This is a genomic window from Pseudomonas sp. GW456-L13, assembly GCF_017350115.1.
In the GTDB taxonomy this organism is placed as follows: domain Bacteria; phylum Pseudomonadota; class Gammaproteobacteria; order Pseudomonadales; family Pseudomonadaceae; genus Aquipseudomonas; species Aquipseudomonas jessenii.
Genome location: NZ_JACNAS010000001.1, coordinates 1,695,931 through 1,805,000 on the forward strand (window position 1 = coordinate 1,695,931; position 109,070 = coordinate 1,805,000).

Annotated in this window: 93 protein-coding genes, 2 rRNA genes and 1 pseudogene (1 of these 96 running past the window's edge); 49 read left to right on the forward strand and 47 right to left on the reverse strand. The window is 60.0% G+C overall.

The genetic code is table 11. The features are described from left to right. Positions 1-57 precede the first annotated feature (57 nt). The gene (locus tag J4D25_RS07720; RefSeq protein ID WP_057715937.1) at positions 58-1,401 is read left to right on the forward strand and encodes a HAMP domain-containing sensor histidine kinase; all 1,344 of its coding nucleotides are present in this window, start codon (positions 58-60) and stop codon (positions 1,399-1,401) included. Between the two features lie 21 nt (positions 1,402-1,422). Here J4D25_RS07720 and J4D25_RS07725 read toward each other — a convergent pair whose 3' ends face one another. Then, the gene (locus J4D25_RS07725; protein WP_057715938.1) at positions 1,423-1,989 is read right to left on the reverse strand and encodes an NAD(P)H nitroreductase; all 567 of its coding nucleotides are present in this window, start codon (positions 1,987-1,989) and stop codon (positions 1,423-1,425) included. Positions 1,990-2,110: 121 nt separating this feature from the next. Between J4D25_RS07725 and J4D25_RS07730 the strand changes: the two genes are divergently transcribed. Next, a complete protein-coding gene (locus J4D25_RS07730) occupies positions 2,111-3,565 on the forward strand; it encodes a TrkH family potassium uptake protein (protein WP_057715939.1) in 1,455 nt (484 codons plus the stop codon). On the opposite strand, the gene J4D25_RS07735 is transcribed toward J4D25_RS07730, so the two are convergent. Beyond that, entirely contained in the window at positions 3,522-4,583 is a 1,062-nt protein-coding gene (locus J4D25_RS07735; RefSeq protein WP_079246791.1) for an AraC family transcriptional regulator, read from the reverse strand. The two genes, J4D25_RS07730 and J4D25_RS07735, sit on opposite strands and share 44 nt — an antisense overlap. Before the next feature lie 159 nt (positions 4,584-4,742). Between J4D25_RS07735 and J4D25_RS07740 the strand changes: the two genes are divergently transcribed. Together J4D25_RS07740 and J4D25_RS07745 are read left to right on the forward strand one after the other, a co-directional pair. Next, the gene (locus J4D25_RS07740; RefSeq protein ID WP_057715941.1) at positions 4,743-5,054 is read left to right on the forward strand and encodes a DUF962 domain-containing protein; all 312 of its coding nucleotides are present in this window, start codon (positions 4,743-4,745) and stop codon (positions 5,052-5,054) included. A gap of 27 nt (positions 5,055-5,081) precedes the next feature. Beyond that, the gene (locus J4D25_RS07745) at positions 5,082-5,672 is read left to right on the forward strand and encodes an HD domain-containing protein (RefSeq protein ID WP_057715942.1); all 591 of its coding nucleotides are present in this window, start codon (positions 5,082-5,084) and stop codon (positions 5,670-5,672) included. Positions 5,673-5,819: 147 nt separating this feature from the next. Here J4D25_RS07745 and J4D25_RS07750 read toward each other — a convergent pair whose 3' ends face one another. Next, positions 5,820-6,635, reverse strand: coding sequence for a UDP-2,3-diacylglucosamine diphosphatase (locus tag J4D25_RS07750; protein ID WP_057715943.1), 816 nt, complete (start codon positions 6,633-6,635; stop codon positions 5,820-5,822). 134 nt (positions 6,636-6,769) lie between these two features. Between J4D25_RS07750 and J4D25_RS07755 the strand changes: the two genes are divergently transcribed. Together J4D25_RS07755 and J4D25_RS07760 are read left to right on the forward strand one after the other, a co-directional pair. After that, positions 6,770-7,528 carry an AraC family transcriptional regulator gene (locus J4D25_RS07755; RefSeq protein WP_057715944.1) on the forward strand — a complete coding sequence of 253 codons (759 nt, stop codon included), beginning with the start codon at positions 6,770-6,772 and terminating at the stop codon, positions 7,526-7,528. A gap of 77 nt (positions 7,529-7,605) precedes the next feature. Further along, positions 7,606-8,499: a DMT family transporter gene (locus tag J4D25_RS07760; protein WP_057715945.1), complete on the forward strand. Its 894-nt coding sequence runs from the start codon at positions 7,606-7,608 to the stop codon at positions 8,497-8,499. On the opposite strand, the gene J4D25_RS07765 is transcribed toward J4D25_RS07760, so the two are convergent. From J4D25_RS07765 to recQ, 4 genes are all read right to left on the reverse strand, one after another. After that, on the reverse strand, positions 8,493-8,780 hold the full coding sequence (locus J4D25_RS07765) for a SelT/SelW/SelH family protein (RefSeq protein WP_057715946.1): 288 nt from the start codon (positions 8,778-8,780) through the stop codon (positions 8,493-8,495). The genes J4D25_RS07760 and J4D25_RS07765 overlap by 7 nt on opposite strands. Before the next feature lie 33 nt (positions 8,781-8,813). Next, entirely contained in the window at positions 8,814-10,061 is a 1,248-nt protein-coding gene (locus J4D25_RS07770; protein WP_057715947.1) for a FimV family protein, read from the reverse strand. A gap of 127 nt (positions 10,062-10,188) precedes the next feature. Then, on the reverse strand, positions 10,189-10,623 hold the full coding sequence (locus J4D25_RS07775) for a MarR family transcriptional regulator (RefSeq protein ID WP_007984163.1): 435 nt from the start codon (positions 10,621-10,623) through the stop codon (positions 10,189-10,191). A 119-nt stretch (positions 10,624-10,742) separates the two neighbouring features. Further along, positions 10,743-12,869 (reverse strand): DNA helicase RecQ, encoded by a 2,127-nt coding sequence (gene recQ, locus J4D25_RS07780; RefSeq protein WP_057715948.1) that lies wholly within the window; start codon positions 12,867-12,869, stop codon positions 10,743-10,745. A gap of 427 nt (positions 12,870-13,296) precedes the next feature. On the opposite strand from recQ, the gene J4D25_RS07785 reads away from it, so the two are divergent. From J4D25_RS07785 to lapD, 4 genes are all read left to right on the forward strand, one after another. Next, complete coding sequence (locus J4D25_RS07785) at positions 13,297-13,884, forward strand: YecA family protein (protein WP_057715949.1); 588 nt, start codon at positions 13,297-13,299, stop codon at positions 13,882-13,884. 10 nt (positions 13,885-13,894) lie between these two features. Continuing rightward, entirely contained in the window at positions 13,895-14,290 is a 396-nt protein-coding gene (locus J4D25_RS07790; RefSeq protein ID WP_057715950.1) for a YbaN family protein, read from the forward strand. Between the two features lie 256 nt (positions 14,291-14,546). Next, positions 14,547-15,254: a cysteine protease LapG gene (lapG, locus tag J4D25_RS07795; RefSeq protein ID WP_057715951.1), complete on the forward strand. Its 708-nt coding sequence runs from the start codon at positions 14,547-14,549 to the stop codon at positions 15,252-15,254. 22 nt (positions 15,255-15,276) lie between these two features. Further along, entirely contained in the window at positions 15,277-17,223 is a 1,947-nt protein-coding gene (gene lapD, locus J4D25_RS07800) for a cyclic di-GMP receptor LapD (protein ID WP_057715952.1), read from the forward strand. An 82-nt stretch (positions 17,224-17,305) separates the two neighbouring features. On the opposite strand, the gene J4D25_RS07805 is transcribed toward lapD, so the two are convergent. Then, complete coding sequence (locus tag J4D25_RS07805) at positions 17,306-26,725, reverse strand: retention module-containing protein (protein ID WP_057715953.1); 9,420 nt, start codon at positions 26,723-26,725, stop codon at positions 17,306-17,308. 587 nt (positions 26,726-27,312) lie between these two features. Between J4D25_RS07805 and J4D25_RS07810 the strand changes: the two genes are divergently transcribed. The 3 genes from J4D25_RS07810 to J4D25_RS07820 are packed head-to-tail and all read left to right on the forward strand — an operon-like array spanning position 27,313 to position 32,212. After that, positions 27,313-28,671, forward strand: coding sequence for a TolC family outer membrane protein (locus J4D25_RS07810; protein WP_057716654.1), 1,359 nt, complete (start codon positions 27,313-27,315; stop codon positions 28,669-28,671). A 16-nt stretch (positions 28,672-28,687) separates the two neighbouring features. Next, the gene (locus J4D25_RS07815; protein WP_057715954.1) at positions 28,688-30,847 is read left to right on the forward strand and encodes a type I secretion system permease/ATPase; all 2,160 of its coding nucleotides are present in this window, start codon (positions 28,688-28,690) and stop codon (positions 30,845-30,847) included. A gap of 9 nt (positions 30,848-30,856) precedes the next feature. Beyond that, entirely contained in the window at positions 30,857-32,212 is a 1,356-nt protein-coding gene (locus tag J4D25_RS07820; protein WP_057715955.1) for an HlyD family type I secretion periplasmic adaptor subunit, read from the forward strand. Positions 32,213-32,356: 144 nt separating this feature from the next. Here the strand turns inward: J4D25_RS07820 and J4D25_RS07825 are convergent, their stop codons facing one another. Together J4D25_RS07825 and J4D25_RS07830 are read right to left on the reverse strand one after the other, a co-directional pair. Next, on the reverse strand, positions 32,357-32,953 hold the full coding sequence (locus tag J4D25_RS07825) for a tRNA-uridine aminocarboxypropyltransferase (RefSeq protein WP_057715956.1): 597 nt from the start codon (positions 32,951-32,953) through the stop codon (positions 32,357-32,359). 5 nt (positions 32,954-32,958) lie between these two features. Beyond that, the gene (locus J4D25_RS07830; RefSeq protein ID WP_007972518.1) at positions 32,959-33,852 is read right to left on the reverse strand and encodes a LysR family transcriptional regulator; all 894 of its coding nucleotides are present in this window, start codon (positions 33,850-33,852) and stop codon (positions 32,959-32,961) included. A gap of 348 nt (positions 33,853-34,200) precedes the next feature. On the opposite strand from J4D25_RS07830, the gene speB reads away from it, so the two are divergent. From speB to J4D25_RS07860, 6 genes are all read left to right on the forward strand, one after another. After that, positions 34,201-35,151, forward strand: a complete 951-nt coding sequence (gene speB, locus J4D25_RS07835) for an agmatinase (RefSeq protein ID WP_007984912.1) — start codon at positions 34,201-34,203, stop codon at positions 35,149-35,151. A gap of 9 nt (positions 35,152-35,160) precedes the next feature. After that, positions 35,161-35,583 (forward strand): nuclear transport factor 2 family protein, encoded by a 423-nt coding sequence (locus tag J4D25_RS07840; RefSeq protein ID WP_057715957.1) that lies wholly within the window; start codon positions 35,161-35,163, stop codon positions 35,581-35,583. A gap of 55 nt (positions 35,584-35,638) precedes the next feature. Further along, positions 35,639-37,150, forward strand: a complete 1,512-nt coding sequence (locus tag J4D25_RS07845; protein WP_057715958.1) for a cytosine permease — start codon at positions 35,639-35,641, stop codon at positions 37,148-37,150. A gap of 172 nt (positions 37,151-37,322) precedes the next feature. Further along, complete coding sequence (locus J4D25_RS07850) at positions 37,323-38,702, forward strand: sodium:solute symporter (RefSeq protein ID WP_057715959.1); 1,380 nt, start codon at positions 37,323-37,325, stop codon at positions 38,700-38,702. An 84-nt stretch (positions 38,703-38,786) separates the two neighbouring features. After that, a complete protein-coding gene (locus tag J4D25_RS07855; RefSeq protein ID WP_057715960.1) occupies positions 38,787-39,512 on the forward strand; it encodes an MBL fold metallo-hydrolase in 726 nt (241 codons plus the stop codon). A 70-nt stretch (positions 39,513-39,582) separates the two neighbouring features. After that, on the forward strand, positions 39,583-39,834 hold the full coding sequence (locus J4D25_RS07860) for a phosphopantetheine-binding protein (RefSeq protein WP_057715961.1): 252 nt from the start codon (positions 39,583-39,585) through the stop codon (positions 39,832-39,834). 87 nt (positions 39,835-39,921) lie between these two features. On the opposite strand, the gene J4D25_RS26955 is transcribed toward J4D25_RS07860, so the two are convergent. Together J4D25_RS26955 and J4D25_RS07865 are read right to left on the reverse strand one after the other, a co-directional pair. Continuing rightward, a complete protein-coding gene (locus J4D25_RS26955; protein WP_007972508.1) occupies positions 39,922-40,050 on the reverse strand; it encodes a PA1414 family protein in 129 nt (42 codons plus the stop codon). A 135-nt stretch (positions 40,051-40,185) separates the two neighbouring features. Next, the gene (locus J4D25_RS07865; protein WP_057715962.1) at positions 40,186-41,079 is read right to left on the reverse strand and encodes a LysR family transcriptional regulator; all 894 of its coding nucleotides are present in this window, start codon (positions 41,077-41,079) and stop codon (positions 40,186-40,188) included. 104 nt (positions 41,080-41,183) lie between these two features. Here J4D25_RS07865 and J4D25_RS07870 point away from each other — a divergent pair, with 104 nt between their 5' ends. After that, the gene (locus J4D25_RS07870) at positions 41,184-42,365 is read left to right on the forward strand and encodes an MFS transporter (protein WP_057715963.1); all 1,182 of its coding nucleotides are present in this window, start codon (positions 41,184-41,186) and stop codon (positions 42,363-42,365) included. On the opposite strand, the gene J4D25_RS07875 is transcribed toward J4D25_RS07870, so the two are convergent. Continuing rightward, positions 42,310-43,242 (reverse strand): DMT family transporter, encoded by a 933-nt coding sequence (locus tag J4D25_RS07875; protein WP_057715964.1) that lies wholly within the window; start codon positions 43,240-43,242, stop codon positions 42,310-42,312. The two genes, J4D25_RS07870 and J4D25_RS07875, sit on opposite strands and share 56 nt — an antisense overlap. Positions 43,243-43,438: 196 nt before the next feature. After that, positions 43,439-44,275 carry a S1 RNA-binding domain-containing protein gene (locus J4D25_RS07880; RefSeq protein WP_008018234.1) on the reverse strand — a complete coding sequence of 279 codons (837 nt, stop codon included), beginning with the start codon at positions 44,273-44,275 and terminating at the stop codon, positions 43,439-43,441. A gap of 351 nt (positions 44,276-44,626) precedes the next feature. Between J4D25_RS07880 and J4D25_RS07885 the strand changes: the two genes are divergently transcribed. From J4D25_RS07885 to J4D25_RS07895, 3 genes are all read left to right on the forward strand, one after another. Beyond that, positions 44,627-44,815: a hypothetical protein gene (locus tag J4D25_RS07885; protein WP_015096330.1), complete on the forward strand. Its 189-nt coding sequence runs from the start codon at positions 44,627-44,629 to the stop codon at positions 44,813-44,815. Between the two features lie 207 nt (positions 44,816-45,022). Continuing rightward, positions 45,023-45,745, forward strand: a complete 723-nt coding sequence (locus J4D25_RS07890; RefSeq protein WP_057715965.1) for a TorF family putative porin — start codon at positions 45,023-45,025, stop codon at positions 45,743-45,745. A 77-nt stretch (positions 45,746-45,822) separates the two neighbouring features. Further along, positions 45,823-46,692 (forward strand): DUF6279 family lipoprotein, encoded by an 870-nt coding sequence (locus J4D25_RS07895; RefSeq protein ID WP_057715966.1) that lies wholly within the window; start codon positions 45,823-45,825, stop codon positions 46,690-46,692. Positions 46,693-46,814: 122 nt separating this feature from the next. Here the strand turns inward: J4D25_RS07895 and J4D25_RS07900 are convergent, their stop codons facing one another. Beyond that, the gene (locus J4D25_RS07900) at positions 46,815-47,207 is read right to left on the reverse strand and encodes a hypothetical protein (protein ID WP_057715967.1); all 393 of its coding nucleotides are present in this window, start codon (positions 47,205-47,207) and stop codon (positions 46,815-46,817) included. 194 nt (positions 47,208-47,401) lie between these two features. Here J4D25_RS07900 and J4D25_RS07905 point away from each other — a divergent pair, with 194 nt between their 5' ends. After that, on the forward strand, positions 47,402-48,136 hold the full coding sequence (locus J4D25_RS07905; protein WP_057715968.1) for a thioredoxin family protein: 735 nt from the start codon (positions 47,402-47,404) through the stop codon (positions 48,134-48,136). A gap of 188 nt (positions 48,137-48,324) precedes the next feature. Then, positions 48,325-48,603, forward strand: a complete 279-nt coding sequence (locus J4D25_RS07910) for a hypothetical protein (RefSeq protein WP_057715969.1) — start codon at positions 48,325-48,327, stop codon at positions 48,601-48,603. A 62-nt stretch (positions 48,604-48,665) separates the two neighbouring features. On the opposite strand, the gene J4D25_RS07915 is transcribed toward J4D25_RS07910, so the two are convergent. After that, positions 48,666-50,006 carry a DEAD/DEAH box helicase gene (locus J4D25_RS07915; RefSeq protein ID WP_057715970.1) on the reverse strand — a complete coding sequence of 447 codons (1,341 nt, stop codon included), beginning with the start codon at positions 50,004-50,006 and terminating at the stop codon, positions 48,666-48,668. 254 nt (positions 50,007-50,260) lie between these two features. Between J4D25_RS07915 and J4D25_RS07920 the strand changes: the two are divergent. Next, positions 50,261-50,417 (forward strand): annotated as a pseudogene (locus J4D25_RS07920) (IS5/IS1182 family transposase); the annotation flags it as partial. A gap of 204 nt (positions 50,418-50,621) precedes the next feature. Here the strand turns inward: J4D25_RS07920 and J4D25_RS07925 are convergent. After that, positions 50,622-51,500, reverse strand: a complete 879-nt coding sequence (locus J4D25_RS07925) for a hypothetical protein (RefSeq protein WP_131726888.1) — start codon at positions 51,498-51,500, stop codon at positions 50,622-50,624. 236 nt (positions 51,501-51,736) lie between these two features. On the opposite strand from J4D25_RS07925, the gene J4D25_RS07930 reads away from it, so the two are divergent. After that, a complete protein-coding gene (locus J4D25_RS07930) occupies positions 51,737-53,035 on the forward strand; it encodes a mechanosensitive ion channel family protein (RefSeq protein WP_057715971.1) in 1,299 nt (432 codons plus the stop codon). A gap of 138 nt (positions 53,036-53,173) precedes the next feature. Here J4D25_RS07930 and J4D25_RS07935 read toward each other — a convergent pair whose 3' ends face one another. Further along, positions 53,174-53,818: a hydrolase gene (locus J4D25_RS07935; RefSeq protein ID WP_008018228.1), complete on the reverse strand. Its 645-nt coding sequence runs from the start codon at positions 53,816-53,818 to the stop codon at positions 53,174-53,176. Between the two features lie 158 nt (positions 53,819-53,976). On the opposite strand from J4D25_RS07935, the gene J4D25_RS07940 reads away from it, so the two are divergent. Continuing rightward, complete coding sequence (locus J4D25_RS07940; protein ID WP_057715972.1) at positions 53,977-54,864, forward strand: LysR family transcriptional regulator; 888 nt, start codon at positions 53,977-53,979, stop codon at positions 54,862-54,864. A gap of 67 nt (positions 54,865-54,931) precedes the next feature. Here the strand turns inward: J4D25_RS07940 and J4D25_RS07945 are convergent, their stop codons facing one another. The 3 genes from J4D25_RS07945 to J4D25_RS07955 all read right to left on the reverse strand — a co-directional run bounded on the left by J4D25_RS07945 (position 54,932) and on the right by J4D25_RS07955 (position 57,292). Further along, positions 54,932-55,798: a carboxylate/amino acid/amine transporter gene (locus tag J4D25_RS07945; protein ID WP_057715973.1), complete on the reverse strand. Its 867-nt coding sequence runs from the start codon at positions 55,796-55,798 to the stop codon at positions 54,932-54,934. A 344-nt stretch (positions 55,799-56,142) separates the two neighbouring features. Continuing rightward, complete coding sequence (locus tag J4D25_RS07950) at positions 56,143-56,742, reverse strand: FMN-dependent NADH-azoreductase (RefSeq protein WP_046043697.1); 600 nt, start codon at positions 56,740-56,742, stop codon at positions 56,143-56,145. A gap of 235 nt (positions 56,743-56,977) precedes the next feature. After that, entirely contained in the window at positions 56,978-57,292 is a 315-nt protein-coding gene (locus tag J4D25_RS07955) for a hypothetical protein (RefSeq protein ID WP_057715974.1), read from the reverse strand. Between the two features lie 49 nt (positions 57,293-57,341). Here J4D25_RS07955 and J4D25_RS07960 point away from each other — a divergent pair, with 49 nt between their 5' ends. The 5 genes from J4D25_RS07960 to aqpZ all read left to right on the forward strand — a co-directional run bounded on the left by J4D25_RS07960 (position 57,342) and on the right by aqpZ (position 62,577). Continuing rightward, entirely contained in the window at positions 57,342-58,265 is a 924-nt protein-coding gene (locus J4D25_RS07960; protein ID WP_057715975.1) for a LysR family transcriptional regulator, read from the forward strand. A 14-nt stretch (positions 58,266-58,279) separates the two neighbouring features. Continuing rightward, positions 58,280-59,083 (forward strand): alpha/beta fold hydrolase, encoded by an 804-nt coding sequence (locus J4D25_RS07965; protein ID WP_057715976.1) that lies wholly within the window; start codon positions 58,280-58,282, stop codon positions 59,081-59,083. Between the two features lie 3 nt (positions 59,084-59,086). Continuing rightward, positions 59,087-59,650 carry a peptidylprolyl isomerase gene (locus tag J4D25_RS07970; RefSeq protein ID WP_057715977.1) on the forward strand — a complete coding sequence of 188 codons (564 nt, stop codon included), beginning with the start codon at positions 59,087-59,089 and terminating at the stop codon, positions 59,648-59,650. Between the two features lie 94 nt (positions 59,651-59,744). Further along, positions 59,745-61,577 carry an ABC transporter ATP-binding protein gene (locus J4D25_RS07975; protein ID WP_057715978.1) on the forward strand — a complete coding sequence of 611 codons (1,833 nt, stop codon included), beginning with the start codon at positions 59,745-59,747 and terminating at the stop codon, positions 61,575-61,577. A gap of 301 nt (positions 61,578-61,878) precedes the next feature. Next, complete coding sequence (aqpZ, locus tag J4D25_RS07980) at positions 61,879-62,577, forward strand: aquaporin Z (RefSeq protein ID WP_057715979.1); 699 nt, start codon at positions 61,879-61,881, stop codon at positions 62,575-62,577. Positions 62,578-62,588: 11 nt separating this feature from the next. Here aqpZ and J4D25_RS07985 read toward each other — a convergent pair whose 3' ends face one another. Then, positions 62,589-63,713 (reverse strand): GNAT family N-acetyltransferase, encoded by a 1,125-nt coding sequence (locus J4D25_RS07985; protein ID WP_057716655.1) that lies wholly within the window; start codon positions 63,711-63,713, stop codon positions 62,589-62,591. Between the two features lie 281 nt (positions 63,714-63,994). Here J4D25_RS07985 and J4D25_RS07990 point away from each other — a divergent pair, with 281 nt between their 5' ends. Beyond that, complete coding sequence (locus J4D25_RS07990) at positions 63,995-65,326, forward strand: putative porin (protein ID WP_057715980.1); 1,332 nt, start codon at positions 63,995-63,997, stop codon at positions 65,324-65,326. A 309-nt stretch (positions 65,327-65,635) separates the two neighbouring features. Here the strand turns inward: J4D25_RS07990 and J4D25_RS07995 are convergent, their stop codons facing one another. The 3 genes from J4D25_RS07995 to aceK form a co-directional block, all read right to left on the reverse strand. Beyond that, a complete protein-coding gene (locus J4D25_RS07995; RefSeq protein WP_057715981.1) occupies positions 65,636-66,757 on the reverse strand; it encodes a beta-ketoacyl-ACP synthase III in 1,122 nt (373 codons plus the stop codon). A 322-nt stretch (positions 66,758-67,079) separates the two neighbouring features. Further along, entirely contained in the window at positions 67,080-70,991 is a 3,912-nt protein-coding gene (hrpA, locus tag J4D25_RS08000) for an ATP-dependent RNA helicase HrpA (RefSeq protein WP_057715982.1), read from the reverse strand. Positions 70,992-71,169: 178 nt separating this feature from the next. Further along, positions 71,170-72,888, reverse strand: a complete 1,719-nt coding sequence (aceK, locus tag J4D25_RS08005; protein ID WP_057715983.1) for a bifunctional isocitrate dehydrogenase kinase/phosphatase — start codon at positions 72,886-72,888, stop codon at positions 71,170-71,172. A gap of 159 nt (positions 72,889-73,047) precedes the next feature. On the opposite strand from aceK, the gene J4D25_RS08010 reads away from it, so the two are divergent. Continuing rightward, positions 73,048-73,956 carry a DMT family transporter gene (locus J4D25_RS08010; RefSeq protein WP_057715984.1) on the forward strand — a complete coding sequence of 303 codons (909 nt, stop codon included), beginning with the start codon at positions 73,048-73,050 and terminating at the stop codon, positions 73,954-73,956. Positions 73,957-74,034: 78 nt separating this feature from the next. On the opposite strand, the gene J4D25_RS08015 is transcribed toward J4D25_RS08010, so the two are convergent. From J4D25_RS08015 to cysK, 3 genes are all read right to left on the reverse strand, one after another. Further along, positions 74,035-74,898, reverse strand: coding sequence for a DMT family transporter (locus J4D25_RS08015; RefSeq protein WP_057715985.1), 864 nt, complete (start codon positions 74,896-74,898; stop codon positions 74,035-74,037). Positions 74,899-75,395: 497 nt separating this feature from the next. Continuing rightward, on the reverse strand, positions 75,396-76,334 hold the full coding sequence (locus J4D25_RS08020) for an aspartyl/asparaginyl beta-hydroxylase domain-containing protein (protein ID WP_057715986.1): 939 nt from the start codon (positions 76,332-76,334) through the stop codon (positions 75,396-75,398). Positions 76,335-76,597: 263 nt separating this feature from the next. Beyond that, the gene (cysK, locus tag J4D25_RS08025; protein WP_057715987.1) at positions 76,598-77,572 is read right to left on the reverse strand and encodes a cysteine synthase A; all 975 of its coding nucleotides are present in this window, start codon (positions 77,570-77,572) and stop codon (positions 76,598-76,600) included. Positions 77,573-77,701: 129 nt separating this feature from the next. Here cysK and J4D25_RS08030 point away from each other — a divergent pair, with 129 nt between their 5' ends. The 3 genes from J4D25_RS08030 (at position 77,702) to J4D25_RS08040 (ending at position 80,955) form a co-directional block, all read left to right on the forward strand. Further along, positions 77,702-78,775 carry a DUF748 domain-containing protein gene (locus J4D25_RS08030; protein ID WP_057715988.1) on the forward strand — a complete coding sequence of 358 codons (1,074 nt, stop codon included), beginning with the start codon at positions 77,702-77,704 and terminating at the stop codon, positions 78,773-78,775. A 144-nt stretch (positions 78,776-78,919) separates the two neighbouring features. Continuing rightward, positions 78,920-79,765, forward strand: a complete 846-nt coding sequence (locus tag J4D25_RS08035) for a MoxR family ATPase (protein WP_057715989.1) — start codon at positions 78,920-78,922, stop codon at positions 79,763-79,765. Between the two features lie 11 nt (positions 79,766-79,776). Continuing rightward, a complete protein-coding gene (locus tag J4D25_RS08040) occupies positions 79,777-80,955 on the forward strand; it encodes a VWA domain-containing protein (protein WP_008055445.1) in 1,179 nt (392 codons plus the stop codon). Positions 80,956-81,055: 100 nt separating this feature from the next. Here J4D25_RS08040 and J4D25_RS08045 read toward each other — a convergent pair whose 3' ends face one another. From J4D25_RS08045 to J4D25_RS08060, 4 genes are all read right to left on the reverse strand, one after another. Beyond that, positions 81,056-81,982, reverse strand: a complete 927-nt coding sequence (locus tag J4D25_RS08045) for a biotin-dependent carboxyltransferase family protein (RefSeq protein WP_057715990.1) — start codon at positions 81,980-81,982, stop codon at positions 81,056-81,058. Beyond that, entirely contained in the window at positions 81,979-82,683 is a 705-nt protein-coding gene (locus J4D25_RS08050) for an allophanate hydrolase subunit 1 (RefSeq protein ID WP_057715991.1), read from the reverse strand. The genes J4D25_RS08045 and J4D25_RS08050 overlap by 4 nt, the downstream gene beginning before the upstream one ends. After that, positions 82,680-83,432 (reverse strand): 5-oxoprolinase subunit PxpA, encoded by a 753-nt coding sequence (locus J4D25_RS08055; RefSeq protein WP_057715992.1) that lies wholly within the window; start codon positions 83,430-83,432, stop codon positions 82,680-82,682. The genes J4D25_RS08050 and J4D25_RS08055 overlap by 4 nt, the downstream gene beginning before the upstream one ends. A 73-nt stretch (positions 83,433-83,505) precedes the next feature. Continuing rightward, positions 83,506-84,792: an MFS transporter gene (locus J4D25_RS08060; RefSeq protein ID WP_057715993.1), complete on the reverse strand. Its 1,287-nt coding sequence runs from the start codon at positions 84,790-84,792 to the stop codon at positions 83,506-83,508. A 146-nt stretch (positions 84,793-84,938) separates the two neighbouring features. Here J4D25_RS08060 and J4D25_RS08065 point away from each other — a divergent pair, with 146 nt between their 5' ends. After that, positions 84,939-85,853, forward strand: coding sequence for a LysR family transcriptional regulator (locus tag J4D25_RS08065; RefSeq protein WP_057715994.1), 915 nt, complete (start codon positions 84,939-84,941; stop codon positions 85,851-85,853). A 155-nt stretch (positions 85,854-86,008) separates the two neighbouring features. Here J4D25_RS08065 and J4D25_RS08070 read toward each other — a convergent pair whose 3' ends face one another. Genes J4D25_RS08070 through J4D25_RS08080 form a run of 3 tightly spaced genes read right to left on the reverse strand, consistent with a single transcriptional unit; the run spans position 86,009 to position 87,869 of the window. Further along, on the reverse strand, positions 86,009-86,551 hold the full coding sequence (locus J4D25_RS08070; protein ID WP_057715995.1) for a DUF2937 family protein: 543 nt from the start codon (positions 86,549-86,551) through the stop codon (positions 86,009-86,011). An 11-nt stretch (positions 86,552-86,562) separates the two neighbouring features. After that, positions 86,563-87,339, reverse strand: coding sequence for a class II glutamine amidotransferase (locus tag J4D25_RS08075; protein ID WP_057715996.1), 777 nt, complete (start codon positions 87,337-87,339; stop codon positions 86,563-86,565). Between the two features lie 32 nt (positions 87,340-87,371). Then, a complete protein-coding gene (locus J4D25_RS08080) occupies positions 87,372-87,869 on the reverse strand; it encodes a hypothetical protein (protein WP_057715997.1) in 498 nt (165 codons plus the stop codon). Between the two features lie 213 nt (positions 87,870-88,082). Here J4D25_RS08080 and J4D25_RS08085 point away from each other — a divergent pair, with 213 nt between their 5' ends. Together J4D25_RS08085 and J4D25_RS08090 are read left to right on the forward strand one after the other, a co-directional pair. Continuing rightward, positions 88,083-90,137, forward strand: coding sequence for a S9 family peptidase (locus J4D25_RS08085; protein WP_057715998.1), 2,055 nt, complete (start codon positions 88,083-88,085; stop codon positions 90,135-90,137). 217 nt (positions 90,138-90,354) lie between these two features. Continuing rightward, positions 90,355-90,828: a Crp/Fnr family transcriptional regulator gene (locus J4D25_RS08090; RefSeq protein WP_057715999.1), complete on the forward strand. Its 474-nt coding sequence runs from the start codon at positions 90,355-90,357 to the stop codon at positions 90,826-90,828. Here J4D25_RS08090 and J4D25_RS08095 read toward each other — a convergent pair. Then, a complete protein-coding gene (locus J4D25_RS08095) occupies positions 90,825-91,115 on the reverse strand; it encodes a hypothetical protein (protein ID WP_057716000.1) in 291 nt (96 codons plus the stop codon). The genes J4D25_RS08090 and J4D25_RS08095 overlap by 4 nt on opposite strands. 95 nt (positions 91,116-91,210) lie before the next feature. Here J4D25_RS08095 and J4D25_RS08100 point away from each other — a divergent pair, with 95 nt between their 5' ends. The 4 genes from J4D25_RS08100 to J4D25_RS08115 all read left to right on the forward strand — a co-directional run bounded on the left by J4D25_RS08100 (position 91,211) and on the right by J4D25_RS08115 (position 93,441). Continuing rightward, positions 91,211-91,897 (forward strand): spermidine synthase, encoded by a 687-nt coding sequence (locus J4D25_RS08100; RefSeq protein WP_057716001.1) that lies wholly within the window; start codon positions 91,211-91,213, stop codon positions 91,895-91,897. A 50-nt stretch (positions 91,898-91,947) separates the two neighbouring features. Continuing rightward, positions 91,948-92,319: a YajD family HNH nuclease gene (locus J4D25_RS08105; protein ID WP_007898702.1), complete on the forward strand. Its 372-nt coding sequence runs from the start codon at positions 91,948-91,950 to the stop codon at positions 92,317-92,319. A gap of 193 nt (positions 92,320-92,512) precedes the next feature. Next, positions 92,513-92,983, forward strand: a complete 471-nt coding sequence (locus J4D25_RS08110; protein ID WP_007993783.1) for an RNA methyltransferase — start codon at positions 92,513-92,515, stop codon at positions 92,981-92,983. 80 nt (positions 92,984-93,063) lie between these two features. Further along, a complete protein-coding gene (locus J4D25_RS08115) occupies positions 93,064-93,441 on the forward strand; it encodes a DUF2892 domain-containing protein (RefSeq protein WP_057716002.1) in 378 nt (125 codons plus the stop codon). A 128-nt stretch (positions 93,442-93,569) separates the two neighbouring features. Here the strand turns inward: J4D25_RS08115 and J4D25_RS08120 are convergent, their stop codons facing one another. Next, positions 93,570-94,799 carry a hypothetical protein gene (locus tag J4D25_RS08120; protein WP_057716003.1) on the reverse strand — a complete coding sequence of 410 codons (1,230 nt, stop codon included), beginning with the start codon at positions 94,797-94,799 and terminating at the stop codon, positions 93,570-93,572. A 35-nt stretch (positions 94,800-94,834) separates the two neighbouring features. Continuing rightward, positions 94,835-95,284, reverse strand: coding sequence for a YcgN family cysteine cluster protein (locus tag J4D25_RS08125; RefSeq protein ID WP_008015986.1), 450 nt, complete (start codon positions 95,282-95,284; stop codon positions 94,835-94,837). A gap of 164 nt (positions 95,285-95,448) precedes the next feature. Between J4D25_RS08125 and J4D25_RS08130 the strand changes: the two genes are divergently transcribed. Further along, positions 95,449-96,042: a nitroreductase family protein gene (locus tag J4D25_RS08130; protein ID WP_057716004.1), complete on the forward strand. Its 594-nt coding sequence runs from the start codon at positions 95,449-95,451 to the stop codon at positions 96,040-96,042. A 123-nt stretch (positions 96,043-96,165) separates the two neighbouring features. Here J4D25_RS08130 and J4D25_RS08135 read toward each other — a convergent pair whose 3' ends face one another. From J4D25_RS08135 to J4D25_RS08155, 5 genes are all read right to left on the reverse strand, one after another. Continuing rightward, positions 96,166-97,098, reverse strand: coding sequence for a D-2-hydroxyacid dehydrogenase (locus J4D25_RS08135; protein WP_057716005.1), 933 nt, complete (start codon positions 97,096-97,098; stop codon positions 96,166-96,168). Positions 97,099-97,217: 119 nt separating this feature from the next. After that, positions 97,218-97,511 (reverse strand): YcgL domain-containing protein, encoded by a 294-nt coding sequence (locus J4D25_RS08140; RefSeq protein ID WP_057716006.1) that lies wholly within the window; start codon positions 97,509-97,511, stop codon positions 97,218-97,220. Next, positions 97,508-98,641, reverse strand: a complete 1,134-nt coding sequence (rnd, locus tag J4D25_RS08145) for a ribonuclease D (RefSeq protein ID WP_057716007.1) — start codon at positions 98,639-98,641, stop codon at positions 97,508-97,510. Before rnd ends, J4D25_RS08140 begins: the two co-directional genes overlap by 4 nt. Positions 98,642-98,873: 232 nt before the next feature. Next, positions 98,874-100,523 (reverse strand): phosphoethanolamine transferase, encoded by a 1,650-nt coding sequence (locus J4D25_RS08150; RefSeq protein WP_057716008.1) that lies wholly within the window; start codon positions 100,521-100,523, stop codon positions 98,874-98,876. Between the two features lie 190 nt (positions 100,524-100,713). Further along, a complete protein-coding gene (locus tag J4D25_RS08155; RefSeq protein WP_057716009.1) occupies positions 100,714-102,096 on the reverse strand; it encodes a glutamine synthetase family protein in 1,383 nt (460 codons plus the stop codon). 498 nt (positions 102,097-102,594) lie between these two features. Between J4D25_RS08155 and J4D25_RS08160 the strand changes: the two genes are divergently transcribed. The 3 genes from J4D25_RS08160 to J4D25_RS08170 all read left to right on the forward strand — a co-directional run bounded on the left by J4D25_RS08160 (position 102,595) and on the right by J4D25_RS08170 (position 105,763). Continuing rightward, a complete protein-coding gene (locus J4D25_RS08160; RefSeq protein WP_057716010.1) occupies positions 102,595-103,779 on the forward strand; it encodes a cyanate transporter in 1,185 nt (394 codons plus the stop codon). A 13-nt stretch (positions 103,780-103,792) separates the two neighbouring features. After that, positions 103,793-104,710 carry a DMT family transporter gene (locus J4D25_RS08165; RefSeq protein ID WP_057716011.1) on the forward strand — a complete coding sequence of 306 codons (918 nt, stop codon included), beginning with the start codon at positions 103,793-103,795 and terminating at the stop codon, positions 104,708-104,710. A 114-nt stretch (positions 104,711-104,824) separates the two neighbouring features. Further along, complete coding sequence (locus J4D25_RS08170; protein ID WP_057716012.1) at positions 104,825-105,763, forward strand: LysR family transcriptional regulator; 939 nt, start codon at positions 104,825-104,827, stop codon at positions 105,761-105,763. A 3-nt stretch (positions 105,764-105,766) separates the two neighbouring features. Here J4D25_RS08170 and J4D25_RS08175 read toward each other — a convergent pair whose 3' ends face one another. From J4D25_RS08175 to J4D25_RS08190, 4 genes are all read right to left on the reverse strand, one after another. Further along, a complete protein-coding gene (locus J4D25_RS08175; protein ID WP_057716013.1) occupies positions 105,767-106,132 on the reverse strand; it encodes a 5-carboxymethyl-2-hydroxymuconate Delta-isomerase in 366 nt (121 codons plus the stop codon). A gap of 58 nt (positions 106,133-106,190) precedes the next feature. Beyond that, positions 106,191-107,117, reverse strand: a complete 927-nt coding sequence (locus J4D25_RS08180) for a LysR substrate-binding domain-containing protein (protein WP_057716014.1) — start codon at positions 107,115-107,117, stop codon at positions 106,191-106,193. A gap of 200 nt (positions 107,118-107,317) precedes the next feature. Further along, positions 107,318-107,433 (reverse strand): 5S ribosomal RNA (rrf, locus tag J4D25_RS08185). Positions 107,434-107,588: 155 nt separating this feature from the next. Continuing rightward, positions 107,589-109,070 (reverse strand): 23S ribosomal RNA (locus J4D25_RS08190); it runs 1,410 nt beyond the window's last position.

Sequence of the window (109,070 nt, forward strand, 5' to 3'; positions counted from 1 at the left end):
TTTTTCGCGAGCAAGCTCGCTCCTACATGGGATTCTGTGTTTGTTTGAGGATTTCCTGTGCGTTCATTGTTCTGGCGTATCCTGGCCAGCTTCTGGCTGGCCATCGCCCTGGTTGCAGGGCTTTCCATCCTGCTCGGGCACATGCTCAACCAGGACGCATGGATTCTCAGCCGCCACCCGGGCCTCAACACGCTGGCCGAAGAGTGGACGCAAACCTACGAAAGCCAGGGTGAAGACGCCGCCCAGGACATTCTCCAGCAACGCAAACGCCAGTATCACATCGACGTTCAGGTGCTTAACGAAAGCGGCGATCCGCTGGTGCGCGGCACTTTCCCCAAACGTGCGGCGGCCTTTGAGGCGCGCCAGAACAATGAGGACCGGCGCCTGCCGTGGCGGCGTCTGACCGATGAGTTCACCAGCGAAAAAACCGGTGACACCTACCTGTTCATCTACCGCATTGCACACCCGGAACTGGACGCCTGGCACCGCGAGAGCCTGCTCTGGCCGCTCAGTGCGCTGGGGATCGCCCTGGTGGTGCTGACCCTGTTCAGCCTGCTGGTGACCTTCTCCATCACTCGCCCGCTCAGCCGTCTGCGCGGCGCGGTGCATGACCTGGGACAAACCACGTATCAACAGAACAGCCTGGTCAAGCTGGCCAACCGTCGCGATGAGTTCGGCGTCCTGGCCAACGACTTCAACCGCATGGGCGCGCGCCTGCAAAGCCTGATTGGCAGTCAGCGGCAACTGCTGCGGGATGTGTCCCATGAACTGCGCTCGCCCCTCGCCCGCCTGCGTATCGCGCTGGCACTGGCCGAACGGGCCACCCCACAGGAACGGGAACAGCTGTGGCCGCGCCTGACCCGCGAGTGCGACCGCCTGGAAGCGCTGATCAGCGAAATCCTGGTACTGGCGCGGGTCGACTCCGATAACGCCAGTGCGGAAGAGGTGGACCTGAACGCCTTGCTCAATACCCTGCAAAAGGATGCGCAACTCGGTTCACCCGAGCAACTGGTCCACCTCGAAGCCGAATCGCAACTGAATCTGAAGGGCTGGCCGACCATGATCGAACGGGCCGTCGACAATCTGCTGCGCAACGCACAGCGTTTCAATCCGGTGGGTGGCCTACCGATCGAAATGCAGGCGCTGCGTCAGGGTGAGCGGATCGTCGTGACTGTGCGCGATCATGGGCCCGGGGTCAGTGCCGAATACATGAGCCAGCTCGGTGAGCCGTTCTATCGGGCGCCGGGGCAGACTGCGGCCGGACACGGCCTGGGCCTGGCCATCGCCCGGCGCGCGGCGGAGCGACATGGCGGCAGTCTGGTGCTGGCCAATCACCCGGAAGGCGGGTTCATTGCCAGCCTGGAATTGCCTCTCGTCCCAGGAGCAGTAGTGCAACCCTGACCCTGTGGGAGAATTACGGTGTCAGATCTTGCCAGGCCAGGCGCTGACGAATTCGGCCAGGTCGACTTTCTCGGCCACACGCGGTTCTTTCTGCGGTGTGCCCAGATACAGGAAAGCAATCACCTCTTCCCCTTCCGCCAGGCCCAAACCCTTGGCCACATGGGGCGAGTAAGCCAGGTCACCGGTACGCCACACCGCGCCAATGCCCTGCGCATACGCCGCCAGCAAAATCCCGTGGGCCGCACAGCCTGCCGCCAGCAATTGCTCGGACTTCGGATACTTGACGTGATCCTGCAACCGCGCAATCACCACCACCACCAGTGGTGCACGCAGTGGATTATTGCGCGCCTTGTCGATGGCCGCTTCGCCGACTTCGCTGTCTTGCAGTTTCGCCGCCTCGACCAGCAACTCGCCCATCTGCTCACGCGCCGCGCCTTCCACCGTCAGGAAACGCCAAGGCTGCAAGTGACCGTGATCCGGAGCGCGCATGGCGGCGCCAAACAGCACCTCGCGCTGCTCGGCAGTGGGTGCAGGGTCAATCAGTCGTGGAACGGAAACACGGTTGAGCAAAGCGTCGAGAGCCTGCATCGGCCACCTCCTGAAAAATTTGTGCGGCTATTCTAGCTGTAACTGTCGCAGCAGTGCCGGTTTACATGCCCTGCCCCGCAGGTAGAATGGCGCCCTTTCCACTATCAGCCGAGCGGACCTCATGGCGTTGCCGACCTTACGGATCATTGGTTTCATCATCGGCATCTTCCTGATCACGCTGGCGATCTCCATGGTCGTGCCCATGGCCACACTGGTCATTTTCGAGCGCACCAGCGATCTGCCATCGTTCCTCTGGGCCAGCATGATCACCTTTGTCGCCGGTTTGGCGCTGGTGATTCCAGGGCGCCCCGAACATGTTCACCTGCGCCCCCGGGACATGTACCTGCTGACCGTCAGCAGTTGGCTGGTGGTGTGCATCTTCGCCGCGCTGCCATTCCTGCTGACCCAGCACATCAGCTACACCGATTCATTCTTCGAAAGCATGTCCGGCATCACCGCCACTGGCGCAACCGTGCTCAACGGCCTGGACAACATGTCCCCCGGCATCCTGATGTGGCGCTCGTTGCTGCACTGGATCGGCGGCATCGGCTTCATCGGCATGGCGGTGGCGATCCTGCCGCTGTTGCGCATCGGCGGCATGCGGCTGTTCCAGACCGAATCGTCGGACCGCTCGGAAAAGGTCATGCCCCGCTCACACATGGTGGCGCGGCTGATCGTGGCGGCCTACGTCGGCATTACCATTGTCGGCAGCCTGGCGTTCTGGTGGGCCGGGATGAGCCCGTTCGACGCCATCAACCATGCGATGTCGGCCATTTCCACCGGCGGCTTCTCGACCTCCGACCAGTCTTTGGCCAAGTGGCCGCAACCGGCGGTGCATTGGGTAGCGATCGTCATCATGATTCTCGGTGCCCTGCCGTTCACCCTGTATGTGGCCACGTTGCGTGGAAACCGTCGGGCGCTGATCAAGGACGAACAGGTTCAAGGCCTGCTCGGCATGCTGCTGGTGACCTGGCTGGTGCTCGGCACCTGGTATTGGTGGACTACCCAGCTGCATTGGCTGGAGGCGTTGCGGCATGTGGCGCTGAACGTGACATCGGTGGTGACGACGACCGGTTTCGCGCTGGGGGACTACAGCCTCTGGGGCAATTTCTCGCTGATGCTGTTTTTCTACCTGGGGTTTATCGGCGGTTGTTCCGGCTCGACCGCGGGCGGGATCAAGATTTTCCGCTTCCAGGTGGCCTATATCCTGCTCAAGGCCAACCTTAACCAGCTGATTCACCCGCGGGCGGTGATCAAGCAGAAGTACAACGGTCACCGCCTCGACGAAGAAATCGTGCGGTCGATCCTGACCTTTTCGTTCTTCTTTGCAATCACCATCTGTGTGATCGCGCTGCTGCTGTCGCTGCTCGGCGTGGACTGGATGACCGCCCTCACCGGCGCGGCCAGTACCGTGTCCGGTGTCGGCCCGGGGCTCGGCGAAACCATCGGCCCGGCGGGCAACTTCGCCACCCTGCCGGATGCCGCCAAGTGGATTCTCTCGTTCGGCATGCTGCTGGGCCGGTTGGAGATCATTACGGTGTTTGTGCTGTGTATTCCGGCATTTTGGCGTCATTGACCGCATCAGGTGCTTGCATCAGCCGCATCCGGTACTCGCCGGGTGTGGCATCGAACCAGCGCCGGAAAGCACGGAAGAAGTTGCTCGGATCGGCAAACCCCAGCAAGTAGGCAATTTCCAGCAAGGTCATGTTCGGTCGTGCCAGGTACTGTTCGGCCAGTTCGCGCCGGGTATCGTCCAGCAGCGCCTGAAAACTCGTACCCTCTTCCTGCAAGCGCCGCTGCAAGGTGCGCTGGGACAGATGCAGCGTCTGCGCCACGGTATCGCGCTTGGGTTCGCCTTGGGGCAACAGGCGGCACAACACCTGCCGCGCCTTGTGGGTCACGCGGCTTTCGGAAAAACGCGCCAGGTACTCGCCGGCAAAGCGGTCATGCAGCAATGCCATGGCCTCGTTGGCCGTCGGCAGCGGCGCTTCCATATCGGCGGGTTCGAAAATCAGCGCATCGTAAGGCGCGTTGAACACCAGCGGTGCATGGAAAGCTTGTTTATAGGGTTCCAGATTGACCGGCTCGGTACCTTGCAACAACACTTTGCGCGGTTGCAACGTACGCCCGGTCAACCAGCCGCACAGCGCCAAGGCACAGGCCATTGAAGCTTCGGCGCTTTGCCGGGTCGGCGGCAGATGATCGCCATGCACGGTCAGAATCAGCCCGTAGCCTTCTTCCAGCAGCTGGAAACTCAGGTCGGCACTTTCGGCGATGATCCGCTGATAGCGCACCAGACGCTGAAAGCCTTCGGCCAGGGTCCGGCTGGACATCAAGGCGTAACCGGCCACATGAAACTGCGCCGGTCGCAGCACCTTGCCCATGTTCAGGCCGATGGCCGGGTTCCCGGACAGCTCGACCGCGCGTTGCCACAACCGGGTCATGGAATCTTGGGGGAAGCGTGCGTCCGGATCATCCAGTGCCGCGTAGTCGAGCCCCAACTGCTTGAACAGAGCCCGGCAATCCAGGCCGTCCATCTCCAGCGCTTTGACAATCCCCATCGCCCAGCTTGCAGAAGTCGTTCGTTCGCTCATGGCGTTTTCTTACATGGTGGCCGCATGCTACGGCTATTGACCGAAGGATACTAAAGTGGCGCCTATTGTCAGTGGCTGATGCCATTGATCACTCTAGACTCAAATAAGCTACCCGCAGAACAACTTGCAGCAAGAACAATAACCACAGAGATCGCTGTCGTGGAAAACGTCAAACGATTCAACAGCTTCGCTGAGTTCTATCCTTACTACCTCAGTGAGCACAGCAACAGCACCTGTCGCCGTTTACACTTTATCGGCACGACCCTGGTTATCTTGATTCTGACGCTGACCATTGGTCGCGGAGCCTGGATGCTGTTGTGGACCCTGCCGCTGGCAGGCTACAGCTTTGCCTGGGTCGGGCATTTCTTCTTCGAGAAGAACCGCCCGGCAACGTTCCAACACCCCTTCTATAGCCTGCTCGGCGATTTTGTCATGTACCGGGACATGGTTCTGGGGCGCGTTCCGTTCTAGCTGACTTGCGTCACAAGAGAGTTACCGATGAATGCCAATGCCCGCTTCACCCACATGAAGGACGGCACACAGGAAGACTGGGCGATCATCGCCGCGGACTTCAGTGCCTACGCGCGACAATTGCCGACAAGGATCGTGGCGCACCTGAAGTTGCTGGAGGGGGATTTTGGCGGGTTCCCGGTGGATCGCCTGACCCACTCCCTGCAAACCGCCACCCGCGCCTGGCGCGATGGTCGCGACGAGGAGTACGTGGTCTGCGCCCTGCTCCACGATATCGGCGACACCCTGGGCACCTACAATCACCCGGACATCGCGGCGGCGATCCTCAAGCCGTTCGTCAGCACCGAGAACTTGTGGATGGTGGAAAAGCACGGGATTTTCCAGGGCTACTACTTCTTCCATCACTTGGGTATGGATCGGCACTTGCGCGAGCAATTCAAGGACCATCCGCAGTACCAGGCGACCGTCGAGTTCTGCGCCAAATACGATGCGGCGGCGTTTGATCCGGCGTACGACACGCTGCCGTTGAGCTTTTTCGAGCCGATGATGGAGCGCCTGTTTGCGCACCCCAGGAATTCGATCTACAAGGCGGCGATGGAAGAACATTCGCCAGCCTGACAGATCCAGCGGGACCGCTTCGCGCTCCATTCGCGGGCAAGCCCGCTCCCACAATGGGCGAAGGTGAACGCAGCACTTGTGACCGCCAGTTAACCCTGTGGGAGCGGGCTTGCCCGCGAAGAGGCCAGTACAAACACCGAATGATTATCAGGCCAACTCCGCAACCCTGCCCGCCTTCATCTGTGCCTCGCGCGCCTGGGCATCCGCCAGGCGATACAACTCGATCGAGCCATCCCAGTGCTCGATCAGCGCGGTGCACGATTCCACCCAGTCGCCGCAATTGAGGTAGTCCACCTCGCCGACCTTGCGAATCTCGGCATGGTGAATGTGCCCGCACACCACTCCGTGCAGCTCGCGCTTGACGCATTCATGGGCGATGGCTTCTTCGAAGTCGCTGATGAAGCTGACCGCGGTTTTCACCTTGTGCTTGAGGTAGGCCGACAGCGACCAGTAGCCGTAGCCATATCGCGCGCGCCAATGATTGAGCCAGCGGTTGAGGGTCAGGGTGAATTCGTAGGCCGAGTCACCGAGAAACGCCAGCCAGCGATGGTAACGGGTGATCACATCGAACTGGTCGCCGTGTATCACCAGCAGGTGCCGGCCGTCGGCGGTGACGTGCACGGCTTCGTCGACCAACTGGATGTTGCCCAGGATCAGCTTCGAATAGCGGCGCAGGAATTCGTCGTGGTTGCCGGTGACGTAGATCACCTCGGTGCCACGCTTGCTCATGGTCAACAGGCGGCGGATGACGTTGGTGTGCGCTTGCGGCCAGTACATGCCGCCGCGCAGTTTCCAGCCGTCGATGATGTCGCCGACCAGGTAGATCTTGTCTGCGTGGTAGCTCTTGAGAAACTGCGACAGGTGTTCAGCCTGGCAATCCCGGGTGCCCAAATGCACGTCGGAAATCCATAAAGTCCGTACGCGTTGCTTACGGGTGGGTTTGGCGAGCTCGGCGCTGGTCATGGGCAACCCTCTGACAAGTTTTGCCAAGTCTGCCCCGGCCCGGTTAATGGTCCATGACAGCGTCAAGTCAGTCCTGTGACAGCGCTTGTTGGCCCGCTCGGTGTAGACTGACGCCCTGAACCGGGAGACCCGCGATGAGACCGATCCTCACGCTTCGCCAATACAGCCACGACCTGATCGTCCATAGCCACGAACACGCGCAACTGGTGTTCGGGCTCTCGGGCGCCCTGGATTTCGAGGTCGACGGCCGTGGCAGCCAGGTGGTACAGCAGAGTTTCGTGGTGGTGCCCTCCGGAGCGCATCACGCGTGTGGCAGCACCAATGGCAGCCGTTGCCTGGTGCTGGATGTCCCCAGCGAACAATGGGTTGCCCAGTCGTTGGGCGATCACGCCGAGTCCAGCCGTCGCCTGCTGGACAACGCCGGGCGCCTGCCCCTGGACGCCGGGCAAAGCCAATTGGTCAGTTGGCTGGCGAACAGTCCGGTCGATGATCCGCTGATCGCTCAACAAGGCGCGGTGCTTTTGCTGGCCAGTCTCAACAACGCCAGGCCCGAGGCCGTCGGCGGTCGGCGCCTGCCCTATGCGGCGCTGAACGCACACATCGATCAGTACGCGGCGTACCCGTTGCAAGTGGCCGACCTGGCCCGGGTCGCCGGTCTTTCCAGTGCCCGTTTGCATGCGCGGTTCGTGGCCGAATGCGGGCAGACGCCGATGGACTACATCCGCAGCCGACGCCTGCACATCGCGGTGGGCTTGCTGCGCAATTCGGCGTTGCCCATCGGCGAGATTGCCAGCCGCGTCGGCTACAGCTCCCAGAGTGCCTTCGCGGCGGCGGTGCTGCGCGAGTTCGGGGCATCCCCCGGAAAACTGCGGCGCGAGGCTGGCGACAAATAACGCGAGTTTGCCGACAGACTTGATGGGCCATTACGCGCTTCAATGAGGCCTCTGTTCGTTTGTCGTTAAGGATTGCAATGACTCCCCGTACCGCCCTTGGCGCCTTGCATATAGGCGCATTGATGTTCGGCCTGACCGGTGTGTTCGGCAAACTGGCCGCTGCGTCCCCGGCGATCATCGTTTTCGGCCGTGCCGCTTTCGCCGTGCTCGCGCTGGCGTTTTTTGCACGGTTCGCCAGCCAGACGCGCTGGCAGAAACTCGAGGCCATGGACTGGCGTCGGTTGTTGCTCAGCGGCTTGTTGCTGGCCGGACACTGGGTGAGCTTCTTCATTGCGGTAAAAGTCGCAGGCGTGGCGATTGCGACGCTCGGTTTCGCCAGTTTCCCGGCCTTTACCGTGATCCTCGAAGGATTGATCTTTCGCGAGCGCATTCGCGCCAATGAGATCGTGTTGGTGCTGCTGGTGAGTGTCGGCCTGGTGCTGGTCACGCCCGATTTTGACCTCGCCAGCGGCGCCACCACCGGCCTGCTGTGGGCCGTGGGTTCCGGATTGCTGTTCGCCCTGCTGTCACTGACCAACCGTGCCAGCTCCGGGCGAGTTCCGCCGGTACAGGCGGCACTGTGCCAGAACGTGGTGGTTGCCCTGTGCCTGCTGCCGGTGGCGGCGCCTCAATTGAGCGAAGTGCGCGCCATCGACTGGCTGTGGATCGGTCTGCTCGGTGTGTTCTGTACCGGTGTCGCCCACAGCCTGTTCGTCGCCAGCCTCGCGGTGATCAAGGCCCGCACTGCCGCCGTGGTGTTTGCCCTGGAGCCGGTCTACGGCATCACCGTCGCCTGGCTGCTGTTCAACGAAAACCCGACCCTGCGCATGTTGCTGGGGGGTGCGCTGATCATTGTGGCGATTGTGGTCTCCAGCCGATTCTCAAGTGGCACAAGCAAGAAAGCCATTGCAGCCGAGGCCACATCTCACTGAGTGCGGTCGTTGTGCCCCAGGTCGCGGTCCGGGTCGATCTGGTCGCGGACCCGCTGCTTGAGCACTTTGGCCTCGGGGAAGCCACCGTCCGCCTTGCGCTCCCAGATCTGCACGGCGTCACAGTAGATATGAAAGACCCCGCCGGTGCCTGGCACCAGGGAGACTTTGCCCAGGTCATCACCAAAGGTGCTGAGCAGTTCCTGGGCCAGCCAGGCCGCACGCAACAGCCATTGGCATTGCGTGCAGTAGGTGATGATGATTTCCGGTTTGTTGACGGTCATGGTGGGACCTGACTCCAGAGTTTGACGACGCCGCTATGATAGCCCGACCGGAGGCTGTCGAGACGGCGCAACGGGTTGCATCTCCAACTCGAACTCAGGCTCGATCATGGCCAGAGCCGCCGGCTGCGGGTTCCCGGTCAGGCTGATCACGTCCCAACTCGAAGCCATGGACAGCTCCTCCAGGTTGAGCCGGTACTCATCGTCAGTAGCGGATTCGCCGGATACCGCCAAACCCGGAACCACCGCCATGGCAACAGCAACCGGGACGGAATGATGGCTATCGACCCGCTCAAGCTCTTCGTTGGCCGGCACCCCGTCGCGATGCACAGTGGATGGTTGCATGACGGAGGGCCACATCACTGGCTCGGTAAAGAGCTCAGCCAGCGGTTCATGCTGCGACGGCAGCGCCTCTGACGCTGTGGCTTGATGCTGCTGGCGGCGAACAAACCAGCCCAGCGCCAGCAACGCTGTCAGCGCCGACAAACCGGCAATCGGCAGCCAGCCAATCCCGGGGGTTTCAGCAACAACAGGGGCTGGCGTCGCCACGTCGGAAGCAACCGGTTGGGCCTTTACCTTCTGGAGCTCCGCGAGTTGGGTTTGCAGCTCGGCCAAATGTTTTTTCTGGCCGGCGATCAGCTCATCCTGGCCTTGAAGCTTCGCGTTGAGCTCATCGACAGTGGTTTGCAACTGGTGGTTTTGCAGGGCGCTGGCGGCCAGTTGTTCGACAGCGGGATCAACCACTGCGGCGTCCGTTTCTGGCGTCGTCCTGGCCACGGGTGACGGCGCCACGACCGGTTTAACACGGGGGAATGCGGACACCGGGGAACCGGATGCCGCTTCATCAGCGGCGGGAACAACCCCAGGCGCACCCGGCGGATCGATCAGTAACGTGTACTCACGCAGCAATCGCCCATTAGGCTGATTGAGCTGCACGAGGAAATTCAGGAACGGCTCACTCACCGGTTTGTTGGAGGTCACCTGTATCACGCTGCGATTACCGCGCAACACCGGGGTGAACTTCAGGTTGCTGAGGAAAAACGCCCGGTCGACCCCGGCACGGCTGAACTCGTCTGCCGTTGCCAGGCTCACTGACAGCTGGTTTTCCTCCACGCCAGCAGCATCCACCAGTGCGATATCGGCACGCAGCGGTTGATTCAGCGCCGAATGCAGGGTGATTTCACCCAGGCCCAGCGCAGGTGCCCATGCCGAATAAGTGACCGCGGCCCCGGCCAGCAACCACAGAGAACCACCGCGTAAAACCAATCGCCAACACTTGAGCATGAGCATCCTTGAGATCTACAGAAACCATCCGCACGGGTTCGTACATCCGTTACGAACACGATATTGCCGAGTAGTTCTTATAGTCTGTCCAATGCGGTCTCTCAAAAACCTGGCGTTCGGTTATGCCTCAAGACTTTTCAAGGTTGCCCAGGATGTGCCCGTGAACCCGCATGCACACCTTCAAATCCGCCTCATCGACGCCTTCGAACAGTTCGTGACGCAGTTGCGTGGCAATGGTTTCAATTTGTTCGATCAGGGGACGCGCTGGCGCGCAGAGCACGATTTTCTTCGCCCGACGGTCTTCCAGCACTGCCTGGCGTTGCACCAGGCCCTGGCTTTCCAGGCTGTCGAGTAAACGGGCCAGGGTCGGACCTTCGACGCCGACGCTTTGTGCCAGCTCACGCTGGGTCGGTGCTTCTTCGAAACGGGCCAGGTGCAGCAGCACCAGCCAGCGTGCCTGGGACAAGCCCATGCCCGCCAGTCGGCGGTCCAGTTCGGCACGCCAGCCACGGGACATCTGGGCCAATTGCATGCCAAAGCGGTGTTGATCGGTTAACGGCATAAAACACTCATGATTAGACTGAAATAAATAAAAACTAATTATTAGTCAGCTAAGCATGAGCCTCGACTTGAGGCAAGGCTTGATCTGTAGTGAATCGTTACATCAGCACTACGGATGTCTCAAATCTCGAACTCCGACTGCAAGGCAGCGCGAACGCAGTACAACACCCCTTCCGGCACCCGGCCCGCGAACAGCGCGGCGATCTCGGAAACCGGCGGCAACTCGCCTTCGCCGTCGAGGAAGGCGTCCTGGACTTCACCCATCAGGTCTTCAGGCAGATCCAGCGCCTGCTCCAACGACAACTGCTGCTTGCCGATCGCTTCGGCCAGCATGGTGTAGACGTTCTTTTCCGAGCACTGCAATTGACCGGCGATCTGCACCGGCGTCATCCCGGCCCGCGCCAGCGTGATCAGTTCGTGACGTACGTCGGCCACCGGTTTCGGCGCCTCGACCTGGCCGCCGAGCACTTCGAGGAAGGCCTCGCCGTAACGCTCCAGCTTGCGCGCGCCGACACCACTGACCGTGGCCATTTCCGCCAGCGAGGTCGGCTGGCTGCGCAGCATCTCCAGCAAGGTCGAGTCGGGGAAGATGACATACGGCGGCACGCCATGTTCTTCGGCGAGCTTGCGACGCAGGGCGCGCAAGGCTTCCCATTGTTCGCGCTCCTCGCCACGGACCAGCTGGCTCGCCTGGCTCTTGCTGCTTTTCGCCACGGTTTGCGCCTTGAGATCGCGGCGCAGTTCCAGGGTCACTTCACCCTTAAGCAGCGGCCGGCAGCTGTCGCTCAGGCGCAGGCCACCGTAGCCTTCGAGGTCGATGTCCGCCAGACCACGGGCCACCAGTTGGCGGAACAACGAGCGCCATTCGCCCTCCGCCATCGTCTTGCCAACACCATACACCGACAGGTGCTGATGGCCGAAGCTGCGGACCTTCTCGTTGTCCTTGCCCAGCAATACATCCACCAGGTGCCCGACGCCGTAGCGCTGACCGGTGCGGTAGATCGCCGACAGCGCCTGACGCGCAGGCTCCGTGGCATCCCAGGTCTGCACGCCGTCGACGCAGTTGTCGCAATGACCGCAGGGCTCGGGCATGTCTTCGTCGAAGTAGGCCAGCAGCGTTTGTCGACGGCAGCGGGTTTCTTCACAGAGCGAGAGCATGGCGTCGAGCTTGTGCTGCTCCAGACGCTTGTGGCGTTCGTCGCCTTCGGAGTTCTGCAGCATCTGCTTGAGCATCACCACGTCTTGCAGGCCGTAGGCCATCCAGGCATCCGCCGGCAGACCGTCACGGCCACCACGACCGGTTTCCTGGTAATAGGCCTCAAGGGATTTCGGCAAATCGAGGTGCGCGACAAAACGCACGTTGGGCTTGTCGATGCCCATGCCGAACGCCACCGTCGCGACCATGATCAGGCCTTCCTCATTGAGGAAGCGCTTCTGATGGTAGGCCCGCAGATCATTGGGTAGCCCGGCGTGGTACGGCAACGCCGGGAAGCCTTGCTCGCTGAGGAACGCGGCGACTTCCTCGACTTTCTTGCGCGACAGGCAATACACGATGCCCGCATCGCTACGGCGCTCGGCGAGGAACGCCAGCAACTGCTTGCGCGGCTGTTCCTTGGGCACGATGCGATAAAAGATGTTCGGCCGGTCGAAGCTCGACAGGAAGCGCTCGGCGTCTTGCAGGTGCAGCCGGGTGACGATTTCTTCCCGGGTGCGCTTGTCGGCCGTGGCGGTCAGGGCGATGCGCGGCACGTCGGGGAACATTTCCGCCAACTGGCCCAGTTGCAGGTATTCCGGGCGGAAATCGTGACCCCATTGCGACACGCAGTGCGCTTCGTCGATGGCGAACAGGGAGATGTCCAGGCCCTGCAGGAAGGACAACATACGCGGCTGGACCAGGCGTTCCGGCGCCAGATAGAGCATTTTCACTTCACCGCGGCGGATACGGGCGGCGAGGTCGCGTTGCTGCTCGGCACTGAGGGTGGAGTTCAACGCGGCGGCGGCCACGCCCAGTTCTTCGAGGGTAGCGACCTGATCGTCCATCAGTGCGATCAGCGGCGAGACCACCACGGCCAGGCCTTCGCGCAACAGCGCCGGAACCTGGAAGCACAGGGACTTGCCGCCGCCGGTAGGCATCAGGACCAGGGCATCGCCGCCGCTGGCCACGCGCTCAATGATTGCACCCTGGCGGCCACGGAAACTGTCGTAGCCGAAGATGTCCTTGAGGACGCGTTGAGCCTGTTCGAGCATAAAAACTCCAAAAATCACCGAAACATCCCTGCAAGGCTGGTTCAGAACCCGCGACGCTGCACCGATAAATCGTAAGTGCGCATTGCATGACGCTTCACATTTCAGCCGTGACGCCAGCAGGGCATCACAAAACGCGCGAGTATACCCGAGCCCCGTCCGGCAAAGGGCACCGCTGAGAAGACACCGACAAACCCGATGTACATAAAAACTGTGGGAGCGAGCTTGCTCGCGATGAGGCCATCACAGTCAACATTGATTTCGCCTGAACCACCGCTATCGCGAGCAAGCTCGCTCCCACAGGGGTAGCGCTTGACCGAACTGCAAGGGAAGCAGCTCCCACAAACGGGCAAATATGCCGTGCGGCTGGCCCAAGTGCTCAAGAAGGCCTAGAATTCCCGCATCGAACATTCCCCAAGGTAGTCCTTTAATGTCCTTCGCTGAGCAACTAACCCGCCTGCAAGTCTTCCTCGACGCTGATGAACTGCATGACGAGGCGCTGGACTACGTGGCCGCCCACGGCTACCTCACCGCGCTGTCGATCTGTTCCGAAGTCGTTCCTGATCGTGAGTGGATCGATGCACTTTTCGCCGAGGAGCCGCATTACAGCAGCGAAGCCCAGCGCGAAGAGATCGAAGCCACCCTGATCGGCCTCAAGGCCCACATCGCTCGCCAGCTGGCCTCCGATGAAGAATTCGAACTGCCATGCGACCTGGACCTGGGCGACGAGCCGGACGATTCCGACCTGCGCGGCTGGTGCATCGGCTTCATGGAAGGCGTATTCCTGCGCGAAGCGGCCTGGTTCGAAAGCGCCGAAGACGAAGTCAGCGAAATGCTGCTGCCGATCATGGTCGGTTCGGGCCTGTTCGACGAGCAGCCGGAGTTCGAAGACATCGCCAAAGATGCCAACCTGATGGACGACATGATCGTACAGATCCCGGAGGCCCTGACCGCGCTGTACCTGCTGTGCAACGCGCCAGACGAAAAACCGGCGATTCTCAAGCCCCGCCACCACTAAGGTTCTGCCTATGGACAACCCCATAGGCAACCGCCCCCTGATGTTGCGCTACGTGCTGCTGGCCATCGGCTGGCTAAGCGTGGCGCTGGGGGTGATCGGGATTTTCCTGCCGGTATTGCCCACCACCCCTTTCCTGCTGCTGGCGGCCGCCTGCTTCGCCCGCAGTTCGCCGCGCTTTTATCAATGGCTGGTCGAGCATCCACGGCTTGGCCCGTGGATTCGCGATTACCTCAACGGCAACGGCATTCCGCTCAAGGGCAAGGTCTACGCCATTGGCCTGATGTGGCCGAGTATCCTGTTCTCCTGCTACCTGGTGCCGCTGTACTGGGCACGGTGTTTCATGCTGACTAGTGCGGTGCTGGTGACGATTTACATCCTCAAGCAGAAAACCCTGCGCAAATCCTGAAATTTCCCGCGACCATTGTGGCGAGGGGGCTTGCCCCCGTTGGGTTGCGCAGCAGCCCTAAAGCCATTCACCGCAGATCACCAGATAGATCGCGCTCACAGGTTCACGGCGGCTTCGCCACCGAACGGGGCGGTGCGGCGTTCCGACAAGCCCCCTCGCCACAAAAAACTCAGTGAGCGTCCTTCGGCCGACGACCTGCCCTGCCCCGGCAAAAACTCCACCTAAACTTCACAAACCTACACTCGAGCAGCCAGACATGGCCCGCAGACTGCGTAGTCCAGGATGGCCAACGCTCCGACTTCGGCTCGGCGGCTGGTTGCTGCTGGCTGGTTTGGTACTGACTGTATGCAACGGGCTCCGGGCCGACTGGGATTTCGCGCAGATCCTGCAAACCGTTGAAAAACGCTACGGCCCCCTTGGACCGGCGCGAGGTCGGATCGAGGCCTGGAGTCAAATGCTGCAAAGTGCACGCGGCGCCCCCGAACGCGAGCAGCTCAACGCGGTGAACCGCTTCTTCGATCAACAGCTGAACTTCCAGGACGACACGCGCATCTGGCAACAGACCGATTACTGGGCCACGCCCGTCGAAGCCCTGATCAAGGGCGCCGCCGATTGCGAGGACTATGCTCTGGCGAAGTATTTCAGCCTGCGCCGGCTTGGTATTCCCAGCGAAAAACTGCGCATCACCTACGTCAAGGCCTTGAGCCAGAACCAGGCGCACATGGTGTTGACGTTCTACAGCACCCCCACAAGCGAACCACTGGTGCTGGACAACCTGATCGGCGATATCCGCCCCGCCTCCCAACGCAAAGACTTGCTGCCGGTGTACGCCTTCAATGCCGAAGGCCTGTACCTGCCGGGTAAAAACGGCGGCCAGCGCAGCAGCGACTCGAAAAAGCTGTCGCGCTGGCAGGACGTGTTGAAAAAGATGCAGGCCGAAGGGTTCGACATCGGCGACGGCTAACCGCCTTGGCAAGGAGCGAAGCATGACACTGCGTAAACAGTTGTTCCTGGCAATCTGCCTGTTCCTGCTGGTGGCGTTCAGCGGCAGTTTTTTTGCCAGCCTGGAAAGCTCCCGCGAACAAACGCTCAGCCAACTGCGCGCCCACGCCCAGGACGCGGCCACCGCGCTGGGGCTGTCGCTGACGGCACAGGTCGATGACCCGGCAATGATGGAACTGATGGTCAGTTCGATTTTCGACAGCGGCTATTTCAGCAGCATCCGCGTCATCAGGCTCAAGGATCAGCAAACCCTGGTGCAACGCTCCGCACCGACAAAAATCGACGGTGTGCCTGACTGGTTCGTCAACCTGGTCGACCTGCGCCCGGAAGGCGGCGACGCCCTGATCATGCGCGGCTGGGAACAACTGGCACGGGTCGAAGTGCTGAGCAATCCGCAATTCGCCCTGGCCAAGCTCTGGGAAAGCACCCTTGGCAGCCTGATCTGGCTGCTACTGTGCGGGCTGTTCAGCGCCGTGATTGGAGGATGGATGCTGCGCCGGCAATTTCGCCCACTCGACAGCATGGTCCGACAAGCCGAGGCCATCAGCAAACGCGAGTTTCTCAGTCTGCCGAAACTGCCGCGCACACCGGAATTGAAACGGGTCGTGCTGGCGATGAACCAGATGGTCGAGAAGCTCAAGGCGCTGTTCGTCGAGGAGGCTGCACGCAGCGAAAAACTGCGGGCCGAATCCTATCTGGACAGCCTCACCGGCCTGGCCAACCGACGCCTGCTCGACGAGCAACTGGCCGACCATTTACGCGTGTGCGAACAGAGCCGTGACGGCCATTTGCTGATGTTGCGAATCAACGACCTGAACGGCCTCAACCAGCGCCTGGGTGGCCAACGGACTGATGCGCTGATCACTGCCGTCGGCGAATTGCTCAAGCGCCTGACTCAATTGCCGGAGCGTCGAACCTGGCTGGCGGCGCGCAACCGTGGCGGCGAATTCAGCCTGCTGACACCGGGTCTGGATGCTGAAAGTGCCGCGCGCCTGGCCGCCGATGTCAGCGTCAGCCTGGAGAACCTGCGCCTGACCGGCGCCAGCGATTGCATGCCGGTCGCCCATCTGGGCGTTGTCGCCTACCGCCCCGGTGAGCCGATCAGCACCGTTCTCCTGCGCCTTGATCAGGCGCTGACGGAGTCCCGGCAGCATCCCGAACGCCCCTGGGTTCATTTGAGCCATCGTGACACGGCACCCAATCACTCCCAGCACGACTGGCGCACCTGGATCGACGACGCCCTGACCCATGGCAAAGTGCAGCTGTACTTTCAGCCCGTCGTGCAATGCGCCGACACCCGCCAGATGCTGCATCACAAAGTACTCGCACGCCTGCTCGACCCGCAGGGCGAAGCGATTGCCGCAGGGCATTTCCTGCCGTGGATCGAGCGTCTCGGCTGGTCGGGACGGTTCGACCTGGCGATGCTCGAAGCCACGCTGGACGAGCTGGTGGTCAACCGCAGCCCCTTGGCATTGAGCCTGTCCGGGAGCACCCTGCGCGACCCGGTGCAATGGCGAACAATTCTCGACCTGCTCGAATCCCTTCCCGAACTGGCGCCGCTGTTGACCCTGGAAATCGACGAGCGCCAGTTGCCATCCCCCGAAGTGCTGCAGAACCTTTGCAGCACATTGCTCAAGACCGGTTATCGAGTCGGCCTGCAACACTTTGGCGGGCGCTTCAGCCAGATCGGCAACCTGACCCAATTGGGCTTGGCGTACCTGAAAATCGATGGAGCCTACATTCGCAACATCGACGAGCAGCCTGACAAACGGCTGTTCATCGACGCGATCTTTCGCGCGACCCACAGCATAGATTTGCCGCTGATTGCGGAAATGGTCGAGACACGTGGGGAACTGGAGGTCATCAGTGAGTTGGGAATATTCGGGGCCATGGGTCGATTGATCGGGGCGCCCAGGTTTTCTAACCACTGACCGGGCATCGACCATTGTCCCGGGCAACAAAGAACCCGCCTCCCCTTCACAGGGATGGCGGGTTCTTTAGCGGGTTTTCAGGTCACACGGTATCCACCTTCAACGAATGATCGTTGAGCATGCCGTTAATAATGGTCCCCGTGTCATGCCCACCCGCGATCACCCCACCCGCGCCTGGCGTTACACCGTATTGACTGGCGAGGTCGACGCCGGCCAGGTCAATGGTCTGGTTCGGCGCGGCACCGGCCATGGCGCTGACGTCGATGCTGGTCACTGTCGACGGCCCGCTGCCGGTGACGGTGAAGTGCAGGTAATCATCCAGCGAAGCCGTGGTGCCGCTTTCCCCTTGCAGCAGTTGCGACAGGTCGAGTTTGTCGGTGCCGGGCGTGAAGTCAGTGATCACGTCATGGCCACTGTTGCCCTTGAACCACTGGAAGGTATCGCCCCCCGCCCCTCCGGTCAGGGTGTTATTGCCCAGGCCACCAATCAGCAAGTCATCGCCGCTCCCGCCGCTGAGGATGTCGTTGCCAAGGCCGCCATTGATCGTGTTGTTAGTGTTGTCGCCGGTCAGGGTGTCGTTGAAATTCGAGCCGATGAGGTTTTCGATACCGGTCAGGGTGTCAGTGCCGGCACCGAGAGTGTTTTGCCCACCCGACAGGCTGAGGCCGACCGTCACCCCAGCCGTGGCGTGGGCGTAACTGGCCGTGTCGATACCCGTGCCGCCATCAAGGATGTCATTGCCCTGGCCGCTGAAGAGCAGATCATTGCCGGCGCCACCATGCAGCTCGTTGTTGCCGGAACCGGCAGTGAGCACATCGTTGCCGTCGCCGGCATTGATGATGTTGTTGCCCGCGCCCGCCACCAGTACGTCATCCCCGCTGGTACCGGTGAGGGTATGGCCGTCCTGATAGCTGATGGTCAGGTTGGCCGAGTCGCTGCCGCCGTGGTTGTCGTTGGCGGTGTAGGTGCCGTGGTAGTCCGTAGTGACTTCGTGTGCTCCGGCGTAGTTGACGGACATGGTCAGTTCGTAATTTTCTGCCCCATTCTTATTGCCGCCACTGGAGTTGGCGATGTTGGTCACGTGGATCTGGTAAGTGCCATCGGCGCCTGCGGTGATGGTGTCACCATCGGCGATGCTTACGAACGCCCCACCGTTGAGCGAATACTCCATCGTGATGTGCCCGGCATCCAGGTTGTGATTGAGGTTGAGTGTCTCTCCTTGATTCAGCTTGACCGTGATGAAGTCTTCATTGTTGCCATTGGAGTTGTTCGCTGCGCCAAGATAGCCACTGACCACCAGCAGCGCCGTCATGGTCGCCGCGTTGGCCGCAAAGGCGTTGCGCACGTTGGCCAGATTCTGGTTGCCGGGGTTGTTGTTTTCGCCGGCGAAGCTGATCGCGCCGGTGCCGGTGAAGTCCGCGCCTTTCACGACCCAGCCGGTGTTGAACGAGGTCGGTGTCGCCGAAAGTTGGTCGCCATTGGGGTCGGTGTCGTTGGCCAGCAACAGTTCGCCCGGCACCACGATGGTGCCCGAGAGCACGTTGGTGATGACGTGGTCGTCCACCGCCACCGGAGGCGCGTTGGGGATCACTTTCACGGTCAGCGTCGAGCTGGCGAGGTCGCCATCGTTGTCGCTGGCGGTGAAACCGATGTTCTCGGTGATCACCACCGCAGTGGTTTTCTGCGAGGTGTAGTTGTAATCGCCAGTGTCAAGGTTGATCACCAACGTGCCGCCGTTGTTGGTGGCGATGCTCACCGTGTTGTTCACGGTGTTGAAGGTGCCGTGGTTGGTGCCACCGCTTGACGTCAACGAACCCTGGCCGCTGAGGGCGTTTGGATCGTAAGTGTAGGTAGTGCCGTCGACCACGATGGATTTGATGAAACCGCCATCAGCGCCGAACGTGCCGCCCTCACCCAGCAACGAACCGGTGACCGGTGAGCCGACCACGGTGCCGGACAGCACCGAGTTGAGTTGGTTGAGGTCAGTGACCACCACCGCATTGGTGTTGGTGTGGCTGATGCCGTCGTAGGCCAGCGGATCGAGGTTGGCGTTGCTCACGCCACTGCCCAGGCCGATCGCGTAGTTCTTGATGTTGTTGGCATCGAGGAAGGCTTTCAGCGCGGTTTCGTCGGCGGTGCCGATTTCCTGGCCGGTGGTGGGCTTGCCGTCGGAGAAGAAGTAGCCGACGTTTTGCGCACCGGTCAGTTTGCCCGAGGTGTTGAACGCGGCCTGCATGGTCACCACGGCCGCGTCGTAGTTGGTCCCGCCGTTCGCGGTGAGGCTGGCCAGCAGCGTCTTGGCGGTCGCGACATCGACCCACACAGAGGTCATGTCGGTAGCGCTGCTGCTGAAGGTGACGAGCTGCACTTTCACATCGCCGAGGTCATCGTATTTATCCAGCAAGGCACTGATGGCCTGCTTGGCCAGGGCCAGGCGCGACAGGCCCGACACGCCGGATGGGTCCGCCATGCTGCCGGAGACGTCGAGCACGATCAGCAGGTTGGAATCGATTTCCACCGCCGCCACCGAGCGATCCGTTGCCACCGCCTTGGGCACGTCATCGACAATGTTGACCACGATGGTGCTGGTGCTGCTGTTGCCCAGCGCATCGGTCGCTTTGTAGGTGAAGCTTTCACTCAGGCTGTTCGGCCCGTCGTTGGCATTCGGCAAGGTTTTCGGAGCCGAGGTCAGGGTGTAGGTATAGCTGCCGTCGGGATTGATCAGGATCTTTCCGTAGGTGCCTGTCGCGCTGCCGACCAGGGTGTAGGTGAGCGCGCCGCTGGCACCCGAGACCGAACCGACCAGGGTCCCGGACGCGGTTTCGCCAGTGTTGCCCGGGTCGCTGCCGGTGACCGTACCGGCGACCAGGTCCAGCCCGTCCTTGCTCAGGTCGAGGGCTTTTTCGTAGACCGTCACGTCGCTATCGGGGTTGGCCTTGATCGTGCTGCTGGCGACGTCGATGGTGATGGTGGTGGTGCTTTCATCGCCATCGGCATCACGCACGGTGTAGGTGAACGTGTCAGTGGCGCCCGGATCGCCGACGGAATCCTGGTTGCTGTGATACACCGCGTTGCCGTTGGCATCGAGGGTCAGGTAGCCATAGGTGCCGTTGATCTGGTTACCCAGTCCGCCGACGGCCGAGGTCGAGGTGTTGCCGCCGGCACGCACGCCGACCACCGTCGCCGGACCATCGGCGCCGCTGGCGTCATTGCCCAGCACACTGATGTTGACGGTGCCGCCCTCCACTACCGACGACGAGTCAGGTTTGGCGCTCGGCAAGTCATCGATGATGTTGACGTTGATCTGCCCGGTCGCCGTGTCGCCATTGCTGTCGGTAGCGACGACGTTGAAGTTCTCGGTCAGGCTGTTGGCGCCGTTGGCGGTTGGATGGGCTTCGTTATCGTTGAGGGTGTAGCTGTAGCTGATTACCCCGGTCGCCGGGTTGTAATCGGTGATGGTCAGGGTGCTGCCCAGTAGCGTAACGGCCGTTTGCGGGAAACCGGCGGCCACGCCTCCGCTGACGACAGTGATGCCGCCCACGGTCAGGGTCGTTACGCCGTCCAGTGCGGTGACGGTGAAGGTGCCGCTCTGGGTCAGGGCCGATGCGTTGGGGTTGCTGCCGTCGCCGAGATTTTTTTCGTAGACCGTCAGCTCACCGCCATACACGTTGAGGCCGTCGAGGGTCACCGGATCGTCGTTGTTGTAGACGTTGAGCACCAGGTTGGCGGTGCTGCTGTCGCCGTCCGAATCGGTGATTGTGTAGGTGAAGGTTTCGGTGCCGTCGCCACCGCCGTGCAATGCCTGGAAGTCGGCATCGCTGGTGTTCAGGGTGTAGGTGTAAGTGCCGTTGGCATTCAGTACCAGGGTGCCGTAGGTGCCGGTGAAGGTGCCGGGGGTGATGGGTCCGGCGTTTTCGCCGATCGTCACGCGGTCCGCGCCTTGCACGTCGTTGCTCAGCACGTTGCCGTTGAGGGTCAGCAGGGTTTCCGAAGCCGTTGATGCATTGCTGTCGTACACGCCTTTCGGCAGGTCGTCGACGATGTTCACGTCGAGAGAACCGGTGGCAGTGGTGCCGTTGTCGTCGACCACAGTCACCGCGAACTGCTCAGGCAGGGTGTTGGCACCGTTGGCGGTTGGGTGCGCTTCGTTATCGTTCAGGGTGTAGCTGTAGCTCACCACGCCGGTCGCCGCGTTGAACCCGGTGATGGTCAGGGTGCTGCCCAACGGCGTGACGGCGGTTTGCGGGAAGCCGGCGGCCACGCCAGCGGTGACCACGGCGATGCCGCCGACAGTCAGGGTCGTCACGCCGTCGAGTGCAGTGACGGTGAAAGTACCGCTCTGGGTCAGGGCCGACGCGTTGGGGTTGCTGCCGTCGCCGAGATTTTTTTCGTAGACCGTCAGCTCACCGCCATACACGTTGAGGCCGTCGAGGGTCACCGGATTGTCGTTGTTGGAGACGTTGAGCACCAGGTAGGCAGTACGGCTGTCGCCGTCCGAATCGGTGATTGTGTAGGTGAAGGTTTCGGTGCCGTCGCCACCACCGTGCAGGGCTTTGAAGTCGGCATCGCTGGTGTTGAGGGTGTAGGTGTAAGTGCCGTTGGCATTCAGCACCAGGGTGCCGTAGGTGCCGGTGAAGGTACCAGGAGTAATCGGGCCGGCGTTTTCGCCTAGCGGCACGCGGTCGGCGCCTTGCACGTCGTTGGTCAGCACGTTGCCGTTGAGGGTCAGCAGGGTTTCCGAAGCCGTTGATGCATTGCTGTCGTCCACGCCTTTCGGCAGGTCGTCGACGATGTTCACGTCGAGGCTCCCCGTGGCGGTCGTGCCGTTGTCATCGACCACGGTCACAGCGAACTGCTCAGGCAGGGTGTTGGCACCGTTGGCGGTTGGGTGCGCCTCGTTATCGTTCAAGGTGTAGCTGTAGCTGATTACCCCGGTCGCCGCGTTGAACCCGGTAATGGTCAGGGTGCTGCCCAGCGGGGTGGTGATCGATTGCGGGAAGCCGGCGGCCACGCCAGCGGTGACCACGGCGATGCCGCCGACAGTCAGGGTCGTTACACCGTCGAGTGCAGTGACGGTGAAGGTGCCGCTCTGGGTCAGGGCCGACGCGTTGGGGTTGCTGCCGTCGCCGAGATTTTTTTCGTAGACCGTCAGCTCACCGCCATACACGTTGAGGCCGTCGAGGGTCACCGGATTGTCGTTGTTGGAGACGTTGAGCACCAGGTAGGCGGTACGGCTGTCGCCGTCCGAATCGGTGATTGTGTAGGTGAAGGTTTCGGTGCCGTCGCCACCACCGTGCAGGGCTTTGAAGTCGGCATCGCTGGTGTTGAGGGTGTAGGTGTAAGTGCCGTTGGCATTCAGCACCAGAGTGCCGTAGGTGCCGGTGAAGGTACCGGGAGTAATCGGGCCGGCGTTTTCGCCGAGCGGCACGCGGTCGGCGCCTTGCACGTCGTTGGTCAGCACGTTGCCGTTGAGGGTCAGCAGGGTTTCCGAAGCCGTTGATGCATTGCTGTCGTCCACGCCCTTCGGCAAGTCATCGACGATGTTGACGTTGATCTGCCCGGTTGCACTGTCGCCATCGCTGTCGGTAGCGACGACGTTGAAGTTCTCGGTCAGGCTGTTGGCGCCGTTGGCGGTCGGGTGCGCTTCATTGTCGTTCAGGGTGTAGCTGTAACTCACCACGCCAGTGGCGGCGTTGAACCCGGTAATGGTCAAGGTGCTGCCCAACGGCGTGACGGCGGTTTGCGGGAAGCCTGCGGCCACACCACCGCTGACGACAGTGATGCCGCCCACGGTCAGGGTCGTTACGCCGTCCAGTGCGGTGACGGTGAAAGTACCGCTCTGGGTCAGGGCCGATGCGTTGGGGTTGCTGCCGTCGCCGAGATTTTTTTCGTAGACCGTCAGCTCACCGCCATACACGTTGAGGCCGTTGAGGGTCACCGGATCGTTGTTGTTGTAGACGTTGAGCACCAGGTTGGCGGTGCTGCTGTCGCCGTCCGAATCGGTGATTGTGTAGGTGAAGGTTTCGGTGCCGTCGCCACCGCCGTGCAGGGCTTTGAAATCGGCATCGCTAGTGTTGAGGGTGTAGGTGTATGTGCCATTGGCATTCAGCACCAGGGTGCCGTAGGTGCCGGTGAAGGTACCGGGGGTGATCGGGCCGGCGTTTTCGCCGAGCGTCACCCGGTCCGCGCCCTGCACGTCGTTGCTCAGCACGTTGCCGTTGAGGGTCAGCTGGGTTTCCGAGGCGATATTGGCGTTGCTGTCGTTCACACCGTTGGGCAGGTCGTCGACGATGTTCACGTCGAGTGAACCGGTAGCAGTGGTGCCGTTGTCGTCGACCACAGTCACGGAGAACTGCTCGGGCAATGTGTTGGCGCCGTTGGCAGTTGGGTGGGCTTCGTTATCGACCAGCGTGTAGCTGTAGCTGACCACGCCGGTTACCGCATTGAACCCGGTGATGGTCAGGGTGCTGCCCAGCGGCGTAGTGATCGATTGCGGGAAGCCGGCGGCCACGCCAGCGGTGACTACGGCGATGCCGCCCACGGTCAGGGTGGTTACGCCATCCAGCGCGGTGACGGTGAAGGTACCGTCCTGGGTCAGGGCCGGTGTATCCGGGTTGCTGCCGTCGCTGAGGTTTTTCTCGAAGACGGTCAACTCACCGCCCTCAGTATTCAAACCGCCAATCGTGATCGGGTCATCGTTGTTGTGGATTTGCAGCACCAGGTTGGCGGTGCTGCTGTCGCCATCGGCGTCTGTCAGCGTATAGGCGAAGGTTTCCGTGCCATTGCCGCCGCCGTGCAACGCCTGGAAGTCGGCATCGCTGGTGTTGAGGGTGTAGGTGTAAGTGCCGTTGGCATTCAGCACCAAAGTGCCGTAGGTGCCGGTGAAGGTGCCGGGGGTGATCGGGCCGGCGTTTTCGCCGAGCGGCACGCGGTCTGCGCCTTGCACGTCGTTGCTCAGCACGTTGCCGTTGAGCGTCAGCAGGGTTTCCGAGGCGGTGCCATTGTTGTCGCCCACGGCGCTGGGCAGGTCGTCAACGATGTTCACGTCCAGTGAACCGGTGGCAGTGGTGCCGTTGTCGTCGACCACGGTCACGGCGAACTGCTCGGGCAATGTGTTGGCGCCGTTGGCAGTTGGGTGGGCTTCGTTATCGACCAGCGTGTAGCTGTAACTGACCACGCCGGTTACCGCATTGAACCCGGTGATGGTCAGGGTGCTGCCCAATGGAGTGGTGATCGATTGCGGGAAACCGGCGGCCACGCCAGCGGTGACCACGGCAATGCCGCCGACGGTCAGGGTGGTTACACCGTCGAGGGCGGTGACAGTGAAGGTGCCGTTCTGGGTCAGGGCAGTGGCATCCGGTGCGCTGCCGTCGCCGAGGTTTTTCTCGAAAACGGTCAACTCACCGCCCTCAGTATTCAAACCGCCAATCGTGATCGGGTCATCGTTGTTGTGGATTTGCAGCACCAGGTTGGCGGTGCTGGTGTCGCCATCGGCGTCTGTCAGCGTATAGGCGAAGGTTTCCGTGCCATTGCCTCCACCGTGCAACGCCTGGAAGTCGGCATCGCTGGTGTTGAGGGTGTAGGTGTAAGTGCCGTTGGCATTCAGCACCAGGGTGCCGTAGGTGCCGGTGAAGGTACCGGGAGTGATCGGGCCGGCGTTTTCGCCGAGCGTCACGCGGTCAGCGCCTTGCACGTCGTTGCTCAGCACGTTGCCGTTGAGCGTGAGCAGGGTTTCCGAGGCGGTGCCATTGCTGTCGCCCACGGCGTTGGGCAGGTCGTCGACGATGTTCACGTCGAGAGAACCGGTGGCAGTGGTGCCGTTGTCGTCGACCACGGTCACGGAGAACTGCTCGGGCAATGTATTGGCGCCGGCGGCGGTTGGGTGGGCTTCGTTATCGACCAGCGTGTAGCTGTAGCTGACCACGCCGGTCGCCGCGTTGAACCCGGTGATGGTCAGGGTGCTGCCCAGCGGGGTGGTGATCGATTGCGGGAAGCCGGCGGCCACGCCAGCGGTGACCACGGCGATGCCGCCGACAGTCAGGGTCGTCACGCCGTCGAGTGCAGTGACGGTGAAAGTACCGCTCTGGGTCAGGGCCGGTGTATCCGGGTTGCTGCCGTCGCTGAGGTTTTTCTCGAAGACGGTCAACTCACCGCCCTCAGTATTCAAACCACCAATCGTGATCGGGTCATCGTTGTTGTGGATCTGCAGTACCAGGTTGGCGGTACTGGTGTCGCCATCGGCGTCTGTCAGCGTATAGGTGAAGGTTTCGGTGCCATTGCCGCCGCCGTGCAACGCCTTGAAGTCGGCATCGCTGGTGTTGAGGGTGTAGGTGTAAGTGCCGTTGGCATTCAGCACCAGGGTGCCGTAGGTGCCGGTGAAGGTACCGGGAGTGATCGGGCCGGCGTTTTCGCCGAGCGTCACGCGGTCAGCGCCTTGCACGTCGTTGCTCAGCACGTTGCCGTTGAGCGTGAGCAGGGTTTCCGAGGCGGTGCCATTGTTGTCATCGACTGCTTGCGGCACGTCGTCGATGATGCTGATATCCAGCGTACCGGTAACGCTGTCGCCATTGCTGTCGCTGGCCACCACGGTGACGTGTTCGGCAAGACTATTGGCACCCTCGCCGCTTGCGTGGGTTTCGGCACGGTTGAGGGTGTAGCTGTAACTGACCACGCCCGTGGCCGGGTCGTAACCGGTGATGGTCAAGGTACTGCCCAGAGGTGAGGTGATCGATTGCGGAAAACCTGCCGCCACACCGCCGCTGATCAAGTTGATTGCGCCGATGCTGAGGCTGGTCAGCCCGTCTGGCGCATTGATGGTGAAGGTGCCGCTTCGCGTCAGCGAAACTTCGTTCCTCGCCGAACCGTCGGCCAGGTTGGCTTCATTGACAGTCCGCTCGCCGTTCTGCTCCGACAGGTCGACGAAGGTGACCGGATTGTTCGGCACCTGCGGCGGCACCACAGGGGCTTCGTCCGCTACAGCGATGTCCGGATTTACGTTAAGTCGTTCTTCGGGAAATTCGGGAATGCCATTGAACCCAACAGTGGGGAAGCCGATGACCGGATCGACTCGCCCGCCCACTTCTTCGAGCATGACAAAACTATGGCCACTGCCCGGGATGCCGCCCGGTACTCCGGTAGTCGTGGCAGGCCCGGCAGCGGTGGCTTCAGCGGTTTGGGTCGGGTCGTCGCCCGCCGCAATGGCTTTTTGCAGCTGCTCGACATCGGTCAGTTGCGCTTCGCTCGGTGTCATCGCTTCGGGTGAGTCGATATGGGGAATCTGATTGGCGAGCAACTGCGGCGTCATCTGCATGCTGCTGTCGCGCCCGAGGGTCAGTTCCTGGCCATTTTGCAGATGTACCGCCACCGCGCCTTCAGCGCCGGTGCTCAGTCGGTCGCCAGCGAACAGCCGGTCCCCCTCGACCAAAGCACGCCGGGTGCCGTCGCTCGCAACCGCGAACACCTGACCGATGACCTTACTGACGATTCCGATGAGCGTTGCCATGTGCACTTCCTCCGCCGCCAACCGCTGTCGGCACCTTGATTGCGCGAAGAACGTGCTCATGGCCCGAGCGGGTTGTCTGGCGGATCGTGTTCCGGGTGCCGGTTTACTTGAGTAAGCCGTGGCCCCGGCAACGATCTCGCCCAGCCAGTCGCTCACGGCGCTGTTTACGATTTCGGGAAAATCCCTCTGCAATCAATGGCATCGGATCCCTGTTCGCAACAACGTTGCCTGTGAGCGATGCGTAACGATCTCGAAGCACTCAAGTGACAAAAAACCGTCGCCACAAGATCGCTCGCATCCCTCCCCTCCAGCACTTCTCCGCTCTATTTCGATAAGTGGATTGGAACTTTCCTAAAACCCTGATGAGCGCCCTAGAGCCCATAAAACAAGGGCTTTCTAATTGAACAATGTGCTGGATTTTGCAGAGCGCATAAGTTTTTTTTGGCATATCCGTTATGAAAAAAATTTCTTGGCTACGCTCCAGAATGTTCTTAGCTCTTTTGTTAAAGATGTGAAACAACTTTACCGGTAAATTTCGTCAAATAATTGGCGACAGACAAGCACCATCAGGAATCAGGGAGATGTACATGCGCCTATTAACCCCCGTCTGCAGCGCGGTTCTTTTGGCCATGGCCTGCTCGTCCCAAGCGCAGGCCATAACGCTGACCGAAGCGATCCAGAGCACCATTGCGACCCACCCGGAACTGGCATCCCGGGTGGACAGCCGACTGTCGGCGGATGAGGACGTGAAGGTCGCCAAAGGGGGCTTTTATCCATCGGTTGATTTGAACGCCGCCTACGGGCGCGGGTACAGCGATAACACCAATACCCGGGCGTTCGGCAATCACCACACCGAAATTCTCAATTACACCCAGTCGGAATTGCGCCTGCGGCAAATGCTCTTCGACGGGTTCAACACTTCCAATGAAGTCGAACGCACCAAAGGCGTGGTCAACTCGCGAGCCTATTACGCTCAGGGTACGGCTCAGGATCTGGCCCTGCGCACCACCGAGGTTTACCTCGAAGTCCTCAAGCGCCGCGAACTGGTGACCCTGGCCAAGAACAACCTGCAAGCGCACTTGCGGGTCAACGACCAGATCGGCCTGCGCACCCAGCGCGGCGTGGGCAGCAACGCCGATGCCGACCAGTCCAGCGCTCGCCGGGCACTGGCGGAAAACAACCTCGACACCGCCGAAGTCGATTTGGCCGATGCCGAGTCGAACTTCTATGCCGTTGTGGGACGCATGCCCGATGAACTCGAAACCCCGCCGTCGATTCGCGGCGAAGTCCCCACTACCCTGCCCGAAGCCCAGCAGAGCATGGTGGAAAACAACCCTTACCTGAAATCCGCCCAGGCCGACGTGCAATCGGCCGAAAGCCAGTACGAAGTCGCCAAGTCGCCGTTCTACCCTCGCTTCGACGCCGAAGCGGCGGTGGGCGCGAACAACAACCTGCAGGGTGAGGAAGGTCACGACAACGAATGGCGGGTCGGCGTGGTGATGAACTACAACCTGTTCCGCGGCGGCAGCGACAAGGCGCGCCTGGCCTCCGACTCGCACAAGATCAACCAGGCCATGGACATCCGCAACAATGCCCTGCGCCAGCTCAACGAGAACATTCACCTGGCCTGGAACGCCATGGTCAACGCCAAGAAACAAACCCCGACCGCCCGTGAATACGCCGACACCAGTAAGCGCGTGCGCGTCGCCTACCAGGATCAGTTCGGCCTCGGCCAACGGACCCTGCTGGACCTGCTCGACAGCGAAAACGAGCTCTACAACGCCAACCGTCGCTACACCGAAGTGCGCTACACCGAAGAGTTCTCGATGTACCGTGTCCTGGCGAACATGGGCCAGTTGCTGAGCAAGCAACGGGTCGTACTGCCCGCCGACGCGATCGCCCAGACCGAAGTGAAAAACGAAGCTCGTCTACCTGACATGAAGTAGTGCACGGGAGGGTTCAATGACCAGCATGGAACCCGGCAACACCGGTGTCGATCCGCGCCTGAGCTTCGATGACCCGCTTCTGGACGGTCTGTTGATCCTCTGCAAACTCCACGGCGCGACGGTCAGTCGCGCCAGCCTCAGTGCCGGGCTCCCCATGGCACACCAACGCCTGAGCCTGGACCTGCTGCCCCGTGCAGCGGCCCGGGCCGGTTTGCAGGCGCGCTTGCTGCGCCGAGACCTCAAAGACATCTCCTCGCTCAACCTGCCCGTGCTCCTGCTGCTCAACAACGGCCGCACGGCTGTGCTGCGTCGTTATGGCGAGGACGGCAAGGTGCTGATCCTGCCCAGCGAAGCCGACGGCGGCGAACAATGGCTCAGCCCAGAGGAGCTGGCCGAACACTACAGTGGCCAGGCATTGTTCGCCCGGCCACGTCACGAACTCGAAGACTTGCGATCGCCGCTGGTGCCCCGGGTCCAGGCCTGGTTTCGCGATACGCTGAAGCTGTCGAAATGGCTGTACAGCGATGCGATCCTGGCGAGCTTCCTGATCAACCTGCTGGGACTGATGGTGCCGCTGTTCGTGATGCAGACCTACGATCGCGTGGTGCCGAACCAGGCCACTTCGACCTTGTGGGTGCTGGCGATCGGTTTGCTGATCGGCACGGCTTTCGAACTGGTGCTGCGAGTTGTGCGCGCGCACTTGCTGGATACCGCCGGCAAGAAAACCGATGTGATCCTGTCGGCCACCCTGTTCGAGCGCATCACCGGCATGGCGATGAAAGCACGGCCGGCGACCATCGGTGGCTTCGCCCAAAGCATTCACGACTTTCAGGGCCTGCGGGAATTTCTCACCGCCGTGACCCTCACCAGCCTGATCGACCTGCCCTTCTGCCTGCTGATGCTGCTGGTGATCGGCCTGCTCGGTGGCTGGCTGGTGGTGATCCCGATGCTGGCGTTTCCCATCACCATCATCTTCGCCATGGTGATCCAGGTGCGCCTGCGCGATACCGTGCAAAAAAGCCTCAGCCTGGGCGCCGAACGCCAGGCACTGCTGATCGAAACCCTCAGCGGCCTGGAAACCCTCAAGGCCTGCAGCGCCGAAAGCGAACGCCAGCACAAATGGGAAAGCACCCACGGCGCCCTCACCCGCCTCGACAGCCACGCGCGCAACCTCTCGGCCCTGGCCACTAACGGCACGTTGTTCATCCAGCAACTGTCCGGCATGGCAATCATCGTCGCCGGGGTCTACAGCATCATCGCCGGCAACCTCAGCGTCGGAGCCCTGGTGGCCAGTTACATGCTCGGTAGCCGGGTACTTGCACCACTGGGTCAGATCGCCGGCCTGATCACCCGCTACCAGCAAGCGCAACTGACCATGAAAAGCACCGATGCGCTGATGGGGCTGCCCCAGGAGCGCGACGCCAGACAACGGCCACTGGAGCGCACCCAACTGCAAGGCGCACTGGATGTTGTCGGCGTAACCTTCCACTACAACGGCCAAAGTGCGCCTGCCCTGGCCAATGCCAGCTTCAGTGTGAAACCTGGCGAGCGCATCGGCATCATCGGCCGCAGCGGCTCAGGCAAAAGTACCCTGGCGCGACTGGTGATGGGCTTCTACGAACCGGATGAAGGCCAGTTGCTGCTCGATGGTCTGGACCTGCGGCAACTGGACGTCGCCGACCTGCGCCATCAAATCGGTTACGTCGCCCACGACCTGCCGCTTTTGGCCGGCAGCCTGCGCGACAACCTGACCCTCGGCGCGCGCTATATCAGCGACTCACGCATGCTCGAAGTGGCAGAGATGACCGGCGTTACCGAACTGGCCCGGCAACACCCGCAAGGCTTCGACCGGCCCGTGGGTGAACGCGGGCAACTGTTGTCCGGCGGCCAGCGCCAGGCCGTATTGATGGCCCGGGCGATGTTGCTCGACCCGCCCATCATGCTGCTCGACGAACCCACCAGCGCCATGGACAACAGCAGCGAAGACGTCCTGCGGCAAAAACTTCACGGATGGGTCCAGGGCAAAACCATCCTGCTGGTGACCCACCGCACCTCGATGCTGAGCCTGGTGGACCGGCTGGTGGTACTGGACAACGGACGGATCGTCGCCGACGGTCCGAAAGACGCGGTCATCGATGCACTGCGCAAGGGCCGTGTCGGCTCTGCGGCCGTCTAGGAGTCGCCCATGTCTGCCGATCAAGGTTCCCGTGGCTACTTCGACAGTTTCAACAAAAGTGCCGAAACCGAGTACATGCCGGAAACCGCCGGCGCCTCCTTGCAGGACTCACCGCGCTGGTCGCGGATCACCGTGTGGCTGGCGGCCGCGCTGTTGGTCAGTGCACTGGTCTGGGCCAAATTCGCCGTGTTGCAGGAAGTGACCATGGGCGAAGGCAAGGCGATTCCGTCAAGCAAGGTCCAGGTGATCCAGAACCTGGAGGGCGGCATCGTCACTGAAATTTTCGTCCGTGAAGGACAGATGGTGAACAAGGGCGACACCTTGCTGCGCCTGGATGACACCCGCTACCTGTCGAACAAGGGCGAAAGCGAAGCCGATCGCTTTGCCTTGACCGCGCAGGTCGAACGGCTTTCGGCCGAAGCCGAAGGCCGGCCGTTCAAGCTGTCGGAAGAAGTGATCGCCAAAGCCCCGCAAGTGGCTGAAGACGAGCGTTCGTTGTACGAACAGCGGCAACGGCGACTGGCCAGCGAGCAGCGCACCCTGAGCGAACAACTACGGCAAAAAACCCAGGAGTTAGCGGAGTTCCGCTCGAAACAGGGTCAATTCAGTTCAAGCCTGGCGTTGTTGCAACAAGAGATGAACATGTCCGCGCCGCTGGTGGGCACGGGGGCGGTGTCACCGGTGGAAATCCTGCGGCTCAAACGCAGCGCAGTGGAGATTCGCGGCTCATTGAACGCCACCACACTGGCGATTCCCCGGGCGGAATCGGCGATCAACGAAATCAAAAGCAAGATCGACGAGTCGGAGCAAACCTTCCGCTCGGAAGCCGCCAAAGAGCTGAACGAGAAACGCACTGACCTGTCGAAAATCACGGCCTCGAGCATCGCCATCGACGACCGCGTGACCCGCACCACCGTGGTCTCGCCAGTGCACGGCATCATCAAGGTGTTGAAGGTCAACACCATCGGCGGCGTGGTCCAGCCCGGCAGTGACATGGTGGAAATCGTGCCGCTGGAAGACAATCTGCTGATCGAAGCCAAGGTACGGCCACAGGACGTTGCGTTCCTGCATCCGGGCCAGAAAGCCATGGTCAAGTTCAGTGCCTACGACTACACCATTTACGGCGGCCTGAGCGCCAAGTTGGAGTTGATCGGCGCTGACACCATCACCGACGATAAGGGCAACAGCTTCTATCTGATTCAGGTGCGTACCGACAAAAACCATTTGGGCGGGGATGTGAAACCACTGCTGATCATCCCGGGGATGGTGGCGACGGTGGACATTATTACCGGGGAGAAAACGGTGCTGGATTATCTGCTCAAGCCGGTGTTGAAGGCGCGGACCGAGGCGATGCGGGAGCGGTAGGCAGTATCCCGAATCTGCAGTGACTGATCTGCCGTCATCGCGAGCAAGCTCGCTCCCACAGTGTCCGTGTCGTACACAAATCTGCGAACGCCACTGAACCTGTGGGAGCGAGCTTGCTCGCGATGAGGCCGGCAAGACCACCAATCATTTTTCAGAATGATTACGCTGGTAAACCTCCTCCCCCATCGCCGCAATCTGCCCCTCGATCAACGCTTCGAACGGTTTGAGCAATGGCGCAAAGGAAGTCGGCGCCTCAAGAGTTTCCAGCGCCTGCACAATCGCCTCCACCGTCGACAACGCCCCCGGTCCCGGTGCCTTGCGCAACCGATAGCGGGACACACCGCCCTCGGCCAGCGTCACCCTCGGCAACGCCGCCAGCAGCGGATTGAGGTGCAGCATCTTGCGTGCCTTGCGCCAGGTACCGTCCGGGACCACCAGCAGCAAGGGTTCGTCTGTCGCGGCACAAGCCTGCATCGGTTGGGCATCTTCGCCGGGGAACAGCAACCGCGCCCGATACCCCGACTGATTCAACAGCACCGGCAAATCCTCAAACACCTCGCCGACGATCAACTCGGCATTCTTCAACCCAAGCGCCGCCAGGCGCGCGGTGTTCAACGCATGATTCACTTCGCTCGGATGCTGCAACAACAGTACCCGGGTGCGGCTGTCGAGGCTGGGAATCAGCGGGCACAGGCAATGAGTTTGCGGGCGCAGACAACGCTGACATTGAATTCTGGACATCGTCTCTACGCCTGATTCAGTTGAGCTTTAAGCAAGTCGCGGAATGTCTGGATCAGCGGCTCGCGGCTACGGCCCCGACGCACGATCATCGAGAACGGCGCTTGATAACCGAAGGTCGCCGGCAGCAGCACCCGCAAGTCACCCTTGTCGGCCCAGGCCTGGGCGTAATGCTCCGGCAGGTAACCGATGTAGGCGCCGGACAGCACCAGGATCAACTGGGCCTCCATACTTTCTACCGTCGCGGCACTGTGCTTGAAACCGTGGCGCGCCAGTTCGGCCTGGCTCCAGTAGCCACGACCGACCATGCGCTGCTGGGTGATGACTTGCTCGGGAATGCGCCGCTCGTTGAACAGCGGATGCCGCGTGCTGCAATACAACCAGTGTTGTTCACGGTACAGCGGCATGTACACCAGGCCGCTCATGCGCGTGGAAAACGCACCGATGGCCAGGTCGAGACGGTTGTCCTGCACGCCGAGTTGCAATTCGTAAGGGCTCATCACCGACAGGTGCAAGTGCACGGCCGGGTGTTCCTGGCTGTAGGCGCCGATGGCTTCGGCGAACGGCAGGGCCTTGTCGCTGACGGTGGAGTCGATCACCCCCAGGTTCAAGGTACCGCGCAACTCGCCCTTGAGGGCGGCGGCGTACTGCTCGAAGCCTTCGAGTTCGCCCAACAGACGCAGGGTTTCCTGATGGAACAGCTCACCCTTGCTAGTCAGGCTGAAACCGCCACGGCCGCGATGGCACAGCACCAGGCCAAGGGCTGCTTCGAGCTGGCTCATGTAGGTGCTGATGGCCGACGTCGAGAGATTGAGCTCCTGCTGGGCGTTGGCGAACCCCTGATGGCGCACCACGCTGACGAAGATGCGCAATAGTTTCAGGTCGGGTAAAGCGTTGGCCATGGAAATGCTCCGATCTCGGGGTGACGCGCAATGCTCGATTCAATGCAAATCCTGGTGGGAGCGAGCTTGCTCGCGATGAGGGCGTAACAGCCAACATCAATGTTGACTGACCCACCGCTATCGCGAGCAAGCTCGCTCCCACCAGGTTTGTTCCCGGCATTGGGTTTTGCGTATGGGGTGAAGTCTAACGCCGCCACTTCCATTAGTTTAGAAAAATCTGAACTAAGTATTTGCCCGTAGCGATTCTTCCCGGCCACTACATTTCGCAGAATCGGCCCACAACGGTGCCCTTCCTTCCGTGAACGGCGCAACCGACATAAATAAAACAACGACGATGAGGCCCTACCCGTGGACAAGATTCTTCACCAACCACTGGGCGGCAACGAAATGCCGCGCTTCGGCGGCATCGCCACCATGATGCGACTCCCCCATTTGAATACCGCTGCCGGCCTGGACGCTGCCTTCGTAGGCGTGCCCCTGGACATCGGTACCTCCCTACGCCCCGGCACCCGCTTCGGGCCTCGCGAAATCCGCGCTGAATCGGTAATGATTCGCCCGTACAACATGGCCACCGGTGCCGCGCCGTTCGACTCGCTGTCGGTTGCCGACATTGGCGACATCGCGATCAACACCTTCAACCTGCTGGATGCCGTACGGATCATTGAAGAGTCCTACGACAACATCCTCGAACACGACGTGATCCCGCTGACCCTGGGCGGCGACCACACCATCACCCTGCCGATCCTGCGTGCCATCCATAAAAAGCACGGCAAGGTCGGCCTGGTGCACATCGATGCCCACGCCGATGTGAACGATCACATGTTCGGCGAGAAAATCGCCCACGGCACCACCTTCCGTCGCGCCGTTGAAGAAGGCCTGCTGGACCCGGACCGTGTCGTGCAGATCGGCCTGCGCGCCCAGGGCTACACCGCTGACGACTTCAACTGGAGCCGCAACCAGGGCTTCCGTGTGGTTCAGGCTGAAGAGTGCTGGCACAAATCGCTGGAGCCCTTGATGGCTGAAGTCCGCGAAAAAGTCGGCGGCGGTCCTGTTTACCTGAGCTTCGACATCGACGGCATCGACCCGGCCTGGGCACCTGGTACCGGCACCCCGGAAATCGGCGGTCTGACGACCATTCAGGCAATCGAGATCGTTCGTGGCTGCCAAGGCCTCGACCTGGTCGGTTGCGATCTGGTAGAAGTCTCGCCCGCTTACGACACCACCGGCAACACCTCGCTGCTGGCCGCCAACCTGCTGTACGAAATGCTCTGCGTACTGCCTGGCGTAGTCCACCGCTGAGGATCGGTCATGAGCGAACGTGATCAGGTTCTCAAAGCCGCCGCCGATCTGGTGTCCGCTTTTGCCCGTAACGATCGCGAAGCCTACTTCGGCGCGTTCAGCGCCGATGCCAGCTTCGTCTTCTACACCCTCGAACAGCCCCTGCTGTCGCGCGACGCCTATCAGGCGATGTGGGACGGCTGGCGCTCTGAGGATGGCTTCGAGGTGCTCTCGTGCACTTCAAGCAACGCTTTCGTCAGCCTGCAGGGTGACGTGGCGATTTTCATCCATGACGTGGCCACCGAGTTGCGCATGCAAGGGGAGCAACACTTCAGCCAGGAGCGCGAGACGATTGTTTTCAAGAAGCAAGCGTCTGGCCAAGAACAACAAGGCCTATGGCTGGCCTGCCACGAACATTTATCCGCGATGCCGGAAGGGCTGCCACCCCCTTAGCCAACACAGGTGACGCTCACGCACGATGAGCGCGCCTTTATGATCGGAGCTGATCATGAATAACAAAAACAACGAAAAAAGCCTTAGCAGCATCGAAACAAACGGGGTCGAACAGATCCCGGACAATGAGCGTGACGCCAAGCCCAGCGATCTGTTTCGCCTGATCTTCGGCGGCGCCAACACCTTTGCCACCGCCGTGCTCGGCAGTTTCCCGGTGCTGTTCGGCCTGTCCTTTCAGGCTGGCGTCTGGGCGATTGTGCTGGGCGTGGTACTCGGTGCGCTGATCCTGGCGCCGATGGGCCTGTTCGGCCCCATCAACGGCACCAACAACGCCGTCTCTTCCGGTGCGCACTTCGGCGTGCACGGGCGAATCGTCGGTTCGTTCCTGTCGCTGCTGACCGCTATCGCGTTTTTCTCGCTCTCGGTCTGGAGTTCGGGCGATGCGCTGGTGGGCGGTGCCAAACGCCTGATCGATCTACCGGAAACCGATCTGACCCTGGGCCTGGCCTACGGTCTGTTCGCGCTGCTGGTATTGACCGTGTGCATCTATGGTTTCCGCTTCATGCTGTGGGTCAACCGCATTGCGGTGTGGGCGGCCAGCCTGCTGTTCCTGCTGGGCGTTTTCGCTTTCGCCCCTGCATTCGACAGTCAGTACGCCGGCACCGTAGCCATGGGCCAGGCCGGATTCTGGGCTGCGTTCATCGGGGCAGCATTGGTGGCCATGAGCAACCCGATCTCCTTCGGTGCGTTCCTCGGTGACTGGTCGCGCTACATCCCTCGTGATACGCCCAAAGGCCGGATCATGCTGTCGGTGATTGCCGCGCAACTCGCCACGCTGATTCCGTTCCTGTTCGGCCTCGTCACCGCCACTATCGTAGCGGTCAAGGCACCGGACTACATCGCGGCCAACAACTACGTCGGCGGCCTGCTGGCGGTATCGCCGAGCTGGTTCTTCCTGCCGGTGTGCCTGATCGCGGTCATCGGCGGCATGTCCACCGGCACCACTTCGCTGTACGGCACCGGCCTGGACATGTCCAGCGTGTTCCCTCGGGTGCTGTCGCGGGTCAAGGCCACGTTGCTGATCGGTGTGATGTCGATTGCCTTTATCTTCATCGGGCGCTTCGCGGCCAACCTGGTGCAGAGCGTGTCGACCTTCGCCGTGCTGATCATCACCTGCACCACCCCGTGGATGGTGATCATGATCATCGGCCTGCTGGTGCGTCGCGGCTTCTACTGCCCGGATGACCTGCAAGTGTTCACCCGCGGCGAGAAAGGTGGCCGCTACTGGTTCACCCACGGCTGGAACTGGCGTGGCCTCGGTGCCTGGATCCCGAGCGCGGCCGTTGGCCTGTGCTTCGTGAACCTGCCGGGTCAGTTTGTCGGCCCGCTGGGTGAAATGGCCGGTGGTATCGACATCAGCCTGCCGGTGACCCTGGGCCTGGCATCGGTGGTGTACCTGGTTCTGCTGAGCCTGTTCCCGGAATCGAGCGCCGTGTTCGGTCCGAACGACCCTCGCAGCAAGAGCACGGATTCGCTCGCTAAACCGGCGATGCGTCAAGCCGCCTGATTCAACGCACTACCTGCGGTCAACACATTACCTGTGGGAGCGTGGCTTGCCCGCGATGAACGATAACGCGGTCTGCCTGGCGGACCGCGGCGCTCCCTTCGCGGGCAAGCAACGCTCCCACAGGGATTGATTTTCAGCCTCACATAAAAAAGACAATCGGAGACACGCCACAATGGCTTTGGATTTATTCGTCGTACTCATCTACGCCGCCGCGATGCTGATACTCGGCTACTACGGCATGCGCAAGGCCAAGACCAACGAAGACTTTTTGGTCGCCGGTCGTAACCTCGGCCCAAGCCTGTACATGGGCACCATGGCTGCCACCGTCCTGGGCGGCGCGTCCACCGTGGGCACCGTGCGTCTGGGCTACGTGCATGGCATCTCCGGCTTCTGGCTGTGTGCGGCCCTCGGTTGCGGGATCGTGGCGCTGAACCTGTTCCTCGCCAAACCGCTACTGAAACTGAAGATCTACACCGTTACCCAGGTCCTGGAAAAACGCTACAACCCGATGGCCCGCTCCGCGAGCGCGGTGATCATGCTGGCCTACGCGCTGATGATCGGCGTGACCTCGATCCTGGCGATCGGCACCGTGCTACAAGTGCTGTTCGGCCTGCCGTTCTGGATCTCGGTCCTGCTCGGCGGCGGCGTCGTGGTGATCTACTCGGCCATTGGCGGCATGTGGTCCCTGACCCTGACCGACATCGTTCAGTTCGTGATCAAGACTGTCGGCCTGATGTTCATCCTGTTGCCGATCTGCCTGTACCGCGTTGGCGGTTGGGATGAGTTGGTAATGAAACTGCCGGCGGCGAGCTTCAGCTTCACCACCATCGGCTGGGACACCATCATCACCTACTTCATGATCTACTTCTTCGGCATCCTGATCGGTCAGGACATCTGGCAACGGGTGTTCACCGTCAAGACCGCCAAAGTGGCTCAGGTTGCCGGTACCGCTGCCGGTATCTACTGCATCCTCTACGGCCTGGCCTGCGCCTTGATCGGCATGGCTGCACACGTACTGATCCCGGATCTCGACAACGTCAACAACGCCTTCGCTGCGATCGTGAAACTGTCCCTGCCGGACGGTATCCGTGGCCTGGTGATCGCTGCCGCACTGGCCGCCATGATGTCCACCGCCAGCGCCGGCCTGCTGGCCGCCGCCACCACCCTGACCGAAGACCTGCTGCCGAAACTGCGTGGCGGTAAACAGTCGAGCCTGGCGATCAACCGCCTGTTCACCCTGTTGACCGGCATCGTGGTACTGGGCATCGCTCTGATCGTGAACGACGTGATCAGCGCCCTGACCCTGGCCTACAACCTGTTGGTAGGCGGCATGCTGATCCCGCTGATGGGTGCGATCTTCTGGAAACGCGCTACCACCGCCGGCGCTATCGCCAGCATGGGCATGGGCTTCGCCACCGCGCTGCTGTTCATGTTCAAGGACGGTCTGGACGCCAACACCCCGATCTACTACAGCCTCGGTGTAGGCCTGGTGAGTTTCGTGGTGGTGAGCTTGATGTCCCGCCGCACGGCAGCAGTGGCCAGCGCTGCCTAAGCTGAACATAACGACTTGATGCTTTCTTCGACGAGTGTGGCGTCGGTTGCCACACTCGTTTTTTTTCGCCTGGAGAAAACGTTCATGAAGATTGTTTCTCGTGACCAGTGGTTCGAGGTGAAACCGCTCAGTGACGGCATCCGCCTGATCCACGAGCCGTACATCCGCCCCTTCTACCGCTGCAACCTCTGGTACATCCAGGGCCGTGATAAAGACCTGCTGCTGGACAGCGGCTCGGGCCTGGTCAGTCTGCGCGAGCAACTGCCGTGGATCACCGAACGGCCGCTGGTGGCTGTTGCCAGCCACTGCCATTTCGATCACATCGCCGGTCATCACGAATTCGCTGAACGGCTGGTGCATCCGGCCGAGGCGGACATTCTCGCGGCACCCGATGGCAACAACGACCTGAGCAAAGCCTTTGTCGGCGACGACATGTTCGAGGCGCACCCCGATTGCCCGCTGTGCTACGCCGAATACCGGGTCAAGGCCGCACCGGCCACGGGGTTTGTCGAAGATGGCGATGTGCTGGACCTGGGCAATCGGGTGTTGCAGGTCGTGCACACACCGGGACACTCGCCCGGTGGCATCTGCCTGTACGAAGCCGCCACAGAGACCTTGTTCAGCGGCGACATCATCTACGACGGCCCGCTAATCGAAGACGCCTACCACTCCAATCTCGATGACTACGCCCGCAGCCTGCAACGTTTGCGCACGCTATCGATCCGCACGGTGCATGGCGGGCACTTCGGCAGCTTTTCCGGGGAGCATTTGCGTAGCATGATCGACCAATGGCAGCGCTCACACGGCTAAAGCCTGCTGTACTCAACGGCAGGAACTGCATCGGCAGGGAGAACTGCACCCACCTCGTCGAAGAACGATCATGAAAGAAGCTGCCCTTCGTGCTGTCGTACATCGCTACATCAGTCGCCTGCTGGAAGGCCGGGATGACTTCGACGACAACGCCAGCCTGGCGCAGTTGGGATTGGATAAAAAAGATATCGAAGAACTGATCTTCCATCTGGAAGATGAACTGGGTGTCACGGCGTTTACCGTGGAAGAAGACCGGATGCTCAAGACCGCCAGGACGGTGAATGATTTAAGCCGGTTCTTGCTGGAGATCGGGCGGTACTAAGTCTGGTAATCAAACGTACACGAAGCGGCAAGGGAGCTTGCTCCCTCGCCACGGGAAAACCTTTCACCTGTCAGATGCTATCTGCCATTACCGGCGCCGCTGCTGGCGCCGACGTTGTTCGTCGTCAGTACGAACAGGCACGGGTTGCAGAGGCGGCTCGATCAAACCGAGAGCAACGCCCAAGTCATGCAGCCAGTTTTGGATTTTCTCTTTCATGATGCCCCCTTCAGGGTAGTGCCGAGCGGCCAAAGTACTGTAGCCCCTTCGTACAGATAATAGTCCGAAGTCCTACGCAATGCTCGCGCAAAGTCACAATGATCTGTTACTGAATCCATCAAAATCAGCCTGCGTTCAGGCAATGTCCTGCGCCCGTACATGTGCCGGTGGAAAAACCACCTGTTGCTGCTCGATCCAGGCATTCAGGTTGGCCCCGACCATGCCCTTGCGCCACATCAGCCAGGTGGTAGCACTGGCGAACGGTTCGGCCAAAGGATGTACGGCCACACTCTCACGGCCCGGCAGACTGGCGAGCATCGACTCCGACATCAGCGCCACACCGGAACCGGCAATTACACACGCCAACATTCCCGGATAGGACTCGATCTCCATCGCCCGGCCCATGGCCGCATGATCATGGGCGAACCAGGCTTCCAGGCGCATGCGGTAGGAGCAGCCCTGGCGAAAGGTGAACACCGAACGACCTTGCACATCCAGCGCGCTGCGCACGGGCGGATGGTCGGCCTCGCTGATCAGCACCAGGCGCTCGTCGCACAAGGGCACCCCGTCAAGTCCAGCCAGTTCCAGCGGGCCATCCACCAGCGCCGCATCGAGTCGACCGGTGAGCAGGCCTTCGAGCAGTTCACCGCTGGGGCCGGATTGTACTTGCAGGTTCACCGCCGGATACAAACGGTGGTAATGCGCCAATAGCCCCGGAAGGTGAATCGCCGCCGTGCTGTACATGGTTCCGAGCACGAAGTCTCCCGCCGGTTGCCCGCCCTGCACCGCCGCGCTGGCTTCATCGCGCAAGGCAAACAGCCTGGCGGTGTAGTCCAGCAGGACTTTTCCCGCAGGCGACAACTGCAAGCGCTGACGTTCGCGCAGGAACAGTTCGACACCCAATTGCTCTTCCAGCTGTTTGAGCCGGGTCGACAGGTTCGACGGAACTCGATGTAGCCGTTCGGCGGCACGGGTTATGGATCCTTCCTCTGCCACCGCCTGGAAGATGCGCAATTGGCTGAACTCCACGACTTTCTCCAAAAAAGAACAAGTTACTCACTATTATTCATTTTTAAAGAAAGTCAATCAGTCCTAGCCTGACGGTCATTGATCCTCCAGACGGACTCCAGACCATGTCTCCCCTGATCCGCTTATCCGCCAGCTTCGTTGCCCTGATGATGGCCATGGGCATCGGCCGTTTTGCCCTGACACCACAACTGCCGCACCTGCTCAGCGAAGGCCAGATCGACCTGACTGCCGCCGGGCTGATCGCCGCCGCCAACTACCTCGGTTATTTCATCGGTGCAGTGGATGCCATGTTTTCCCGGCGTCCGGCACAAGTGCGCCGACGCTTGTTTGGCGGATTGTGGCTGTGCGTGCTGCTGACCCTGGCGTCGTTCTGGGCCAATGGTTTCTGGTCGCACCTGTTGCTTCGCTTCGGCACCGGCGTAGCCAGCGCCTGGGTGTTGGTGATGATTACCGCCCTGAGCCAACCCCTCGCGGCAGCGGCCGGTCGTCCTCGGCTCGGAGCCCTGGTCTTCGCCGGACCCGGTTTGGGAATTTTTCTGACAGGTCTGTTGGCCTTGGGCTCGAATCTGCTGGGCCAGACTTCTGCCACCTTGTGGCTGGTGTACGCCGCCACGGGGCTGGCGATGCTGCTGGGGATCCTGCCGTTCCTGCCACAACCGAGTGTCACCGCGACTGCTGCACCCAGCGCCAGCGCCTCGGGCAATCAAGGCATCGGGCGTCTTGGCTGGATCTATGCCTTGTACGGATTGGGCTACATCATTCCCGCGACCTTTTTGTCGCAAATGGCCAACGCGCAATTCCATGGTCAATGGCAGGCTGACCTGTTCTGGCCATGCTTTGGCCTGGCGGCGGCAACCGGTGTGGTGCTGGTGAGTCTGCGTCGGCAAAAACCTGGCGCCACGGGTCACTGGCTGATGGCGACGTTATGGCTGCAAGCCGCTGGCGTCTTCGCCTGCCTGCTGGGCAACGGTCCAGGCCTGGCGTTGGGTGTGATCCTGTGCGGCACGCCGTTCCTGGCCTGCATGCAACTGGTGATGCAACGCTCCCGGGAACTGGCGCCCCATGCCACCCAGCGCAATGCCGGCCTGCTGACAGCCTGCTTTGCCGTGGGCCAGCTCAGCGGGCCATTGCTGGCGGCGCTGAGTAGTCATTTCAGTGGCGGTTTACAGCCGGCACTGGTGGTCGCCGGCTGCGGCTTGTTGATCGCCGGCGGTCTATTGCTCGCGCCGGTCAATGCTGCCCGAGGGCTTTGCGCAAACGACGGCGCAACCACTGCTCGGCGCTGACAAAAGTGATGCCCGCCAATACCAGCACGGCACCGATGACGAAGTTCAGGCTCAGTTCCTCGCCGAGCAGTACCACACCGAAGGTGACGCCGAACAACGGCGTCATGAACGAAAACACCGCAAGGTTGGCCGCCAGGTAACGGCGCAGTAGCCAGAACCAGACCAGGTAACTGAAGAACGACACGACCACGCCCTGAAACAGCACACTGGCCACCGCCACATGGGTCAGGCTGACATGGGTGATCTGGCCGCTGAGCAGCGCAATCAACAACAAGCCGAAGAAGCCGACAATCAACTGATAGAACAGCGTCAGGGTCACCGGTGCTTCCGACAGGCGCGAGGCGCGCACCACCACCGTGGTCGCGCCCCAGGCGGCACCCGCCAGCACACCCAAGGCATCGCCCATCAACATGCGGTAATCAAGGTTGTCCCAGGACACCCCGCCGGCAAACGCGATGGCAATCCCGATAAACGCCAGGACAATCCCCAGCCATTGCAAGGGCCGCAATCGCTCACTGGGCAGCAACCAGTGCACTCCCAAGGCGGTGAAAATCGGCGCGGTGTAAAGGAACACCGACATGTGCGCCGCCGTGGTCAGTTGCAGGCCTTCGGAAATGAAGAAGAACTCCAGGCCGAACAAGGCACCGGCCAACAGACCGCCGCGCCAGGTCGTACCCACCTGGTTCCAGCCGCCCTTCCAGCAGATCAGCAGCCCGACCAGCAACGCCGACATACCGGAACGTCCGGCCGCCTGCATCACCGGCGCGATATCGGCCGCTGCCCACTTGATCATCACCTGCTGCACACCCCAGATCAGGCACAACCCGACCATCACTTGCAGGGCAAACCCGTCGGCGCTGCGCCGGGTGGCGCTCACCGGAACACCTCGAAGACACAATCCATGGCAAAGACTCGGCAGAAAAAAAACAAAGCCCCGGCCTTCTCGTTGAAAAGAAAACACCGGGGCGAAGAATCATGTTGTCGATTATTAACCAGAAGGCCAGAAAATGCCGCCTGCCAGAGACCTCTACTTCTCTGCTTGCGCCATCCTGGCCCTCTGTCTTGTCAGCGCATCAACTGAGTTCGATGCGATCGGCATGAATGACAATCTGGCCATTCTTGTACAACGCACCGATGGCCTTCTTGAAGTTGCCCTTGCTGACACCGAACAGACTGCTGATCAACGCCGGATCGCTCTTGTCGCTCACCGCCAGGCTGCCGTTGTTTTCGCGCAACTTGGCGAGGATCTTCGAGTTCAGGCTGGTGGCCGCTTCCTGGCCGACCGGTTGCAGGCTCAGGCTGATCTTGCCGTCGGCGCGAACTTCCTTGATGAAGCCCTTTTCTTCTTTACCGGCGCGCATGAACTTGAAGATTTCGTTCTTGTGGATCAGGCCCCAATGCTTGTTGTTGATGATGGCCTTGAAGCCCATGTCCGTGGCTTCGGCCACCAGCAGATCCACTTCCTGGCCCGCGGTGTAGTTGGCCGGGGTCTTGTCCAGATAGCGGTCCAGGCGCGCGGTCGCGGTGATGCGACGGGTGTGCTTGTCGAGATAGACGTGCACCACCACATACTCGCCCGCCGTCATCTGGCGCTTCTCTTCGGAGAACGGCAGCAACAGGTCTTTCGGCAACCCCCAGTCCAGGAATACGCCGATGCTGTTGACTTCAACAACTTTCAAACTGGCGAATTCACCGACTTGAACTTTCGGCTTTTCAGTAGTTGCGATGAGTTTGTCATCGCTGTCCAGATAAACAAAAACGTTGAGCCAGTCTTCATCTTCGGTAGGAATATCTTTTGGAATATAACGATTAGGCAGAAGGATTTCGCCATCCGCGCCACCGTCCAGATATAAACCGAAGTTAGTGTGTTTAACCACTTGCAAACTGTTGTAACGCCCGACTAAAGCCATGTCCAATACCCTCATTGCGTGGGCGGCATTCTACCCGGTTTTAAGCGCCGCGTTCGGCAGCCGGCCCGGTGGCGCGAGAAAATCTCCCTGAAGCCCTTAATTTTCCCGGGTTTTCATCGCACCCCGTCCGCTCGTCAGGCCGTTCCGGGCATTTACGCCATGCCCAGGCAAGCGTGATGCGGTATTTTTCCAGGCAATGTTATTAGTTAAAACAGCGGCTTAGGTGCATATTTCGAATATTGGCCGGGGACTAATTACCCCGACCTCACGAATATGCCGAGGGGATATTTGCCAAGCAATTATCAGGCAACTCCTGTACGATGCCTGGCCAAGTTAATTTTCTACAGGTTAATGGCCGCCATGCGCGTAAAAGCATCCACCAGCAAAGCAAAGCCAGCTCCAGCCGTCGAAACCAGCGAATCGATCAACAGCCAGATCGCTGCGTTCCTCAAGTCCGGCGGTGAAATCCAGCAAATTGCCAAAGGCGTCAGCGGCCAGACGTTCGGCCCGTCCAAGCAGATCACCCTGGGCAAAAAGTAATCCCCCACGCGTCACCTGGTCCCAAAGCGCTTTGAGCTTCGAAGCGCTTGGACTGGAACCCTCGTTACTCCTCCGGCACTCCCTCAAATCCCGTAGAAATCGACGAACGGCCTTCATTGCCGATTATTCGCCGGTATCCTTGCACACGTCTGGATCAAGCGTTTCAGCGGGTTCACCAGCCTGCCCTCGCAGTTCATGGAGTGACGCATGCTCAAATCTTTCTACCTTTCGGCATTGCTCGGCAGCCTGCTGGCATGCTCCGTAGCACAGGCACAAATCTTTCAGCGTGAGCTGGGGGGCTTCGACCTCAAGCTTGGCACCACCCCCACCCGCAGCATGGCCCAGGGCCTGGTCAAACCCTCGGCCGTCGGCTCGTTTCACGGTGGCCTGGACCTGAGCCACGACAGCGGTTTCTACGTGGGCCAATGGTCGCCCAGCATGGGCATCAGCCCGGGGAAAGACCTCGAGATCGACTCCTACATGGGTTTTAAACAACCCTTCGACCAAACCCTCGGCTACGAAGTGGGCTTGATCCGCTACAGCTACCCCGAAGTCACGACCCCTGACAGCCAGGAACTGTTCGGCGGCCTGACCTTGCTCGGCAGCCGTTTCGGCATCGCCTTCAGCAATGACCCGGACAAACAGAACAACACCCTGTTCGCTGACTTGAGCGGCAATCAACCGTTCGGTGTCGGCATCAGCCTGAAATACACCACCCACCAATTCAATACGCCAGTGGCGGTGGATGGCGGGTATGTAGGCAGTTTTACCGATTGGTCGCTGAAATTGTCCCGCCCGTTCATGGGCATCGACCTTGACCTGATCTACAGTGACTCCAGCCTGAACGGCAGCGGTTGCTCGGCCTATGCCGGGCACAACAGCCAGTGCGACGGGCTGGTGACGCTCAAGGCCGAACACGCGTTCTATTGATCGGCTGAACTGCCGGGCTCCTCCCGGGTTCACATGAGAATCAGCCCCCGAAGACTGGCTTTCGCAAGGAATCGCCCATGTCCCGCTGGTTCAAACATATCGCCGTTATGTTGACCGTTACCCTCGCCCTCGGCGCGTGCAGCCGCGTGGGCCTGGCCTACCGCAATCTCGATGTGATCATCCCCTGGACGCTCAGCGACTACCTGGACATGAACGGCGAGCAGAAAATCTGGCTGGACGAACGCCTGAAGGAACACCTGAGCTGGCACTGCACCACCCAACTGCCCGGCTATCTCGACTGGCTGGACCGCCTGCAGACCATGGTCGCTACCAACCAGGTCACCGATGCCGCCTTGCAGGCCCGCGCCCACGAAGCCGAACAGGCGATCGCAGAGACCGCGCGAGAAATCACCCCGTCGGCCATCGAGTTGCTGCAAAGGCTGGATGACAAGCAAGTCGCCGAAATGAACGACGCCTTCGCCAAGGACCGGCGCAAACGCCAGGAGGAATACCTCAAACCCTCCCTCGACCAGCAGATCAAGGAGCGCAGCGCCCGCATGGAGAAGCGCCTGAATGACTGGCTCGGGCCACTGAGCACCACCCAGCAACAGCGGGTAGCCACATGGTCCAGCGCCCTGGGCGATCAGAACACCCAGTGGCTTGCCAACCGGGTCCATTGGCAGAAGCAGTTCAGCGCGGCCGTTGCCCAACGCCAGAGTCCACAATTCCCACAACGAATCGAGACACTTCTGGTCAATCGCGAGAAGTTGTGGACACCTGCCTATCGACAGGCCTTTACCAACACCGAAGCCCAGGCGCGTTCACTGTTCGTGGATCTGATGGCTGAAAGCACGCCGAACCAGCGCGCACGGTTGCTGAAGAAAATTGAAGGTGTGAGGAAGGACTTCAACGACTTGAAGTGCCTGAAAGCGGCGAAACAGGACTGACTGCAACACAAGTCGCATGTAGGAGCGAGCCTGCTCGCGATTGCGGTGCGTCAGTCAACATCAATACTGAAGCTGAAATCGCTATCGCGAGCAGGCTCGCTCCCACAGGGGATCACACAACATCAGGCAATCTGCGCTTTCGACGCTACCTCATCGAACGTCATCTCATCCAGCGCATCCGCCTGCTCGTCCAGCACCTGCCGCGGGTGATCATTGCCGGGAATACTGCTGTCGATCAGGCTCAACAAACGCGAACCCCGCGCCGTCAGAATGTAATTGGTGCCCGTGCCACCTTCGTCTTCAGGTCGCGGCGCGATATAGCCACGCGCCAACAGTAACTTTTCGTACTCTCCAGCCACCGTTTTCAAGTGATCAAGATTTTCAATCGGCTCGCCTTCCGCAGCCTTCTGCGCGGCATGCTGTTCGGCGTAAGGCCGCGGCGTGAAGCTGTGGCCCGCGCTGTTTTGCACTTCATGCAGCAAGCGCTCAATCAAGTCCCAGTTGTAAGTCGTCATCCTGATTCAACCTCCGGTGTCCGTTCGATTGATGCCCGTGCAATTGAACGGGCCTTACAGGTTGTGACCGGTACGCCCGGCCACCGTTCAGCCGGGCGTTTGCAGACGACCGACCGGCGGCATGTCGAAATCCATGCAAGCCAAACGACTAGGCTGTGTAAGTCACCTCCCCGCCCCACGCAGGAGAAAACAACATGAACATTCAGAACCATCCCGTCGTATCGCGGGAAGAATGGGTCGCCGCCCGCAAAGAGCACCTGGCCCACGAAAAAGCCTTCACCAGGGAAAGGGACAGACTCAGCGCCGAACGCCGTGCCCTGCCCTGGGTGAAAGTCGACAAGGACTACCACTTCCAGGGACCCGACGGCGAACTGAAACTGGCGGACCTGTTCGGGGGGCGCAGCCAGTTGGTCATCTACCACTTCATGTTCGCCGAGGGCTGGGATGAGGGCTGCCCCGGTTGCTCGTACCTGAGCGATCACATCGACGGCGCCAACCAGCACCTGGCCCACCATGACGTGGCCGTGGTAGCGGTTTCCCACGCACCGTTCGCCGAATTCCAGGCGTTCAAATGGCGCATGGGCTGGAAGTTCGACTGGGTGTCGTCCGAAGGCTGCGATTTCAACTACGACTTTGGCGTCACCGCCCGAGCCGAAGACGTCGCCGCCGGAAAGGCTACATACAACTACGAAAAAACCGACGGTGCCGAGGAGGAACTCCCCGGTCTCAGCGTGTTTTATCGCAATGACGCCGGAGAAATCTTCCATACCTACTCCACCTATGCCCGGGGCCTGGACATGCTGGTCGGCGCCTACAACTACCTGGACCTGACGCCCAAGGGTCGCAACGAAGACGAAATCATGGAGTGGGTGCGGCATCACGACAAATATGAGGAACAGGAGAAGTCGAGCTGCTGTCATGGTGGTTAACCCCAGACACCGAGGCGCGGCCTTCGCGGGCAAGCCACGCTCCCACAGTTTCTGCGGTGTTCACAAAACCTGTGGGCTTGCCCGCGAAAAGGCGCTGACAACCAACGCAAATATCACAGGCTGAACTTTCCCCAGGGGCCAACGCTCAACCGAATAACCCGCCTTGACCGGAGCTGAGGCCCGCCCCCATGAAACCACTGCTGAAGAAGCTCACTCTCGCCGCTACCCTCACCTGTGCCCTGCCCGCCTGGGCCTGCACCCTCGAGGAAGCCACCGCCAAACGCGAACAACTGGCCCGGGAAGTGGCCAGGTTCACCGAGCAGAACCCGACCAAGGCCAAGGAGATCAACGACGAGTTGCAGAAAATGGACCTGGGCACTGCCGCCAAGGACCTGCCGGACAAGTGTCAGTTAATCGATCAGCGCTTGAAGGAGTTGGACTCGGCAGAAAAGAAAACCGAGAGTTGATAATCATCAGACATAAAAAACCCGGACACTGTCCGGGTTTTTTATGGGTCGCTTGCAACGACTTACTCAGCCGCCGGCGCTTCCGGCTTGCGGCGCTTGAGCGGGGCCATGCCGTCCTTGCTGACCAGGGAATCGCTCTTCGGCCGGTTGGCGCTCTTGCGCTTGGTCGGGGTCTTGGCGGCAGTTTTCTTCTTGTCACCCTTGGCGTCGGTCTTTTTCTTCTTCACGCCGACGGCCTTGCCCGAGGCCTTGACCTTTTTCGGTCCGCCGTAGGTGCCTTTGACTTCCTTGATGGTGCGGCGCTCGAAGCTCTGCTTGAGGTAGCGTTCGATGCTCGACATCAGGTTCCAGTCGCCATGGCAGATCAGCGAGATGGCCAGACCATCGTTACCGGCGCGACCAGTACGACCGATACGGTGCACGTATTCGTCGCCGCTGCGCGGCATGTCGAAGTTGATCACCAGGTCCAGGCCATCTACGTCCAGACCGCGAGCGGCGACGTCGGTAGCCACGAGGATTTTCACGCCGCCCTGCTTAAGGCGGTCGATCGCCAGTTTGCGATCCTTCTGGTCTTTCTCGCCGTGCAGCACGAACGCTTTGTATTCCTGCGCCACCAGGCGGCCGTAGATACGGTCGGCCATGGCCCGGGTGTTGGTGAAGACGATGGCCTTCTGGTAGGTCTCGTTGGCCAGCAGCCAGTTGACGATCTGTTCTTTGTGCTGGTTGTGGTCAGCGGTAATGATTTGCTGGCGGGTGGTGTCGTTCAGCTGGCTGACCGCATTGAGCTGCAAGTGCTCGGGGTTGTTCAGGACTTTGGCGATCATCTCGCGCAGGCCAGAACCACCGGTGGTGGCAGAGAACAGCATGGTCTGCTGACGGTTGGTGCACTCGTCCACCAGACGCTGAACGTCTTCGGCGAAGCCCATGTCGAGCATGCGGTCGGCTTCGTCGAGCACCAGGACTTCAACTTCTTTCAAGTCGAGGTTGCCGGCGTTCAACTGCTCGATCATCCGGCCCGGCGTACCGATCAGGATGTCCGGCACCTTGCGCAGCATCGCGGCCTGGACCTTGAAGTCTTCGCCGCCGGTGATCAGGCCGGACTTGATGAAGGTGAACTGCGAGAAGCGTTCAACTTCTTTCAAGGTCTGCTGGGCCAGTTCGCGGGTCGGCAGCAGGATCAGGGTCTTGATGCTGACGCGGATTTTCGCCGGGCCGATCAGACGGTTGAGGATGGGCAAAACGAATGCAGCGGTTTTACCGCTACCGGTTTGCGCCGTCACCCGCAGGTCACGCCCTTGGAGCGCCAGCGGAATGGCCGCTGCTTGCACAGGCGTTGGCTCAACAAATTTAAGCTCGGCCACGGCTTTGAGCAGGCGTTCGTGCAAGGCGAATTCGGAAAACACGGGTGCTACCTCGAAGAAATGCAAAAAACAGCTGCATAGGGTACCGGTTTCGAGCGCTCAGGCCGAGTTTCTTTGTGTAAATGTTGCCTGAAGGCCAGGATCTCCGATCCCAGCAACCCTTCAAAAGTGCTTCATCAGCGCCTTTCATAAGACTCTGAACGAAATCCGCCGAAACTCATTTGAATCCCACAAGCGTCGAGACTCAGTAGAGTCCGCGTCCATCAAAGGCAGGAGTCCACGAAGGTCAAACGGTACGAGCTTCCCGACGCAGCCGATGGTTGCTGGCGGCCAAGGACTATGACGCCAAAAGCCTGCGTCATTACTGTGACTGTTATCGGATGCGGCCGTCATCCCGTTGCGGGTCTACCGAGACTGTTTGATCGCCCCAAGTACCAGCAGCGCAAAACCATCTAGCGCATGTTCGGATGACAGACACGCTCGCTAAAAGTTATGCGGCGATGGACTCACCTAGTTTCAGCACTGCTGGCATCAAAAACCAGCACTAATGTGGTAAGGGGCACTTCGTCCAGCAACCAAAAACGACGAATGCCCCCGACTTATCGCACAACCTGAGTTCCACACGTCAAAACATCGACACCCTGAACACCGTAAAACTCAAGAGCTCCGCGTCCAGACAAGATTATCTAAATACAAATGTTCAAAACTGTCAGGAAAATGATATATGTCAAAACATTCAATGCCGCGCTCACTTTCAAATAAAACATCTTTTGCAGGCTGGTCTACACCACCATTTGCAGGCATGTAAATATACTCACCCCAAGGCATACCAACCTCTTTAAACTGAACGTAGCATCCTGTGTCCTCTTCCTTCAATCCAATAACGGAAAACCCAACACTTGAGACAGGGTTTACAAATGAAAATTGAACTAGACAAAGATTCAAATAAAAACAACTTTCACCCCAGTCTGGACCACCAACTCCCAACTGACGCACACCTGCCGACAGCCCTGACCATTCACTCCAAAGTTTGACAGACAACCCATTGCCGAATTCATGATTACGATTGTCCCACCCCAGGTCAAACAAATCGTTGAATTCCTCTCTACCCTCTCTCAAAAACCTTTTAAAGGTGTAGCTGCGCACAGGCAGTCGCACAGCATTGCTTTCACTATCGCTACAGCATAGCGCGATTTTTGCAACTACTCTTAGCTCACTATCTGGCTGCAACCCTTCAAACCAATTTCGGCTAAGCTTCTTTGTTACACCCTCCCTGGCTTCCTCCTCGATAATCGACACGCCATCCAAGACTTGCAACGGCGCATGACCTGCACTTTCGATGGATAACCATACCCGCTGGCCTTTGATGCCACATGGCGGCCACGGCCCGAATGAGCAAGTTGGGTCACCCGTGAAATAGTCAAGATTCAAGATTGAGCCAACGACTTCATGAATACGTGGAGCCCAAGGATCTACCAAAGTTAACGCCCGCTGCTCATCTTCTCTTGAAAATAGAGCTACCGATTTCGATTTCATATCAATACCTTTCTATTGAATTAAACCACCAAAAAACCTCAACCACGGGAAGATTAGGCAATCGTTTTTATTCAGTGTCCACTATCAGATCTGCTAGTTCTTACGAGCGGTGCAATGTGCCATAGTTAGATATTGGGCAATCTCCATATATCAAGACTCAACTTTTGGCATACCCATATCCCTACTTTCATGTTCTAATCGACCGATACTGCCCTACAGAAGAATCGTTTTAGCTTATGGATCTCAAACAGCTCTGGCTCAATACCCAAGAACTCTGGACCGCGCTCGAGCAACATCCGCGTGTGTACTCCGGCCTGGCGTTGCTGATGTTGCTGGCGGTAGCGCTGGTCGTCGGACGAGTGGCGCGCTACTTGATCCTGCACGCCGTCAAATTGCTCGGCCGGCAACCGGCCATGCACTGGCTCAAAGACTTGCTCAACAACAAGGTGTTCCACCGTCTGGCCCAGATGACGCCGTCTCTGGTGGTTCAGTTCGGCCTGAACCTGATCCCCGAACTGAACAAGATAACCCGTAATTTTCTCGACAACGTGGCCCTGGCGTTCACCATCCTGTTCTTGGTGCTGGCCATCAGCGCCCTGCTCAATGCCCTGCTGGACATCTATGCCCGCACCGAACATGCCCGCACGCGCTCGATCAAGGGCTATGTGCAACTGGCGAAAATGGTCTTGTACGTGTTTGGCGCGATCATCATCGTCGCCACGCTGATCGACCGCTCGCCGCTGTTGCTGTTGTCGGGGCTGGGCGCCATGTCGGCGGTGATTCTGTTGGTCTACAAGGACACGCTGCTGTCGTTCGTCGCCAGCGTGCAATTGACCAGCAACGACATGCTGCGGGTCGGCGACTGGATCGAAATGCCACAGGTTGGTGCAGATGGCGATGTAGTGGATATCACGTTGCATACGGTCAAAGTGCAAAACTTTGATAAGACCATCGTTTCGATCCCGACCTGGCGCCTGATGTCCGAGTCGTTCAAGAACTGGCGCGGCATGCAGGCGTCCGGTGGCCGGCGGATCAAGCGCAGCCTGTTCATCGATGCCAGCGGCGTGCGCTTTATCACCGATGACGAAGAGCAGCGCTTGACCCATATCCACCTACTCACCGACTACATGACCCGCAAACAGGCCGAACTCAAGGCCTGGAACGAAGCCCAGGGCAACGTCGCGGCCATGTCGGCCAACCGCCGACGGATGACCAACATCGGCACGTTCCGCGCCTATGCGCTGGCCTACCTGAAGAGTCACCCGGAGATCCAGCCGAACATGACCTGCATGGTGCGCCAGATGCAGACCACGGCCCAGGGTATTCCGCTGGAAATCTACTGCTTTACCCGCACCACGGCGTGGGCCGACTACGAGCGGATTCAGGGGGATATTTTCGACTACCTGCTGGCGGTGCTGCCGGAGTTTGGCTTGAGCCTGTATCAGCAGCCGAGTGGTACGGATTTACGGGCCGGGTTGCTGCCGGCAGTGCTGGGGGCAAGCCACATTCCCGAAGCCGAAAAACGCATGATGTAACACTACAAAAAACCTGTAGGAGCGAGCTTGCTCGCGATGAGGGCGTGTCAGTCAACATATGTGTCGTCTGACAGTCCGCAATCGCGAGCAAGCTCGCTCCTACAAGGGCAGGGGTACATCCATTTCAGCGTTTGCGGGTTACTTGACCTGCCGCTGCGGTGCCTTGTGCACCATGGTGTAGGCGTAATCCACGCCCATGCCGTACGCGCCGCTGTGCTCCAGCACCAGTTCCATCACTGCCTCGTAAGTATCCTTGTGCGCCCAGTCACGCTGGTATTCGAGCAACACTTGCTGCCAGGTCACCGGTACCGCGCCGGCCTGAATCATCCGTTGCACCGACATGTCGTGGGCTTCCTTGCTGGTGCCGCCGGAGGCGTCGGTGACGATGTACACCTCGTAGCCTTCAGCCAGAGCTTCCAGTGCCGGGAAGGTCAGGCAAACCTCGGTCCACAGCGCGGCAATGATCAGCTTCTTGCGACCGGTGGCTTTCACCGCGTCTACCAATGCCTTGTCTTCCCAGGAGTTCATCGAAGTGCGCTCGATCGGCTTTTGATCCGGGTGCACAGCCAGCAACTCGGGCCAGATGTAACCGCTGAAGCTTTCGGTTTCGACCGAGGTGTAGATGGTCGGCACGTTGAAGATCTTCGCCGCCTTGGCCAGGCCCACGGTGTTGTTCTTCAGGGTCTGGCGATCGATGGACTGAACGCCGAATGCCATTTGCGGCTGATGGTCGATCAGGATCAGGGCGGAGTTGGTTGGGTTGAGCAGTTCACGAATAGACATGGCGCGTTCCTTTTGATGTCGATACTTCGAATGGGTAAGGGGTTGGTCGACGTTGCCTTCTGCGGCGTTGCTGTCGGCTTGGATGTCACTTTAGGGGCTAGTCATTAAAGGGACAATTACCTAAAATCGAGAATCATTGATTCTAAAAAAGGGACAATATGGATCGCATCGAATGCATGCGCGCCTTCGTCGTCACGGTTGGCGAGAACGGCTTCGCCGCAGCCGCCCGGGCCATGGACGTGCCGCGCTCGAAAGTCAGCAAACAGATTCAGGCGCTGGAAGAAGCCATCGGTGTGCAATTGCTGCAACGCACCACCCGCAGCCTGCACCTGACCGAGGCCGGGGCCGAGTATTTCGATGCTGCACGGGAAGTATTGGCGGCGCTGGACGAGGCCGAGCAACGGGCCCGTGATGGCATCGGCGAGTTACGTGGTGTGTTGAGGGTCAATGCGCCGATGTCGTTTGGTCTTCGGCGGTTGGGGCCGTTGATTCCGCTGTTTCATGAACAGCACCCGAACATCGAGCTGCAACTGGTACTCAGCGACCAGCAGGTCGATCCCGTGCGGGGTGGGTTTGACGTGACCATCCGCATCGCCAGCATGCCCGACTCGACGATGATCGCCCGGCAACTGGCGCCCGCACCGCGCATCATGGTGGCGTCCCCGGCTTATCTCGAGCGCGCGGGCATTCCGCGGACTCCGCAGGACCTGCGCGCCCATCAATGCCTGAACTACGGGTATCTGCAGAGCGGTGTCAGCCTGCAACTTTGCAATGGCAAGGAAACCCAGCGGGTGAACGTCACCGGCCCGTTGCACGCCAACAATGGCGACCTGCTCGCCCAGGCCGCCGAAGCCGGCATGGGCATCGCCCTGCTGCCCGACTTCATCGTCGAGGATGCGCTGGCGGCCGGGCGACTGGTGCCGGTGCTGTGTGAATGGCAGGCTCCGGCGATCACCATCAATGCGGTGTATTCGTCAGCCCGGCGGGTGCCGCAAAAGACCCGGGCGTTTATCGAGTTTCTGGTAGGACAACTGGCGCCGAAGTGATTTTTAAATCACACAATTTCCTGTGGGAGCGAGCTTGCCCCTACAGGTTTATCGGAGCACCCGGAGTTTAGTGAACGGCCAAAGGCTTGCGTATACCCAACCGACTGATCCACACCGCCAGCAAAATCACCGAACCACCGAGCAACAACCGCCCCAGTTCTTCGTGCTGGTTCCAGATCAGCAGATTGATCAGCAACCCTACTGGCACATGCAGGTTGTTCATCACCGCCAGGGTGCCGCCGTTGACCAGGCACGCACCTTTGTTCCACCAGTAGAGCCCCAAAGCGGTCGAGACCAGGCCGAGGAACAGCAGCACGCCCCATTGCAACGGCGCTTCGGGCAGGAAATTCTGTTTGCCGAACAATAGAAACGCCGGCAATGCCACCGCCAGTGCGCCGAGGTAGAAGAAGCCGAAACGTCGGTAATGCGGCAGATCACTCGGATGGCGGGCGACCAGGTGCTTGTAGAGCACCTGCCCGGCGGCGTAGGTGAAGTTGGCCAGTTGCAGCAAAAGGAAACCCATGAAGAAGTCCGGGTTGATCCGGTCAAAGCGGATCACCGCCGCCCCCGCCACCGCCACCAGTGCCGCGACCAGGGCCCAGGGATTGAACCGACGATTCAGTGCATCTTCAATCAGGGTCACGTGCAGCGGCGTGAGGATGGTGAACAGCAACACCTCCGGCACCGTCAGTACACGAAAGCTCAAGTACAGGCAGACGTAGGTCACGCCGAACTGCAACGCGCCGATCAATAGCATGCCACGCATGAATGCCGGCTCTACCGAGCGCCAGCGGGTCAGCGGGATGAACACCAGCCCTGCCAGTAGCACGCGTACCAGCACGGCGAAGTAACTGTCGACATGACCGGCCAGGTATTCGCCGATCAAACTGAAGGAAAACGCCTGGATCAGCGTGACAAAAAGTAGATAGCCCATGCTCGCCTCATTTCGAATGGCGGCGACGATAGCGGGTTTTGCTGCTGATCGCGAACACCCAAATAATACAAATTCCTTGTGGGAGCGAGCTTGCTCGCGATAGCGGTGGATCATTCAACATCATTGTCGACTGACACTCCGTCATCGCGAGCAAGCTCACTCCCACAGGGTTTTGTCGGTGTTGGTTAAATCGCAGGCAAAAAAAAGCCCGATCTCGCTAAAGCGTTCAATCGGGCCAGGGCACTCAGGAGCAACAAGTGCGAAGGGAGGTTCGATGCGCGTACAGGCTTGAAGGGTTGCGCCAGGTCACTAGACCATCCAGCGATTATCTGGCGATTAACCGGTCAGGCCACTTGCGAAAGCTTGGCGTTCGCCTGGTTCAGGCCTTTCTCCTGGAAGTCTCCGCCCAGGTTCATGCCTTCGGCGTGGATGAACGTCACGTCGTGGATACCGATGAAACCCATGACCTGGCGCAGGTACGGTTCCTGGTGATCGGCGGTGCTGCCGGCATAGATGCCGCCGCGAGCCGTCAACACATACGCACGCTTGCCGCTGAGCAGGCCTTGGGGACCGGTTTCGGTGTACTTGAAGGTCACGCCGGCACGCAGTACATGGTCGAGCCAGGCTTTCAGGGTGCTGGGGATCGCAAAGTTGTACATGGGTGCGGCCATGACCAGCACATCGGCGGCAAGCAATTCATCGGTCAACTGGTTGGAGCGCTCCAGGGACGCTTGTTCGATGTCGCTGCGCTGCTCGGCGGGTTTCATCCAGCCACCCAGCAGGTTGATATCCAGATGCGGCACCGGCTTGACGGCCAGGTCCCGGACGGTGATCTGGTCATTCGGGTGAGCGGCTTTCCACTGGCTGATGAACGTCTGGGTCAGTTGGCGGGAAACCGAGTCTTGCTGACGGGCACTGCTTTCAATGATCAGAACGCGGGACATGGGATGTAGCCTCCATCTGAGAATGCTGTAGGTCGATGGAGTGAAGGTTAAACAGAGTCATATCGATGAAAAAGCGCAAATAACTGCTATAACCCATCAATAAATTCGTTTATAAGCTCAGCATGCACTACCCCCTGTAGGAGCGAGCTTGCTCGCGAGGCGTCATGTCATTCAATTTTTTTGTTGCCTGACACACCGCTATCGCGAGCAAGCTCGCTCCCACAGGGGGTTGAGTTCATTTCGGGGTGCAGGTCAGCTCGATGCGCAGCTTGATGATGCTGCGGGTGAACTTGGCGGTTGCATTTTTGTGCTTGCCGGCCGGTACGTCGATCTTGCGGGTACGCGGGGCTTCCGGGCCATTGATGAAAACAACCTTGCAGCTGGCATCGACGTCGCCGTAGTTGGCCACCTGGATGGAGCCGATGTCGTTATCCGTGTCGTAGGTCTGGTAATCGATCTTCATGCCGTTGAGGTCTTTTTTCACATCGATCGGGTAAGCCATCGCTGTCAGCGGCAGCAGCGCCAGCAGCACACAACAGAATTTTTTCATTCAGCAGCCTCCAATTAGGGCTGCCAGCTTAGGACAAGAGGAGTTCAACATGAAAGCGCCCCGCGTGACCCTCGATCAATGGCGAACGCTGCAGGCCGTGGTCGATCACGGTGGTTTCGCCCAGGCCGCCGAGGCGCTGCATCGCTCGCAATCGTCAGTCAGCTACACCGTGGCCCGCATGCAGGATCAACTCGGCGTGCCGTTGCTGCGCATCGACGGACGCAAAGCCGTGCTGACCGAAGCCGGCGGGGTGCTGTTGCGCCGTTCCCGGCAACTGGTGAAACAGGCCAGTCAACTCGAAGACCTGGCCCATCACATGGAGCAGGGCTGGGAAGCCGAAGTGCGCCTGGTGGTCGATGCCGCTTACCCAAGCGCCCGCCTCGTCCGCGCCTTGACCGCGTTCATGCCGCAAAGCCGTGGCTGCCGGGTGCGCCTGCGCGAGGAAGTGCTGTCTGGCGTGGAGGAAGTCCTGCTCGAAGGCGTGGCCGACCTGGCCATCACGGGTTTCAGTATTCCCGGTTACCTGGGCGCGGAGTTAAGCGATGTCGAGTTCGTTGCGGTTGCCCATCCGGAGCATCCCCTGCACCGCCTCAACCGCGAACTGAGCTTCCAGGACCTGGAAAGCCAGATGCAAGTGGTGATCCGCGACTCGGGCCGCCAGCAACCACGGGACGTCGGCTGGCTCGGTGCCGAACAGCGCTGGACCGTCGGCAGCCTGGCCACCGCCGCGACCTTCGTCGGCAGCGGCCTGGGGTTTGCCTGGCTGCCCAGACACATGATCGAACGGGAACTCAAGGAAGGTACGCTCAAGCTGCTACCGTTGGATCAGGGCGGCAGCCGTAACCCGAGCTTTTACCTGTATTCGAACAAGGACAAACCGCTGGGACCGGCCACGCAGATTCTCATCGAACTGCTGCGTACGTTTGACACCGCACCACTGGACGCACCGTTCGCCGCCCCCGAACAAGCCTGACACGGAGTGTATGCATGGCCTATTTCGAACACGAAGGTTGCAACCTGCACTATGAGGAATATGGTCACGGCACGCCGCTGCTGCTGGTCCACGGCCTCGGCTCCAGCACCCTGGACTGGGAAAAACAGATCCCGACACTTGCCACCCGCTACCGGGTGATCGTCCCGGATGTGCGTGGTCACGGCCGTTCGGACAAGCCCCAAGAGCGCTACAGCATCGCCGGATTCAGCGCTGACCTGATTGCACTGATCGAACACCTCAATCTCGGTCCGGCACACTATGTCGGCCTGTCCATGGGCGGCATGATCGGCTTCCAGCTGGGCGTGGATCAGCCGCAACTGCTCAAGAGCCTGTGCATCGTCAACAGCGCGCCCGAGGTCAAGCTGCGCAGCCGCGATGACTACTGGCAGTGGTTCAAGCGCTGGAGCCTGATGCACGCACTCAGCCTGCGCACCATTGGCAAGGCACTGGGTAGCAAGCTGTTCCCCAAACCCGAGCAGGCCGATTTGCGACAAAAAATGGCCGAACGCTGGGCAAAAAACGACAAACATGCTTATCTCGCCAGCTTCAATGCCATTGTCGGCTGGGGAGTCCAGGAACGACTTTCGAAGGTCACCTGTCCAACCCTCATCGTCAGCGCCGACCGTGACTACACACCGGTGGCGCTGAAGGAAAACTACGTAAAACTGCTGCCCGACGCGCGGCTGGTGGTGATCGCCGATTCACGCCACGCCACGCCGCTGGACCAGCCGGAACACTTCAACCAGACGCTGCTGGAGTTTCTGTCCGCAGTCGACACCACCACTCAGGATCACTGACCCATGCTGAAAAAAATCGCCCTCGCCGCAGGCACCGTCCTGTTTGCCGCCAACCTGATGGCCGCGACGCCGGAAAAGGCCCCGCATGTGCTGCTGGACACCACCAACGGCCAGATCGAAATCGAACTGGACCCGGTCAAGGCTCCGATCAGTACCAAGAACTTCCTTGCGTACGTCGACAGTGGTTTCTACAACAACACGATTTTCCACCGGGTGATCCCGGGGTTCATGGCGCAGGGCGGTGGTTTCACCTCCTCGATGCAGCAGAAACCGACCAAGGACCCGATCAAGAACGAAGCCAGCAACGGCCTGCATAACGTGCGTGGCACGCTGTCGATGGCGCGCACTTCCGATCCAGACTCGGCCACCAGTCAGTTCTTCATCAACGTCAAGGACAACGACTTCCTCGATCCGGGCCGTGACGCCGGTTATGCCGTGTTCGCCAAAGTGGTCAAGGGCATGGATGTAGTGGACATCATCGTCAACTCCCAAACCACCACCAAGCAAGGCATGCAGAATGTGCCTATCGACCCGGTGCTCATCAAGTCGGCCAAGCGCATCGACTGAGACTAAGCTGGACAAGGATGTCCGAGCCGTTGCCGGTGTTTGCCGGCAACGCTCAAAACGTTAAAAGGAGAGCCCGCTCGCGGGCGAACAACCAATGCTTTATCGCCGCTTTGAAAAACTGATCGATGTGTTCCGCGAAGCACCGACGGCGTCTCCGCCGGACCGGGTTTTCCCTTTCTACACTTATTACCTCAAGCAGGTCTGGCCGAGCTTCGCCGCCCTGCTGATCGTCGGCCTGATTGGTGCGTTGATCGAGGTGGCGTTGTTCAGCTACCTGAGCCGTATCATCGACCTGGCCCAAGGCACGCCGAACATCAATCTGTTCCAGGATCACGCCCTCGAACTGACCTGGATGGTGGTGGTTGCGCTGGTGCTGCGCCCCATATTCGTGGGCCTGCATGACCTGCTGGTGCACCAGACCCTGAGCCCCAGCATGACCAGCATGATCCGCTGGCAGAACCACAGCTACGTGCTCAAGCAGAGCCTGAATTTCTTCCAGAACGACTTCGCCGGGCGCATCGCCCAACGCATCATGCAAACCGGCAACTCACTGCGCGATTCCGCTGTGCAGGCCGTGGATGCGTTGTGGCATGTGCTGATCTACGCCATCAGTTCCCTAGTGCTGTTCGCCGAAGCCGACTGGCGCCTGATGATCCCGCTGTTGACCTGGATCTTCGCCTTCATCGGCGCCCTCTGTTACTTCGTGCCACGGGTCAAGGATCGCTCGGTGGTGGCGTCCGATGCGCGCTCCAAACTCATGGGGCGGATTGTCGACGGCTACACCAACATCACCACCCTGAAATTGTTCGCCCACACCAACTTCGAGCAGCAATACGCCCGCGAAGCGATCAAGGAACAGACCGAAAAGGCGCAACTGGCTGGCCGTGTGGTCACCAGCATGGACGTGGTCATCACCAGCATGAACGGCTTGCTGATCGTCTGCACCACCGGCCTGGCCCTCTGGTTGTGGACGCAGTCGTTGATCAGCGTCGGGGCGATTGCCCTGGCCACCGGCCTGGTGATCCGCATCGTCAACATGTCCGGCTGGATCATGTGGGTGGTGACCGGCATTTTCGAAAACATCGGCATGGTGCAGGACGGTCTGCAGACCATCTCGCAACCCGTCAGCGTCACCGACCGCGACCAGGCCAAACCCCTGGCGGTGGCCCGTGGCGAAGTACGCTTCGAACAGGTGGATTTCCACTACGGCAAGCAGAGCGGGATCATCGGCGACCTCAACCTGAGCATCAAGGCTGGCGAGAAAATCGGCCTGATCGGCCCTTCCGGCGCCGGCAAGTCAACCCTGGTGAACCTGCTGCTGCGCCTGTACGACGTCGAAGGCGGACGCATCCTGATCGACGGCCAGAACATCGCCGACGTCAGCCAGGAAAGCCTGCGCGAACGCATCGGCATGATCACCCAGGACACCTCGCTGCTGCACCGCTCGATCCGTGACAACCTGCTGTATGGCAAACCCGACGCCACCGACGCCCAACTCTGGGAAGCGGTGCACAAGGCCCGGGCTGACGGTTTCATTCCTTCGTTGTCGGACGCTGAAGGCCGTACCGGTTTCGATGCCCACGTCGGTGAGCGCGGGGTGAAACTCTCCGGCGGCCAGCGCCAGCGCATCGCCATCGCCCGGGTACTGCTCAAGGACGCGCCGATCCTGATCATGGATGAGGCCACGTCGGCACTGGACTCGGAAGTCGAAGCGGCGATCCAGGAAAGCCTCGAGACCCTGATGCAGGGCAAAACCGTGATCGCCATCGCTCACCGGCTCTCGACCATCGCCCGGATGGACCGGCTGGTGGTGCTGGAAAACGGCAAGATCGCCGAAACCGGAACCCACGCCGAGCTGCTCGCCCATGGCGGTTTGTATGCGCGGTTGTGGCAACACCAGACCGGTGGGTTTGTCGGGATCGATTGATCCATTGGATCAACACACCAATCCCTGTGGGAGCGAGCTTGCTCGCGATGACGGAGTGTCAGTCGACAGCAATGTTGTCTGGTCCACCGCTATCGCGAGCAAGCTCGCTCCCACAGGTCCCAGTGAAGCCGAAAGATTATAGAAAACCGCCAGGGCCCGCCAACAACGGGCCCTGGCGGTTTTTTATGCCTGCTGGAATTCTGAAAAAACCGTGCTGTACTGACTTCAACGTTCTGGAGATGGTTCTGCAGTCCATCAGCTGGATGCTAAAGGCAGCATAATCTCGAAAGGGCACTCTCTTATGTCTCTGTTAAAACGTTCGGCGACTGAGTTGGTAGGTACGTTCTGGCTGGTGTTGGGTGGTTGCGGCAGCGCAGTGTTAGCGGCGGCTTTTCCGGAGGTGGGGATCGGCCTGCTCGGGGTGTCCTTTGCGTTTGGCCTGACAGTGCTGACCATGGCTTTTGCCATTGGCCATATTTCCGGTTGTCATCTCAACCCCGCGGTATCCCTCGGCCTAGTGGTGGGTGGACGGTTTCCGGCCAAGGAATTGCCGGCCTACATCATTGCCCAGGTCATTGGCGGTGTGATTGCCGCCGCGCTGCTGTACTTCATTGCCAGCGGCAAACCCGGCTTCGAACTGGCGGGAGGCCTGGCGTCCAACGGCTACGGCGAACACTCGCCTGGCGGCTATTCGATGGCGGCAGGGTTTGTCTGTGAACTGGTGATGACCGCGATGTTCATCCTGATCATCCTCGGCGCCACCGACAAACGTGCACCGGCAGGACTGGCACCCATTGCCATCGGCCTGGGGCTGACGCTGATCCACCTGATCTCGATCCCGGTCACCAACACTTCAGTCAACCCGGCGCGCAGCACCGGCCCGGCGCTGATCGTCGGCGGCTGGGCGATTCAACAACTGTGGATGTTCTGGGTCGCGCCGCTACTGGGTGCAGTGGTCGGTGGCGTGCTGTATCGCGGGCTGGGCAAGGAAGAAAGCTGACACGCTGAAGTTCAGCCTTGTCGATAAGGCAAGGCTGACTTCGCATCCTCTGCATAAGCCAGCACCCCCAGCCGCTCCTGCTCCAGGAAGTCTTTCACCGCAGCTTTCAATCCCGAATGCCGCAAGTAGTGCCAGGAATGCGTAATGACTGGCTCGAATCCGCGAATCAGTTTGTGCTCGCCCTGGGCTCCGGCATCGAAACGCTGGAAACCGTTGGCAATGGCATAGTCCATTCCCTGGTAGAAACAGGTCTCGAAATGCAGGCGATCGAACTCCGCCAGACATCCCCAGTAACGGCCATAAAAGCTGTCGCCCCCCACCAGACTGAACGCCATCGCCACCGGCCTTGAACCCTGTTTGGCCAGTACCACGCGAATCGACTCAGGCATGCGCTCGGCCAGCAGGCTGAAAAACTCCCGCGTCAGGTACGGCGCTTGCCGGCGCACCGCGTACGTATTGGCGTAGCAGGCATAGACGAAATCCCATTGCGCCTGGCTCAGTTCCCGCCCCTCCAGCCATTCGAATTCGAAGCCCTGGCCGGCCACCTGCTCGCGCTCCTTGCGCATCTGTTTGCGCTTGCGCGAACTGAGCACGTCGAGGAAGTCCTGGAAATCCCGGTAGCCGCGATTCTGCCAGTGGTATTGACAGCCAACGCGCTGTAGCCAGCCCGGTTGCTCGCTCAGTGCCGCGTCGGTGAACGGATCGGTGAAATTGATGTGGGCACTGGAGAGCCCTTCAAGCTCCAGGTAGCCCGGCAGGCTTTTCAACAACTCGAAGCCGTCTTCGACCGTGGCCGCCAACAGCCGCGGCCCGGTGACCGGACTGAACGGCACCGCGCTCAACAGCTTGGGGTAGTAGTCGATGCCGGCACGTTCACAGGCATCGGCCCAGGCGTGATCGAACACGTACTCGCCATAGGAATGCCACTTGCGATAACCGGGGAGCGCGGCGATCAGTCGATCCCCTTCGACGTGCAATAAATGCTCGGGCTGCCAGCCGGTATGGGGTCCGACGCTGCCGCTGTCTTCCAGTGCGCTCAAAAAGGCGTGACGCAGAAAAGGCTGAGTCTCGGGCGCCAGTGCGTCCCACGTCTGCGGGGCGATTTCTGACAGTTTTTGCAGGCGTTGCAACGGCATCACCATCCTCACTCTTCATGGCGTGAAAGCCCCGCGAGTATCGCCTATCGCTCTGCAATGCACACGGGCAAAACGACGACAGCGCTCTAACTCAATAGTTCACGGCAGCTTTGTATCGTCATCGACATGACATCACATTGCCACTGCTCTGTAATAAACCATCGCGATACTGGCGCCTGTTTTTAGAGCGCCGGGTTATACCCGGCCACTGTTTTCCGCCCCCTTATGGTCGGTTGTGTCCCGGATGGCTCTGTCATCCCCTCTCATCTTCGGAGATTGATATGCGTCTTGCTTCCACGAAAACTGCGGCGGCCTTGTGCGGTGGCCTGTTGCTGGCCATGAGTGTTCCGGCCAGTGCCGCAGTCGACGCCAAACTGCTCGACATGCTCAAGGCTAACGGCTCGATCACCAGCGCGCAGTACAGCGAACTGCAAGCCGAGCTGGCCAGGGATCAGAAAGAACAGCAGATCGCCCGTCAGGCTCAGCAAGAGACCAACGAGCAAATTGCGGCCACCGCGAAGAAAACCGACACACTGAGCGCTTTCGACCAGAAACTGGCCTGGGCTGCCAAGACCCAGTTCAAGGGCGACGTGCGCTTCCGTCAGGAAACCGTGCACAACGATGGCGTATCCAACAACAAAGACCAGGACCGTCAGCGCATTCGTGCCCGCCTGGGTGCCTACACCGAAATCAACCCTCAAGTCGACACTGGTATCCGTATCGCCACCGGCAACAACGACGACGCTCGATCCACCAACCAGAGCCTGGACAACTACTTCGACAAGAAGCAGATCTGGCTGGACCAGGGTTACGTCGACTACCACCCGGACGCGATCAAGAACCTGCACCTGGTTGGCGGCAAGATGCCGCAACAATGGGTGAGCATGGGCGACATCATCTGGGATAGCGACATCAGCCCGGAAGGTCTGGCCGTTACTTACAAGTACCCGCTGAGCGGCAGCACCGAGCTGTTCGGCAGCGCCGGTCACTACACCCTCAAGGACAACGTCGACGGTGAAGGCGTGCAGTTCAAGCACGACCTGCGCCTGTATGCCGGCCAGTTGGGTGGTCGCTTCGCCATCACCGACAGCATGAAAATGACCTTGGGCGGCAGTCTCTACGCCTACGACAACGATGACAGCAGCGCCTGCCCTACCAGCGGCACCGTCACCACGCCGTGCGCACTGGCCGTCAACGGCAACAGCCCGGGCGAACAGTTCAAACTGTACGAAGGCTTTGGCCAGCTGGACTTCTCCAACCTGCCAGTACCGCTGTCGCTGTACGGTCAGTACGTCAACAACGCCGATGCCAGCAACGACCAGGACACTGGCTGGTTGGCCGGTGTCAAGACCAAGCTTTACGGCTTCGGCGTGGACTACAACTACCGCGACGTACAGCGTAACGCTGTGGTGGGCGCCTTCACCGACTCCGACTTCGCCAACGGCTTCACCGGTTCGCGCGGCAGCAAGCTGAAAGTGAGCTACGAACTGGACAAGAACTTCACCCTGGGCGCGACCTACTACATGGCGACCTCGGACCAGACCAACGCCAACATCAAGAAAACCGATTCGGACATCAACACCCTGCAACTGGATGCCGAAGCCAAGTTCTGATTCACCCCGCTATACGACTCGGGCAAGGAAGCCCGGGACGCTTTTACAGCCTGGCTTTGATGTATCGGTCCCCATCATCCTCCGACACATCAACGCCGGGCTGTTTTCATATCCCCGCCTGCACATATTAATTGTGGCGAGGGGGCTTGCCCCCGTTGGATCGCGAAGCGATCCCAAACCCGGCCACTGCAATTTGACAGACATACCGTATCAGCCTGTTCTACGTCGACTTCGTCGCCGAACGGGGGCAAGCCCCCTCGCCACAAAAGCCCTGCCAAAAAAATCGCAGCTGCGACAGTTAAAACAATTTCAGCGCTTGCGCAGCAACACGCTACCAATCGAATAACCGGCACCGAACGAACTGAGCACGGCCAGCGAACCTGCAGCCAGATCGTCCTGGTTCTTGTGGAACGCAATCACGGAACCGGCGGAACTGGTGTTGGCGTAGGTGTCGAGAATCACCGGCGCTTCCTGTTCGGTGGCGTCGCGACCCAGCAGTTTCTTGACGATCAGGTGGTTCATGCTGAGGTTGGCCTGGTGCAGCCAGAAACGCTTCACGTCGCTGACGTTGAGCTGGTTCTCCTGCAGATGCTCACCGATCAGCTCGGCAACCAACGGGCAGACTTCCTTGAACACCTTGCGGCCTTCCTGCACGAACAGTTTGTCCTTGGCACCGATGCCCTCTTCCGCCGCGCGGTTGAGGAAGCCGAAGTTGTTGCGGATGTTGTTGGAGAACTTGGTCAGCAGCTTGGTGCTGACGATGTCGAACTGGTACTTGGACGTCGCCAGGTCAGCACGCTCGATGATCACCGCGGTGGCAGCGTCACCGAAGATGAAGTGGCTGTCGCGGTCACGGAAGTTCAGGTGGCCGGTGCAGACCTCCGGGTTGACCATCAGCACCGCCCGGGCCTGGCCCAGTTGTACGCTGTTGGCGGCGGTCTGGATACCGAAGGTCGCCGAGGAGCACGCCACGTTCATGTCGAAACCGAAACCCTGGATGCCCAGCGCTTCCTGGACTTCGATGGCAATGGCTGGATAGGCGCGCTGCAGGTTGGAACAGGCGACGATCACGCCGTCGATGTCCGCGGCGGTCTTGCCGGCGCGCTGCAAGGCTTGTTCGGCCGCGCCGATGGCCATCTGGCACAGCACCGACCACTCGTCGTTGGAACGCTCCGGCAGACGTGGGGCCATGCGCTGCGGGTCGAGGATGCCATCCTTGTCCATGACAAAGCGGCTCTTGATGCCCGAGGCTTTTTCGATGAATGCGGCGCTGGATTCGGTCAATGCCTCCACTTCACCGCGCGCAATGGCATCGGCGTTGTCGGCGTTGAATTGCGCGACGTAAGTATTGAAAGACTGCACCAGCTCTTCGTTGGAAATGCTATTGGCCGGGGTGTACAGGCCGGTGCCGCTGATGACGACGTTATGCATGGTCGTGTCTCTAATCTGTTCAGGCAGAAAGCATTGGCACCGTCGTACCAATACACAAAGGGTCTATTCCCATCCGGGGGACGCAAACCTGGCATCGCTTTATTCCTGCTCGCAACCGTGTCGAAGGCTCTAGGTCGCGAAACTGGCGTTTATGGTCGCGAAGTTTGCCATAAACCTTGGGTTTTGGCGCCTTTTGCAAGAGCGACAACATACTTGTAGGAGCGAGCTCGCTCGCGATGAACCAGAGAACGCCGCGGGGTGTCAGGTTCCCAGCGTTATCGTTGACGACCATCGCGAGCGAGCTCGCTCCTACAAGGGTGTGTCAGGCCTCTACCTGACTCCACTGCTTGTTCAGGCGCTTGTCGGAGATCGGCACCTTGGTTCCCAGTTGCTGGGCAAACAACGAAACCCGGTATTCCTCCAGCCACCAGCGATACAACTCAAGCTGCGGATCGCGCTTGCCTTCCTGGGCGTGTTTGCTGGCGCGGGTCTGGTATTGCGTCCACAGGCCGCTCAATTCGCCGCTCCAGACCCGGTCGCGCTGCACCTGGGCACCGATTTTTTCAAAGCGCTGTTCGATCGCCTTGAGGTAACGCGGCAACTCCTTGAGCCACTGCATCGGCGTTTCCCGGACAAATCCCGGATAGACCAGGTAGCTGAGCTGCTGCTTGATGTCGTTCAGGGCCACGGCTTGGGCGAGATCGATCTTGCCCTTGAAGCGCTTTTGCAGGCCATGCCAGAGCTTGAGGATTTCCAGGGTCAGCTTCGCCACACGTTCGGCGTGCTCGGTCCAGGCGCCACGCTTGCGCTCGGCCAGGGACGCCAGACCGGCGCCGTCACGGGGCAGCGGGTCTTCACCTTCGAGAATGCAGCTGTCGAGGCTGGCCAGCAGAATGTCTTCCACCAGCGCATCGACCCGTCCCATGTCGCGGTACAGCAGGCCCAATTCGGTCAGGCCCGGCAACTTGCCGCGCAGGAACTTCGCAGGCTCAGCCAGTTGCTGCATCAGCAAGCGTTGCAGGGCACGGCGATGCTGGAACTCGGCTTCGGCCGGGGTGGAGAAACGCCCTTCCTTGACCGTCCCGGCTTCCTCCACCAGCGCCGGGTAGACCGTCATCGACAGCCCGGCGATCTTCTGTTGGGTTTTCTCGGCCACGGCGGCAAACACTTTCGGCTCCACCGGTTGCTGGCTCTTCGCGGTTTGCGGAACCGCCAATGCAGCCTGGCTGGCCTCGGCGAAACGCGCGGTGAGCTCGGCCAGATCGCGACCTTCGCCGAGGAACTTGCCCTGGGCGTCGACGATTTCCAGGTTCATCCGCAGATGACTTTCGACCTGCTGCGCGGCCTCGCTCCAGGCTTCATCGCTGACGCGGGCACCGGTCATGCGCAGCAGTTCGCGACCCAAGGCCTGAGGCAGCGAGCCCTCGGCAAAGGTCATGCGCTGCAAGGCCGCCTTGACGAAGTCCGGCACCGGTACGAAATTCTTGCGCAAGGCCTTGGGCAAGTTGCGCACCAAGGCAATGCATTTGGCTTCGATGACGCCCGGCACCAGCCACTCCAGGCGTTCCGGTGGCAGCATCGGCAACAGCGGTGCCGGCACGCGCAGGGTCACGCCGTCGCGCGGGTGATTCGGTTCGAAGTGGTAGCTGAGGGCTAATTCCAGATCGCCGATATGCAGCGTATCCGGGTAATGCTGGGCGGTGACTTCACTGGCTTCGCGGGCCAGCACGTCTTCTTCGCGCATGATCAGCAGCTGCGGGTCTTTCTGGCTGTTGATGCGGTACCAGCTGTCGAAGGTCGCGGTCTGATGGATCTCCGCCGGCAGCCGTGCGTCGTAGAAGGCGTACAGGGTTTCTTCGTCGGCGAGGATATCTCGACGGCGGGCCTTGGCTTCCAGTTCGTCGAGTTGTTCCAGCAGCTGTTTGTTGGCGGTCAGGCACTTGGCTTTCGACTGGATCTCGCCGCGCACCAGTGCTTCGCGGATGAACAATTCGCGGGACACCACCGGGTCGACCGGGCCGTAATGCACCGGCCGGCGCCCGACCACGATCAACCCGAACAGGGTGATCTGCTCGAACGCCACGACCTGGCCGCGCTTCTTCTCCCAGTGGGGCTCGAAGTGATTTTTCTTGATCAGGTGCCCGGCCAGCGGCTCGATCCAGTCGGCATCGATCTTGGCGACCATACGCGCGTAGAGCTTGGTGGTTTCCACCAGTTCGGCGGTCATCAACCATTGCGGGCGTTTTTTGCCGATTCCCGACGACGGGTGAATCCAGAAGCGCCGCTGACGGGCGCCAAGGTAATCGCCGTCTTCGGTTTTCTGGCCGATCTGGCTGAGCAACCCCACCAGCACCGCTTTGTGCAGTTTCGGATAGTCCGCCGGCTCTTTATTGAGGCTCAGCTGCATGTCGCGGCAGATCAGGCTCAATTGGCGATGGGAGTCGCGCCACTCGCGCAGGCGCAGGTAATTGAGGAAATTCTTGCGGCACCAGTTACGCAGCGGACTGGCCGTCAGCGCCTGGCGCTGCTCTTCGAAACCACGCCACAGATTGACCAGCCCGGCGAAGTCCGAGTCGGCGTCTTTCCACTGGGCGTGGGCCTGATCCGCCGCTTGCTGACGCTCCGGCGGACGCTCGCGCGGGTCCTGGATCGACATGGCGCTGGCAACGATCAGCACTTCCTGCAGGCTGCCGAGCTTCGCCGCTTCCAGCAGCATGCGGCCCATGCGCGGGTCCACCGGCAGCCGCGCCAGTTGGCGACCGAGCGGAGTCAGTTGGCTGTTGCGGTCCACCGCCGAAAGTTCTTGCAGCAGGTTGTAACCGTCGCTGATGGCTTTGCCATCGGGCGGCTCGATAAACGGGAACGCGGTGACTTCGCCGAGGCGCAGATGCAGCATCTGCAAAATAACGGCGGCGAGGTTGGTGCGCAGGATTTCCGGATCGGTAAACTCCGGGCGACCGAGGAAATCCTCTTCGCTGTACAGGCGCACGCAGATGCCCGGCTCGACCCGTCCGCACCGGCCTTTACGCTGGTTGGCGCTGGCCTGGGAAATGGCTTCGATGGGCAGGCGCTGGACCTTGGCCCGGTAGCTGTAGCGGCTGATGCGCGCCGTTCCGCTGTCGATCACGTAGCGAATGCCCGGCACGGTCAGCGAGGTTTCCGCGACGTTGGTCGCCAGAACCACGCGACGGCCTGGGTGAGATTGGAAAATCCGCTGTTGCTCGGCCGGCGACAACCGCGCGTACAACGGCAGGATTTCGGTGTGCTTGAGCTGAGCCTTGCGCAGCATGTCGGCGGCGTCGCGAATCTCGCGTTCACCGGGCAGGAACACCAGCACGTCACCGGGGCTGCGGCGTTCGCTGCGCTCATAAGCGGCGATTTCGTCGAGGGTGGCGAGGATCGCCTGATCCACCGTCAGATCGTCCTCGACGCGATTGCCCTCTTCGTCCTGCTCAAGCGTCAGCGGGCGATACCAGGTCTCCACCGGGTAGGTGCGGCCGGATACCTCGACAATCGGCGCGTCATCGAAGTGCTTGGAGAAACGCTCCAGGTCGATGGTTGCCGAAGTGATGATGACTTTCAGGTCGGGACGGCGCGGCAGCAGGGTTTTCAGGTAGCCGAGCAGGAAGTCGATGTTGAGGCTGCGTTCGTGGGCCTCGTCGACGATGATCGTGTCGTAGCGTTCCAGATAACGATCATTCTGGGTTTCCGCCAACAGGATGCCGTCGGTCATCAGTTTGATCAGGGTGCTGGAATCGCTCTGATCCTCGAATCGCACCTGATAGCCGACCAACGCGCCCAGCGGCGTACCGAGTTCTTCGGCGACCCGGCTGGCGACGCTGCGGGCAGCGATCCGGCGGGGCTGGGTGTGGCCGATCAGGCCGTGCTGGCCGCGGCCGATTTCCAGGCAGATCTTCGGCAACTGGGTGGTTTTACCCGAGCCGGTCTCACCGGCGATGATCAGCACCTGATGCTTTTCCAGCGCCTTTTTGATTTCGTCGCGCTTGGCGGCGATCGGCAGACTGTCGTCGTAACGGATCACCGGCAGGCTGGCCTTGCGCGCCAGTACCTGCTCACAGGACGCCTGCATCCGCGTCACCCACTGGCCCAGCCTGGCCTCGTCGGGTTTCTTGCGCAGCTCAAGCAACTGCCGCCGCAGCCGGTGGCGGTCGGCGAGCATGGCGTGATCGAGGTTTTTCAGCAGTTTGTCGATGGAGGGCGATTCGTCGGTCATCGGGTACGCAATTCAGTCGTCTAGTGGCGCAGGGTGGCGATTGTCGCAGATTTTACGACCGCTGCGCGGCCGATCGCGAGCAAGCTCGCTCCCACACTGGATGTATAGCGACCACAAAATCAGGGCACACTGCAGTCAAATGTGGGAGCGAGCTTGCTCGCGATGGCGTCAGTGAGAACTACTCGTTGTCCAGGCCTTTACGCCGATACGGAAACACATCAATCACCTTCCCCGCCCGAATCGCTTCCTGCAGGCTCTTCCAGTAATCGGCGTTGTACAACTCGCCATGCAACTGATCGAACAACTTGCGTTGCCCCGAATCGGCAAACAGGAACGGTGGAAACTCTTCCGGGAATACATCCAGTGGCCCGATCGAGTACCACGGTTCGGACGCCATTTCATCTTCGGGTGTACGTGGCAACGGAATGTGGCGGAAATTGGCCTCGGTGAGGAAGCAGATCTCGTCGTAGTCGTAGAACACCACCCGACCGTGACGGGTCACTCCGAAGTTCTTCAGCAGCATGTCGCCGGGAAAGATGTTGGCCGCCGCCAGTTGCTTGATCGCCAGCCCATAGTCTTCCAGGGCCTCGCGCACCTGCGCCTCGTTGGCGTTTTCCAGGTAGAGGTTCAGCGGGGTCATGCGGCGCTCGGTCCAGCAGTGGCGGATCAGCACCGTATCGTCTTCCACCGACACTGTGGATGGTGCGACTTCCAGCAGTTCCTCCAGGCACGCCGGATCGAACTTGCTCAGGGGGAAACGGAAGTCGGCGAACTCCTGGGTATCGGCCATGCGCCCGACCCGGTCGACGCTTTTCACCAGGCGGTACTTTTCGATCACCGTGGCGCGGTCGACGTTTTTCGACGGCGAGAAACGGTCCTTGATGATTTTGAACACGGTGTTGAAACCCGGCAGGGTGAACACGCTCATGACCATGCCGCGCACGCCGGGGGCCATGATGAACTGGTCGTCGGTATTGGCCAGGTGATTGATCAGTGCCCGGTAGAACTCCGACTTGCCGTGCTTGTAGAAGCCGATCGAGGTGTACAGCTCGGCGATGTGCTTGCCCGGCAGGATGCGCCGCAGAAAGCCGATGAACTCCGCCGGCACCGGCACATCCACCATGAAATACGAGCGGGTGAACGAGAAGATGATCGACACGTCTGCTTCATCGGTGATCAGCGCATCGATCTGGATGCCGCGACCCTCCAGGTGCAGCAATGGAATTGCCAGCGGCCATTGCTCGTCGGCGGTGTAGATGCGCCCCACCAGGTACGCGCCTTTATTGCGGTACAGCACCGAGGAAAACAACTCGACGCTCAGCTCCGGATCCTTGCACACCCAATCTGGCAGGTTCTCGCGCAACTGCGCTTCGAGGCGCTTCAGGTCACCGGCCAGGTCGGCGTAATCCTCACTGAAACGGTAGTCGGCGAAGATGCTGGCGAGCATCGCCGACAATTGGCCTTGCGGCTTGTAGGTACGGGTTTGCGCGGCCCGGGCGCGGCGCAGGCTTGGCCGGGTGGTGTGGATGAACATGCAGCCGTCGCTGATCAGGTCATGGCTGAACAGTCCGCAGAAGATCGAGTTGTACCAGGTCTCGGACAGTTCATCGTCGAAGCGCAGGTCGATCAGGCTGATGTAGGCGTTTTTGACCAGCGGCCAGCAGCTGACGTCCAGGGTGTCGGCGTCAAACGCGGTGCGCAGTCGCTCCACCGTTTCACCGACCTTGTCTTCATACAGATTGATCCGTGCCGCCGACGCCGTCTGCGTTTCCTGCCACTTGGCCTGTTCGAAGCGGGCCCGGGCGCCGTCGGTGATCTGGCGAAAATGCTCGCGGTAATCGTCAAAGCCATCGAGGATCAAGCGGGCGATGTCGGCGGCTGGCCATTGCTGCGGCATGGTGAGACCTCTGCGGGAATTCGGGAGGCTTGAGCTTAGCCAGTGAACCGGGTGCAGGAGAAGCGTAATTTTCCGGGTGAATTAAATGCCCGGTTTTCGGTTGCCATCGATCACACACTCAGCAACACTTTCGCCCCTCCCCCAAGGAAGGACCGCGCTGTGAACCCCGTCGATATTTTCCGTTTACTGTCCCTGGCGGCCATTTGGGGGGCCAGTTTTCTGTTCATGCGCATCATCGCCCCAGTGATCGGCAGCATTCCTACCGCTTTTTTCCGTGTATCGATCGCCGCTGCCGGACTGCTGGTGATTCTCGGCCTGATGCGCATCAGTTGGGACTTCAAGGGCAAACTCAAGACCGTGATGCTGCTCGGGGTGATCAACTCCGGGATTCCGGCGACGCTCTATTCGGTGGCTGCGCAGGTGCTACCAGCCGGTTACTCGTCGATTTTCAATGCCACGACACCCTTGATGGGCGTGCTGATCGGCGGCCTGTTTTTCCATGAAAGGCTCACTGGCGCCAAACTCGGCGGCGTGTTCCTGGGGCTGTTCGGTGTGGGCGTGCTGACCCGCGCCGGTCCGGTGGCGTTCGATTTGGAACTGCTGATGGGTGCCGTCGCCTGCCTGCTCGCGACCACCTGCTATGGATTTGCGGGGTTTCTGGCCCGCCGCTGGCTCGATCAGGCCGGTGGTCTCGACAGCCGTTTGTCGGCAGTGGGCAGCATGCTTGGCGCGACATTGTTCCTGCTGCCGCTGTTCGGCTACAGCGTGATCAGCCAACCACCCGCGACCTGGGGCGGCTGGAGTGTATGGCTCTCGTTGCTGGGGTTGGGACTTGGATGCACGGCGTTTGCGTACATTATTTACTTCCGCCTCCTGAGCTCGATTGGTCCGGTGAAATCGATGACTACGACCTTTTTGATCCCGCTGTTCGGCGTGCTGTGGGGGGCGTTGTTTCTCGATGAGCCACTGTCGATGGCGCATGTCTATGGCGGGATGTTGATTGCGCTGGCGTTGTGGTTGGTGTTGAAGCCGGCGGCGGTGAAACCGGGTTTGGTGGCTGGCCGGTAGTGTTGTGGCGTTGCGGATGACGCCAAAAATCACAAAGGCCCGGAGCATGGCTCCAGGCCCTTGCGGGTTTGCACGCAATTACGCGGTTTTACGGAACACAAACACCAGACCGACGATGATCAGCAGCATACCGAACAGGCTCAACATCGCCAGGCGATTGCCGAAGATCAGATAGTCCATCACCGCCGTGACCGCCGGTACCAGGTAAAACAGGCTGGTGACATTCACCAGATTACCCTTGGCGATCAAGCGGTACAGCAATAGCGTCGCCAGCACCGACACCACCAGCCCCATCCATAGCACCGGCAGGATGAATCCACTGCTGTGTTCGAAGTGAAACGGCTGGAAGGGTACGAAAATCCCGCACAACAGCAGTCCGGCTAGATACTGCACTGGCAGTGTGCCGAGGGGATTGTCGGTGATGCGTTTCTGCATGATCGAACCGAACGTCATGCTCGCCAGCGCCAGCAGACCGAAGAGCATGCCCGCCAAAGACATGCCGGCCAAACCGATGCCCTGGTAAACCACCATGATCAATCCGGCCAAGCCTAGCGCCAGACCGAACATCCGGCTTATTGATCGGTGCCGCTCCATGATCACTACGGTGAGAATCGGCTGCACGCCCATGATGGTCGCCATCACCCCGGGCGTGACTTTAAGGTCCAGGGCCAGCAGATAGAAAATCTGATACGCCCCCAACAACACCACGCCGGTGACCATCGCATACAGCATCGGTTTGCCGCCCTTGGGCAACTTCAGCTTGAGCAACGGCACCAGCAACACCAGGCCGCCCAGGGCGATGACGAAACGGAACATCAGGAAGGCAAAGGGCGACGCGTGGGCCAGCCCCCATTTGGAGAAGATCGCCCCGCTGCTCCACAGCAGAACGAACAGGCTCGTGGACGCCGCCGCGAGCGCGGAGTTTTTCGAAAGGACAAACATGAATACCACCTGTAGTCAGGCAAAAAGCCAACTCAGCCGAAGCTGAAATTCAGTCGTTTTTTTCAGGCGGGCGCTTTTTCAGACGTGCTTGGGAACAGCAGAAAGCAGCTGATCAGCCCGAAATGCCAACGCCTGGCGGTGAGACCACCGCGCACACTGGCGTGCGACTGACAGGAGGGGGGTAATGACTGATCTGCCCCGGCTGCAGATTCCCGCACGGCACGACGCCAGCGTTGACCGCTGAATCGACTACCGCTTTGATGAGGGATGCAGGCATTGGGCTGATCTTTACTCGAGGGATAAAAAAGTGAGTCCGAAACTCACCGTGCGCCGACTATAACCAGCGTTCGACATGGATTGCAACGACTCGACCAAAAGGCCAGCTACGACAATCGGTACAGAGTCTGCATTGTGCGGTTGGAGGGGCTTTCAGGGATTGCGCGAAAACCTGTAAAAAGCCGCTCACAACGAACGGTTCTTTTATTCTGTATCCGGCGTTAGCCAAACAACCAATACCCCAGCAACATCAGCACCAGCACCGCCAGTACCGGACGCAGTACACGGTAGGCCTCGGGATTGCGCCGCTTCCATTGCTTGACCACACCACTGAATTTATCGCTGGAGTTCTTGCTCCAGGCATAGACCCGGTTGATGCCCCCTACTCGCTCGTCATCAAGGTTCTGCGGTGCAGTCGCACGACCTAGCCAGGCGCTGATACTGCGATTGATGCGGGTCATGAAGCGATTGCTCAGCGGACGTTCGATATCGCAGAACAGTATGACACGGGTCTTTTGCGTTTCATTCTTGACCCAGTGCACGTAGGTTTCGTCGAACATCACGTCTTCACCATCGCGCCAGGCGTAAACCTGACCGTCGACAAAGATGCGGCAATCATCGGAATTGGGAGTGGACAGGCCCAAGTGATAACGCAGGGAACCGGCAAACGGATCGCGATGCGGATTGAGGTGGCTGCCGCCCGGCAGTAGCGCGAACATGGCGCCTTTGACGCTGGGGATGCTGTTGACCAGTTGCACGGTTTTCGGGCACAAGGCTTCGGCGGAAGTCAGCGGTTTGTCGTACCACTTGAGATAGAAACGCTTCCAGCCCTTCTTGAAGAACGAGCCAAAGCCGGCGTCGTTGTTCTTTGCCGCCGCGCGAATATACCCCTCGTCGAACAAGTGCATCGCTTCGTCGCGAATCACCTCCCAGTTGTCCTTGAGTACATCAAGTTCCGGGAACTTGCTGCGATCCAGATACGGTTTCGACGGCACACCGGAAAACAGGTACATCAAGGCGTTATAGGGGGCGAACAGTGCCGAATGGTTAACGAACTGGCGCAAAACCGGCAGGCGCGTCTTGCCGCGCAAATGCACATAGAGGGTGCTACCGAGAAACAGCAATAACAACGAGGCTTTCGCGGCAAACGACGGGATCATCGACAACTCCTTTGAAGATAAACGGCACCGCACCACGTCCATTGCCCGACGTGGCTACCAGCATGATAAACACTACCGCCCCGGTGAAAACCTGCACTTTTCAACATTCAATGTTAATGAATGTGCAACAAAGCACTTATTAACATAAGGTGCCTGAACGCTGGCTGATGCAATCCATCATCAACCGGAACAGATCAATGGATCGCAACCAGCGATAACGCCTCAACCGTCAGCGCCAGCCACGATCCGCCAATATCTGGCACTTACTGGCGATTCTCCTGTTCGGTAAACAGATCACTGAACAGCATGCTCGACAGGTAACGCTCACCGGAATCCGGCAAGATCACGACAAAGGTCTTGCCCTGCATTTCCGGGGTCTCCGCCAGTCTTACGGCCACCGCCATGGCGGCGCCGCTGGAAATCCCGCACAAGATTCCCTCTTCCTGCATCAAGCGCAAGGCCATGGCCTTGGACTCTTCGTCACTGACCAGTTCCACCCGATCGACGATCGACAAATCGAGGTTCTTCGGCACAAAACCGGCACCGATGCCCTGGATCTTGTGCGGGCTCGGCTTGATTTCTTCACCGGCCAGGGCCTGGGTGATCACCGGCGACACCACTGGTTCCACTGCCACCGAGAGTATCGGTTTGCCCTGGGTATTCTTGATATACCGTGAAACCCCGGTGATGGTTCCACCGGTTCCGACGCCTGCCACCAGCACGTCGACCGCGCCGTCCGTATCGTTCCAGATCTCCGGGCCGGTGGTTTTTTCGTGGATGGCCGGGTTGGCCGGGTTATCGAATTGCGCCGGCATGAAGTACTTCGACGGGTCGCCGGCAACGATTTCACCGGCTTTCTCGATGGCGCCTTTCATGCCTTTGGCCGGCTCGGTCAACACCAGTTCGGCGCCCAGTGCCTTGAGTACCTTGCGGCGTTCGATACTCATGGACGCCGGCATGGTCAGCATCAGCTTGTAGCCACGGGCGGCGGCCACGAAGGCCAGGCCGATGCCGGTATTGCCGGAGGTGGGTTCTACGATGGTCATCCCCGGCTTGAGTTTGCCGCTGCCCTCGGCATCCCAGATCATGTTCGCACCGATCCGGCACTTGACCGAGTAACCGGGGTTGCGCCCTTCGATCTTGACCAGGATGGTCACACCACGCGGCGCAATGCGATTGATCTGCACCAGCGGCGTATTACCGATGGAGTGGGCGTTGTCAGCGAAAATGCGGCTCATGGCTGGGTCCTTAACGACAGCATTGAAATAGGGCATCAAGGTAAGCCTCTTGCCCGCAGGCGTCCAGTCGGGTCGAACGTCCGCTTATCAGTGCAGTCAATGGCTTTAGACAGCCAGAGATTTGCCGCCATGAAACGTCGATACAGCTGGCCCCTGTGGACCCTCGCCGGCCTCGGTCTGCTGCTGGTTGCCTTGCACATTGCCCTGCCCTACATCGTGCGCGACTACCTCAACGAGAGATTGGCGAACATGGGTGACTACCGCGGCCAGATTACCGACGTGGACCTGGCCCTGTGGCGCGGCGCCTACAAAATCAATGGACTGAAAATCGTCAAGGTCAATGGCAAGGTCCCTGTGCCTTTCGTCAATGCGCCATTGATTGACCTCTCCGTCAGCTGGCACTCGCTCTGGCATGACCACGCAGTGGTGGCCGAGGCGCAGTTCGACAAACCCGAGGTCAACTTCGTCGATGGCGCCAACAAGCAAAATTCCCAGACCGGCGAGGGTACCGACTGGCGAGCACAATTAGGCAAGCTGCTGCCCATTACCCTGAACGAAGTGCGGATCAACGACGGCAAGATCAGTTTTCGCAACTTCAACTCCAAGCCACCCGTGAACATGAATGCCACAAAAGTGGATGCCAACATCTACAACCTGACCAACGTGGTCGACACCAAAGGCAAGCGTGATGCGCGCTTCGAAGGCAAAGCCCTGCTGCTGGGGCACGCACCACTGGAAACCACAGCCACATTCGATCCCTTGAGCGACTTCGAAGACTTCGAGTTTCGCTTGCGCACCACGGATATCGAGCTCAAGCGCTTGAACGACTTCGCCGCGGCCTACGGCAAGTTCGACTTCAACGCCGGCCATGGCGACGTGGTGATCGAAGCCTCAGCCAGCAAGGGGCGACTGACCGGCTATATCAAGCCATTGCTGCGCGATGTTGACGTGTTCAACTGGCAGCAGGATGTGCAAAGCGAGGACAAAGGGCTATTCCGCTCGATTTGGGAAGCCCTCGTCGGTGGTACCGAGACCGTCTTGAAAAACCAGGGCAAAAACCAGTTTGCGACACGGGTCGAGCTCAAGGGTAATGTGCATCAGCAAGATGTCAGCGCATTCCAGGCTTTTTTACAGATTTTGCGCAATGGTTTCATCCAGGCATTCAATGCGCGGTATGAACGGCCAAAGCCGGATGCAGGCTGAGTCACCAAGTGACGCCCCATTCAGAGACTGAATAAGCCGTCTGCGTTCACAGTCGACCGGACACCGCGTTATAGTCGGGGCTGACTCTTTTATTGCCCCCGCCCTGCCTCGCACAGGTCGGCGTTACCGTTCGAGGATTAGCAGATGAAGTTCGAAGGCACCCAGGCCTACGTCGCCACCGATGACCTGAAGCTGGCGGTCAACGCCGCCATCACCCTGGAGCGGCCGTTGCTGGTCAAGGGCGAACCGGGCACCGGCAAGACCATGCTCGCAGAGCAACTGGCCGAATCCTTTGGCGCCAAGCTGATCACCTGGCACATCAAATCCACCACCAAGGCCCACCAGGGCCTGTACGAGTACGACGCGGTCAGCCGCCTGCGCGATTCGCAGCTCGGCACGGAAAAGGTCCACGACGTTCGCAACTACCTGAAAAAGGGCAAGCTCTGGGAAGCCTTCGAATCCGAAGAGCGGGTCATCCTGCTGATCGACGAAATCGACAAGGCCGACATCGAATTCCCGAACGACTTGCTGCAAGAACTCGACAAGATGGAGTTCTACGTTTACGAGATCGACGAGACCATCAAGGCGAAGAAACGCCCGATCATCATCATTACCTCCAACAACGAAAAAGAGCTGCCGGATGCGTTCCTGCGCCGCTGCTTCTTCCACTACATCGCTTTCCCGGATCGCGTGACGATGCAGCGGATCGTCGACGTGCACTACCCGGACATCAAGAAAGACCTGGTCAGCGAAGCGCTGGACGTGTTCTTCGACGTACGCAAGGTGCCGGGCCTGAAGAAGAAGCCTTCGACCTCCGAGCTGGTGGACTGGCTGAAGCTGTTGATGGCCGACAACATCGGCGAAGCGGTGCTGCGCGAGCGTGATCCGACCAAGGCCATCCCGCCGCTGGCCGGTGCGCTGGTCAAGAACGAACAGGACGTGCAACTGCTGGAGCGTCTGGCGTTCATGAGCCGTCGCGGCAGCCGATAAGGGTCAACGCCATGTTGCTCAACCTGTTCAATGAAATGCGTGCAGCCAAGGTGCCTGTCTCGGTGCGTGAGCTGCTGGACCTGATCAACGCGCTGAAACAGCGCGTGACCTTCGCCGACATGGACGAGTTCTATTACCTGTCCCGGGCGATCCTGGTGAAGGACGAAAAGCATTTCGACAAGTTCGACCGGGCGTTCGGTGCCTACTTCAATGGTCTTGAAAAACTCGACGACCACTTGCAGGCCTTGATTCCCGAAGACTGGCTGCGCAAGGAATTCGAGCGTTCGCTGACCGACGAAGAGCGGGCGGCGATCCAGTCCCTGGGTGGCCTGGACAAGCTGATCGAAGAGTTCAAGAAACGTCTGGAAGAACAGAAGGAACGCCACGCCGGTGGCAACAAGTGGATCGGCACCGGTGGCACCAGCCCGTTCGGTTCCGGCGGTTTCAACCCGGAAGGCATTCGGGTCGGCGATGCCGGCAAGCGCCAGGGCAAGGCGGTCAAGGTCTGGGACCAGCGCGAATACAAGAACCTCGACGATTCGGTCGAGCTGGGCACCCGCAACATCAAGGTCGCCCTGCGCCGCCTGCGCAAGTTCGCCCGTCAGGGCGCGGCCGAAGAGCTGGACATCGATGGCACCATCGACCATACCGCCAAGGATGCCGGCCTGCTGAACATCCAGATGCGGCCGGAGCGGCGTAACACCGTCAAGCTGTTGCTACTGTTCGACATCGGCGGCTCGATGGACGCCCATGTGAAGATTTGCGAGGAGCTGTTCTCGGCCTGCAAGACCGAGTTCAAGCATCTGGAGTACTTCTACTTCCACAACTTCATTTATGAATCGGTGTGGAAGAACAACATGCGCCGCACCTCCGAGCGTACTTCGACCATGGACCTGCTGCACAAGTACGGCGCCGACTACAAAGTGATCTTCATCGGTGACGCCGCCATGGCGCCCTATGAAATCACCCAGGCGGGCGGCAGCGTCGAGCACTGGAACGAAGAAGCCGGTTACGTGTGGATGCAGCGGTTCAAGGAGAAGTACAAGAAACTCATCTGGATCAACCCGTATCCGAAGGACACGTGGGGCTATACCTCTTCGACCAACATCGTGCGGGATTTGATTGAGGACCAGATGTATCCGCTGACCCTTCGCGGGCTGGAGGAAGGGATGCGGTTTCTGTCCAAGTAGTTCTGCTGTCTGGACTGACGCCATCGCGAGCAAGCTCGCTCCCACAGGGTCTTATGTACGGCAAAGATCCAATGTGGGAGCGGGCTTGCTCGCGAAGCTTTTAGCCTTTCAAAAAGCGCCGCAAATACTCGACCTGTTCTCGATGCGCCACATCCTGCACCACCGGCCGCAACCGCACCCGCGCCCCTGGCAGGCACTGCGCAAGCCGCGCCAGTGCCAACGGTGTCAACGCCCCCAATCGCGGATAACCACCGATGGTCTGTCGATCATTGAGCAACACAATCGGCTGCCCGTCAGGCGGCACTTGCACCGCCCCCAACGGAATACCTTCGGAAATCATCGGTTTGCCCTGGTACTGCAGCGCCGTGCCCAACAGGCGAATGCCCATCCGGTCGGCTCGGCTGTCAAGACTCCACACGCTGTTGAACGCATCGAACAGACTCTGCCCGCTGAACTCGCCAATCTGCGCACCAAGCACCAGATCCAGCAATGGCTCGCCGGTGAAATCCGGCACGCATTGGCTTGGCAACTCCCGCAGCAATACCAGCGAGTTCCCCGAGTAGCTCAAGGACGCGCCTTTACCCAGCGCATGGCCCATTCCGTCCAGGCCACCCAGTTCTTCACGGACCACCGTCGCGCTGCTGCCCAGCACTTTCGGTGCATCAAACCCACCCGGCGCCGCCAGATAGGCCCGGGCGCCGAGTAGCGGCCGGGTGAATTGCAAACGCTGACCTTTGTGCAACCTGAAACTGCGCCATGGCGCCAGCGCTTCGCCGTCCACCTGCGCGCCAAGATCCGCTCCGGCCAAGGCCAGCACGCAATCTTCCTCGGCCACGAGGGTGAATCCGCCAAGGGTGATTTCGATTACCGGCGCATCCAGCCCGTTGCCCAACAGCCAGTTGGCCCAGGACATCGAACGCCAATCGGTGGCTCCGCCCTGGGTCACGCCCAGATGCCGCACGCCAAATCGACCGGCATCCTGCAACAGGCACAGTGCCGTACTCGCTTCAATGGTCAGACGGCTCATGCCTGGGCCTCCAGTGGCGTATCGTCACCGCCCAGGTTAATGAATTCGGCATGGTCGATTGCTTCAAACCGTACGGTGTCACCGGGTTGCATCAGGCTGTAGCCGTCACGGTTGCGATCGAACAATTTGGCCGGCGTGCGGCCGATCAGGTTCCAGCCCCCCGGCGATACCACCGGGTAGGCCGCCGTTTGCCGTTCGGCGATGCCGACACTGCCGGCGGCGACTTTCTTGCGGGGCGTGTTCAGACGCGGTGCGGCGAGCACCTCTTCCACCAGCCCCATGAAGGCGAAACCCGGCGCAAAGCCCAAGGCAAACACCTGATATTCACGCTCGCAGTGACGACGGATCACCTCCTCCACCGCCAACCCGCTGCGGTGCGACAACAGGCTCAATTCCGGACCGACGCTCAAGTCGTACCACACCGGCAACACATGGCAGGTACCGCGCGTACGCGCATTGGGCGACAGATCGATCAGTGCCTGGGCAATCAACTCCCGGGCCTGGGCGGGACTCAGCGCGGTCAAGTCGTAATGCACCATCAAGGTGGTGTAGGACGGCACCAGATCAATCAGATGCCCGGCGAATGCCGTGCGCAGACTTTCACTGGCCGCCAGCATCCACGGCATGTTGGTTTCGGCAATTTCATCGAACAGGCGCACCATCAGGCAATCCAGCGCCACCACTTCTACCCGCAGCTTCATGACGCGCTCTGCCGGTTCAAGGCTTCACGGATGCGTTGCACGGCAGCGACCGAACTGGCGTTGTCGCCGTGCACGCAAAGAGTGTTGGCCTGCAAATGCAGGGCGCTGCCATCGCTGGCGGTGAGCGGATCGCCACGGGCGATGGTCAGCGCCTGCTCGATGATTTTTTCCGGATCGTGATGCACCGCTCCCGGCAGTTGTCGCGACACCAGCCTGCCGGCGCTGTCATAAGCGCGGTCGGCAAAAGCCTCGAACCACAGGGTCACGCCGTATTCATCGCCCAGTTGTTGGGCGGCGCTGTTGTCGCGGGTGGCCATCAACATCAACGGCAGGTTGCGATCATAGGACGCTACCGCTTGCAGCACCGCGCGCAGTTGTGCCGGGTTGGCCATCATGTCGTTGTACATCGCGCCATGGGGTTTGACGTAACTGACACGACCACCCTGGGCCCGGCAGATGCCGTCGAGGGCGCCGATCTGGTAATGCAGAATGTCTTGAAGTTCCTGGGGGGCATAGGCCATGGATCGACGGCCGAACCCCACCAGGTCCTGATAGGCCGGATGCGCGCCAACTTGCACACCGTGGCTGAGGGCCAGGCTGACGGTCTTGCGCATGATGCTCGGGTCGCCGGCGTGAAAACCGCAGGCGATGTTGGCGCAATCGATGAAGGGCATGATTTCCGCGTCCAGACCCATGGTCCAGCTGCCGAAACTCTCGCCGATGTCGCAGTTCAATAGCAGGCGGCTCACACTGAACACTCCTGTAGGCTTTATTCTTTTCAGCTGCGGGACATATCCGTAAGACAGCCCCGCAGATTATCAGTTACTGGGCGTCGAGTTGCTTGCCACGGGTTTCCGGCAAACTCAAGGCCGCGAGGATCACCACGCCGTAGGAAACCGCCGCAAAGGCACCGATGCCTACACTCAGCGGCACGGTCTGGCTGAGCAGGCCAATCAACAGTGGAAACAACGCCGCCAGCGCCCGTCCGATGTTGTAGCAAAAACCCTGGCCCGAACCGCGAATGCGCGTGGGGAACAACTCGGTCAGGAATGCACCCATGCCACTGAAGATCCCGGAGGCAAAGAAGCCCAGCGGAAAGCCCAGCCACAGCATCACGCCGTTGCTGACCGGCAGTTGCGTGTACAGCAACACAATGGTGAACGAGCCGACGGCGAACAGGATGAAGTTCTTTTTACGTCCGAGGATGTCGGTCAAATAGGCGCTGATGACATAACCCACGTAGGACCCGACGATCACCATCGCCAGATAACCGCTGGTATTGAGTACGCTCAAACCACGCTCGTTCTTCAGGAAAGTCGGCAACCAGGACGTGATCGCGTAGTAGCCGCCCAGGGCGCCGGTGGTCAGCAACGAAGCGCGAATCGTGGTGAAGAGCATGCCGGGGGCGAAAATCTCGTAGAACTTCGACGGGTTGCTCGGCTCCTGCCTGGCTTTGGCTTCACGATAGATTTCCGGGTCCTTGACCAGGCGGCGGACGAATATCACGAAGATTGCCGGCACGATGCCGAGGATGAACAGCGCGCGCCAGGCGTCTTCCGGTGGCAATACCGAGAACAGCAGCGCATACAGAATCGCCGTCAACCCCCAACCCAGCGCCCAGCCGGACTGCACCATGCCCACGGCCTTGCCACGGTCCTTGGCTCGAATGACTTCACCGATCAGCACCGCGCCGGCCGTCCACTCACCGCCGAAACCGAAGCCCATCAGGGTCCGTGCAATCAGCAGTTGCTCGTAGCTCTGGGCAAAGCCGCAGAGGAAGGTGAAGAAGGCAAACCACAACACCGTCAATTGCAAGGTGCGCACACGACCGATGCGATCGGAGAGAATCCCCGCTACCCAGCCGCCGATGGCCGAAGCGATCAGCGTGCTGGTGTGAATCAGCCCGGCCTGGCCGGTGGTGATACCCCACATGGCAATCAGGGTTGGCACCACAAAGCTGAGCATCTGGGTGTCCATGCCGTCCAGGCCATAGCCGATCTTGCAGCTCCAGAAGGTGCGGCGTTCCTGCTGATTGATGTTGCGATACCAGTCGAAAGGTCCCGGACGGGCCGAGGCTTTCGGAATGGCGGTGGTGTCGGGCGCACTCATGGCAAATCTCCGCGCTGATTTTATTGGTATTGTTCTGAGCCCCGACGACGCCTATCGTGGGAACCGGATGCGCCGATTTTTGGACGCGCGCCCCTGCTGCGTCCAACTAATAAAAACCCGCCTTAGACATAAGAAATCTTTATCCCATGAACCTGAAGTTTCTCGAGACCTTTGTCTGGGTCGCCCGACTCAAGAGTTTCCGCCTGACCGCCGACAAGCTCTTCACCACTCAGGCCTCGATTTCCAGCCGCATCGCAGTGCTTGAAAGCGAGCTGGGGGTAAAGCTGTTTCTGCGGGATTCGCGCGGCGTGAGCCTGACGCCCGAAGGCCTCAAGGTGCTCGATTACGCCGAGCAGATGATGGACACCATGCAGGCGCTCAAGCAGTCGATCGAGACCCGCTCGAGCAAGGCCGGACGGGTGCGCATCGGCGTGATGGACACAGTGATCCATACCTGGCTCAGCCCGTTGGTGGCGCAGATGACCGATCACTACCCGCTGGTGGAAATCGAACTGGTAGCCGATACCTCGCTCAACCTCTGCGATCAGCTGCAAAAAGGCTTTCTCGATGTGATCCTGCAGACCGACCTGCTGCGCCAGGAAAGCGTGCGCAGCCTGGAACTGGCCAGCCACCCCATGGGCTGGATTGTCGCCAGCAACTCGATCTACAACCGCAATTACACGAACGTCGCCGAACTGGCACGTGAGCGGATCATCACTTATTCGAAAAACTCCCATCCGCATCAGGAAGTGCTGGCGCTGATGCAGGCCAATGGCGTCATGACACCGCGACTGAACTGCGTGAATTCGGTGTCGGCCATCACCCGTTTGTTGCGCGACGGCTTCGGCATCGGCGCATTGCCACCGGTGCTGGTGGCCGAGGAACTGGAGCGGGGGGAATTGACCTTGCTGGCCATCGACCAACGCCCGCCCAACCTGCAAGTGGTGGTGTCATGGCGGGTTGGCGCGGAGTGGGTCGAGGAGATCGTGACGTTGTGCCAGCACGTGGTGGAGCAGTATGCGCGGAAGGTGGGTGACGACTACATCACTCTGGCTGACTGATGACGTCCTGTGGCGAGGGGGCTTGCCCCCGATCGACTGCGCCGCAGTCGTAAATCTGATAAACGCAGTACACCTGAAAAAATGGGGTATCTGGTTTTGGGGCTGCTGCGCAACCCAACGGGGGCAAGCCCCCTCGCCACAGGGACCGCGCAGTATTACAAACCGCGCAAATCCCGCTCTTCGATCGGCCGGCTCTGGCGCAGACGCTTGCCGCCCAGCACCACCCAGTCGATCAGTCGGAACAGGCACTCGATCCCGAACGACAGCAGCAACGCGCCGCTCATGCCCCAGACCATCGCTTCGGGCGTCAACAGGATCTGGTAGCTGTAGCCATTCCAGGTTTCCTTGCGGATATCCGGATCGGCGGCCAGCACCACTTGCAGGAAGCGGATGTACCACGGGCCCTGCATCGCCTGGAATTGCTTGTCCAGCGCCACCTGACGGGTCAGCAGGTTGCCCAGGCTGTCGGCGTCGCTGCGAAAGATCGGGTCTTCGCTGGCGCGGTAATGCGCGACCAGAGCCTGCATGTCACCCTTGAAGAACTGATTGGCGGTGTTCTGGAAGCCGCTCAGACTGGCCTGCGCCTCGATCAGGTGCGCCTCGACCCGCTTGGTGTAATCGCTGATGAAGCCCGGTACCTGGACACCGATCAACAGGCCCGCCGCAAACAACACCAGCCGTAGATAACTGAGCAACATGCAAGGAGTCCTTATTCGGTCTGGCCCTGGCTGACACATTCGCCGCGTCGCCACAGGCTCCATTGACCCGGTTCGTAACGGGTCCAGGTTTCGTTTTCGGTCAGGGGTTCGGTGGCGATGACGGTCACCACATCGTTAGGCGTGGTTTCGGCCTGAAAGTCGACGATCACGTCGACATCCTTCAAGCGTGCCGGGCCAAACGGTGCACGACGGGTGATTTGCGCCAGCTTGGTCGAGCAATAGCAGAACAGCCAGTCACCGTCGCTGAGCAGGCAGTTGAACACGCCTTTGCTGCGGTATTCGGCGCACGCTGCCACCAGGTCAGGCAGCAGCTCTTCGACCTCGACCGGCTCGGGGAACGCCGCACGCACACGGTTGAGCAAATCGCAGAAAGCCGCTTCGCTGTCGGTATCGCCGACCGGGCGATAGAAACTGGTCACTGGCTGGAAGTCCGCCAACTGGCCGTTATGGGCGAAACACCAGTTGCGCCCCCACAGCTCACGGACGAACGGATGCGTGTTGGACAGGGAGACCTTGCCGACGTTGGCCTGGCGGATGTGCCCGATCACCACTTCGCTCTTGATCGGATAGCGCTGCACCAGGTTCGCGACCTCCGACTCGCAGCTCGCCGCCGGGTCCTGGAACAGCCGCAGTCCACGGCCTTCATAGAAGGCAATGCCCCAGCCATCGCGGTGCGGGCCGGTGCGTCCGCCGCGCTGCATCAGCCCGGTGAAGCTGAACACGATATCGGTCGGGACATTGGCGCTCATGCCCAATAACTCACACATGCTCGGACTCTCGCTCAATCGCAGGGGCAAGGTTACAGACGGGGTTCGACTCGCATCCGCTGAGGAGTGCTCGGCACGGGCGGACGACCATAACGATCATCGCCGGCACCGCCGAACGGTTGATCGTCCTCGGGCTCGTCGGCACGGACGGCGGCTTTGGCGGCGGCAGCCTGCTCCCTGCGGGCATTGGAGGCGCGCTCGATGGGGAAACGGATCGCCACCAGCACCAGATAGAGGCCGAACGCGATCATGCCGTACATGAACAGATCGGAAATCGCCCGCCAGGCGTTGTTGCCGACCTTGAACAGCAGGTCGAGCGCGGTAATGGCGAGAGCCGGTGCGATTTTGTCCTTGACCGGGTCGATGATGGTCGGGCTGAACAGCAGCACGACCATCGCCAGCCGTAGCGGCTCACGCAGCCAACGCCACATCCAGCGGGTCAAGCGCATCCACACCAACAGGCAGCCCAAAGCGGCGAAGGCGTAGAGGCCCCAAGCGATCAGATAGTCGTTCTCGGTCATGGTGTCCATGGCAAGGCAGGCAAAGAGGCGCTTATGATAACGGCTTTTCGCCCATCAGGCTGCATCAATGCCTTCGGTCAAGACATAGAACCCTGTGGGAGCGAGCTTGCTCGCGATGGCGGACTGACAGTCAACATTGATGTTGGATGTACTGGCCTCATCGCGAGCAAGCTCGCTCCCACAGGTTCCAAACCTATTCCGTACACTGCTCGAGAACCCTTCATGCCCCTATCCGCCAACATTCACGACGCTCCGATTGCCCACAAGGCTGAAGGCTCCGACCCGTATGCCTGGCTGCAGGAGCGCGACACCGAGGCAGTGCTCGACTACCTGAAAGCCGAAAACAGCTATCAGCAAGCGCAAACCGCCGACCAGGCCGCATTGCGCGAAACCCTGTTCCAAGAGATCAAGGGGCGGATTCTCGAGACCGATCTGTCCCTGCCCTCGCCATGGGGCCCCTATCTGTATTACACCCGCACCACGGCAGGCGATGAGTACGCCAGGCACTACCGCTGCCCGCGTCCGGCCGATGACAGCCTGACCCTCGACGAAAGCCGCGAACAACTGCTGCTGGACCCCAACGAACTGGCCAAGGGTGGTTTCTTTTCGCTCGGGGCGTTCAGCATCAGCCCGGACCACCAGCGTCTGGCCTACAGCATCGACTCCAGCGGCGAGGAGATTTACACGCTGTTCGTGAAGGAATTGTCCGACGGCCGTGTCAGCGAGCTGGAATTCCAGGACTGCGACGGCAGCATGACCTGGGCCAACGATAGCCTGACGCTATTCTTTGGCGAACTGGATGACACCCATCGTCCGCACAAGCTGTATCGCTATCGACTGGACGGCACGGCGGCCGAAGAAGTGTTCCATGAGCCGGACGGGCGCTTCTTCATGCATTGCTACCGTTCAAGCTCCGAGCAGCAATTGCTGCTGTCCGTGGGCAGCAAGACCACCAGCGAAGCCTGGGTGCTTGACGCCAACCAACCGCAGCACGCCTTTGCCTGCATCGCGCCACGGGTCGAGGAGCATGAGTACGACGTCGATCACGGCGTACTCGACGGTCAATGGACCTGGTTCATTCGCAGCAACCGTGACGGCATCAATTTCGCCTTGTACACGGCCGTCGATACCGGCGCCGCGCCCACCGAAGCCGACTGGCAGAACCTGATCCCCCACAGCGACACGGTGATGATCGACGGCATCAGCCTTAACACCGGGGCCATGACCCTGAGCCTGCGGGTTGGCGGCTTGCCGGTCATTGAAGTCCACCCACAAAGCCTGGCGCCTTATCGTGTGCAACTGCCGGATGCGGCCTACAGCCTGCACGTGCAAAACAGCCTGGAGTTCGAAAGCGACCGGATTCGCCTGCGCTACGAAGCGTTGAACCGTCCGGCGCAAATCCGCCAGCTTGAACTGGCGACCGGCGAGCAGAAAGTCCTCAAGCAAACCCCGGTGCTCGGCCCGTTCGATGCCGACGCCTACGTCAGCCAACGCCTGTGGGCCACGGCGCCGGACGGCACGCAAGTGCCCATCAGCCTGGTGATCAAGCGCGCAGACCTGGGCAAACCCGTGCCGCTGTACCTCTACGGCTATGGTGCCTACGGCGAAAGCCTCGACCCGTGGTTTTCCCACGCGCGCCTGAGTCTGCTGGATCGCGGCATGGCGTTTGCCATTGCCCACGTGCGTGGCGGCGGCGAACTGGGGGAAGCCTGGTATCGCGCCGGCAAGCAGGAGCACAAGCACAACACCTTCAGCGACTTTATCGCCTGCGCCGAACACCTGATCGCCCAAGGCTTCACCACTGCACCGCAGTTGGCTATCAGTGGCGGCAGCGCCGGTGGCTTGCTGATCGGCGCGGTGCTCAACCAACGGCCGGAGCTGTTTGGCGCCGCCATCGCCGAAGTGCCGTTCGTCGACGTACTCAACACCATGCTCGACCCTGATCTGCCATTGACCGTGACGGAGTACGACGAGTGGGGCAACCCTGAAGAGCCGGACGTCCATGATCGGATCAAGGCCTACGCCCCGTATGAAAATGTCACCGCGCAAGCTTATCCGGCCACCCTGGTGATCGCCGGTTACAACGACAGCCGCGTGCAGTATTGGGAAGCAGCCAAGTGGGTGGCGAAATTGCGCGCGACCAAGACCGACAGCAATCCCCTGCTACTCAAGACTGAATTGGGTGCCGGGCATGGCGGGATGAGCGGGCGATACCAGGGATTGCGTGACGTAGCACTCGAATATGCATTTTTGTTCAAGGTTTTGGGCATGGCCTGAGGAACCCGGGCCGATGAACCGGTCTTAATTCCACACACTGGTAGCCGATACAACACCAGTACCCTGTGGGAGAGAGCTTGCTCGCGATGGCGTCAGCACATTCAACATTACCGTTGCCTGTGAAGCCGCAATCGCGAGCAAGCTCGCTCCCACAAGGGGTTTTCGGTGACTTCAAATTCGAGCCAGTAACAGACACAACAATAAAGACCGTGACGACATGTCTGAACCAACCTTTCTGAACAACGAAATTCGCGACTGGCTGATGGATTGCGGCCTGTTCAATCAACTGCAGCCAGCCGACTTCGCCGCGGCTTCGGGCTACTTCAGTATCAGCACCATTGCCCAGGGCGAGGAAATCTTCCAGGAGGGCGATGCCGGCAGTTTCATGTGCATCATCCATACCGGTCAGGTGGCGGTGCAGAAAACCAACGCTGACGGGCAGCGAGTTACCATCGCCACGTTGCGCAGCGGCCGCTCGTTCGGTGAAATGGCCGTGCTCGACGGCGAACGGCGCTCGGCCAGTTGCGTGGCCGCAAGCAACTGCCAGTTGCTCAACCTGGGCAAGGACTCGCTGGAAAAGATGCTCAACGACGCACCGAAAATCGCCGCCAAGATCATCCGCGCCCTCGCCGTGTCCCTCTCCAAACGACTGCGCATGGCCGACGGTCAACTGCTTTCGCAGCAGGTCTAGCCGCCCGGCGATTTGGTTTTCGGCGGATTGGGCTCCAGGCCCGGTATAGGCTGGTCCTTGATCGGCGGGCTGGGCATTTCAATCGGCACCAACGGCGGACCGCTACTGCCGGGGCCGACTTTAGGCAAAGGCGCCGGGCTGATTTGCGGGTACGGCGTGGGCGTCGCGGTGCCGGGCGAACCGGGTATCGGCGCGGGGCTGACGGGAATCGATTGCAGCTGTTGCGCCTGCACTGCAGTTATCGAGAGCGCGGCCAGGGCAATGACCGTTAGAATGGTGCGCTTCATCAATGGCTCCGTTGGCCTTGTCGTCATAAACAGGCTACTCCCAACTGCGTCTGTTTGCCCTCCCGAGTTCTGCCAATTTTCTTCAAGTGAGCCCCATGAAACGTTTCGTTCTGCTGGACACCACCCCCATCCCTGAAAACGGCGGCGCCCTGTGCCTGTTCGAATACGGCGAGGATTTTGTCATCAAGATCCAGGGCGGCGACGGCGGACAATTGATGAACACGCGCATGCACGGCTCCGAAGATGCCCTGGCCGAGATCCCGTGTCGCAAGGTCGCCGGCCGACCGGGTTCACGGGTGCTCATCGGCGGCCTGGGCATGGGTTTCACCCTCGCTTCGGCGCTCAGGCACCTGGGCAAGACTGCCGAAGTGGTGGTCGCTGAATTAGTGCCTGGCGTTGTGGAGTGGAATCGCGGGCCACTCGGCGAGAAAGCCGGAAACCCGCTTCAAGACCCGCGGACCGTGATTCGCATGGAAGACGTGGCCAAAGTCCTGCAGGCCGAGCCCCAGGGTTTCGATGCCATCATGCTCGACGTCGACAACGGTCCCGAAGGCCTGACCCAGAAAGCCAACAGCTGGCTCTACTCCGCCGCAGGCCTCAGTGCCTGCGCCAAGGCCCTGAGACCAAAAGGCGTGTTGGCCGTCTGGTCGGCCAGCGCTGACCGGCAGTTTTCCGACAAACTGAAGAAGGCGGGTTTCAAGGCCGAGGAAGTGCAGGTCTTCGCCCACGGCAACAAGGGCACCCGCCACACCATCTGGATTGCCGAGAAGCTCAAGGGCTAGGCTAAACTTCACCCTATAACCGTCATTAGTCTTTCTACAAAGGTGAACCCATGAGTTCGTCCACCCCGACCAACACTTCGAAGCTGGATCGCATCCTCGCCGACAACCAGCGCGACAAGGAAATGGGCTACCGCGACAAGGCCCTGAAGATGTACCCGCACGTCTGTGGCCGCTGCGCCCGTGAGTTCTCCGGCAAGCGCCTGAGCGAACTGACCGTGCACCACCGCGACCACAACCACGACAACAACCCGCAGGACGGCTCGAACTGGGAGTTGTTGTGCCTGTACTGCCACGATAACGAACACTCGCGGTATACCGACCAGCAGTATTTCGACGAAGGCTCGCTGAGCACGCCGAAAATCGCCAAGGCCACGCACAACCCGTTTGCGGCGTTGGCGGGGTTGATGAAGAAAGAAGACTGAAGATTTTCAGCGCCTGATCCGGCCTCATCGCGAGCAAGCTCGCTCCTACAGTTGATTTTGTGAACGACACAGATCAAATGTGGGAGCGAGCTTGCTCGCGATGGCAATAGCCCTGCCACCGCCAATATCCAAACTGACCGCTGCCGCCCAATCCCCGTATAATCCCGCTTTTTTCCCGAAAGGCACCCCGCTCGTGGCAGACAAACGGTACAGCTGCATTGGTTTGTATAACCCCAAATCACCGGAGAACGTCGGTTCGGTGATGCGCGCCGCTGGCTGTTATGGCGTGGCGTCGGTGTTCTACACCGGCAAGCGCTATGAGCGCGCCGCCGACTTCGTCACCGATACCAAGCGCGTGCACTACGACATCCCGCTGATCGGCATCGACGACCTGAAGAAAATCCTGCCCCTCAATTGTGTGCCCGTCGCCGTGGAACTGGTCGAGGGCGCCCGCCCGTTGCCGGAATACACCCACCCGGATCGCGCGCTCTACATCTTCGGTCCGGAAGACGGATCGCTGGATAAAGAGATTCGCGACTGGTGCGAAGACGTGGTCTACATTCCGACCACCGGTTGCATGAACCTGGCCGCCACGGTCAACGTCGTGCTCTACGACCGCATGTCCAAGGGGCTCAATACCCGCTCCGGACCAAAATTCCGCTGAATCGCCACACATCCGATTGAACGAGCTGCCCGCCCAGGCTGTCAGTTTGACTATCGATCACTGAAGCCTGGAGACAGACCATGAGCGAACTCAAACCCGTCGAGCGTATCGAATCCACCCCGTTCCAGAGCCCTTCCGAGCAAAACGTGCAGGGCTGGGAACGCATTGGCTCCCTGGCCGGTGGCGTGGTGATGGTGGGCAAGGGACTGCGGCGTGGCGGGATCTTTGGCCTGATCCAGGTGGCCATCGGCGGCGTGGCCCTGGCGCGTGGAATTACCGGCCACAGCTCGGCGAAAAGCCTGCTGGAGAAAAGCCGTCAGGACATGAACAACGTGCGGGCGAAAATTCAGCGGGCGGGTGAAGAGTTGAAGACGCTGAAGGCCAATGCCGAGGCGGCGACCAAAACCGCAACCGTTACCGGCAATGATTCCTTGAAGTCGCCGAAAGCCGGGGTTTGAATCAGGATTTGCGCTGAAGCCACTGGCCTCATCGCGAGCAAGCGCGCTCCCACAGGGCTATGTGGCGCTCACAACATTTGTGTTCACCCCCAATCACTGTGGGAGCGAGCTTGCTCGCGATGACGGACTCACTGAAGTAAACCGGTATCAAGGACTTTGGAAGAGTCGCCAATAACACTCTCCGACAGCTGCACAAAGTCCTTGGTATCAACGTTATCCAGCCGCATCGCCCCGCGCAGCACATCATCGAGCGAACGCTTGTTGTGGGTTTTCAGGCGAATCTCGCGGTCCAGTTCCTGCAGCAACACCACCGCCCTGGCCACTTGCGTCGAGCTGATCCGCTCACCGCGCAGCGTGGTGACTTTCTGGCTGATCTTGACCAATTTGCGATGCAGGCTCTCGTAGCGCTCATCGCTCATGCCGCCAGCCCGGCGCACCAGTTCGATGGCGTAATACTCAGCAAAGCCCTCACTGATCCAGTCACTGCGCCGGGTGCCTTTGACACGCCCGAACACCTGGGCCAACTCACGGACCAAGGCACTGGTGCCGCTTTCGCTGACCACCGGCAGACGACTGTTGAGGTAGATCGACTCGTGCGCCGACTGGCTGCCGCGCCACATTGGATCATTGGCCCCGACGATCAGCAGTTTGCCCGGGTGTCGCGGATACAGCGCCTGCACTTGCGGCCAGACGAAGGTCAGCAGCGTCAGCACATCCATACGGCGCATGCCCTGCCCCAGCGGCGAGGCGACTGTGACTTCGGTCTCGCCCAGACGAGTGCGGCGACTGCCGAGCTCACCAGCGAGCATCCAGCCGGTAGGCCGGTCGAACAGTCGGGAAGGGTTATCGATACGGAATTTATTCGGGCCGATTCGTGGCCAAGCGGTTTCAACGCTTTTCCAGCCACCGGGCAGCTCGAACTCAAGGCGTGAAACCAGTTCGATGCCGTCCTGTTGATCGAGTCTGGCAGCCGGCACCAGATTGTCGCCGCGCATCAACGCCCAGCCTGGCGTCATGCGCGTGTCGAAGCTGCCGCTCTTGCGCCCGTGGCTGATACTCACGCGGTAGGTCAGGCTGGCCTTGTCCGCAGCCGGACGCCAGACACCGCGCGCCGCTTTGCCGGGGGTCAGTTGCCATTGGCCGTCAGCCTTGAAATCGCTGTAGTGGCTGCCGTCGCCAAGGTCGAAATCCAGGCTGCGTACCGCCGAGCCCTGGGCGAGCGTCAGGCGCACTTCGGCCTGATCGCTCTGCGGCAACAGGCGCACGTGGTAATCCAGATTGACCTTGTTCGCAGCCCATGCCGGCGAATTCACGGCCAGTAATCCAAGGATCCACGCCTGCCGCCATCCCACAGCCATACACACTCCTTCGTGAAACGTTGAACCTCAGGCAATCAGCCTGCGCGGAAAATCAGATGATCTTCCCAATCATCTTCCGGCACGCTGCCTTCGGCGAGCATGCGCCCGGACTGGGAAATCCGCTCGTGATGAACGGCATCGCGATCACCGCACACCAGGTGATGCCACAACGGCAGGTCCTTGCCTTCGCTGACCAGGCGATAGCCGCAGGTCGGTGGCAGCCATTTGAATTCGTCGGCCTTGCCCGGCGTGAGCTGGATACAGTCCGGCACCGAGTCACGGCGGTTGGGATAGTCCGTGCACTGGCAGGTTTTCAGGTCCAGCAACTTGCAGGCGATGCGCGTGTAATAGACGCTGTTGTCGTCTTCGTCTTCAAGCTTTTGCAGGCAGCACAATCCACAGCCGTCGCACAGCGACTCCCATTCCTCCTGATCGAGTTGATCAAGGGTCTTGCGTATCCAGAACGGTTCTACTTTGGCGGCCATGGTTCGAGTATCGACATCAGGTGGTGAAAAGGCCGCCAGTCTAGTGCCCGCAGCTCCGCGGGCCAAGCATTGGCGACTGTCGGTACACCGGGCTTGTCAGTTTTTGCGCTGCCAAGTAGGGTTTTGTGTTGCTCCCACTTTCAAACGTAGCCAGGAATCTCTTGATGAGTGCCAACCCACGCGTTGCCGATTACGCCATTCACCCTCAGTTCACCGATCGCTGGTCGCCCCGCGCCTTCACTGGCGAAACGATTCCGGAGGAAACCCTGCTGAGCTTCTTCGAAGCCGCCCGCTGGGCACCCTCGGCCTACAACTCGCAACCCTGGCGCTTTCTCTACGCACGTCGCGACACGCCGAACTGGGAGCGTTACCTGGGCCTGCTGAACGAATTCAACCGCAGCTGGGCGCAACATGCTTCGGCCCTGGTGATCGTGATTTCGAAAACCACCTTCGCCGTGCCTGGCGCCGCCGAAGAAACCCCGGCCCTGTGGCACACCTTCGACACCGGTTCCGCCTGGGGCCACCTGGCCTTGCAAGCGAGCCTGAGCGGCTGGCACACCCACGGCATGGCCGGCTTCGACCAGGAGCTGACCCGCAAGGCGCTGAACATTCCTGAAGGCTACGCCCTGCACGCCGCCGTCGCGGTGGGCAAGCTGGGGGACAAGGCGAGCCTGGCGGATTATCTGCAAGCCCGTGAAGAACCCAGCCCGCGTCGTCCATTGAGCGAGTTGGCGGCTGAAGGTGACTTCACCCTCTGAGCCATACTGAAAATCCCTGTGGGAGCGAGCTTGCTCGCGATAGCGGTAGGACAGTCAATATTGATGTTGAATGTACCAGCCTCATCGCGAGCAAGCTCGCTCCCACAGTTTTTGATGGTGTGTTCAATACCCGCGATCGAAATCCACTTCCCCGCGCAACGCCTCTCCCGCCTCATAAGCCCGCAGGTTCTCGACAAACAGCTTCACCATCATCGAAGGCGAAGTCGGGGCCGAGCTGTGGCCGGTCAGCAGCAGGCCCCAGGCCGTCCAGAACGGATGACGCTGGGGCAAGGGTTCCTGACGGCACACATCGATCACTGCACCCGCCAGATGCCCTTCCTTCAAGGCATCCACCAGATCCGCATCAACCACCGCCACTCCGCGCCCGGCGTTGATGAACAACCCGGTCGGCTTGAATTGCTTGAACAGCGCCGCGTCGTAGACATCGTGGGTGTCCGGCGTGTTCGGCAGCAGATTGACCACGTAATCGACTTCACCGACCAGCCGCGGCAAATCCGCCATCGAACCAACTTCGATAAACGGTGCCTGCTCCCGTGCGCTGCTGGCAACGCCATACAGTTCGACGCCAAACGGCACGAGGAACTGCGCGACACTTTGACCGATATCACCGGTGCCGACGATCAACACCCTGCGCCCTGCCAGGCTCTGGACCTGGCGACTTTCCCACTTGCGCTCGACCTGGCTGACCAGTCGCGCCAGCACTTCACGCTCATGACCGAGCATGTACGTGAGCACGTACTCGGCCATGACCTGGCCAAAGATTCCGACTGCACGGGTCAGCCGATAGTGCCGCGGCAAGCCATCGGCCAGCAGCGGCGTGATGCCGGCCCAGGTCGATTGCAGCCATTGCGGTTGATGACCCTGGCGTAACAGGGTCGCCAGCAAATCAGGCTGGCCTAGCCACACCGGGCAATCGGCGGCCTGGCTGGCCAGTTCGGCGGAATCACCGCTGGTCAGCACCTCCAGGTCCGGTGCCGCCTCGCGCAACAGTTGGGCGTACACGGGGTGGTCGTGTTCAGCAATCAGGACGCGCATGCTTCAAACCTTTCAAAAACAGTGCAGACGACCGCCGACAGAGCAGTGCTCCGTCGATGCTGCCATCGCTAAAATCAATCAGTGTTTCATAACCACTCTGAACAGAGTCTGTCTGCCGCTCACATCGGATCGTTGCGACGCAACAATTCTTCCGGCAAGTGCTCGATGTACTCGTCTTCGGCAGGCGGCATTTGCAGGTGATAACCCTGTTTCTCGAGGTTCTCCAGCACGACCGTGATGTCCTCGCGCGACAGCTTGCGCTCGGGGCTCAGCACCAGGTCGAACGCGTGGATGGCCTTGCCGAAGGCTGCCATCAGGGTATCCGGCACGCGCTCCAGAGCATCGCTCTTGAGCACATACAGGTACATTTCGTTTCTTTTCGAGCTGCGGTAGATGGAGCAAATACGTTTCAAGGCTGTTCTCCGGCGGTGGCCAGGCTGTCGAGCAGCGCCTGGCCCATCAATTCGCGGCGCCAGCCACGCAGCGAATCAGGCAATTGGTAGGGACCATTGGGGAAGCCGCTCTTGAGCAGCGCTTCCAGGGTTTTCTTGCGCAGCATCAGTTCCGGCGCGATGTTCAGGCGCTCGGCTTCGGCCTGGCCTATGGCCTTCATTTGTTTGAGCAGCGCAGCAGCATCCACCGGCAACGGCTCCGGCACGGCTGGCGGCCATTGATCAGGCGACACACTGCCAGAGCGCTTGATCAGATCAAGCAGAAACTCGCCGTCCTGACGCACGGTACGTGGGTGCATGTCTTCGATTTTCGCCAGGGCGCCGAGGTTATCCGGTTGCGTACGCGCCAGCGGCCACAACGAATGCTCGCGGATGATCCGGTTGCGCGGCAGGTCGCGCGCCCGGGCTTCCTTTTCACGCCAGGCGCAGAGCTCACGCAAAACGGCGAGTTGGGCGCGAGACAGCTTCCAGGCCAGCTTGGCATCGCGATAGACCTCGTACGGGTCGATCTCGCGGCGCAGGTTGGCCACCAGCTCGGCGCCATCCTCCAGGACCCAGGCGTATTTCTCGTTGGAAAGCTTTGGACGCAGTTTTACGAAAACTTCAGCCAAATGCACGGCATCTTCGGCGGCATAGCTGATCTGGGTTTCGGAAAGCGGGCGTTGCAGCCAGTCGGAACGGGTTTCCCCCTTGGGCAGGTCGATGCCGAGCACTTCCTGCACCAGCCGCGAATAACCCATGGAAAAACCAAGGTTCAGATAAGCGGCAGCCAGTTGCGTATCGAACAGCGGCGCCGGCAGGCTGCCGGTCAGGCGTAGCAGGACTTCGAGGTCTTCGCTGCACGCGTGGACAACTTTGACCACCGCAGGGTTTTCCAGCAAAGCGGCCAATGGCTGCCAGTTGTCGATGGTCAGCGGGTCGATCAGATAGGCGCGAACGCCATCACCGATCTGCAGCAGGCCGGCGATTGGGTAGAAGGTGTCGACCCGCATGAATTCGGTGTCGAGGGCAACGAATGGCAACTGTTGCCACTCGGCACACAACCGTCCGAGGCTATCGTTGTCGCGAATCCAGTGAATATCGATGGCCACACGGCTCTCCCTTGAAGAATGGCGCGCAGTATATATCGCCCCCGGCGATTTCCGCGCATCCACTGAACAAGAGCATTAGCGAAAATTACTGCGTGACATAAAGAATAGTCCTACAAAGCCGAGCTAGCTGGTCTTACCCAGCACCTGGAACCGTCGCGAGAATCACCGTGTTCGGCCAACACCTGTCAAAAACCAGGTCGACGGCCGCTGCGTGAAAAAGAGTCAGAGGAGATCATTCCTTGGCCAATACGCCGTCTGTCACTGGACCACGACATCCGGCAAACATGTCCAGATCCTGGTGGTAGACCTTGCTGTCAACCTCCAGCAGCCCAAGCATCGAATGGAACAGGTTGTCCTGGCTGAGGGACTTTTCACGGCTCTGTTGCAAGCAGCGGGTATCTAGCGCAAACGACTTTTTATAGCTGTCGGAGAACCAGGCAAACATGGCGACATGCTTTTGCTGCTCCGGTGCCAGCATGTAGGGCGTGCCGTGGAGGAACAAGTTGTATTCACCCAGGGACTCGCCGTGGTCCGACAGATACAGCATCGCGGTATCCACTTTGTCCTGGTTGCTGCGCAGCAGATCGATCAAGGTCGACAGTACATGGTCGGTATAGACCAGGGTGTTGTCGTAGCCATTGACGATACTTTCGCGGCTGCAATTGTTCAGGGCATTACTCTCGCAAACCGGGGTGAAGCGCTCGAACTCTTTCGGATAACGCTTGAAGTACTCAGGACCGTGGCTGCCCATCTGGTGCAATACCAATACCGTGTCCTTGTCCAGGGTATCGATGAAATGCTGCAGCCCTTGCAGCAGGATTTCATCGCGGCATTCACTGTTGGCGCACAGCGCCGGGTCCTTCAGATTACTGACGTCCTGAAGGGTGACGCGATCGCACGTACCTTTGCAGCCTGACTGGTTGTCACGCCAGATCACGTCGATACCCGCATGCTTGAGCACGTCCAACAGGCCTTCTTCGTTCTTTGCCTTGCTGGCGTTGTAGTCCTTGCGCCCCATGTTGGAGAACATGCAAGGCACCGATACGGCGGTTTCAGTACCGCAGGAGTGCACATCGGTGAAAGCGATCAGGCCGTCTTCCTTACTCAGCTTGGGAGTGGTGTCGCGGCTATAGCCAAGGACACCGAAGTTCTCCGCCCGGGCACTTTCACCCACGACAAGTACCGTCAGTGATTTGCGCCCGTGAGTTTGCCAGGCTGGATTGCGCCGGGCATCTTCACCGAGCTTCACAAAAGGTTGATGTGCAGACGCAACCTGCTCGCGCAAGAAGCCAGCCGAAGCACCAATGTAGTTGCTTGGCACCACCATCAGGCGTAACTCGTGGTGATTGCGAAACAGCGAAGACAGGCCTTGATAGTTAACCAGTGCAACTCCACCAATGACTGCTGCCGAGGCAAAAGTCACCACAACTTTACTGAGCAGTTCACGGTGCCAACGACGATAATTAATCGGCGTTTTCCATAACAGCCAGGACGGAAGAACGCCGAGCAGTAAAATATAAACAAACAACTTTAGTGACAGCAAGTCACGCACTTCCGTTGCATTGGTCTCGGCGAAGTTACGCAACATGCCGGTATCGATCAAAACACCATACTGGCTCATGAAATAAACCACGCCCGCGCTGGTCATGAACAGCAGGGTCAGGAGCGGCTTGAGCACTGGCCGGAATGCCAGCAGGGTCAGCACAATGTTGAAGGCCGCGAAGATCATCACCCCGAAAGCCGCGCGCATGACGATGCCTTTGCCATCGGATGCGGTGATGTCGAACAGGTGTTGCCAAAGTACGTAATTGAAGCCGACTAACAAAAACGTGCTGGCAATCAGTGTCACCCATTCAGGGCGCACGGCTTTAATCTTAAGCATGATATTTGGCGGATCCTGAAAGTAAGTATCTCCGGCAAATGTGAAAATTTCATTTACCGAGACAGCTCTAATTTTAGGTAGCCAACAATCAATTTTTTGTGAAAAATAAGCCAACAATTAGTTGGCTTATTAAGTCCGCCTGACACTTTCAGACTATTTGAGAATGGTTCAGCCCCGATTCAGATTCGACTCAAGCCTGATGCAAATACCAGCGCCAGTCCTGTTCACCGACCTCCCCCATGAATTGACGATACTCAGCGCGTTTCACCGCCAGATAGACGCCGAGGAATTCACCGCCGAAGGCTTCCCTGGCCCAACTCGAACCTTCCAGTGATCGCAAGGTGGTCAGCCAGTCTGTCGGCAACAGTTTCGTGGCCTGGGCGTAGCCATTGCCTTCCACCGGCGCACCAGGATCGAGTTGTTCGCGGATGCCGCGATGAATACCGGCCAGAATCGCCGCAGCCGCCAGATAGGGGTTGGCATCTGCGCCACAAATTCGATGCTCGATGTGCCGGGAATACGCAGGCCCACCTGGGACACGCAAACTCACGGTGCGATTGTCTACGCCCCAGGTGGCCGCCAGGGGCGCATAGCTGTTGGCCTGGAATCGACGGTAGGAGTTGGCGTTGGGGCAGAACAGCAACAGCGAATCGAGCAAGGTACTGAGCATGCCGGCGACGGCCTGCTTGAGCAGCGGCGTTCCATCCGCAGCTTCGCTGGCGAAGAGGTTGTTGCCGTCCTTGTCCGCCAGGCTCACGTGCATGTGCATCCCGGTGCCGGCGAGGTCATCGAAAGGCTTGGCCATGAAACAGGCTGTCATGCCGTGCTTGTGCGCCACGCCTTTGACCAGACGCTTGTAGCGTACCGCTTCATCCATCGCCTGTAGTGCGTCGGTGCGGTGTTCGAGGGTGATCTCCACTTGCCCCGGCGCGTATTCGGAAATGGCCGTGCGCGCCGGAATCCCCTGGAGTTTGCAGGCACTGTAGAGATCGGCCAGGAACGGTTCGATCTGTTCAAGCTCGCGTAAACCATAGACCTGGGTGCCGTACGGACGCCCGCCATCGACATCCCGTGCCGGTTGCGGCCGGCCATTGCTGTCGCGTTGCTGATCCAGCAGGTAGAACTCCAATTCCGCCGCCATGACCGGGTAATAACCGTCTGCCTGCAAACCCTCGATGACCTTCGCCAGCAAATGACGGGGATCGGCAATAGTGGCGGGCATTCCCTCCGTTGGGTGCATGCTGACCTGCACGGCCGCGGTCGGTATCAGACGCCACGGCATACGCGTGAGGCTGCCGCTGATCGGGTAGGCCCGGCAGTCGATATCACCGACATCCCAGACCAGCCCGGAGTTTTCCACGTCATCACCGTTGATGGTCAGGCCGAGGATGGTGCTCGGCAATGGTCGCCCGCTTTCATACACCGCCAGCAACTCGTCACGATGCAGCAACTTGCCCCGCGGCACACCGTTGTTGTCGAGGATGAACAGCTCGAACATTTCAATATCCGGGTTCTGCTCCAGAAAGGTCAGGGCTTCTTGCCGGGTGGCAAACGAGGTCGTGGCACAACTCATGGGAACTCTCTTTTTCCGTGTCAGACGGGTACGCAAAAGCACCCGCACTTTAATCCCGCCATCAAGCGGAACAGGTAGGAACAATCAGCGGAAAAAGCAGGAATCCGGCGGGCGCGCATGGCGGCAATGCCACAGCGCCCAAAAAGCCAGTTCAGAAGGAAGTGCGGAGAGGTTTGGCGCGGTGGCAGGCGTGAATCGACGGCCAAGGCTCGACGCTCGAACGCCGTTGGATGCCTTGCAGTGGATTGCGACTGGCCAACCGTCCATAGAGAGAACCGCAGAAAACAGATGACCCGCAGCGTCACACGATGGCTTAAGTCGTTAAATCAGGATTTGAAGAACCTTGGATGTCGTTTGGCTAAACATTTGGCTGTTTTGTGCTGCCTTCAGTGGGGAGAAGGCCTGTATTTGATTTCTAAATACCACCCCGGACTTTCTGATTTGCGCCCTTCGGGGCTCGCGCGCCTTAATCGCCCGCCTATTCATCAAGGTCCGATCATGGAAAACACCCGAGCCACTTCCCGCCCTGCCCTCTGGCTCATGTTCAGCATTGTCCTGGTTGCCCTGAACCTGCGCCCTTCCATGGCCGCTGTCGGGCCGCTGCTCTCAGCGATTCGCGACGACATTGCGCTGAGCTTCAGCCAGGCTTCACTGCTGACAATGTTACCGGTGACGGCCATGGGGCTGGCGATGTTTGTCGGCCTGCGCGTCAGTCAGCGATTCGGCGATCAACGCACGGTAGTCTTCTCGTTGCTGATCATCGGCGTGGCCACGCTTTCGCGGTTGTTCCTTGATTCAGCCGCGCAGTTGCTCCTCAGCGCGGTGCTGGCCGGTGTCGGGATCGCCCTGATCCAGGCCTTGATGCCAGCGTTGATCAAATCCCGCTTCAGCGACCACGTAGCCCTGTGCATGGGGCTCTACGTCACATCGATCATGGGCGGTGCGGCCATGGGTGCTTCCTTTGCGCCGCTGGTGATGGAGCGTACCGGCAGCTGGCGTATGGGCCTGGCGATCTGGGCCGTTCTCGCTGTGCTGGCATTGCTCTTCTGGCGCAGCCAAAGCGCGGGGATGCCAACACTGGATTCGAGGGCATCCGGCAAAGGTTCGTACTTTGCCAATTCCCGCGCGTGGTTACTCGCAATTTTCTTTGGCCTGGGCACTGCGTCCTACACCTGTGTTCTGGCCTGGCTGGCGCCTTACTACGTGGAAAAGGGCTGGAGCGAGCAACACGCCGGATTGCTGCTCGGGTTTCTGACCGCCATGGAAGTGTTGTCGGGTCTGTTGACGCCCGTCATTGCCAATCGCAGCCGCGACCGCCGCGTCGTGCTGATGGTATTGCTGACACTGATCATCGCCGGTTTCTGCGGACTGATTCTGGGCCCACGGCATTTGAGCCTGCTGTGGCCATGCCTGCTGGGGCTGGGCATTGGCGGCCTGTTCCCGATGAGCCTGATCGTATCGCTGGATCACCTGGACAATCCATTGCGTGCTGGTGGCCTGACCGCATTCGTGCAAGGCATCGGCTACTTGATTGCCGGCCTGTCGCCGCTGCTGGCGGGGATCATCCGCGACCAGCTCGGCAGCTTTGAATGGGCCTGGTGGTCGCTCACGGCGGTCATGGCGCTGATGATGCTGATGGTTTTGCGCTTCAACCCAAGGCACTACGCCCGCCACATCCATTGACCCGGAGCCTGCCATGAAAACCACCGTTTTCGCCGTCGCTCACGCCAGCATGCTGCTTTGGGCCTTGTTGATCGCCGCATCGTTTTCCGCGGCGGCGCAAGTCAGCCAGGCCATCGACCCGATCCTGCTGACGGGTTTACGCCTGCTGTTTTGCGCTTTGGTGTTTCTGCCGTTGTTGCTGCTCAAAGGCGATGCCGTCATGACCGTCCGCGCACTGTTTGGTCACGCGGTGCTCGGCCTGCTGCTGGCGTTGTACTTCGGTTCGCTGTTCGAAGCGTTGCGCTACACCTCGGCCGTCAACACCGGGACGATGTTCACGCTGGTGCCACTGATGACCTTGGGTTTCGAAGCCGTGCTCACACCTGACAGCCGTCTGAAACAACGGATTATGCCGATGCTGCTCGCCGCTGCCGGGGCGGTGTTGTTGATCATGAAAGGCATCGGCCCCGGCGAGTTGCCATCGCCCTATGCATTGACGGTGTACGGCATCGGTTGCTTGGCGATGGCGCTCTACGCCCCCCTCAGCCAGCGTCTGAAAGCCAATAGCCTCAAGGGACGCGGACCGGTGTCCATGACGTTCTGGAACATGCTGTTCGGTGCGCTGTTTCTGCTGGTGTTCTGTGGATTCAGTGGCGGTTGGCGTTCGGCATCATTACTAACGCTCAACGACTTCTATTGGCTGATGTACCTGGCAGTGTTCGCCACCCTGGCGACGTTCTGGCTGCTGCACCGGGCCATCGGCGTGATCGCGCCGTCCTCGGTGATTTCCTACATCTATCTGAGCACGCTGTTCATCACCTTGTTCCACTGGCTATGGGGACACCAGACGCCGCTGCCGCTGGAAATGACCGGCGCGGTGCTGGTGGGCCTTGGCATGTTCGCGCTATTGATGTCCAGCCGCCGTGCCGTGTCGGCGATGGTCCGGGGCTGAAAGGGCCCAGGGCGAAACTTCCGACGAGGCATTCTCCCTGCTCCCTCATTCCGCTAGGATCATTCGCTCATCCTTGCACACGGTCAGCGCAAGGGACGCAGCGAGACGCAATGGATGCTGAACAGTAATTCGCTTAGAAAACTCGACATGCAGGACCTCATGGTGTTCGTCGCCGTGTACGAGCAAAACAGCGTCACCGACGTATCCGAGACGCTTTGCGTCAGCCAGTCCACGGTGAGTTACTGCCTGAAGAAATTGCGCACCAGTTTCGAGGACGAACTGTTCATCAATACTCGCACCGGCGGCATGCAGCCCACCGGCAAGGCCAGCGCGATGTACCCTCACGTGCTGAAAATCCTCGAAAGCATCAACCTGTGTCACGCCGGCTTACCCACGTTCGACCCAGGCCTGCAACCCGTGACCTTCAACATCTGCGCCCCGGAATATTTCGAGCAACTGATCCTGCCGCGCTTGTTGAAAACCTTCGACCTCGCCGATCTTCCGGTGATGGTCAATGTGTTCAAACTCCAGGCCGATATCCCTGCCCAAGCGTTGCGCGAAGGCAGCCTCGACCTGGTGATGTGCTTCGGCCCGAACTTTCATCGCAGTCACGTCGATTTCAAATCGCAGACGCTGCTCGAAGATGACCTGGTGTGTGTTTTCGACAAACGCGCCACGCCGGCAGAACCACGCTTGAGCCTGCAAACCTATGTCGAACGTCGACACGTGTTCCCGACACCCTGGACGTCCGCCACCAACATGGTCGACGGCTGGCTTGCACAGCAGACACAACAGCGCCATATCGTCGCACGCGCCAACAGCTACAGCGCAGCGCTGAAGCTGATCACCGGCACCGACTATGTTCTGACCCTGCCCCGGCGCATCCAGCGACTACTGGCCAGTGCAGACACCTTCAATCACTGTGAAGCGCCCGCTGGTTTGCCGGGTTTCACCCTCGACATGCAGTGGAACCAGGCTGTTGATCAGGACAGCGCCAACACCTGGCTGCGAGCGCAAGTGATCCAGGCCTGCTTCGAGCAGGAAACAGCCTGATGCTCAGTTGCTGATGGCGGTCTTGCTGTAGGAATCGCGATCGATGTCGAGAATTTCCACGCACAACTGGACTTCAACGCCGCTCGGCCACTCACACACGTCCTGCACCACCGCCAGCAGGCTTTCAGACAGCTGTTTCTTGATCTGTGCGGAACGACCACTCAACAGTGCCAGTTTCACATGCACGAACGCCCGTTCAGCCAATGCAGTACCGACCTTGAACGCCTCGACCCTGATCGCGCGGCTCTTGATGTCGAATTCGGCAGCAAACTGACCGGAAGCCACCAGTGTATTGTTCAACCGCATCAATGCCACTTCGGCATTCAGATCAGTCAGGTTGGCGGTGTATTCCATGTCCAGGTGAGGCATGAGTGGGTTCCTGTAAGTGGGGTGGAAAGGTCGTACATATAACACAGCGCCACCCTGTTCATTCGGGCAGCGGCAATACGGCACGCTCACTCATGAACGCCTCCAGGCGCGAACGTAACCAGCGCTCGGCAGGGTCGCTATCGACATGGCTGAGCCAGACCATGGATAGATCCAGGGTCGGTGTCTTGAAGGGAAAGGGTTCCTTGAACAGCATTCCCGATGCAGCCATCGCCGCAGCGGTGTAGTCCGGCAGGCTGGCAATCAGGTCGGTGCCGGCAAGCAGGGCCGGTAATGCACTGTACTGCGGCACCGAAAGCACCACCTGGCGTGTGCGACCGATATCCGCCAGCCACTCGTCGGCATAGCCACTGACGTTGGCGGTATGGGACACCAGCACGTGCGGTCGCGCGCAATATTCATCGAGGGTCAGCGGTGTATCAGAGGCATCGGCGCGCAAAATGCTGGGCTGGATGTGTCGCAACAACTTGCGCTTGGCATTGGCCGGCAAGCCACGGGTCTGGCTGATACCCACCGTGATATCGCCGGCTGCCAGCAAGTCGGGAATCCGCCAGTAATCGACATGCTGCACCACAAACACCACGTTGGGCGCTTCCTGGCGCAGCGCTCGCAGCAATGGCGGCAACAACCCGAACTCCACATCGTCGGACAACCCGATGCGGAACGACATCGCACTGCTGGCCGGGTCAAAATCATGGGTCAGGCTCAAGGCCACGGACAAGGAATCCAGCGCCGGCGACAGGTGCCTGATGATCTCCTCGGCCCGTGCCGTCGGCTCCATGCGATGGCCAACGCGTATGAACAGCGGATCATTGAACATCGCACGCAAGCGGTTGAGCGCCGAACTGATGGTCGGCTGACCGAGAAACAGCTTCTCCGCCACCCGAGTGACATTGCGTTCGAGCATCAGCGTTTCGAATACCACCATCAGGTTGATATCCGCCTTGCGAAGTTCATTGCGATTCATCCACTGCCCCGATCCAAAAAATCTGCTGACAGTTTAGGTAGCTGGTGCGACTGCCGTCTATCCAACACAGGTCCAACAGCCTGATGCGGGCTGTCAGGGGATATTTCGCACTGAGGCCCATCGCGAGCAAGCTCGCACCTACAGGGACGCCAAAAACAAAACCCCTACCTGCATACGCAGATAGGGGTTTCGGAATTTAATCTTGACGATGACCTACTCTCACATGGGGAAACCCCACACTACCATCGGCGATGCATCGTTTCACTGCTGAGTTCGGGATGGGATCAGGTGGTTCCAACGCTCTATGGTCGTCAAGAAATTCGGGTACTGAGTCGTGGCCGGTTGGCCTCGCTTCAGCAAATTGGGTATGTGACAGCTTTCGGTGTTTTGTGAGCGTCGAACTCTCGGTTCTTTCGTCTTCACACACCGCAATCTGGCCTCTTTCGAGTTCACAAATTGCTTGGGTGTTATATGGTCAAGCCTCACGGGCAATTAGTATTGGTTAGCTCAACGCCTCACAGCGCTTACACACCCAACCTATCAACGTCGTAGTCTTCGACGGCCCTTCAGGGGACTCAAGGTCCCAGTGAGATCTCATCTTGAGGCAAGTTTCCCGCTTAGATGCTTTCAGCGGTTATCTTTTCCGAACATAGCTACCCGGCAATGCCACTGGCGTGACAACCGGAACACCAGAGGTTCGTCCACTCCGGTCCTCTCGTACTAGGAGCAGCCCCTCTCAAATCTCAAACGTCCACGGCAGATAGGGACCGAACTGTCTCACGACGTTCTAAACCCAGCTCGCGTACCACTTTAAATGGCGAACAGCCATACCCTTGGGACCGGCTTCAGCCCCAGGATGTGATGAGCCGACATCGAGGTGCCAAACACCGCCGTCGATATGAACTCTTGGGCGGTATCAGCCTGTTATCCCCGGAGTACCTTTTATCCGTTGAGCGATGGCCCTTCCATACAGAACCACCGGATCACTAAGACCTACTTTCGTACCTGCTCGACGTGTCTGTCTCGCAGTCAAGCGCGCTTTTGCCTTTATACTCTACGACCGATTTCCGACCGGTCTGAGCGCACCTTCGTACTCCTCCGTTACTCTTTAGGAGGAGACCGCCCCAGTCAAACTACCCACCATACACTGTCCTCGATCCGGATAACGGACCTGAGTTAGAACCTCAAAGTTGCCAGGGTGGTATTTCAAGGATGGCTCCACGCGAACTGGCGTCCACGCTTCAAAGCCTCCCACCTATCCTACACAAGCAAATTCAAAGTCCAGTGCAAAGCTATAGTAAAGGTTCACGGGGTCTTTCCGTCTAGCCGCGGATACACTGCATCTTCACAGCGATTTCAATTTCACTGAGTCTCGGGTGGAGACAGCGCCGCCATCGTTACGCCATTCGTGCAGGTCGGAACTTACCCGACAAGGAATTTCGCTACCTTAGGACCGTTATAGTTACGGCCGCCGTTTACCGGGGCTTCGATCAAGAGCTTCGCGTTAGCTAACCCCATCAATTAACCTTCCGGCACCGGGCAGGCGTCACACCCTATACGTCCACTTTCGTGTTTGCAGAGTGCTGTGTTTTTAATAAACAGTCGCAGCGGCCTGGTATCTTCGACCGGCGTGGGCTTACGGAGCAAGTCCTTCACCCTCACCGGCGCACCTTCTCCCGAAGTTACGGTGCCATTTTGCCTAGTTCCTTCACCCGAGTTCTCTCAAGCGCCTTGGTATTCTCTACCCAACCACCTGTGTCGGTTTGGGGTACGGTTCCTGGTTACCTGAAGCTTAGAAGCTTTTCTTGGAAGCATGGCATCAACCACTTCGTGTTCCAAAGGAACACTCGTCATCAGCTCTCGGCCTTAAGATCCCGGATTTACCTAAGATCTCAGCCTACCACCTTAAACTTGGACAACCAACGCCAAGCTGGCCTAGCCTTCTCCGTCCCT

Excerpts from the sequence above, each read along its gene's own strand:
- J4D25_RS07725 (WP_057715938.1), bottom strand. The coding sequence starts at position 1,989 with ATGCAGGCTCTCGACGCTTTGCTCAACCGTGTTTCCGTTCCACGACTG.
- J4D25_RS07730 (WP_057715939.1), top strand. The coding sequence starts at position 2,111 with ATGGCGTTGCCGACCTTACGGATCATTGGTTTCATCATCGGCATCTTC.
- J4D25_RS07735 (WP_079246791.1), bottom strand. The coding sequence starts at position 4,583 with ATGAGCGAACGAACGACTTCTGCAAGCTGGGCGATGGGGATTGTCAAA.
- J4D25_RS07745 (WP_057715942.1), top strand. The coding sequence starts at position 5,082 with ATGAATGCCAATGCCCGCTTCACCCACATGAAGGACGGCACACAGGAA.
- J4D25_RS07750 (WP_057715943.1), bottom strand. The coding sequence starts at position 6,635 with ATGACCAGCGCCGAGCTCGCCAAACCCACCCGTAAGCAACGCGTACGG.
- J4D25_RS07755 (WP_057715944.1), top strand. The coding sequence starts at position 6,770 with ATGAGACCGATCCTCACGCTTCGCCAATACAGCCACGACCTGATCGTC.
- J4D25_RS07760 (WP_057715945.1), top strand. The coding sequence starts at position 7,606 with ATGACTCCCCGTACCGCCCTTGGCGCCTTGCATATAGGCGCATTGATG.
- J4D25_RS07765 (WP_057715946.1), bottom strand. The coding sequence starts at position 8,780 with ATGACCGTCAACAAACCGGAAATCATCATCACCTACTGCACGCAATGC.
- J4D25_RS07770 (WP_057715947.1), bottom strand. The coding sequence starts at position 10,061 with ATGCTCAAGTGTTGGCGATTGGTTTTACGCGGTGGTTCTCTGTGGTTG.
- J4D25_RS07775 (WP_007984163.1), bottom strand. The coding sequence starts at position 10,623 with ATGCCGTTAACCGATCAACACCGCTTTGGCATGCAATTGGCCCAGATG.
- recQ (WP_057715948.1), bottom strand. The coding sequence starts at position 12,869 with ATGCTCGAACAGGCTCAACGCGTCCTCAAGGACATCTTCGGCTACGAC.
- J4D25_RS07785 (WP_057715949.1), top strand. The coding sequence starts at position 13,297 with ATGTCCTTCGCTGAGCAACTAACCCGCCTGCAAGTCTTCCTCGACGCT.
- J4D25_RS07790 (WP_057715950.1), top strand. The coding sequence starts at position 13,895 with ATGGACAACCCCATAGGCAACCGCCCCCTGATGTTGCGCTACGTGCTG.
- lapG (WP_057715951.1), top strand. The coding sequence starts at position 14,547 with ATGGCCCGCAGACTGCGTAGTCCAGGATGGCCAACGCTCCGACTTCGG.
- lapD (WP_057715952.1), top strand. The coding sequence starts at position 15,277 with ATGACACTGCGTAAACAGTTGTTCCTGGCAATCTGCCTGTTCCTGCTG.
- J4D25_RS07805 (WP_057715953.1), bottom strand. The coding sequence starts at position 26,725 with ATGGCAACGCTCATCGGAATCGTCAGTAAGGTCATCGGTCAGGTGTTC.
- J4D25_RS07810 (WP_057716654.1), top strand. The coding sequence starts at position 27,313 with ATGCGCCTATTAACCCCCGTCTGCAGCGCGGTTCTTTTGGCCATGGCC.
- J4D25_RS07815 (WP_057715954.1), top strand. The coding sequence starts at position 28,688 with ATGACCAGCATGGAACCCGGCAACACCGGTGTCGATCCGCGCCTGAGC.
- J4D25_RS07820 (WP_057715955.1), top strand. The coding sequence starts at position 30,857 with ATGTCTGCCGATCAAGGTTCCCGTGGCTACTTCGACAGTTTCAACAAA.
- J4D25_RS07825 (WP_057715956.1), bottom strand. The coding sequence starts at position 32,953 with ATGTCCAGAATTCAATGTCAGCGTTGTCTGCGCCCGCAAACTCATTGC.
- J4D25_RS07830 (WP_007972518.1), bottom strand. The coding sequence starts at position 33,852 with ATGGCCAACGCTTTACCCGACCTGAAACTATTGCGCATCTTCGTCAGC.
- J4D25_RS07840 (WP_057715957.1), top strand. The coding sequence starts at position 35,161 with ATGAGCGAACGTGATCAGGTTCTCAAAGCCGCCGCCGATCTGGTGTCC.
- J4D25_RS07845 (WP_057715958.1), top strand. The coding sequence starts at position 35,639 with ATGAATAACAAAAACAACGAAAAAAGCCTTAGCAGCATCGAAACAAAC.
- J4D25_RS07850 (WP_057715959.1), top strand. The coding sequence starts at position 37,323 with ATGGCTTTGGATTTATTCGTCGTACTCATCTACGCCGCCGCGATGCTG.
- J4D25_RS07855 (WP_057715960.1), top strand. The coding sequence starts at position 38,787 with ATGAAGATTGTTTCTCGTGACCAGTGGTTCGAGGTGAAACCGCTCAGT.
- J4D25_RS07860 (WP_057715961.1), top strand. The coding sequence starts at position 39,583 with ATGAAAGAAGCTGCCCTTCGTGCTGTCGTACATCGCTACATCAGTCGC.
- J4D25_RS26955 (WP_007972508.1), bottom strand. The coding sequence starts at position 40,050 with ATGAAAGAGAAAATCCAAAACTGGCTGCATGACTTGGGCGTTGCTCTC.
- J4D25_RS07870 (WP_057715963.1), top strand. The coding sequence starts at position 41,184 with ATGTCTCCCCTGATCCGCTTATCCGCCAGCTTCGTTGCCCTGATGATG.
- J4D25_RS07880 (WP_008018234.1), bottom strand. The coding sequence starts at position 44,275 with ATGGCTTTAGTCGGGCGTTACAACAGTTTGCAAGTGGTTAAACACACT.
- J4D25_RS07885 (WP_015096330.1), top strand. The coding sequence starts at position 44,627 with ATGGCCGCCATGCGCGTAAAAGCATCCACCAGCAAAGCAAAGCCAGCT.
- J4D25_RS07890 (WP_057715965.1), top strand. The coding sequence starts at position 45,023 with ATGCTCAAATCTTTCTACCTTTCGGCATTGCTCGGCAGCCTGCTGGCA.
- J4D25_RS07895 (WP_057715966.1), top strand. The coding sequence starts at position 45,823 with ATGTCCCGCTGGTTCAAACATATCGCCGTTATGTTGACCGTTACCCTC.
- J4D25_RS07900 (WP_057715967.1), bottom strand. The coding sequence starts at position 47,207 with ATGACGACTTACAACTGGGACTTGATTGAGCGCTTGCTGCATGAAGTG.
- J4D25_RS07905 (WP_057715968.1), top strand. The coding sequence starts at position 47,402 with ATGAACATTCAGAACCATCCCGTCGTATCGCGGGAAGAATGGGTCGCC.
- J4D25_RS07910 (WP_057715969.1), top strand. The coding sequence starts at position 48,325 with ATGAAACCACTGCTGAAGAAGCTCACTCTCGCCGCTACCCTCACCTGT.
- J4D25_RS07925 (WP_131726888.1), bottom strand. The coding sequence starts at position 51,500 with ATGAAATCGAAATCGGTAGCTCTATTTTCAAGAGAAGATGAGCAGCGG.
- J4D25_RS07930 (WP_057715971.1), top strand. The coding sequence starts at position 51,737 with ATGGATCTCAAACAGCTCTGGCTCAATACCCAAGAACTCTGGACCGCG.
- J4D25_RS07935 (WP_008018228.1), bottom strand. The coding sequence starts at position 53,818 with ATGTCTATTCGTGAACTGCTCAACCCAACCAACTCCGCCCTGATCCTG.
- J4D25_RS07940 (WP_057715972.1), top strand. The coding sequence starts at position 53,977 with ATGGATCGCATCGAATGCATGCGCGCCTTCGTCGTCACGGTTGGCGAG.
- J4D25_RS07945 (WP_057715973.1), bottom strand. The coding sequence starts at position 55,798 with ATGGGCTATCTACTTTTTGTCACGCTGATCCAGGCGTTTTCCTTCAGT.
- J4D25_RS07950 (WP_046043697.1), bottom strand. The coding sequence starts at position 56,742 with ATGTCCCGCGTTCTGATCATTGAAAGCAGTGCCCGTCAGCAAGACTCG.
- J4D25_RS07955 (WP_057715974.1), bottom strand. The coding sequence starts at position 57,292 with ATGAAAAAATTCTGTTGTGTGCTGCTGGCGCTGCTGCCGCTGACAGCG.
- J4D25_RS07960 (WP_057715975.1), top strand. The coding sequence starts at position 57,342 with ATGAAAGCGCCCCGCGTGACCCTCGATCAATGGCGAACGCTGCAGGCC.
- J4D25_RS07965 (WP_057715976.1), top strand. The coding sequence starts at position 58,280 with ATGGCCTATTTCGAACACGAAGGTTGCAACCTGCACTATGAGGAATAT.
- J4D25_RS07970 (WP_057715977.1), top strand. The coding sequence starts at position 59,087 with ATGCTGAAAAAAATCGCCCTCGCCGCAGGCACCGTCCTGTTTGCCGCC.
- J4D25_RS07975 (WP_057715978.1), top strand. The coding sequence starts at position 59,745 with ATGCTTTATCGCCGCTTTGAAAAACTGATCGATGTGTTCCGCGAAGCA.
- aqpZ (WP_057715979.1), top strand. The coding sequence starts at position 61,879 with ATGTCTCTGTTAAAACGTTCGGCGACTGAGTTGGTAGGTACGTTCTGG.
- J4D25_RS07985 (WP_057716655.1), bottom strand. The coding sequence starts at position 63,713 with ATGCCGTTGCAACGCCTGCAAAAACTGTCAGAAATCGCCCCGCAGACG.
- J4D25_RS07990 (WP_057715980.1), top strand. The coding sequence starts at position 63,995 with ATGCGTCTTGCTTCCACGAAAACTGCGGCGGCCTTGTGCGGTGGCCTG.
- J4D25_RS07995 (WP_057715981.1), bottom strand. The coding sequence starts at position 66,757 with ATGCATAACGTCGTCATCAGCGGCACCGGCCTGTACACCCCGGCCAAT.
- hrpA (WP_057715982.1), bottom strand. The coding sequence starts at position 70,991 with ATGACCGACGAATCGCCCTCCATCGACAAACTGCTGAAAAACCTCGAT.
- aceK (WP_057715983.1), bottom strand. The coding sequence starts at position 72,888 with ATGCCGCAGCAATGGCCAGCCGCCGACATCGCCCGCTTGATCCTCGAT.
- J4D25_RS08015 (WP_057715985.1), bottom strand. The coding sequence starts at position 74,898 with ATGTTTGTCCTTTCGAAAAACTCCGCGCTCGCGGCGGCGTCCACGAGC.
- J4D25_RS08020 (WP_057715986.1), bottom strand. The coding sequence starts at position 76,334 with ATGATCCCGTCGTTTGCCGCGAAAGCCTCGTTGTTATTGCTGTTTCTC.
- cysK (WP_057715987.1), bottom strand. The coding sequence starts at position 77,572 with ATGAGCCGCATTTTCGCTGACAACGCCCACTCCATCGGTAATACGCCG.
- J4D25_RS08030 (WP_057715988.1), top strand. The coding sequence starts at position 77,702 with ATGAAACGTCGATACAGCTGGCCCCTGTGGACCCTCGCCGGCCTCGGT.
- J4D25_RS08035 (WP_057715989.1), top strand. The coding sequence starts at position 78,920 with ATGAAGTTCGAAGGCACCCAGGCCTACGTCGCCACCGATGACCTGAAG.
- J4D25_RS08040 (WP_008055445.1), top strand. The coding sequence starts at position 79,777 with ATGTTGCTCAACCTGTTCAATGAAATGCGTGCAGCCAAGGTGCCTGTC.
- J4D25_RS08045 (WP_057715990.1), bottom strand. The coding sequence starts at position 81,982 with ATGAGCCGTCTGACCATTGAAGCGAGTACGGCACTGTGCCTGTTGCAG.
- J4D25_RS08050 (WP_057715991.1), bottom strand. The coding sequence starts at position 82,683 with ATGAAGCTGCGGGTAGAAGTGGTGGCGCTGGATTGCCTGATGGTGCGC.
- J4D25_RS08060 (WP_057715993.1), bottom strand. The coding sequence starts at position 84,792 with ATGAGTGCGCCCGACACCACCGCCATTCCGAAAGCCTCGGCCCGTCCG.
- J4D25_RS08065 (WP_057715994.1), top strand. The coding sequence starts at position 84,939 with ATGAACCTGAAGTTTCTCGAGACCTTTGTCTGGGTCGCCCGACTCAAG.
- J4D25_RS08070 (WP_057715995.1), bottom strand. The coding sequence starts at position 86,551 with ATGTTGCTCAGTTATCTACGGCTGGTGTTGTTTGCGGCGGGCCTGTTG.
- J4D25_RS08075 (WP_057715996.1), bottom strand. The coding sequence starts at position 87,339 with ATGTGTGAGTTATTGGGCATGAGCGCCAATGTCCCGACCGATATCGTG.
- J4D25_RS08080 (WP_057715997.1), bottom strand. The coding sequence starts at position 87,869 with ATGGACACCATGACCGAGAACGACTATCTGATCGCTTGGGGCCTCTAC.
- J4D25_RS08085 (WP_057715998.1), top strand. The coding sequence starts at position 88,083 with ATGCCCCTATCCGCCAACATTCACGACGCTCCGATTGCCCACAAGGCT.
- J4D25_RS08090 (WP_057715999.1), top strand. The coding sequence starts at position 90,355 with ATGTCTGAACCAACCTTTCTGAACAACGAAATTCGCGACTGGCTGATG.
- J4D25_RS08095 (WP_057716000.1), bottom strand. The coding sequence starts at position 91,115 with ATGAAGCGCACCATTCTAACGGTCATTGCCCTGGCCGCGCTCTCGATA.
- J4D25_RS08100 (WP_057716001.1), top strand. The coding sequence starts at position 91,211 with ATGAAACGTTTCGTTCTGCTGGACACCACCCCCATCCCTGAAAACGGC.
- J4D25_RS08105 (WP_007898702.1), top strand. The coding sequence starts at position 91,948 with ATGAGTTCGTCCACCCCGACCAACACTTCGAAGCTGGATCGCATCCTC.
- J4D25_RS08115 (WP_057716002.1), top strand. The coding sequence starts at position 93,064 with ATGAGCGAACTCAAACCCGTCGAGCGTATCGAATCCACCCCGTTCCAG.
- J4D25_RS08120 (WP_057716003.1), bottom strand. The coding sequence starts at position 94,799 with ATGGCTGTGGGATGGCGGCAGGCGTGGATCCTTGGATTACTGGCCGTG.
- J4D25_RS08125 (WP_008015986.1), bottom strand. The coding sequence starts at position 95,284 with ATGGCCGCCAAAGTAGAACCGTTCTGGATACGCAAGACCCTTGATCAA.
- J4D25_RS08130 (WP_057716004.1), top strand. The coding sequence starts at position 95,449 with ATGAGTGCCAACCCACGCGTTGCCGATTACGCCATTCACCCTCAGTTC.
- J4D25_RS08135 (WP_057716005.1), bottom strand. The coding sequence starts at position 97,098 with ATGCGCGTCCTGATTGCTGAACACGACCACCCCGTGTACGCCCAACTG.
- J4D25_RS08150 (WP_057716008.1), bottom strand. The coding sequence starts at position 100,523 with ATGCTTAAGATTAAAGCCGTGCGCCCTGAATGGGTGACACTGATTGCC.
- J4D25_RS08155 (WP_057716009.1), bottom strand. The coding sequence starts at position 102,096 with ATGAGTTGTGCCACGACCTCGTTTGCCACCCGGCAAGAAGCCCTGACC.
- J4D25_RS08160 (WP_057716010.1), top strand. The coding sequence starts at position 102,595 with ATGGAAAACACCCGAGCCACTTCCCGCCCTGCCCTCTGGCTCATGTTC.
- J4D25_RS08165 (WP_057716011.1), top strand. The coding sequence starts at position 103,793 with ATGAAAACCACCGTTTTCGCCGTCGCTCACGCCAGCATGCTGCTTTGG.
- J4D25_RS08170 (WP_057716012.1), top strand. The coding sequence starts at position 104,825 with ATGCTGAACAGTAATTCGCTTAGAAAACTCGACATGCAGGACCTCATG.
- J4D25_RS08175 (WP_057716013.1), bottom strand. The coding sequence starts at position 106,132 with ATGCCTCACCTGGACATGGAATACACCGCCAACCTGACTGATCTGAAT.
- J4D25_RS08180 (WP_057716014.1), bottom strand. The coding sequence starts at position 107,117 with ATGAATCGCAATGAACTTCGCAAGGCGGATATCAACCTGATGGTGGTA.